Origin of the sequence: uncultured Planococcus sp., assembly GCF_947501725.1 — a bacterium.
Taxonomy (GTDB): domain Bacteria; phylum Bacillota; class Bacilli; order Bacillales_A; family Planococcaceae; genus Planococcus; species Planococcus donghaensis_C.
In genome coordinates this window covers 287,044-400,558 of the sequence record NZ_CANMXD010000004.1, presented here as the reverse complement: position 1 = coordinate 400,558, position 113,515 = coordinate 287,044, and the positions used below count along the sequence as shown (strand labels likewise).

Genomic DNA, 113,515 nt, shown 5'->3' with positions numbered 1-113,515 from the left:
CGATCGTTAAGACCCGACAGGCATAAGGCGCGTTGACGAAGCGGCGTGTTTTTGCCGCATAGTCGACGTGACTTATGGAGGGTCTGATCGCTGAAGCTGGACATCACGAAAAGCGGAAGCGGCCGTCTAGATTCGACGGGCATAAGACGCTCCGGAGAAGTGGCATTTTTTCAGCCGCACAGCTGGAGTGGCTTATGACCCAAGAATCTGGCCGCTGAAGCTGGACATCAAGAAAAGCGGAAGCGATCAATAGATCCTTCTGCCGCACGTAAATACTTAAACAACCATTGACGCACAATTGCTGTTATACTAAGCAGTTGTGCGTCAATTCTCTTTTTGCACAATAGCTGAAAAAAAGGTAAAATTGACGGAAGTACACAAAGGAAGGCAGATAAAAAATGGCAATGAATAAAAAAGCAAATCACCAGAAACCTGGCGTCATAAAAGAAAGCGCCAAAGCGGCATTTGAACAATTACAAAAAGAGCTGAATGTTTCATTCAATAAGCCTGCATTGCTGTATCAAGCTTTCACGCATTCATCTTATGTGAATGAGCATCGAAGAAAACAATTCACCGACAACGAGCGTTTGGAATTTCTGGGGGATGCGGTATTGGAATTATCCGTTTCGCATTACCTTTATATGAAATATCCGGACATGAGCGAAGGGGAATTGACGAAGCTGCGTGCAGCGATCGTATGTGAACCTTCACTGGTTTTATTTGCCAACGAACTTGGTTTCGGCAAATACATCCTTCTGGGTAAAGGGGAAGAGTTGACTGGCGGCAGAACACGTCCAGCGTTGCTGGCTGATGTTTTTGAGTCGTATATCGGCGCACTTTACCTAGACCAAGGATTGGAACCTGTTGTCGCATTTTTGGAAATGGTTTTGTTTCCAAAAGTGGAAATCGGTGCTTTTTCGCATGTGATGGATTATAAGAGCCAATTGCAGGAATTGGTTCAGCAGAAAAATACGGGAGTATTGAATTATGAAATCATTGATGAAATCGGACCTGCCCATAGCCGTGTATTTGTGACGCGTGTTTCTCTTGCAGAGCAGGAACTCGGAGTCGGCAATGGCCGGTCGAAAAAAGAGGCGGAACAGCAGGCAGCGCAGCTGGCGATCCGTAAATTGCAGGAAGCGGCGGAGGAGTAACAATGTTTTTGAAAAGATTGGAAGTCATGGGGTTCAAATCTTTTGCTGATCGAATCGGAATTGATTTTGTACCCGGAGTCACAGCCGTCGTCGGACCGAATGGCAGCGGCAAGAGCAATGTCACTGATGCCATCCGTTGGGTGCTCGGAGAACAATCAGCAAAGTCACTGCGCGGCGCTAAAATGGAAGATGTTATTTTTGCCGGCAGCGATTCCCGTAAACCTTTGAACTTTGCGGAAGTTACGTTAATTTTAGACAATACAGATGGCCGCGTCCCTCTCGATTACAGCGAAGTCAGCGTAACGAGAAGGGTTTTTCGCAGTGGAGAAAGTGCCTATCTGCTGAATAAGCAAAATTGCCGCCTGAAGGACATCACGGACCTGTTCATGGATTCCGGGCTCGGCAAAGAAGCCTTTTCCATCATTTCGCAGGGACGCGTGGATGAAATCCTGAATTCAAAAGCAGAAGAGCGCCGATCGATTTTCGAAGAAGCTGCAGGTGTTCTGAAATACAAGCAGCGCAAGAAAAAAGCCGAAGTAAAATTAAATGAAACGGATGAAAACCTTAACCGCGTGCTTGATATCCTGCATGAATTGGATGGCCGCATGGAGCCGCTGCAGATTCAAGCTTCCACGGCACGGGATTTTCTGGATATGAATGAGCAGCTGAAAGATGCCGACATCGCCTTATTGGCTTATGATGCGGGCAATCTGGAGCTGGAGCTGGAGCAGTTGACGCGTGATGCCGCAGGCCATTCAGAAAAAGAGCAGCAATTATCAGCGGAAATCAACACAAAAGAACGGACAGTCACCAAAACACGCCAGTCTATTTCGAATTTGGACAGTAAGATCGATCAGGCCCAAAATTCCCTTGTTGAAGCCAGCGCAGAGACAGAGAAATGGCAGGGCCGCAAGTTGCTGATGTCGGAGAAAAAAAGCAATGCCCATCGCCAGGCACAGCAGCTGCAGGACAATCTCGATACAGAAAAACTGGAGAACGATTTCCTCAAGAAAAAACACAGCGAACAGCTGGCTTTGCTGGAAGAGCGCAAAGCAGAGCAGCAAACGGTTCGGACAGCCATCAAAGTGCTTGAAGAACAGCTGAACCGGACTCCGGCGGATATCGACAATGAAATCGAAAATTGCAAGTCGGTTTATATCGACTTGATGAATGAACAGGCCACCGTCAAAAATGAATTGAAAAATATCGGTTTGCAGGCACAGCAATTGTCTGAATCAACAGGACGCATCGCATCGCAGCGGACAGACTTTACAGCTGAATTATCAAAGCTGGAGAAAGAAAAAGCCCAAGCGGAAAAGAATGTCCAGGAAATCCGGACACTGCTTGAAGGCAAGCGCCAACAGTATAAAGACAACGAAGCTTCTTACCAAGTGCAGAAGCAGGCTTTCGACCAGAAACAATCAATGTTGTTCCAGGCGTATCAGTCACAGAAGCAATTAGCTGCGCGGATCGATACGCTGCAGGAACTGGAAGCTGATTTTTCCGGTTTTTTCCAGGGTGTACGTGAAGTTCTGGTTGCGCGTGAAAAAGGTCATTTAGCTGGAATAAGAGGAGCCGTCGCTGAAATTGCCAAGGTGGAAAAAAATTACGCCAAAGCGATTGAAACAGCTTTAGGCGCTTCGAGCCAGCACATCATCACCGAAAATGAACAGCATGCCTGGGAAGCGATTGATTTCCTGCGCAAAAAAAGAGCCGGCCGCTCGACTTTCCTGCCGATGACTGTCATGAAGGCTAGGAAGATTCCCGAGCATACATTGGCCGCTGTGAGTCAGCACCCTTCCTACATCAATATGGCATTTGAACTGGTCGAGTACGATCCACAATACGGGATGATCATTGAAAATCTCTTGGGCAATGTCATTATCGCTGAAGACTTGAAAGGCGCAACGGCCATCGCCAAGGCGACAGGCAACCGATTCCGCGTCGTCACACTCGAAGGCGATATCGTCAACGCGGGTGGATCGATGACCGGTGGTGCCAATAAAACCCAAGCTTCATTCTTTTCACGAAAAGCTGAGCTCGATCAATTGCTGGTACAAGCTGAAGAGTTGAAAGAGACGATCCTGAATGCTGAGAAAACGATCCGGAAAGAACAAGCCGACGTTAAAGCGGTTGAAGAGTCCATTCAGATTCTTCGGACCGAAGGCGAAAAATACCGGGACATGGAAGCGGAAAATGCCATTATTCTGCGCGAAATCGAAGCGGTGCTCAAGACCACTTCCGAGCGTTTCCAACTTTTCGAAGCCGAACAGAAAAACAAAGAATATGACTTGACAGAAATAACAAAACGCAAGGAAACGGCTTCTGTGCGGCTTGAAAATATCGTCGGGGAACTGAACGCCATAACGGTGAAGATCGACGAATTGACTTTATTCAAGCAGCAGAACGAATCGGCACGCGATCAGGTTCTGGAGAAATTAGCTGAGCAGAAATCGCTCCATGCCGTGACGAAAGAACGCGTCCTGCAGTTGACCAACAGTGAAGCCGAGCTTTTTGAACGTCTGGAAAAAAGCAGCCGTAAGCTGCAGGAGCATCAAAAAGAGCTGCAGTGGATTCAATCGGAAGAAGCGGCGAAAGTCTATTCTGACGACGAAATACTTCAGGAAATCGAATCCTGGTCTGCAAAAAAGTTGCAGATCCAGCAAGCCGTCAACCGGACGAAAGAACAGCGGGCAGAGCAACAGGATAGTTTGAACGGTTTGGAAGAGGATCTGAAAGAACAACAGCGCATCTACAAAGGATATGTAGAAGCGATCCGGATCTGTGAAGTGAAATCAACCCGATTGGACGTCCAGATCCAAAGTTTCATTCTCCAGCTCGAAACCAATTACCAATTGACGCTCGAACAGGCAAAACAGTTTGAGATGATGGACGAAGAGGCAGCTGTCCGCAGAAAAGTGAAGCTGCTGAAGCAGTCCATAGAAGAATTGGGCCCTGTCCATATCGGAGCTATCGAGGAGTTCGACCATGTCTCAGATCGCCATGCCTTTTTGACCGAGCAGCGCAATGATCTGAACGAAGCAAAAGACACTTTACGTACCTTGATACGGGAGATGGACGGGGAAATGACCAGTCGCTTCGACGATACCTTCCATGCTATCCGGATACAATTCCAACGTGTCTTTAAAGAGCTGTTCGGTGGGGGCTCTGCCGACCTGGTATTGACCGATCCCAAGGATATGCTGTTGACAGGTGTTGAAATCATCGCCCAGCCGCCTGGCAAAAAACTGCAGAACTTAAGTTTGCTGTCCGGCGGAGAGCGCGCATTAACTGCCATCGCCCTGTTGTTTGCGATTTTGAATGTGCGTCCTGTGCCGTTCTGTGTGCTCGATGAAGTAGAGGCGGCGCTTGATGAATCAAATGTCGTACGTTACAGTCAATACCTGAAGAAATTCAGCGAAGACACGCAATTCATCGTCATCACACACCGCAAAGGAACGATGGAAGGTGCAGACGTCCTGTACGGCATTACGATGCAGGAATCCGGGATTTCGAAATTGGTGTCCGTTAAACTTGAAGAGAAAATTTAAAAGAGGAGTGGTCACGTGAGTTTCTTTAAAAAATTAAAAGATAAATTTGCCGGAAACACCGAGGCTGAAGAATCAACTGAAAAATACAAAGAAGGGTTAGCCAAAACCCGTACCGGCTTTACATCGAAGATCAATGATCTGGTAGCGAAATACCGCAAAGTCGATGAAGACTTTTTCGAGGAATTGGAAGAAATCCTGTTGCAGGCAGATGTCGGTTTTGAAACGGTCATCGAATTGATGGACGAATTGCGTTTCGAAGTGCAGCGAAAAAATGTGCGGGACACGTCCAACGTCCAATCTGTCATTTCTGAAAAACTGGTCGATATTTATGAGGCTGGCGAAGCGGAAAGCAATGAGATCAATTTTGTTGATGGGCTGACAGTTATTTTGATGGTCGGCGTCAATGGTGTCGGTAAAACGACGACCATCGGTAAAATGGCTCACCGATTCAAGAGTGAAGGCAAAACGGTCATGCTTGCTGCCGGTGATACATTCCGGGCCGGAGCCATCGAGCAATTGGATGTCTGGGGCCAGCGTGTAGGCGTCGATGTCATCAAGCAAAGTGAAGGGTCTGACCCTGCGGCGGTTATGTATGACGCTGTCCGTTCAGCCAAGTCCCGTGGAGTGGATGTGTTGATCTGCGATACGGCAGGGCGTCTGCAGAACAAAGTCAATCTGATGAATGAACTGCAGAAAGTGCATCGTGTCATTTCGCGTGAAATACCAGGGGCGCCTCACGAAGTGCTGCTGGCCCTCGATGCCACGACCGGCCAAAATGCCATGATTCAGGCACAGACATTTAAAGAAGTGACAGACGTGACAGGCATCGTCTTGACTAAACTGGACGGTACGGCAAAAGGCGGCATCGTTCTGGCCATCCGCAATAAATTGAAGATTCCCGTTAAATATGTCGGGCTTGGCGAAAAGCTGGATGATTTGCAGCCATTCGATGCACAAAAATATGTCTACGGTTTATTTGCTGAAGGATTGGACAAAGAGCAGCAATTGGAAGATGCTGAAGCAGACAAGTAAAATTACTTGACGGCTCTTGGGATTTTCAGTATTCTAAACAGTAGTATGGATGGGGTGAGCATCAATGATGGGACTTGAAAAAACAACACGCATGAATTATTTGTTTGATTTCTATCAGGAGCTACTGACACCTAAACAGCGGAGCTATATGATGCTGTATTATTTAGATGACCATTCACTGGGCGAAATTGCTGAAGAATACAACATCACCCGTCAGGCCGTCTATGACAATATTCGACGGACGGAAGCGATGCTGGAAGAATATGAACGCAAATTGCAGCTGTTTGAGAAATTTCAAAAACGGCAGCAATTGGTTTCGTCATTTGAAAAACAGCCATTCACAGAAGAACGCGTCCAGCAATTTCTGGGCGAACTGAAGGAATGGGACTAGGAGGCGGAAAGAATGGCATTTGAAGGATTATCCGAACGCCTGCAAGGCACCATGACAAAGATCAAAGGCAAAGGAAAAGTCAACGAAGCAGACGTTAAGGAAATGATGCGTGAAGTTCGTTTTGCCTTAATCGAAGCGGATGTCAACTTGAAAGTCGTCAAGGAATTCGTCAAGAAAGTCAGTGAACGGGCAATTGGCCAGGACGTCATGGATAGCCTGACACCAGGCCAGCAAGTCGTTAAAATCGTTAAAGATGAACTGACCGAATTGATGGGCGGCGAAGAACGGAAAATCGAGTTTTCCACAAAGCAGCCGACTGTCATCATGATGGTCGGTCTGCAGGGTGCCGGTAAAACGACCACTACAGGGAAACTCGCCAACCTGCTGCGCAGAAAACACAATCGTAAGCCGTTGTTGGTGGCGGCCGATGTCTATCGTCCGGCAGCAATCCAGCAGCTTGAGACAATCGGCAAACAATTGTCTTTGCCGGTTTTCTCCAAAGGGACAGAACTGTCTCCTGTGGAAATTGCCCGCCAGGCGATTGAACACGCAAAAACAGAGCATTTGGATACGGTCATCATCGATACAGCAGGCCGTCTGCATGTTGATGAGGCATTGATGCAGGAATTGAAGGATATCCGTGCCCTTAAAGAGCCGGATGAGATTTTCCTGGTAGTTGATTCCATGACCGGACAGGATGCTGTCAACGTGGCGCAGAGCTTCGATGAAGCCATCGGCATTTCCGGTGTCGTCCTGACGAAACTGGATGGCGATACCCGAGGTGGTGCGGCGCTGTCAATCCGCTCTGTCACCCAAAAACCGATTAAATTTGTCGGGATGGGCGAAAAAATGGACGCACTTGAAGCTTTCCATCCGGAACGCATGGCTTCACGCATCCTCGGCATGGGCGATATGCTGTCGCTGATTGAAAAAGCGCAGTCGAGCGTCGATGAAGAAAAAGCGAAAGAATTGGAAGAGAAGTTCAGAACTTCGACTTTTACTTTTGATGATTTCCTTGAACAGATGTCGCAAGTCAAACAAATGGGGCCATTGGATGAAATTTTGAAAATGCTTCCAGGCGCCAATAAAATCAAGGGGCTTGAAAACGCTAAAGTGGATGAAGGCCAGATGGATCGTGTGGAAGCCATTATCTATTCGATGACGAAAAAAGAGAAAACTACACCCGAAATCATCAATGCAAACCGCAAAAAAAGGATTGCTAAAGGTTCAGGAACATCGATTCAAGATGTCAACCGACTCTTGAAACAGTTTGAGGATATGAAGAAAATGATGAAACAAATGTCTGGCATGAACACGAAAAAAGGCAAAAAGAAAATGGGGATGTCAGGCCTGGACTCACTTTTCAAGTAAAATTTTAAGGTGTTAAGAAAAAATACTTTACAAACTATTTAAAGCTTGCTAATATAATATCTTGTGTGAAACTATTCGGAGGTGCTTTAAGAAATGGCAGTAAAAATTCGCTTGAAACGTATGGGAGCTAAGAAATCTCCTTTTTACCGTATTGTAGTAGCTGACTCACGTGCTCCACGTGACGGCCGTCAAATCCAGACAGTAGGTACTTACAACCCGCTGACAGTTCCAGCTGAAGTTAAGATCGACGAAGAATTAGTGTTGAAATGGCTTCATGATGGCGCAAAACCATCTGACACTGTACGCAACTTGTTTTCTCAAAAAGGCATTATGGAGAAATTCCATAACGAAAAATTAAGCAAGTAAGGGAGATTTTCTTATGAAGCAGCTGATTGAGACCATTGTGAAACCGTTAGTTGATTATCCGGAAGAAGTTCGTGTCGAAACCGACGAAAACGCAAGCCGTATTGTCTACAAGCTTTCTGTGCATCCTGAGGATACAGGGAAAGTGATCGGAAAGCAGGGGCGTGTGGCGAAAGCTGTCCGTTCAATTGTGTACTCAGCAGCAGGTGGTTATCATAAGAAGAAAACTTACCTCGATATTGTGGATTAAGGAAGAAGAAGGAGCCCAGGTTCCTTCTTTTTTTTTCAGGAAAATAGCACTGGAAGGATGTTTGCTTGTGCAATGGTTTAATGTAGGAAAAATTGTCAATACCCACGGAATACGTGGCGAAGTGCGTGTTTTGTCCCGTACCGATTTCCCGGAAGAACGTTTTGCGGTTGGTTCAAAACTTGGACTTTTTACACCGGATGCAAAAAAACCGATCATGGTGAAGATCGCGAGCCATCGCCAGCATAAGAACTTCGAATTGGTGACTTTCGAAGGCTATCCGAATATCAATGACGTAGAGCCGTTCAAAGAGTCCTATCTGAAGATTGCTGAACATGATTTAACCGAACTCGAAGACAATGCATTCTACCATCACGAAATTTTAGGATGTACAGTTTTCACAACAGAAGGACAGGAACTCGGAACCATCAGTGAAATTTTGGAAACGGGCGCCAATGATGTCTGGGAAGTCACACCGAAAACAGGGAAGAAGCATTATATTCCGTATATCGAAGACATCGTCAAAGAAATTGATATAGATGAAAAGAAAGTGATCATCGAAGTCATGGAAGGTTTGTTGTCTTGATGAATATAAATGTCCTATCGCTGTTTCCTCCCATGTTTGAAGGGGTCTTCCAGCATTCGATCATGAAAAAGGCGCAAGAAAAAGGTGCGGTCAGCCTGACTGTCGTGGATATTCGGGAGTTTGCCGATAATAAACGCCAGGTGGATGATTACCCTTTTGGCGGCGGCGCCGGTATGGTACTGAAGCCTGAACCTATTTTTAATGCAGTTGAAAGCTTGGTGCAAAAAAGCAAGCCGCGCGTCATTCTGATGTGCCCGCAAGGCGAGCGCTTTACTCAGCAAAAAGCGGAAGAGCTGTCAGCTGAACAGGAATTGGTGTTTATCTGTGGCCATTATGAAGGCTACGATGAACGAATCCGGGAACATTTAGTCACGGACGAAATTTCCATTGGAGATTTTGTGCTGACCGGTGGCGAGCTTGCAGCCATGACTGTCATCGACAGTGTCGTCAGACTGCTTCCAGGGGTGCTGGGAAACGCTGACTCACCTGTTCGTGACTCATTCTCTACAGGCATGCTGGAACATCCTCAATACACGCGTCCGGCTGAATTCAGGGGCTGGAAGGTTCCGGATGTGCTGACATCCGGTAACCACGGCAAAGTTGATCAATGGCGCGAGGAACAAACCTTGAAACGGACGCTTGAGCGTCGCCCAGACCTGCTCGACAAAATCGAGCTGAGCGACAAGCAAAAGAAAATCATTGCGGAATTGAGAAATCAAAAATAGATCGCAGACTGCTCTTGCGCATGCCATTGTTTAGTGGTATTATGGACACTGTACTTTTATGTGAAGTACAGGATCACGATGTTCCGCTGCAACAGTTCATTTGGGTGTAAGAGCATCTGTAGAAGGAGAGAAAAATAATGCAAAACATTATTACAGAAATCACTAAAGAACAGCTTCGTACGGATCTTCCAACGTTCCGTCCTGGAGATACTGTCCGCGTCCACGTTAAAGTTGTCGAGGGTACACGCGAACGTATTCAGGTATACGAAGGAGTAGTCATCAGCCGTCGCGGAGGCGGGATCAGTGAATCATTCACTGTCCGCAAAATCTCTTACGGTGTTGGTGTTGAGCGTACATTCCCTGTACACACACCAAAAATTGCACAGCTTGAAGTTACCCGTCGTGGTAAAGTACGCCGTGCGAAATTGTATTACTTGCGTGACCTACGCGGTAAAGCAGCTCGTATCAAAGAAATTCGATAAGATCGCATTAATGAGAGAGGGCGCTTGCGCCCTCTTTCTTTTTGCTAAAAAGTTTGTTTCCTTGTACAATTAAAGCAGTAAGTATAGGGAGGAACACGCATGGAGACTGAAGTGAAGAAGAAGAATGAAATGTGGGAATGGTCCAAAGCTCTATTGATCGCCTTCGGTTTAGCAGCAATTATCCGTTTCTTTTTATTCACGCCGATAGTCGTAGATGGAGAGTCGATGATGCCGACTTTGGAACATGGGGACCGCATGATCGTCAACAAGATCGGTTATTCAGTCGGTGAACCTGACCGTTTCGACATCATCGTTTTTCATGCGCCGGAGCAAAAAGATTATATCAAGCGGATCATCGGCTTGCCGGGAGATCATGTAGCCTATGAAGACGATCAGTTATATATAAATGGAGAAGCAGTGGAAGAACCTTATCTGGATATCTATAAGCAAGGAATCACCGGTACTCTGACAGAGGACTTTGTTTTGGAGGATGTGACCGGAGGAGAAAGCATCATACCGGAAGGTTCTGTTTTTGTCATGGGCGATAATCGACGTGCAAGCAAAGACAGCCGCCATATCGGATTGGTCCCGACTGATGATGTGATCGGTGACACAAGTTTCGTTTTCTGGCCGTTGCCTGAAGCGGGAATTGTAAAATAAGGAGTGGTTTTATGACGATACAATGGTTTCCTGGACACATGGCGAAAGCACGGAGACAAGTTACTGAAAAGCTGAAATTGGTGGATATTATTTTTGAACTTGTTGACGCCAGGTTACCTTTATCTTCACGAAATCCGATGATCGATCAAGTGATTCAGCAAAAACCGCGTCTCATTATTTTAAACAAAATGGACATGGCCGATGAAGTTGAAACGAAAAAATGGATTCGATATTTTGAAGATCAAGGTACCCGTGCAGTAGCGATCAATTCCCTTGAAGGCAGAGGGCTGCAACTGGTAACAAAAGCATCAAAAGAAATACTGACAGAGAAATGGGATCGCATGATCGCCAAAGGCATCAAGCCTCGTGCCATCCGCGCTATGATTGTCGGAATTCCGAACGTCGGGAAATCGACGCTCATCAACCGCTTATCGAAAAAGAGCCTGGCTAAGACCGGGAATATGCCGGGTGTCACGAAAGCGCAGCAATGGATCAAAGTCGGCAAGGAAATTGAATTATTGGATACGCCGGGTATTTTATGGCCGAAGTTTGAAGACCCGGAAACGGGCTTGAAATTAGCCGTTACGGGAGCAATCAAAGACTCGGTCATCCAGATGCAGGAGTTGGCCATCTATTCGTTGAAGTTCCTGGAAGAACGTTATCCGGACCGCATGATGGAAAGATACGGAATCGATCATGTCGATGAAGAAATCGTCGTCACTTTTGACCATATCGGTAAAAAACGAGGCTGTTATGATCAGCATGGCGACGTCGATTATGAAACAACCGCCGAAGTGATTGTCCGGGATATCCGGAATCAGCATTTGGGCAAAGTGACATTCGATTACAGAGATGAAATGATAGAAGAAGAGTGAGGATTCGCTCCATTCGATAAAAAGCTGCTCCTCGATTTTTGAGGAGCAGCTTTTTTGGGCTGTAGGAACTGAAACGAAACCAATACAGAAAATAAGCTATAGAGTTTAGTCAAATCATCGAAGGAAGAAGTTGAAGAGATGCAAACAACGAATGAAATAAAAGATAAGCTGAATGGGCTGGTGGAATGGCAGCCGTGGATGGAAGAGCTGAAAAGCGATTCACGTAAAAGCGTCCAGGCTCTATTGGCTTCCTGGCAGCGGAAACAAGTGCTGCGGGAAAAGCTGATGGAAAATCACATCTCAAAGCTGCTGTTTGATGCAGCATTCAAGACAGCGGAAACCGATCTTGTGGCTGGCATCGACGAGGCGGGAAGAGGACCATTGGCTGGTCCGGTCGTAACGGCGGCTGTCATCCTGCCGGAGGATTGCTCGAGCCTTATCGGGTTGAACGATTCCAAGCAGTTGAGCAAAGCCAAACGCGACCAGTTTGCGGAAATCATCAAAAAGATCGCTATCAGTTATTCGGTCCATATACAGCCGCCGGAAGAAATTGACCGTGTGAATATCTATCAGGCCACAAAAGGGTCCATGGCCGCAGCTGCTTTAGCGCTATCCCCTGCACCTGATATCGTACTGGCTGACGCCATGATGCTGAATCTGCCGATGCCGTGTGAATCGATCATCAAAGGCGATGCCAAGAGCTTGAGCATTGCGGCAGCTTCAATTTTAGCGAAAACAGGAAGGGATGCCCTCATGGAAGAGTATGCTGCCCAGTATCCGCAATACGGCTTCGAGAAACACGCTGGATATGGAACAAAAGAGCATGTTTCCGCACTGGAAAAGCATGGTCCGTGTAGAATCCATCGGAAGACGTTCGAACCTGTCAAATCTCTCTTAACGAAAAGTTCTCTGTTCTAAGCAAAGGAATTTAATCGGCTCAGCTAACTTCGGTGGACATTTTGTGACAACTTTAATACAATGGTAAAGGTAATAAAATTACGATAGAGATGTTTGATTGGAGGATGACAGATGAATATCCATGAATATCAAGGAAAAGAACTCCTCAGACAATACGGCGTAGCAGTTTCTTACGGCACCGTTGCTTTTTCTCCGGAAGAAGCAGTAAAGGCAGCTAAAGAACTGAGCACGGACGTTGTCGTGGTGAAAGCACAAATCCACGCAGGTGGACGAGGCAAAGCCGGCGGTGTAAAAATCGCTAAAAACCTGGATGAAGTCCGTACATACGCTAAAGAACTGTTAGGCAAAGTTCTTGTGACTCACCAGACAGGTCCAGAAGGCAAAGAGATCAAGCGCTTGTTGATCGAAGAAGGATCTGACATTAAAAAGGAATACTATGTCGGATTGGTACTCGACCGCCAAACTTCACGTGTCACTCTTATGGGCTCTGAAGAAGGTGGAGTCGATATCGAGGAAGTTTCTGAGAAAACTCCTGAAAAAATCTTCAAGGAGATTATCGATCCAGTAATCGGTTTGACTGGTTTCCAGGCACGCCGTATGGCTTTCAACATGAACATTCCGCCAAAACTTGTCAACAAAGCGGCGAAATTCATGCTTGGCCTATACACTGTATTCATCGAAAAAGATGCTTCAATCGTTGAAATCAACCCATTGGTTGAAACAGGCGACGGCAATATCCTAGCGCTTGACGCGAAATTCGATTTCGATGAAAACGCTCTTTACCGCCACAAAGACATTGTGGAACTTCGTGACTTCGACGAAGAGGATTCAAAAGAAATTGAAGCTTCCAAGTATGACTTGAGCTATATTTCTTTGGACGGGAACATCGGCTGTATGGTTAACGGCGCCGGACTTGCTATGGCAACGATGGATACGATCAACTACTACGGCGGAACACCCGCTAACTTCCTTGACGTTGGGGGCGGTGCGACCGCTGAAAAAGTAACGGAAGCTTTCAAAATCATTCTTTCTGATAAGAATGTAAAAGGAATCTTCGTTAACATTTTCGGCGGTATCATGAAATGTGACATCATTGCGGAAGGCGTAATCCAGGCTGCGAAAGAAGTAAGCCTTGATGTACCGCTTGTAGTCCGTCTTGAAGGAACCAATGTAGAAATCGGTAAAAAACTGCTTAATGAATCAGGTCTTAATATTGTGGCTGCCGGTACAATGGCAGACGGCGCTAAACAGATCGTAGAACTCGTAGGCTAAAGAAGGGCAGGGACAAAAATGAGTGTATACATTAACAAAGACACAAAAGTGCTTGTACAGGGAATTACAGGGTCAACTGCCCTTTTCCACACAAAGCAAATGCTTGAATACGGAACGAAAATCGTTGCGGGTGTAACACCAGGTAAAGGCGGAACTGAAGCTGAAGGCGTACCTGTCTTCAACACTGTAGAAGATGCAGTAAAAGCTACAGGAGCTAATGTATCTGTAATTTACGTACCGGCACCTTTCGCAGCTGACGCAATTCTTGAAGCTGTTGAAGCTGATCTTGACATGGCTATCTGCATCACTGAGCACATCCCAGTACTCGATATGGTGAAAGTGAAGCGTTACATGGAAGGCAAGAAAACACGTCTAGTTGGACCGAACTGCCCGGGCGTAATCACTCCGGACGAATGTAAAATCGGCATTATGCCTGGATATATCCACAAAAAAGGGCATGTCGGCGTTGTTTCACGTTCAGGTACATTGACGTATGAAGCGACTCACCAATTGTCTGAAGAAGGAATCGGCCAGTCGACAGCTGTCGGCATCGGCGGAGATCCAGTAAACGGCACTAACTTTATCGACGTATTGAAGGAATTCAATGAAGACGAAGATACTTACGCAGTCGTAATGATCGGTGAAATCGGCGGAACAGCTGAAGAAGAAGCTGCTGAGTGGGTTAAAGCGAACATGACGAAACCTGTAGTAGGATTTATCGGTGGCCAAACGGCGCCAGAAGGAAAACGTATGGGCCATGCCGGTGCAATCATTTCCGGTGGTAAAGGTACAGCTGCTGATAAGATCAAAGCAATGAATGAAGCAGGCATCGAAGTTGCAGATACTCCGTCTGTTATCGGAGAAACTTTGATTAAAGTCATCAGAGAAAAAGGTTTATACGACAAGTGTAAAACCCATTAATAAAAAAAGCTCGAAATGCTGGAAAGACAGCGTTTCGAGCTTTTTTTTCTTCACTGACAGCCACTGAACACCCACCTGCTGAATGAACAATAACTTATAGAGTACACGCATAAGAAAAATATCGATGTAAAATTTTTCAGTTTTTCTGTTTTGCCGTAAATATCAATTACTAATCATACGTAACGAGTTCGAAGTGGTTTCATTTGGTGAAAAAGATCGACTGCAATTTATTATTCATCAAATGGAAACGCAATTAGAGCCGATTTATCAAGCGCTTTCGTACGATGATTCAATTGGCTAGTTCGGATAGGGACGGCAAGGCTAAAACAGCCTTTTTAAACGCGATCCGCAGCAGGAATCCAAGAATTCTACGAAGTAGCGGAAGTATATTTCGGAAAATTTTAAAAGTTGCTTGTAAACGAATAAACCCATGAATAAAATCTGGAGTTTGTATTTTGTGGACAGCATCAACCTTTTTTATATAGAAGAAACTCTACGTTTTTTGGATGAAAAAATGAAGCCGAATATTCTGGGATTCTCCGGGTTTACGGCGGACGGAAAACCGATTAAACTGGAGTTTAGGCGCATGGCAGTCTGATGCGCTTTAATTTAGCCCAAACAGAAGAGGAGGAAGGAAATGAACAAAGAATTTACGGAGCGTTTATTGGCATTGCATTATGTGTACCCGAAAAGTTTGCAGAAATTATTGCCGCTGTTGGCAGATGATCCAGATTTATCTAAGCTGGAGCGGAAATCTCCGTATGAACTGATGGTGCTCTTGAATATAAAACGGGATCAGGCAGAAAAACTGAAAGCTTCTTACCGGCAAACTTTAACATTCCCCTTAAGTGAAACCTACGCCAAGCATAAGATACTCCCCATATCTTATCAGCATCCCCTATACCCTGGAAGCCTGCTGGAATTGATCGACCCACCCGCTGTCCTGTACGCCAAAGGTGACGCCGCTTTGTTGGCGGAACCCCAAAAAATAGCCGTTATCGGTTCGCGTAAAGCCTCTGCTTATTCAGAAAAAGCCATACAGAAAATCATTCCGCCGCTTCTTGAAAACGGCTTTATCATCGTCAGTGGACTGGCGATTGGAGCAGACGCCATGGCACATCAAAAAACGATTGATTTAGGCGGGCGTACAATCGCCGTCACGGGCAGTGGTTTTCTTCATCCGTACCCAAAAGAAAACGCAGAACTAAACAATATAATAGAAGAAAATCATCTGGTTTTAACTGAGTATCCGCCCTATATGAAGCCCCTAAAATGGAATTTTCCAATGAGGAACCGCATCATCAGCGGATTATCGAGAGGAATTGTGGTTACGGAAGCTCTCGTAAAAAGTGGCACCTTGAGCACAATTGAACATGCGCTGGATCATGGAAAAGATATTTTTGCAGTTCCAGGGGATATTTCATCGCTTTTATCCGAAGGACCGCATAAATTGATTTCAGAAGGCGCAAAACCGGTCTGGAACGGCTGGCAAGTGCTAGAAGAATACCAACATATGACAGCTGAAAAACAATGAAAAAAATGAAAAGCCTTGCATTAAGCTAAAATCTGTTATACATTTTGCAACAGGTAATTCTTTTAAGCAGTTTTGAGAAACCTCTATGAGGAGGAAATAGTTATGGCGGATTTTTTAGTGATTGTTGAGTCGCCTGCAAAGGCTAAGACAATCGAACGGTATTTGGGTAAGAAATATAAAGTCCGTGCTTCACTTGGACATTTACGCGATCTTCCCCGGAGTCAAATGGGTGTAGACGTAGAAAACAATTATGAACCTCGTTATATTACAATAAGAGGCAAAGGCCCGATATTACAAGATCTTAAAAAAGAAGCGAAAAAAGCGAAAAAAGTCTTTCTCGCAGCTGACCCTGACAGAGAAGGGGAAGCGATTGCATGGCATTTGGCTACGGCTCTCGGCATCGATCAATCCTCAGATTGCCGTGTAGTATTCAACGAAATCACCAAGGATGCCATAAAAGAATCGTTCAAGCATCCGCGTAAGATCGACATGGATTTAGTCGATGCACAGCAAGCGCGCCGTATTCTGGATCGTCTCGTCGGCTACAGCATCAGCCCTTTGCTTTGGAAAAAAGTGAAAAAAGGCCTTTCAGCTGGGCGTGTACAATCTGTAGCACTTCGATTGGTCATTGATCGGGAAAACGAAATCAAAAATTTTGAACCGGAAGAGTACTGGTCCATTACCGGAGAATTCGAAAAGGCTAAGAAGAAATTCGAAGCGCAATTCTATGGCAACACAAAAGAAAAAATGAAATTGAACAACGAAGCGGACGTCAAAGCTGTCATGGCTTCGATGAAAGGCAAAGACTTCACCGTAAATCGGGTAGTGAAAAAAGAGAGAAAAAGAAATCCATCCCCTTCTTTTACAACTTCTTCACTGCAGCAGGAAGCAGCCCGCAAACTAAATTTCCGTGCCAAAAAGACAATGATGCTCGCGCAGCAATTGTATGAAGGCATATCCGTAGGGAAAGAAGGCATCACCGGGTTAATCACCTACATGAGAACAGATTCCACAAGAATCTCCGATACAGCGAAAAAAGATACAATTGACTTTATCGTCGAAAATTATGGAGAACAATACGTTACACAGAAAGTTGCTGCGAAACAGTCAGCAAAATCGCAGGATGCCCACGAAGCCGTGCGGCCGACTAGTGTGATGCGGACACCTGAATCGATGAAGAGTATTCTTTCGCGGGATCTTTACCGCCTGTATAAATTGATTTGGGACCGATTTGTAGCGAGCCAGATGTCACCGGCAGTTCTCGATACCGTCATGGCGGAATTGCAAAACGGCGAAGCGGTATTCCGAGCAAACGGTTCGCAGGTCAAGTTTCCTGGTTTCATGAAACTATACATTGAAGGTACTGACGATCAAAAAGAAGAAAAAGATAATATTCTGCCGGAGATGGCTGAAGGCGATATCGTGAAAGCGATTGAAGTCACGCCAAATCAGCATTTTACACAGCCGCCTCCGCGTTTTACAGAGGCCCGTTTGGTACGGACACTTGAAGAGCTTGGAATAGGACGTCCGTCAACCTATGCCCCGACACTGGACACCATTCAGAAGCGTGGGTATGTCACATTAGATGCAAAACGTTTCATTCCAACCGAATTGGGTGAAATTGTCCATCAGCTGGTGCTTGAATTTTTCCCGGATATCCTCAACATCGAGTTTACCGCCAAGATGGAGCATGACCTGGATACCGTCGAAGAAGGCGAAATCGATTGGCGTTCCATTATTGATGCATTTTACCTCGAGTTTGAGAAAAACGTCGAAGTGGCGGAAGAGGAAATGGAGAAAGTTCAGATCAAGGATGAGCCTGTTGGTGAAGATTGTGAATTATGCGGTTCACCGATGGTCTACAAACTGGGACGCTACGGCAAATTCATGGCCTGCAGCAATTTCCCTGAATGCCGCAATACAAAAGCCATCGTCAAGCATATCGGCGTGAAATGCCCGACATGTAAAGAAGGCGAGATTGTTGAAAGAAAAAGCAAGAAGCGACGTATATTCTACGGCTGCGAACGTTATCCGGAATGTGAATTCGTTTCATGGGACAAACCGATTGAACGTCCTTGTCCGAAATGTAATGAGTTACTGGTAGAGAAAAAAGTGAAAAAAGGCGTGCAAATCAATTGCACAAGCTGTGACTACAAAGAAGAAGTTCAATAATCATATAGAGGTGTTTGGAAATGACAAAGTATGTAAACGTAATTGGAGCAGGACTAGCAGGCAGTGAAGCAGCATGGCAAATCGCAAAACGAGGAGTAAAGGTCCGTTTATACGAAATGCGTCCTGTAAAACAGACAGCTGCTCACCATACTGATAAATTTGCAGAGCTGGTCTGCAGCAACTCGCTTCGAGCCAATTCCTTGACCAATGCAGTTGGGGTCATCAAAGAGGAAATGCGCAAATTGGATTCGGTCATCATCGATTCTGCTGACCGTGCATCTGTGCCGGCTGGTGGTGCACTTGCAGTGGACCGCCACGAATTCGCAGGGGCAGTGACCGAGAAAGTAAGAAACCATCCATTGGTGGAAGTGATCAATGAGGAAGTGACTGAGATTCCGGAAGGCATTACGATTATAGCAACCGGTCCGTTGACATCGCCGGCTCTTGCTGAGAAAGTCCGCCAATTGACAGGTGAAGAATATCTGTATTTTTATGACGCGGCAGCACCGATTGTTGAAAAAGACAGCATCGATATGGACAAAGTCTATTTAAAATCCCGTTACGACAAAGGGGAAGCTGCTTACCTTAACTGTCCGATGACAGAAGACGAGTTTAAACGTTTCCATACGGCACTTGTCGAAGCAGAAGTTGTGCCTCTGAAGGAATTCGAAAAAGAAATCTATTTCGAAGGCTGCATGCCGGTTGAAGTCATGGCTGCCAGAGGAGAGAAAACACTGACTTTCGGACCGATGAAGCCAGTAGGACTGGAAGATCCGAAAACAGGCAAAATTCCTTACGCTGTCGTTCAGCTTCGCCAGGATGATGCTGCGGGAACCCTTTATAATATTGTCGGGTTCCAGACGCACTTAAAATGGGGACCTCAAAAAGAAGTCCTTAAATTGATCCCGGGCTTGGAAAACGTGGAAATCGTACGGTATGGTGTGATGCACCGCAACACGTTCATCAACTCACCGCGTGTGCTGAAGCCGACCTACCAGTTGAAGGCTGATGAGAATATTTTCTTTGCCGGCCAGATGACAGGTGTCGAAGGTTATGTCGAATCTGCGGGCAGCGGACTGTTAGCGGGCATCAATGCAGCGAAATTGGCATTGGGTGAAGAACTGCTGGTATTCCCTGCTGAAACAGCTTTAGGCAGCATGGCACGGTACATTACGGAGGCTGACAGCAAAAATTTCCAGCCGATGAATGTCAACTTCGGCTTGTTCCCGGATCTTGGTGAGCGCATCCGTTCGAAACAGGAGCGTGCAGAAAGACACGCAGATCGCGCATTGACATCTATTCAAAACTATATGAATACAGTGACAGTTTAATTGATAAAAGCCTCTAAATGTTGGTATAATTTAGAGGCTTTTGTATTTGGTGAAAGGTGGAGCATATATGGAAAAAGAGAAGATGCTTGAATCTTTTATGACCTACATCCAATTGGAGAAAAATTATTCCGAACACACCGTCCACCATTATGAACACGATCTGCTGGATTTTTTTCTGTTTTTGAATGCTGAAGGTGTACCTGATATTAGAGAAGTCGAGTATATACATGCACGAAATTACGTCACAAAGCTATATGATGCTAAATTATCGAGAACCACAGTGTCCAGAAAAATCTCGGCAATCCGCTCGTTTTTCCGATACGGCAATCGCGAATTTGAGTTGAATGAGGCTGCATTCAGGTCTTTATACCATCCCAAAAAAGAAGAGAGGCTGCCTCAATTTTTCTATGAAGAAGAGTTGGCTCAGCTTTTTAAGTCCGTTCAGGGTGAAGACAAATTGTCGATCAGAAATACAGCGCTACTGGAACTATTGTATGCGACGGGTATGCGTGTCAGTGAATGCGTCTCTATTCGTCTGGGAGATCTGGATCAGACCATGCAGATTGTCAAAGTCATGGGGAAAGGCAGAAAAGAGCGTTACATCCCTTATGGCCAGTTTGCGCAGGACGCTCTGGAACATTACATGGAGGATACGCGTCCTAAACTGATGAAGAACCAAAAGCACGACTACTTGTTTGTGAACAACCGTGGGGAGGCTGTAACTGATCGAGGGGTTCGCCATATCTTGAGCGAATGCATGAAGAAAGCCTCTGTCAATTCTTCCATCTATCCGCATATGATCCGCCATACATTTGCAACGCACCTGATCAATAACGGAGCAGATATCCGGACTGTGCAGGAACTGCTTGGGCATTCCCATTTAAGTTCTACTCAGGTTTATACGCATGTCACCAAAGAACATTTACGGAACACCTATTTAAATTCACACCCGAGAGCTTAGAAAGGGGAATTTCATTATGCAAGAATTTCATGCAACCACGATATTTGCGGTTCAACATAACGGAAAATGCGCCATGTCAGGTGATGGCCAAGTAACGTTCGGCAATGCTGTCGTCATGAAGCATACAGCGAGAAAAGTACGGAAATTATATAACGGACAGGTCTTGACCGGATTTGCAGGATCAGTAGCAGATGCATTTACCTTGTTTGAGATGTTCGAAGGAAAGCTGACCGAGTATAATGGCAATCTTCAACGAGCTGCAGTTGAATTGGCAAAACAATGGCGTGGAGACAAGATGCTGCGCCAATTGGAAGCCATGCTCATCATCATGAACAAAGATGAGTTGCTGCTGGTATCGGGTACTGGAGAAGTGATTGAGCCGGATGATGGCATTCTTGCTATCGGTTCAGGCGGTAACTACGCGCTGGCGGCAGGGCGGGCCTTGAAAAAATATGCAGGAGATAATTTGACGGCAGCACAAATTGCACAATCTGCTTTGGAAACAGCAGCGGACATTTGTGTCTATACAAATCATCAAATCATAGTGGAGGAATTGTCCTAATGAAAAATCAAACTGATTTAACGCCAAGACAAATTACTGACCACCTGGACCGGTATATCGTCGGCCAAAAAGATGCGAAGCGCTCAATTGCTATCGCATTACGTAACCGTTACCGGAGAAGCCGGTTGGATGAAGAAATGCGAGGCGAAGTGATCCCTAAAAATATTCTGATGATCGGTCCAACCGGTGTCGGGAAAACGGAAATCGCCCGTCGAATCGCTAAATTGACAGGTGCACCTTTCATCAAAGTGGAAGCGACAAAGTTTACGGAAGTCGGTTATGTGGGCCGGGATGTTGAGTCCATGGTGCGCGATCTAGTCGAAGCAGCTGTGCGAATCGTTAAAGAAGAAAAGTTCGAAGCAGTCCAGTTTCAGGCAGAGGCGGCAGCCAACGAGCGGATCGTAAAATTGCTGGCTCCATCGATGCGCAAAAAACAGACCAACCAGAATCCGCTGGAAATGCTGTTCGGCCAGAAGCTCGAGCAGGAAGAGGAAGAACCGACTGCAGAAGTGGAAGTCCGCGTCAAAAGAAGAGAAATCGCCGCTGATTTAAAAGCGGGCAAGTTGGAAGATGAATGGGTAACGGTTGAAGTGGTGGAGAATTCACTTTCCATGTTTGATGCCCTGCAAGGGTCGGGCATGGAACAGATGGGCGCAAACATGCAGGATGCTTTTTCATCGCTAATGCCGAAAAAAAAGAAAAAGCGGCGTTTGCAGGTAAAAGAAGCTCGACGGATTTTGACGACTGAAGAAGCGGCTAAGTTAGTGGACGATGAAGAAGTGGCATCGGAAGCGATTGAGCGCGCTGAACAGCATGGCATCATCTTCATCGATGAAATGGACAAAATCGCCAGCAAGAACAGTTCTTCATCGGCTGATGTTTCCCGTGAAGGTGTGCAACGCGATATCTTGCCGATTGTTGAGGGTTCAACAGTCTCTACAAAATACGGGGCAGTCCAAACAGATTACATGCTGTTTGTGGCTGCAGGGGCGTTTCATATGTCGAAACCCTCCGATTTGATTCCTGAACTCCAGGGTCGCTTCCCGATTCGTGTGGAGTTGCAAAAGCTGGAAGTCGGAGATTTTGTCAAAATTTTGACAGAACCAAAACATTCTTTAATAAATCAATACAAAGCCCTTCTCGAAACAGAGGGAGTTGTGGTATACTTCAATGATGCCTCAATAATCAGACTTGCAGAAATTGCATATGAAGTGAATCAAGACACAGATAATATCGGCGCGCGCAGATTGCATACAATACTGGAGCGTTTGTTGGAAGATTTGTCTTTTGAAGCTTCCGAGATTTCTCCGGCACAAATTGACATAACCCCCCAATATGTGAATGAGAAACTTGAAAATGTGGCAAAGAATAAGGACTTGTCACAATTTATTCTGTAAAACAAGGCGAATTAGTTCCATTAAAGAGTAAAAACCTTTAGAATATTGAATAAACACGGTACGAATTATGTAGGAGGTTCATTTAAATGAATTTATTAGGAAAAACAAGACGAATTAACTCTATGCTGGAAGCAGCAGGCGGCAAAAAAGTAAACTTTAAAGACATGGCTGAGACTTTAAGCGAAGTAATTGAATGCAACGCTTTCGTAGTAAGCCGCAAAGGTAAAGTGTTGGGCTATGCAATCAACCAGCAGATCGAGAACGAACGCATGAAAGGGATGCTTGAAGAGCGTCAATTCCCACTTGAGTATACCCAGAAACTTTCGAACATCAAGGAAACGACTGAGAACTTGGACGTTAACAGTGAACATACGATCTTCCCTGTGGAAGAACGTGAATTGTTCAAAAACGGACTGACAACAATCGTACCGATCAACGGCGGCGGCGAGCGTCTTGGAACACTTCTTCTTGGACGTGTAGACGCAGAATTCCATGACGACGATTTGATTCTTGGTGAGTACGGCGCTACTGTAGTAGGGATGGAAATCCTTCGCGAAAAAGGCGACCGCATCGAAGAAGAAGCACGCAGCAAAGCTGTTGTGCAAATGGCGATTTCTTCACTTTCATACAGTGAACTTGAAGCTATCGAACATATTTTCGAAGAACTTGACGGCAACGAAGGTTTGCTGGTCGCTTCTAAAATTGCTGATCGTGTTGGTATTACGCGTTCGGTTATCGTTAATGCACTCCGCAAGCTTGAAAGTGCAGGCGTTATCGAATCACGCTCTCTAGGAATGAAAGGGACATACATCAAAGTATTGAACACGAAATTCCTGGCAGAACTTGAACAATTGAAAATGAACTAAATTGAACTTCGAAAGGGGCTGTCCTAAAAGGTCATGTAAATGACTTTTAGGGGCAGCTCCTTTTTTGTATCCTTAGAAGATGGGGAAGGTCCATTGCGGCGGACATTTTTTTTGGATCATCCCGGGCGATTGTTCTTGGAGTTGAATATGAAATCTCTTTGATTGTTTCGAGACTGACACAGCGATGCAGAAATGGGAGCAGAAGTTTTTATGAGCGTACACTTCTCAAAATTACTTACTGAACTTTTTTGGCTGGTATGAAGCATAGGCTCCGCCACTTAAAGCCCCCATTTTGGAGGCGCTGGAATTTTGTATGGCTGCTTTAAATATAAAAAGAGAAACATGTTGCAGACTAAAGGGGAAGCGTGGTATAATTTCAAATGGTGTTAAATACACACGCATTTCGATTTGAGTCGTAGGTGCCCAACAGGGTAACGGTTCAGAGAAGAAAAATGCGGAGGGAAAAAATAACCTATCAGGAGGAAACAAATCATGGCAGTAATCTCAATGAAACAATTGTTAGAAGCTGGTGTACATTTTGGTCACCAAACTCGCCGCTGGAACCCGAAAATGAAAAAATATATCTTCGTGGAACGTAACGGCATCTACATCATCGATCTTCAGAAAACAGTCCGCAAATTGGAGGAAGCTTATAGCTTCATGAAACAAGTGGGCGAAGAAGGCGGTAAAGTACTTTTTGTTGGTACGAAAAAACAAGCTCAAGACGCGATCAAAGAAGAAGCAGAGCGTTCTGGCAACTACTACATCAACCAACGTTGGTTGGGTGGAACACTTACTAACTTCGGTACAATCCAAAAACGTGTGAACCGTTTGAAACAAATCGAGCGCATGGAAGAAGATGGAACTTTCGAAGTTCTACCGAAAAAAGAAGTTGTTCAGTTGAAAAAACAACACGAACGCCTTGTTAAATTCCTTGGCGGTATCCGTGACATGAGTTCACTACCGGACGTAATGTTCGTAGTTGATCCTCGTAAAGAACGCATTGCAGTTGCAGAAGCAATGAAATTGAACATTCCAATCGTTGGTATCGTTGATACGAACTGTGATCCGGATGAAATCGATTATGTTATTCCTGCAAACGACGATGCAATCCGCGCAGTTAAATTGTTGACTGGTAAAATGGCGGACGCTTTGCTTGAGTCAAAACCGGAAGAAGAAGAAGAAGAAACTCAAGCTGAATCTGCTGAGTAATTCGCAATTTACACAGGTGATAAGCGGCCAACCCCTCTTATCACCTTTTTTTGAGAAAATGGCTACACTATCTTAAAGGAGGAATTTAATCATGGCAGTTACAGCTCAAATGGTAAAAGAATTGCGTGCAAAAACAGGCGCAGGTATGATGGATTGCAAAAAAGCGTTAGTGGAAACAGATGGAGATATGGAAGCGGCTCTAGACTTCCTACGTGAAAAAGGTCTTTCAAGCGCTTCTAAAAAAGCGGATCGTATTGCTGCTGAAGGGACAACTTCAATTCTTGTGAAAGAAAACGAAGCAGTCATCTTCGAAGTAAACGCAGAAACAGACTTTGTTGCGAAAAACGAAGGTTTCCAGACTTTGGTAAAAGAATTGGGCGAGCACTTGATCTCAACTAAACCGGCTACAGTTGAAGAAGCTAATGCTTCAACAATGTCTAACGGTTTGACAGTTGCAGACCACATTTCAAACGCAATCGCTAAAATTGGTGAAAAAATCACATTGCGCCGTTTTGAAGTGCGTACAAAAACAGATGCTGACGCTTTTGGTCCTTACCTTCACATGGGCGGACGTATTTCAGTACTTGTTGTACTTGAAAACTCTACGGATTCAGATGCTGCCCGCGACATCGCTATGCACATCGCTGCATTGAACCCTAAATATGTATCACGCGACGAAGTTTCTGCTGACGAAGTAGAGCACGAGCGCAAAATTTTGACTGAGCAAGCTTTGAATGAAGGCAAACCGGAAAAAATTGTTGCTAAAATGGTTGAAGGCCGCCTTGGTAAATATTTCGAAGACATCTGCTTGCTTGACCAGGCATTCGTTAAGAATTCAGATCAAAAAGTTCGTGATTTTGCAGCTTCTACAGGTGGATCTGTTAAAGAATTCATCCGTTACGAAGTTGGAGAAGGCATCGAAAAACGTGAAGATAACTTTGCTGACGAAGTAATGAGCCAAGTTAACAAAAAATAAGAACGTTTATCATATGATTCATCTTGGGGAACACGAGTATGTGTTCCCTATTTTTCAATAATTATGTAATGGAGGGTACCGATGAGTGTTCAGCAATATAAACGCATTGTATTAAAACTAAGTGGTGAAGCAATGGCAGGAGGACAAGGTTTCGGATTGTCCCCAGAAATCATCAAATCAGTAGCAAGCCAAGTAAAAGAAGTGGTGGAACTTGGAGTGGAAGTTGCAGTCGTTGTAGGCGGAGGCAATATCTGGAGAGGCAAAGTCGGTTCTGAAATGGGAATGGACCGTGCAACAGCTGACTACATGGGTATGCTGGCAACAGTTATGAACTCATTGGCTTTGCAGGATTCTTTGGAAAAGCAAGACGTTGAAACCCGCGTTCTTTCGTCCATAGAAATGCGCCAAGTTGCTGAACCTTATATCCGCAGAAGAGCTATCCGTCATCTAGAAAAGAAGCGGGTTGTCATTTTTGCAGCAGGTACAGGGAACCCTTACTTCTCAACTGATACAACAGCGGCATTGCGCGCGGCTGAAATTGAAGCCGATGTCATTTTAATGGCGAAAAACAATGTTGATGGCGTTTATTCAGCTGATCCGAAAACGGATTCCACTGCTGTAAAATACGAAGAACTCTCTTATTTCGAAGTGATTCAACAAGGCTTGCAGGTGATGGATTCGACAGCTTCTACACTTTGTATGGACAATGACATCCCACTCGTAGTATTCTCAATTATGGAAAATGGAAATATAAAACGAGCTGTACTCGGAGAAAAAATCGGGACAGTAGTGAGGAGAACATTATAATGCCGAAATCAGTGATGAATGACACTAAATCTAAAATGACCAATGCAATTCAAGCTTTTTCACGTGATTTATCTTCAATCCGTGCTGGCCGTGCAACTCCTTCAATTTTGGATAAGTTGACGATCGATTATTACGGTTCTCCAACGCCGGTCAACCAAGTTGCAGGGATTTCCATTCCTGAAGCGCGTTTGATCATGATTCAACCGTACGATAAATCGGTTCTTGGTGATATCGAAAAAGCGATCCTTAAATCTGACCTGGGCTTGAGCCCATCAAATGACGGTTCGGTGATCCGCTTGGCAGTTCCGGCCTTGACGGAAGAGCGCCGCAAAGATCTTGTGAAGCAAGTGAAGAAAGAAGCGGAAGAGGCGAAAGTGGTCATCCGCAACATCCGTCGGGATGCTAATGATGAGTTCAAGAAGCTGGAGAAGAAAAGCGAAATCACGGAAGATGACTTGCGTGGTTATACTGATGACACTCAGAAGTTGACGGATGACAACATTGCGAAAATCGACGAGATGGCTAAAGGTAAAGAAAAAGAGATTATGGAAGTTTAAATCGAACTTCATTTCATGTCTGGCGTCCTGTTAAGCAGGACGCTTTTTCATGCCAAAAATAAATGCTGTATCTTGAAAGAAGCGCACAATGCTGTTTTTTTTGATATGATAAGCAATAGACATGCCGATTTGTAATAGGTGGAGGATTAACTATGTTTAATAAACTATTAAAACGAAATACTGATTTGGTCTTGGAAAACGTAGATCGCTCAGTTTTGATTTCGAACGAAGAAGTACCGGCTCATATTGCAATCATCATGGACGGCAATGGCCGCTGGGCAAAAAAACGTTCGCTTCCAAGAGTTGCTGGACACCATGAAGGAATGAAGACCGTCCGGAAGGTGACAAAGCTCGCCAATGAACTTGGGGTCAGTGTATTGACTTTATATGCATTTTCCACAGAAAACTGGAAGCGTCCAAAAATCGAAGTGGATTTTTTGATGCGCTTGCCGGAAGAATTTTTAACGACCTTTCTGCCGGAACTGATTGAAGAAAATGTGCGCGTGGAAATGATGGGATACCATCAAAATTTGCCTATGCATACACTTAAAGCCATTAAGAAAGCGAAGGAAGCAACTAAAGACAATACAGGCCTTGTCCTGAACTTCGCTTTGAATTACGGGAGCCGTGCAGAAATTGTAGATGCGGTCAAAGATATTGCCACGCAAGTTGCTGCGGGGACTCTGGACATTTGTGATATTAACGAAGACCTTATTTCGGGTGGGCTTATGACAAAAGGCTTGCCGGAACCGGATTTACTGATTCGTACGAGTGGTGAGGTTCGATTGAGCAATTTTATGCTTTGGCAATTGGCATACACAGAGTTTTGGTTCACGGAAACTTTATGGCCCGATTTTAATGAAGATTCCTTACTGGAAGCGATTGAAAATTATCAGAAACGAAATCGCCGGTATGGAGGGTTGAAAGGGGACGAAGTGAAATGAAACAACGGATTATAACGGGTGTCATTGCTGCAGCTTTATTTATTCCCTTCGTTATTTATGGAGGCCTTCCATTTATTCTGTTGGTTTATTTACTGGGAACCGTAGCATTGCAGGAACTCTTGAAAATGAAGGGCCGGAGTTTGTGGAGCATCCCCGGCCTTATTTCCTTATTGGCGCTTTATGCCTTCATGATGCCGAGTCAATGGGCTGTTCAGATTTTTGAATGGACAGGCTATGAAAAAGTCGAATTCGCATTTCTAGCCGTCATTCTTCTGTTGATACATACAGTTATCGTAAAAAACAGCTTCACTTTTGATGATGCAGCCTTCGCTGTTTTAGGTACTTTATATGTCGGTATCGGTTTCTTTTATTTTATCGAAACGCGTGAAGCCAGCCTCAGCTTTCTGATTTTTGCTTTACTGGTGGTTTGGTTCACTGATTCAGGTGCTTATTTCACAGGCCGCAAAATTGGCAAACGGAAATTATGGCCGGAAATTTCACCGAACAAAACAATAGAAGGTTTTGTCGGTGGCATCATCTGGGCGATTGGGATTGCACTTATCTTCAATTACTTCATTCCATTGAACCACTCGATCTTCCTGATCATCATCGTCACCATCATCGCATCTGTCTTCGGACAAATGGGTGACCTGGTGGAATCTGCTTTAAAGCGTCATTTTAACGTAAAAGATTCTGGATCGATCTTACCGGGCCACGGTGGAATACTGGATCGTTTTGACAGTATTCTATTCGTAATGCCTTTGCTTCATTTTTTACATTTTATCTAAGAGAGGAAATTGCTGAATGGTTAAGAAAATCATCCTGCTGGGTGCAACCGGTTCAATCGGTGTGCAGACAGCTGATATTATCCGCGAACATCCGCAAGAATTTTCATTGATCGGATTTTCTGCCGGAAAAAATATGGACATCACCCGTAAATTGATCGCTGAATTTACTCCTGAAATTGTATGTGTCCAGCAATCGGAAGATGCCAAAACACTGAAAGCTGAATATCCGGCTGTCTCCTTTGTGGCAGGAGCTGAAGGACTGATTGAAATTGCTGTCTATGACGCCGATATTCTGGTCAATGCTGTACTTGGAAGTGTTGGGCTTGAGCCGACACTGGAAGCGATTAAACTTGGCCGTACCATAGCAATCGCCAATAAAGAAACACTCGTGACGGCGGGACATTTGGTGATGGACAGTGCAAAACAGTTCGGCGCAGCGATTCTTCCTGTCGACAGCGAACACTCGGCGTTGTTCCAGGCGTTGAATGGTGAAAAGAAAGACCAGGCAAGCCGGTTGATTTTAACGGCATCCGGCGGCAGCTTCCGTGACTTGACGCGTGAACAGCTGAAAAATGTCACCGTACAGGATGCATTGAATCATCCGAACTGGTCGATGGGATCGAAAATCACGATAGATTCCGCAACCATGATCAACAAGGGCCTTGAAGTGATTGAAGCACATATTTTGTTTGATTTCGCATATGCCGATATCGATGTAGTGCTTCACCGTGAAAGCATTATCCACTCAATGGTCGAATTCCAGGATACCAGCGTGATTGCGCAACTTGGGACGCCCGATATGCGGGTACCGATTCAATATGCCTTATCCTACCCGGACCGGCTTCCCCGACAGCAAGCAAGCCGTCTGAACTTAGCTGAAATCGGTAAGTTGAATTTCCAGGAAATGGATTATGTGCGTTTCCGTGCATTGCAGCTTGCATTCGATGCGGGTGTTGCAGGCGGAACCATGACTACTGTCCTGAATGCGGCAAACGAACAGGCGGTCGCCTTATTCCTTAATGAAGAAATAAAGTTCCTGCAGATCGATGAACTGATCGAGCGGGCAATGGATCAGCACGATGTTCTGGCCAACCCCGATCTTGAAACGATTCTGCATGTAGATGCTGAAACAAGAAAATCTATAAAAAACATGCTAAAATAACTAAAGATCAAAACCGAATAAGTTTATAAGGATGGGTTCGAAATGGAGACAGTTATCTCGTTTATAATAATTTTCGGTGCTTTAGTTTTTTTCCATGAATTTGGCCATTTCCTTTTCGCAAAACGTGCCGGCATTCTGGTACGTGAATTTGCAATTGGGATGGGCCCGAAAATTTTGGGCATCACTAAAGGAGAAACGCTATACACGTTGCGTTTGTTGCCGATTGGTGGATATGTGCGTATGGCCGGAGAAGATATGGATACCATCCAACTTCAGGCAGGCCATCGCATAGGTGTTTTATTGAATAAAGAAGGCCAGGCAAAAAAGATCATCATGAACCAGAAGCACGTTTATCCGGAAATCCTTTTTCTTGAAGTAGAAGAAGCGGATTTGGAAAAAGAGCTGTGGATCAAAGGGTATGATGAAGATGAAAAGCTGGTGCGCATTGACGTTGCGCGCGATGCTGTGGTTGAGGAAAATGGGAGAGAAACCATTTTGGCTCCTTATGACCGGCAGTTTGATTCGAAAACAGTCGGAAAGCGGTTCATGACCATTTTTGCTGGACCCTTATTCAACTTTATCCTCGCATTCCTGATATTCACTGCACTCGGCATGATGCAAGGGATTCCTACCTTCGAGCCAGTAATTACTGAAGTGACGGAGGAAAGTCCGGCAGCTGAAGCGGGTATGCAGAATGGAGACCTGGTGACCGAAATTGAAGGGAATTCGATCGGCACGTGGGATGAACTGGTGGAGTCGGTTCAGAACAATGCCGGTAATCCTCTTGAATTCGAAGTTGAACGTAATGGAGAAGCATTGAACTTTACGATCACTCCTGAAATATCTGAACAGTCACCTGAACAAATTGGCGTAATCGGCGTACTGTATCAAAGCCCGGTAGAAAAAGATTTTCTCGGATCCTTTGTCTATGGCGCTGAGCAGACCGTTTTTTGGTTCAAGGAAATCTTCCGTCTGCTTGGAATGCTGGTGACCGGCCAATTCACGATTGATGCTTTATCCGGTCCAGTTGGGATCTATAAGACGACTGAAGAAGTCGCCAAATACGGATTCTTCACCTTGATGAGCTGGGCAGGCATGCTCAGCATCAACTTAGGGATCATGAACCTGCTTCCGCTTCCTGCATTGGACGGCGGACGCCTGATGTTCTTCATTCTTGAAGCGGTACGCGGAAAACCGGTTGACCGGCAAAAAGAAGGGATGGTCCATTTTGTAGGGATCATGCTGCTCATGCTGCTGATGATCGTCGTCACCTGGAATGATATTCAAAAGTATTTCTTTTAAATAGTTGATTAAGCAATACCGGACAGGCAGTTATTACTGCCTGTCCTGAACTTTTAACCCATCAATAAAAATCCTATAGTCAGTTGAGGTGTATTTTGGAATGAAACAAACAGCAACTTTTATCCCCACTTTACGTGAAACTCCGGCAGATGCAGAAGTCAGATCGCATCAGCTCTTACTGCGCGCAGGCTTTATCCGCCAAAATACCAGTGGCATCTACTCGTTCCTGCCACTCGGCAAACGTGTACTTCAAAAAGTAGAAACCGTCATCCGTGAAGAAATGGAAGCCGCAAACAGTGTGGAAATCTTCATGCCTGCACTCCAGCAGGCTGAATTATGGCAGGAATCGGGGCGCTGGTATTCGTACGGCGATGAACTGATGCGTTTGAAGGACCGCAATGACCGTGAATTCGCTTTGGGAGCGACTCATGAAGAAGTTATCACGAGCTTGCTTCGCGATGAAATCAAATCGTATAAAAAGCTTCCTTTGAATCTTTTTCAGATCCAGTCGAAGTTCAGAGACGAAAAGCGTCCGCGCTTCGGATTATTGCGTGGCCGTGAATTCCTGATGAAAGATGCTTATTCATTCCATGCGACACCTGAAAGCCTGGATGAAACCTATGATGTCATGATGCAGGCATACACCAATATCTTTACACGTCTTGGCTTGAACTTCCGTGCGGTAATCGCGGATTCCGGTGCCATCGGCGGTAAAGACAATCATGAATTCATGGTGCTGTCTGAAATTGGAGAAGATACGATTGCCTATTCCGACACATCCTCTTATGCAGCCAATATTGAAATGGCGGCTGTCAATGTAGCTTATCCCGCCTCAGATGAAACGCCGGAAGAAATGGAGAAAGTGGCGACGCCAGATAAGAACACCATTGCAGATGTAGCTGAATTCCTGAATACAACTGCTGAAAAATGCATCAAGACATTGGTCTTCAAAGCAGATGATGAATTGGTCATCGTTTTAGCAAGAGGAGATCATGACATCAATGACGTTAAAGTCAAACATGCGACGGGCGCGAAAGTCATCGACATGGCGACTCCGGAAGATGTTCAGCAACTATTGTCCTGCGATATCGGTTCTTTAGGTCCGATCAATCTTCCTTCAAATATCCGGCTGTTTGCGGACCATGCAGTTGAAAACATGGTCAATGCAGTAACCGGCGCCAATGAAAGCGGCTATCATTATAAAAATGTTACACCGGACAAAGACTTTCCGGTCGAAACTTACCACGACCTTCGTTTTATCCAGGAAGGCGACGCTTCTCCTGATGGACAGGGCACGATTCAATTTGCCAAAGGCATTGAAGTCGGCCACATCTTTAAATTGGGAACCACCTACAGCGTTCCGTTGAAGGGAACTTTCCTGAATGACCAAGGCAAAGCGATGCCTTATATCATGGGCTGCTATGGCATCGGTGTGTCACGTGTGCTCGCTGCAGTCGCGGAACAATTCCAGGACGACAACGGCTTTACATGGCCGGATATTGTTGCTCCTTACGAGGTTCATCTGGTGCCTGTCAACGTCAAGGACGATGTGCAGCGTGAGTTTGGCGAAGAGCTTTATGCTTTGCTTAAATCAAATCGCTACGAAGTGCTGCTCGATGACCGCAAGGAACGGGCAGGCGTGAAATTCACGGACGCAGATCTGATCGGGTTGCCGATCCGCATTACCATCGGCAAAAAAGCGGCTGAAGGAATACTGGAAGTCAAAATACGGCGGACAGGTGAAACATTCGAGTGGACGCGTGAAGAATTACTCGATCAATTACAGCAGTTCTTTAAAAAATAACAGCAAAATCTGATATGATGAAAGGAAAGTACAATATGTACTTTCCTTTCTTTTTCTGCTCGTTTCTATAGCTATAAGCGTCAAGAATGATAAGCACTTGCGCTTTTTTAAATCACTACCACGAAGGGGATAATTATGACAAACCAGCAAGACTCCAAGATGCGATTCAAATTGCTGCTTCAGCATCTCGACTTAACGGACGATGTACATATGCCCTTTTTCGAAGAGGCTGAACTGACACGGATGACCGTCCATAAAAAAGAGCGGTCGTGGAAATTTCTTGTGAAACTGAAGAATATCCTGCCGGTCGATTTGTACCTATTATTAAAAGAACGACTTTATAGCACGTTTTCCCCCATCGCTTCAATTCAATTGAACATTGAGGCGGCGCAGGAAACCGTGCAGGAAGACCTTGTATTATCTTATTGGAGATACGCTGTCGAAGAACTGGCGGACATGGCGCCTCCATTGCGTGAGCGGTTATTGTCACAGGCGCCTGTCTGGAATGGCAATAAGCTGTTATTGAAATGCAACCATGAACACGAAATGATGGCGCTGAAGTCAAAATACAGCGAAAAATTAGCAGGAGTTTATCATCAGTTCGGCTTTCCGCATGTCGCCATCGATTTCCAGCTGTCAGATGAAAACCAGGAAGCGGCACATGAAGCGTTCATGGCGGAACGCCTGCGTGAAGAAGCGGAAATGGCGAATAAAGCCTTGTCCGATATGAAGAAACGTGAGACGAACCGCAAAGAGAACGGTACTCCATCCGGTCCATTCCAAATGGGTACGGCCATCAAGCCGGATGAAAATATCGTTGAAATTAAATCCATTGTGGATGAAGAACGCAGAGTGACGATTGAAGGCTATGTGTTTGATGCCGAAGTAAGAGAGCTACGGAGCGGCCGTTCCTTGTTGACAGTAAAAATCACAGACTATACCGATTCGATTCTAGTTAAGATGTTCTCGCGTGACAAGGAAGATGCCGAATTGATGGCCAATGCCAAAAAAGGCATGTGGCTGAAAGCGCGCGGCTCGATCCAAACTGACACCTTTGTCCGTGACTTGGTGATGATGGCACAGGATATGGTTGAAATCAATCCCGTACTTCGACGGGACACGGCAGAAGAAAAACGCGTCGAATTGCATCTGCATACGCCAATGAGCCAAATGGATGCAGTTTCATCTGTTGAGTCACTGGTCAGCCAAGCGGCCAAATGGGGACATCCAGCCATCGCCATTACGGATCATGCCGGTGTGCAATCCTTTCCGGATGCATATGCTGCCAGCAAAAAACATGGCATCAAAGCGATTTTTGGGCTGGAAGCGAATTTAGTCGATGATGGAGTGCCGATTGCTTATGAGGAGCGCCATGCTTTACTGGAAGATGAAACTTTTGTGGTTTTTGACTTGGAGACGACAGGCCTATCTGCCGTTTACGATACGATCATCGAGCTCGCTGCAGTAAAGATCAAAGGTGGACAGATCATCGATAAGTTTGAGAGTTTTGCCAACCCGCACCATGAGCTGTCGTCGACGACGATCGATTTGACGGGCATCACGGATGACATGGTCAAGAATGCGCCGGAAGTGGAAGACGTAATCCGCAAATACCACGAGTGGGCAGGAGATCATATAATGGTCGCCCATAACGCTTCATTCGATATGGGCTTCTTGTATGTCTGCTATAAGAAATTCGGCATTGATAAGAAGCATGCCACGATCGATACATTGGAACTCGCGCGCATGCTTCATCCAGAACTGAAAAATCACCGATTGAATACATTGGCCAAGAAGTTCGGGATCGAACTGACCCAGCATCACCGGGCGATCTACGATACCGAAGCAACTTCGTATCTATTGACGCATCTATTAAAAGAAGCTGATCAAAAAGGCATTCTCTACCACGATCAGCTCAATGATTATGTCGGAAGCGGCGACGCTTATAAACGGTCCCGGCCGACGCACTGCACTTTGTTGGCGCAAAATGATGAAGGCTTGAAAAACCTCTTCAAATTGGTGTCGGCTTCTCACATCGATTATTTCTACCGGGTACCCCGAATTCCGCGTTCGTTGCTGCAAAGGCATCGGAAAGGGCTGCTGGTCGGCTCGGGCTGCGATAAAGGCGAAGTTTTTGAAGCAGTGATGCAAAAGTCAATGGAAGAAGTCGAAAAGATGGCTCAATTCTATGATTATATGGAAGTTCATCCGAAAGAGGTCTACTCACATCTGATTGAACGGGAAATGATCCGTGATGAATGGAATTTAGAGGACATCATCCGTAAACTGGTGAAAGTCAGCCGTAAATTGGAAATTCCTTTGGTTGCCACAGGAAACGTCCATTACCTGGACGAAACGGATGCCATCTTCCGGCAGGTGCTGATCGGTTCCCAAGGCGGAGCTAATCCACTGAACCGCCAGAAACTGCCGAAAGTACATTTCAGGACGACCAATGAAATGCTGGACGCCTTTGACTTTCTTGGGGCTGAAACAGCGCATGAACTGGTGGTTGAGAATTCCGTTAAGATTTCCGAGATGATCGATGTCGTCAAGCCGATTAAAGATGAATTGTATACACCAAAAATTGAAGGCGCTGATGAAGAGGTCCGCGAATTGAGCTATAATATGGCAGCCCAGATTTATGGCACTCCATTGCCTGAAATTGTGGAAGCCCGTATCGAAAAAGAATTGAAATCCATCATCGGGCACGGATTTGCGGTTATTTATCTAATTTCGCACAAACTCGTGAAGAAATCACTGGACGATGGTTACTTGGTAGGGTCCCGAGGGTCGGTAGGTTCCTCGCTGGTTGCGACATTGACTGAAATCACTGAAGTCAATCCATTGCCGCCGCATTACATTTGCAGTAAATGTAAGAAATCGGAGTTCTTTGATGACGGTTCAGTCAGTTCGGGATTCGATTTGAAGGATAAGAATTGTCCGGATTGTGATATTCCGTATCAAAAAGAAGGGCAAGATATTCCATTTGAAACGTTTTTAGGATTTAAAGGAGATAAAGTTCCCGATATCGATTTGAACTTCAGTGGTGAATATCAGGCAGTAGCCCATAATTACACGAAGGAATTATTCGGAGAAGATAATGTTTTCCGCGCAGGTACGATCGGTACAGTAGCGGAAAAAACAGCTTATGGCTATGTCCGGGGCTATGCCAACGACCGCGAGATGACCTTACGGGGGGCAGAAATCGACCGCCTTGTGCAAGGTTGTTCGGGAGTCAAGCGCAGTACTGGACAGCATCCTGGGGGGATTATCGTTGTCCCAGATTACATGGACATCTATGATTTCACGCCGATTCAATTCCCGGCTGATGCCCAGGATTCGGAATGGAAGACGACGCATTTTGATTTCCATTCTATCCACGATAACTTATTGAAGCTGGATATACTCGGACATGATGATCCGACGGTGATCCGCATGCTTCAGGATCTGTCCGGCATCGATCCGAAGACCATCCCTACAGATGATCCGGAAGTGATGAAAATCTTCGCCGGTCCAGAATCGCTTGGTGTGACCAAAGAGCAGATCGGCTGTAAAACAGGCACGCTTGGAATTCCGGAATTCGGTACGCGCTTTGTGCGCCAGATGTTGGAGGAGACGAAACCGAACACCTTCTCTGAGCTGGTCCAGATTTCCGGACTGTCCCACGGTACGGATGTGTGGTTGAGCAATGCGCAGGAACTGATCCAAAACGGGACCTGCCAATTGTCGGATGTAATCGGATGTCGGGATGATATCATGGTCTACCTGATCTATCAGGGACTTGAATCTTCATTGGCATTTAAGATTATGGAGTCTGTCCGTAAAGGTAAAGGGTTGACACCGGAATTTGAAGAAGCCATGAAAAAAGAAGGCGTGCCGAACTGGTACATCGAATCTTGCAAGAAAATCAAGTATATGTTCCCGAAAGCCCACGCCGCAGCCTATGTCTTGATGGCTGTGCGGATCGCTTACTTTAAAGTGCATTTTCCGGTTCTTTATTATGCAGCGTACTTTACAGTTCGTGCAGAGGATTTTGATGTTAATGCCATGGCTAAAGGATCACACTCGATCCGTGCTGTAATTGATGACATCAACTCTAAAGGTTTGGAAGCATCAACAAAAGAGAAGAACCTATTGACGGTTATGGAATTGACGCTTGAAATGGTGGAACGCGGCTATACTTTCCAGAAGGTGGATCTGTATAAATCATCTGCAGATCAATTCATCATTGACGGAAAAAGCTTGATTCCGCCGTTCAATGCCATTCCAGGACTGGGGACCAATGCGGCGAAATCGATTGTTGCTGCCCGTGAGCATGGGGAATTCCTCTCCAAAGAAGATCTGCAGCAGCGTGGCCGGGTTTCGAAAACAATCATCGAATATATGGATGATCACGGTTGCCTGGAAGGGATGCCTGACGCTAACCAGCTGTCCCTGTTCTAGCCAGTTGCACCACGGCGCCGTTTGTGGTATTATTGTAGTAACATTTACTGATAGCTCTGTCGCAGAAGAGTGGGTTCTCCCGCTCTTTTCTGTTTGTTATGGCATAAAATTGGCGGGAGGCATGTATGAGCAAAATTACAGAACAAATCGAGAAGATAGCACAGCCCATCACCAGTGAGTTATCACTGGAACTAGTAGATGTGGAATTCCTGAAAGAGGGCCGCAACTGGTTTTTACGGGTATATGTAGACAATCCTGAAGCACCTATTGATATTGATCAATGCGCTTTGGTAAGTGAAAAGTTAAGTGAAATCCTGGATCAATTAGATCCGATTGAACAAAACTATTTCCTGGAAGTTTCTTCCCCAGGGGCAGAACGTCCATTGAAGAAGGAAAAAGATTTCGAAAAGGCTATGGGTAAGTTTATTTACATCAAGACCTATGAACCGGTTGAAGATGCAAAAGAGTTTGAAGGTTATCTTAAGTCTTATGACGATGAACAAGTGGAAATTGAAATCAAGATCAAAACACGCAGAAAAATAATTACTATTGCAAAAGAAAAAATAGCAGTGATTCGTTTAGCCATTGATTTTTCTGTTAAACCTGATTGAAGAACCTGGGAGTGAATAATATGAGCAGTGAGTTATTGGATGCTTTTGAAGTATTGGAGAAACAAAAAGGGATTTCACGTGAAGTCCTGATTGAAGCGATTGAAGCAGCTTTGGTAACTGCATACAAACGGAATTTTAACCAAGCACAGAATGTCCGTGTAGATTTGAACTTGAATACGGGGACAATGCTGGTTTATTCCCGTAAAGATGTTGTCGAGGAAGTTGAAGATGAACGCCTTCATATTTCGTTGGAAGACGCCAAAGTCATCAATCCGGCCTACGAGCTTGGAGATGTCGTGGAAGAAGAAGTGACGCCCCGCAATTTCGGACGCATTGCTGCTCAGACGGCAAAACAAGTAGTCACACAGCGTGTCCGTGAAGCTGAACGCGGCTTGATCTTCGAAGAGTTCGTAGATCGTGCTGACGACATCGTCAACGGCATTGTTGAGCGTATGGACGCACGCAATCTGTATGTTGGACTGGGTAAAGTTGAAGCTGTGTTGCCACAGACAGAGCAAATGCCAAACGAACATTATAAGCCGCATGACCGCATCAAAGTGTATATCACGAAAGTGGAGCGTACGACACGCGGACCGCAAGTATTCGTTTCGCGCACACATCCAGGATTGCTTCGCCGTTTATTTGAAAATGAAGTGCCTGAAATCTACGATGGCATCGTTGAGATCAAGTCAATTGCACGCGAAGCCGGAGACCGTTCAAAAATCTCTGTTTTCGCGCACCGTGATGATATCGATCCCGTCGGCTCATGTGTTGGATCCAAGGGTGGACGTGTTCAGACAATCGTCAACGAATTAAGCGGAGAAAAAATCGATATTGTGGAATGGTCAGAAGAGCCGGTTGTCTTTGTAGCAAACGCGCTTAGCCCGTCCAAAGTATTGGATGTACAAGTAAACGAAGAAGCAAAATCGACTACTGTAGTCGTTCCTGATTATCAATTATCTCTTGCAATCGGCAAACGCGGACAAAATGCTCGTTTGGCAGCGAAATTAACTGGCTGGAAAATCGATATCAAGAGTGAAACCGATGCTCGTGAACTTGGGATTTACCCAAACCCGAACGCTGATATCGAATTAGTGGAATCCGGTGAAGAACTGGACGATTTTGATTTTTACGAAGAAAAAGAATAATGTAGAAAAGGTGATGTCCGTTGGCTCTGCAAAAGAAGATTCCATTACGGAAGTGTGTAGCTACAGGCGAGATGCATCCTAAAAAAGAATTGATCCGTGTTGTCCGTTCAAAAGAAGGCGAAGTAACCGTCGATTTGACAGGCAAGAAATCTGGACGCGGCGCATACCTTTCGAAATCGGAAGATGCCATCGCGGCTGCCCGGAAAAAGAAAGTGCTCGACAAGCAATTGGAAGTCAAGATTCCAGACGAAATCTATGATGAGTTAATTCGCGTCGTTCTCAGAGAGCAGTTGAAATAATGACCAAACAGAAAATTCTTCAATTACTTGGATTGGCCACACGTGCAAGAATGACCATTTCAGGTGAAGAAATGACCGTAAACGAAGTTCGAAAAGGCAAAGCGAAATTAGTGATACTTTCTGAAGACGCTTCAGAAAACACCAGTAAGAAATTGCAGGACAAATGCAAGTCGTATGGAGTGGATCTCCATGTCTTCGGATCCCGTTTTGAGTTGGGACATGCGATAGGCAAAGAAGAGCGGGTAGTTATTGCAATCACAGATAAAGGATTTGCAAAAAAGATAACCAGCTTATATGAAGAAATTAATCGGGGGCGAGCAGATGACCAAAATTCGAGTACATGAATATGCTAAGAAGGTAGACAAGCCAAGTAAAGAGATTATCAATGAGTTGTCTAAACACAATATTACCGTGCAAAACCATATGGCTACATTAGAAGATAATGCTGTATCTAAATTAGACAGCATCTACAAAAATGCATCAGCTGGGCAACGCCCACAAGCGCCATCACGTCCATCTAGCCAAGGACAATCCCGTCCACAAGGCAGTCAGTCGCGTCCATCAGGACAGGGACAATCCCGTCCGCAAGGCGGCCAGTCGCGTCCATCAGGACAAGGACAGTCACGTCCGCAAGGCGGCCAGTCGCGTCCAACAGGACAAAGCCAATCCCGCCCAGCGGCAGCACCGAGTCAAGGGCAATCCCGTTCACAAGGGAATGGCCAACGACCGACTGCACCGGCAAAATCAGGATCGAATTTTACACCGAAGGCAGCTAAACCGACAGCAGGACCTGGACAGCGTTCTTCTGGACGTCCAGGCGGCGGAAACCGTAATGGCTTCCAAAACCGCAACCGCAAAGGAAAGCAGCAGCAACCGGTCAATCCGTTGCCGCCAATGCCTAAAAAAGAGAAAGAACTGCCGGCTAAAATCACTTTCAGTGAGTCATTGACAGTAGCTGAGCTTGCAAAAAAATTAGGGCGCGAGCCTTCTGAAATCATCAAAAAATTATTCATGCTTGGTGTAATGGCTACCATCAACCAAGAGTTGGATAAAGATGCAATTGAATTGATCTGTGCTGAGTATGAGGTTGAAGTGGAAGAAGAGATCTTAGTGGATAAAACGGATCTTGAAGTTTACTTTGAACCTGAAGACGAAAGCCTAAATCAAGAGCGTCCGCCGGTAGTTACGATCATGGGGCACGTTGACCATGGTAAAACGACTTTGCTTGATTCGATCCGCCACACGAAAGTGACTGCTGGAGAAGCAGGCGGAATCACACAGCATATCGGTGCTTATCAGGTTGTTGACGACAACGGCAAGAAAATCACGTTCCTTGATACTCCTGGCCACGCTGCCTTTACGACGATGCGTGCCCGCGGAGCAAAAGTGACTGACCTTGCGATTATTGTTGTTGCAGCAGATGACGGTGTTATGCCACAAACGGTTGAAGCAATCAACCATGCCAAAGCGGCAGAAGTTCCAATCATCATCGCAGTCAACAAAATGGATAAGCCAAGCGCAAATCCTGACCGCGTTATGCAGGAATTGACTGAGCACGGACTAGTAGCGGAAGCTTGGGGCGGCGACACGATTTTCGTTCCGATTTCCGCATTGAATGGAGACGGCATCGATTCATTGCTTGAAATGATCCTACTGGTATCAGAAGTCGGTGAATTGAAAGCAAATCCTGCGCGCCGTGCAATCGGTACAGTTATTGAAGCTGAGCTTGATAAAGGCCGTGGTTCAGTAGCTACACTACTTGTTCAAGATGGCACGTTGAAAGTCGGAGATCCGATTGTTGTCGGAAATACATTTGGCCGTGTTCGTGCCATGGTTTCTGATATTGGACGCCGCGTCAAAGAAGCGGGACCATCAACACCAGTAGAAATTACCGGGTTGAATGATGTACCACAAGCAGGAGACCGCTTTGTTGTCTTTGAAGATGAGAAAACAGCTCGCCAGGTTGGAGAAACACGTGCAACTTCAGCGCTACAAGTACAGCGTTCTGAAAAAACACGGGTAACGCTTGATAATCTGTTCGATCAATTGAAACAAGGCGAGATGAAGGAATTGAACTTGATCGTCAAAGCAGACGTTCAAGGAGCAGTTGAAGCAATGGCTGCATCTCTTCTTAAGATCGATGTGGAAGGCGTCAACGTGAAAGTCATCCATACAGGCGCTGGCGCTATTACAGAGTCCGATGTATCATTGGCAGCTGCATCAAATGCCATCGTCATCGGTTTCAACGTCCGTCCTGATGCAAACGCAAAACGCGCTGCTGATGCAGAAGGCGTAGACATCCGTCTGCACCGCATCATCTATAAAGTGATCGAAGAAATTGAATTTGCGATGAAGGGATTGCTTGATCCCGAGTTTGAAGAAAAAATCATCGGCCAAGCTGAAATCCGCAGCACATTCAAAGTTTCTAAAGTCGGAACAATTGCCGGCAGCTATGTAACTGAAGGCAAAATCACGCGAGACAGTGGCGTTCGTGTCATCCGTGAAGGTATTGTTGTATTCGAAGGTGAAATTGATACCTTGAAACGCTTTAAAGACGACGCAAAAGAAGTAGCAAAAGGCTACGAATGCGGTATCACTATCAAAAACTTCAATGATGTGAAAGAAATGGATATCATCGAAGCTTACGTTATGGAAGAAATCGTACGCAAATGATCCTGTACATGGAATGCGAATTCTTCATTCCAACGGCACATTCGTTAAAAGATAAGCGGGCAGTGGTGAAAAGCATGCTGACCCGCAGCAGACAGAAATTCAATGTTTCCGCAGCAGAGATTGACCACCAGAATGTTTGGCAGCGGACCCGCATCGCTTTTGTCATCGTTTCTTCATCTAAAGAAGTGGCAGATAAGGAAATGGCGCAGGTCCTCTACTATTTGGAAAGCAATCCTGCTTGGGAATGCTTGGAGATTGAAAAAGAATATTTGTAAGAACGAGGTGGATTAGCAATGACAATGCGCGCGAATCGTGTAGCTGAGCAGATGAAAAAAGAGCTTAGCGATATCATCAGCCGAAAACTGAAAGATCCACGTATCGGATTTGTCACTGTAACAGACGTTGAAGTTACAGGAGATCTCCAACAGGCAACTGTATATATCAGCGTTTTAGGCGAAGACTATGCAAAAGAGCAGACATTGCTTGGGTTGACGAAGTCAAAAGGATTTATCCGTTCTGAAATTGGACAGCGGATCCGTCTTCGTAAAACTCCTGAGTTGTCATTTGAAATCGATTCATCGGTTGCGTACGGCAATCGGATCGATACCTTATTGCGTGATATCCAAGAACCAAAAGAAGATTAAAAAGAGCCTGCTGTCTATTTTAGATAGCGGGCTTTTTTTTGCATCAAACAAAGGAGTTGGGGCATATGGCATTGAATGGAATTCTGCCTTTATGGAAAGAAAAAGGAATGACTTCTCACGACTGCGTCTTCAAACTGAGAAAAATTCTTCAGACGAAAAAGGTTGGACATACGGGAACATTGGATCCCGAAGTGGACGGGGTCCTGCCGATCTGCATCGGCAACACGACAAAAGTAGCGGAGTACATCACCGACCAGGGCAAAACCTATGAAGCTGAAGTGACAATCGGCTATTCCACTGAAACGGAAGATGCGACGGGCGAGACAGTGGATACGGATGCGTCTGAGAAGCTTATTACACGTAACCAAGTGGCTGAGGTCCTGATAGGGCTGACAGGCAACATCAAACAGATTCCGCCGATGTATTCTGCAGTCAAAGTGAACGGTAAAAAGCTTTATGAATATGCACGCCAGGGAATTGCTGTTGAGCGGCCCGAACGTATAGTTCGCATTGACTCCATTGAACTATTGGATGACGATCAGCAATGGAAGGGGCAGGAGATTAAATTCAATATCCGCATCCGCTGCGGCAAAGGAACTTATATCCGGACACTGGCAGTGCAAATCGGTCAAGCCTTGGGATATCCTGCGCATATGTCGAGACTGACGCGGACAGAATCCGGGAAATTCAGCCAAAAAGATTGCGTTACACTTGCCGAAGTGGCCGAACTTGCTCAAAATGGAGATATCGGTGACATTTTGAAACCGCTCAGCTATGGGTTAAGTGCGTTTCCATTTATGGAAATCGAGGCTAAACAGATTTTTGCTGTGAAAAATGGTCAGGTTTTGGCGCGTCATGCCATCCTCGATCAAATAGGGTTTGTGGTTTTGACGGTTCAGGGAATTCCTGTAGCACTCTATAAAGACCATCCTGAAAAAGCGGACAAGATGAAACCTGAAAAAATGTTCGGTTTTCCGACAGCTGACGAGGTGTAACATGAAAATTATCCATTTAAGTTATCCGATTCACGTTAAACCCGATTTCGAAACTGGCCCGTTGTCATTGGCGCTCGGTTTTTTCGATGGGGTACATAAAGGGCATCAGAGCGTTATTGGAGCAGCGATCAAACAGGCCAAACAAAAAGGCGTCAAGTCAGCGGTCATGACCTTCGATCCGCATCCTTCCCTGGTGCTCGGCGGCAGAAAAGAAGAAGTCTTTTATATTACGCCGATGCAGCAGAAGATGGAAATCCTGGAAGATATGGGCGTCGATTATTGCTTTATCGTCCGTTTCACTTCAGAATTCGCCAAACTGACGCCTGAAGAGTTCATCAAGTTTTTCATTATAGGCCTCAACGTGGTGCATGTCACAGCTGGCTTTGATTTTTCGTTCGGCAGTAAAGGCAAAGGCGATATGACATTGATGAAACAGGTTGGAGAAGGCCAATATGGCGTCAGCGTGGTTGATAAGCTGGAAGACGGAAATGAAAAAATCAGTTCGACGCGCATTCGTGAGTTATTGAAGCACGGTGCAGTTGAAGAGGTTTGCCATCTGCTGGGGCGCCCATTCCGCGTGTTGGGTACAGTCGTGAATGGCGATAAGCGAGGGCGCACGATCGGTTTCCCAACAGCCAATGTTGAACCTGAGCTTGGTGCGGTCGTTCCGAGCCGCGGTGTCTATGCGGTGAAAATCCAAGTGCAGGGACAGGTTTATAATGGTGTCTGCAACATCGGCTACAAGCCGACCTTCAATAACCCGGATGTGAAAAAACAAGTCATTGAAGTCCATATCCTCGATTTTGACAAATCAATCTATGGGGAAATGGTGGAAGTTGAATGGCATGAGCGGATTCGGGATGAACAGAAATTTTCGGGAATCGATGAACTGAAGGCTCAGATTCAGCGGGACAAAGAGACCGCTGAGCAATTTTTCGCAGGCATTAATTAGACGGTGCAGTTGATTTTAAAAAATCCTTATGCTATTATTTATGAGTACTGAATGTACTAACCGTTGCTTGGCAAATCGAATCACCAACGTTTGCTCGGTAATTGGGGATATCAGAAATTAGGAGGTGGAAACAGTATGGCAATCACACAAGAACGTAAAAATGAATTGATCAATGAATACAAAGTGCACGACACAGATACTGGGTCTGCAGAAATTCAAATCGCCATTCTTACAGAAGACATCAACAATTTGAATGAGCACTTACGTACTCACAAAAAAGATCATCACTCACGTCGTGGTCTATTCAAAATGGTTGGACGCCGTCGTAACTTGCTGAAATACTTACGTGAAAACGAAGTAGCTCGCTACCGCGAATTAATCGCAAGACTTGGCCTACGCCGTTAATAGCAAACAGTAAAAGCGGGATTCGTCCCGCTTTTTCTTTATGGATAAAACTTTAATCTATCGCATCGCATACCGGATGCTTTTTTGATACACTACTATTGGATACATATAGTATATAGAAACAAGGTAAGAGAGAGGAGCTCGATATTATGGGGCAAACAAAAAAAGTCTACACACTTGATTGGGCAGGCCGTGAATTACAGGTTGAGGTCGGCCAATTGGCAAAACAAGCAAACGGAGCAGCATTGATCCGTTATGGCGATACAGCAGTTCTTTCAACTGCAACCGCTTCAAAAACTCCGAAACCATTGGATTTCTTCCCACTGACTGTAAACTACGAAGAGCGTCTTTATGCAGTAGGTAAAATCCCTGGCGGATTCATCAAACGTGAAGGACGCCCTTCTGAAAAAGCGACCTTGACAAGCCGTTTGATCGACCGTCCGATCCGTCCCTTATTCCCGGATGGCTTCCGTAATGAAGTTCAGGTCATTTCAATGGTCATGTCAGTAGATCAGGATTGCCCGTCAGAAATGGCTGCAATGTTCGGTTCTTCTCTAGCTTTGATGATTTCTGATATTCCTTTCGGCGGACCGATTGCTGGAGTGATCGTCGGCTTGATCGACGGACAATACATCATCAATCCGACAAATGATCAGCTTGAAAAAAGCTCGATCAACTTGACGGTTGCCGGAACAAAAGATGCCATCAATATGGTGGAAGCAGGAGCGAAGGAAGTTTCTGAAGAAATCATTCTAGAAGCGATCATGTTCGGCCACGAAGAAATCAAGAAATTGATCGCTTTCCAAGAGCAGATTGCTGCGGAAGTCGGCAAAGACAAAACCGATATCCAGCTATATGAATTGGATGCCGACCTGACAAGCTCACTTAAAGAAGCGGTAGAAGCTGAATTGAATGCAGCTGTCCAAATCAATGAAAAACAAGCACGCAATGAAGCTATTGATGAAGTTAAGGCTCGTGCTATGGCTTCGTATGAAGAATCAGACGATGCGGTGAAAAAACAAGCTGGCCAGATTCTTGATAAAATGGTCAAAGATGAAGTCCGCCGCTTGATCACTGACGAAAAAATCCGTCCGGATGGCCGTGGACCTTCTGAAATCCGTCCATTGTCTTCTGAAGTCGGCATTTTAAACCGTACTCACGGTTCAGGTTTGTTCACGCGTGGGCAAACGCAGGCAATGAGCATTTGTACACTTGGCGCTTTAGGTGATGTTCAAATCATTGACGGCCTTGGCATCGAAGATACAAAACGCTTTATGCACCATTACAACTTCCCGTTGTTCTCTGTAGGTGAAACTGGATTCCTTCGCGGACCTGGCCGCCGTGAAATCGGTCACGGAGCACTTGGTGAGCGCGCATTGGAAGCTGTCATTCCAAATGAAAAAGATTTCCCATACACCATCCGTCTTGTTGCGGAAGTATTGGAATCGAACGGTTCAACTTCTCAGGCGAGCATCTGTGCGTCAACGCTTGCAATGATGGATGCTGGCGTACCATTGACAGCTCCGGTTGCAGGTATTGCAATGGGTCTAGTGAAAAAAGGCGATAACTATACGGTGTTGTCTGATATCCAAGGTATGGAAGATCACCTGGGCGATATGGACTTTAAAGTGGCTGGTACTGCTAAAGGCATAACAGCTCTACAAATGGACATCAAGATCGATGGCCTTTCACGTGAAATCCTGGAAGAGGCGTTGACACAAGCTCAAATCGGCCGTATCCACATCCTTGAATCGATGCTGGCGACGATTGCTGAACCGAGAACAACCCTCTCTGCCTATGCACCGAAAATCATCATGGTGAAGATCAACCCTGACAAGATCCGTGACGTAATCGGACCTGGCGGTAAAGTGATCAACAAAATCATCGATGAAACAGGCGTTAAGATTGATACAGAACAAGATGGCACTATCTTCATTTCATCTGTCGATGAAGAGATGAACGCAAAAGCGAAAGCGATGATCGAAAACATCGTACGTGAAGCAAAAGTCGGCGAATATTACGAAGGCAAAGTGAAGCGCATCGAGAAATTCGGGGCATTCGTTGAATTGTTCCCTGGTAAAGACGGACTTCTTCATATATCTGAAATCCAGGAAGAACGGACGAAAGAAGTGGAAGATGTTCTGAAGATGGATCAGGTCGTCGAAGTCAAAGTAATTGAAATTGACCGCCAAGGACGTGTAAACTTGTCACGTAAGATCGTTTTGAAAGAACAAAAAGAAGCTAAAGAAAAACAAAATCAAGAATAACCAACCATTGAAAATTGCCGACTTTGTCGGCAATTTTTTACTATAAGGAGGAACATGCACATGGTGACTACACAGACTTGCAAAAATGGATTGCGCATCGTTTCCGAACATATCCCCCATTTTCATTCCGTTGCGGTAGGGGTCTTTGTCAATAATGGCTCCCGGGATGAATTGCCGGAAGAAAATGGCATCACCCATTTCATCGAACATATGCTTTTCAAAGGGACGGATTCACGGACCGCCAAAGAAATCGCCCGGGAATTCGACCGCATCGGCGGCGATATCAATGCATATACATCAAAAGAATATACCTGCTACTATGCAAAAGTTCTGGATCATCATGCAGAGCATGCAGTAGCAGTGTTGGCTGACATGCTCTTCAATTCGCAGATGGATCCTGTGGAATTCGATAAAGAACGCCAAGTTATCCTGGAGGAAATCAGCATGACAGAAGATATGCCAGATGATGATGTGCATGAACAGCTCTGGCGCGTCATGTATCCGCAAAACTCAATCGGCGCCCCGATACTGGGGACCGCTGAAACCCTTGCGAGCTTTACGCCCGAGAAGATCCGTGAATACATGGATCAGCATTACACACCAGCTAACACCGTTGTGTCGGTGGCTGGCAATATCACACCGGCGCTCTTGGAAGAAATTGAAGCGTTATTTGGTCATTTTGAGAAGAAAGAGAGCCCTAAAAAATATGAACTGCCTGTTTTTACAGCGGGCTACTCATTGAAGAACAAAGAGACAGAACAAGGCCATTTATGCCTTGGATTTCCAGGCCTGTCGTTGAATGATCCGGATATTTACAATGTCACCGTTTTGAACAACATCATCGGTGGCTCCATGTCTTCGAGGCTGTTCCAGGAAATCCGGGAACAACGCGGATTGGCCTATTCGGTTTTCTCTTATCATTCGGCGTATTCCGATCATGGAACGCTGGCGATATACGGGGGAACTTCAGATGAGCAGATGGCTGAAATGCAGCAGGTGATCATGAGCTTGCTGAAGGAATTGAAGAATGGCGGCATCACTGAAGAAGAAATCACCGATTCCAAAGAGCAGTTGAAGGGCAGTTTGATGCTTGGGCTTGAAAGCACCAGTGCACGGATGAGCCGCAACGGCAGACACGAGTTGCTGCTCGGCAAGCACCAGACTTATGACGAAGTGCTGACGCAGATCGATAAGGTATCACTTGAAAAAGTAGTCGCGTTATTGGAGATTCTGGTAGAGTCGCCAGCAGTATCGATCATCCGTCCGAAAGAAGCTTCCCTAGTTTAGGGAAGCTTTTTTGTGATTTCATGCCTTTAGTAGACTAAATTATGTTACAATAATTCAAATCATCATAGAAGGAGCGAATATTGTGAAAACATATAATGTAGCGATTATGGGAGCAACAGGGGCAGTCGGCCAACAAATGATGGAGCAATTGGAGAAACGAAATTTCCCGATAAAAGACATCGTCTTTTTATCCTCAAGCCGATCTGCGGGTAAAGAAATTGAATTCAACGGCAAGACATACACTGTCCAAGAAGCGAAGCCAGCGTCTTTTGAAGGTATCGATATCGCCTTGTTCAGTGCAGGTGGCAGCGTTTCAGAAAAATTCGCGCCTGAAGCTGTCAAACGCGGTGCAGTCGTCATCGATAATACCAGTGCCTTCCGTATGGACAAAGAGGTGCCATTGGTTGTACCTGAAGTGAATAAGAGTGATCTTAGTCTCCATAAAGGAATCATCGCCAATCCGAATTGTTCGACCATCCAGATGGTCTGCGCTTTGCAGCCGCTAAAAGAGCAATTCGGCTTAACGAAAGTCGTGGTCTCCACGTACCAGGCAGTTTCAGGAGCAGGCATTGATGCCATCAATGAACTGAAAGAACAGGCAGGCGACTTTGAAAATGCAAAAGCAGCCGAGGCGAAAATGCTGCCTGTCAAATCCGCTGAACGCCATTATCCGATTGCGTTCAACGTCATTCCTCAAATCGATCAATTCACCGACAATGGCTATACATTCGAGGAAATGAAGATGATCAATGAAACCAAGAAAATAATGCACGATGATTCTTTGGCAGTGGCGGCGACGTGTGTACGCCTTCCAGTGGTCACAGGGCATTCAGAGTCTGTCTATGTGGAGCTCGAAGGGACTGCAACGATCGAACAGGTTAAACAGGCGATGGTAGATGCACCAGGCGTTGAATTGATGGATGATCCGTCGAATCAGGTTTATCCAATGCCTTTAATGACAGCAGGTCTGGATGAAGTATTCGTCGGGCGTATTCGCCAGGATCTGGACAATCCAAACGGCTTCCACCTATGGGTAGTTTCGGATAACCTGGTCAAAGGCGCGGCATTGAATTCGGTTCAGATTGCAGAAGCATTGATTGAAGAAAACATCATTTAATCCCGAACAGCAATCGTAGAAATGAACCGGCCATTGCGCCGGTTTATTTTTTTCTTTGGACTGTTTCCGGTGATTCCCGTATAATGAATTCTATGGATGTGTACGGGTGAATTTTAGGAGGAAATAAATTGAGTAAAATTAAAAATGAAGTAATAAGAGTAATACCATTAGGCGGCGTCGGCGAAATCGGCAAAGCTATGTATGTAGTGGAAATCGATGAAGACCTGTTTGTTGTAGACAGCGGATTGATGTTCCCGGAAGATGAGATGCTGGGCGTCGATATCGTCATTCCGGATATGACCTTCCTGGAAGAAAACAAAGACCGCGTCAAAGGGATCTTTTTGACGCACGGACACGAAGATGCGATCGGTTCAATCGCTTATTTATTGAAAAAGATCCAGGCTCCGGTTTACGGATCGAAATTGACGATTGCGTTAGCCAAAGAGCATATTAAAGAACAGGGTTCATTGAAGCACGTCAAATTCTTTGAAGTAACCAATAAGAGCCGCATGAATTTCGATAAAACGCATGTGACGTTCTTCCATACGACACACAGTATTCCTGACGCACTTGGGATTGTCTTCCACACATCAGAAGGCGCCATCGTGCATACAGGAGAATTCAAGTTCGATCAATCAGCAAAAGGAAGCTACAGACCCGATATCGCGAAAATGGCGAAATTAGGGGAAGACGGCGTACTGATGCTGTTGTCTGATTCGACTGAAGCTGAACGTCCAGGATATACCACGTCTGAAATTGTGGTTGCTGACCACATTCTGTCAGCATTCATTGCTGCAGAAGGCCGTGTATTGGTATCCCTGTATTCATCAAACTTTATCCGTATCCAACAGGTATTTGATATTGCAACAGCGACAGGCAAAAAAGTCGCTGTAGCCGGAAGAAGCTTGGAGAGCAGCTATGAAGTCGGCTTGCGCCTTGGCTACTTGACTGTTCATGAGGATACCGTCATTTCCCTGAAAGACTTGGAAAACTACCGCGATGACGAAGTGGTCATCATTGTTACGGGTAACCAAGGGGAACCGCTTGAAGCACTGGACAAAATGGTCCGCAAGCAGCATAAAGATGTTAAAATCAAAGAAACCGACACCGTATTGATTACATTCACACCATCACCCGGTATGGAAGTTCCAATGTTCCAAACAATGAACAAACTGGCAAAAGCAGGAGCGAACGTTTTGACTTCAAGTAAAAAAGTCCACGTTTCGGGCCACGGCAGCCAGGAAGACTTGAAAATGATGCTGAACATGATGAAACCGAAGTATTTCATCCCGATTCAAGGCGAATACAAGATGCTGATTGCCCACTCTAAATTGGCTCAACAAGTCGGCTTGCACAAGTCTGAAATCTTTATTGCTGATAAAGGTGATATTGTAGAATACAAAGGCGGCAAGGTCCGGATGAGTGGACGTGTAACAGCCGGCAACGTCCTGATTGATGGAATTGGCATCGGGGATGTAGGGAATATCGTCTTGCGTGACCGTAAATTACTGTCACAGGATGGGATTTTCATCGTCGTTGTTACGCTCAACCGTAAAGAGAAGAAAATTGCTTCCGGTCCTGAAATGATTTCGCGCGGGTTTGTATACGTCCGTGAATCAGAAGAATTGATGGACGAATCCACGAGACTGGTCCGCAAGGTCGTTGAAAAATATGTAACCAGAGACGCATTCGAATGGAACAACATCAAACAGGAAATTCGCGATACATTGAATTCCTACCTGTTCCAACAGACAAAGCGCCGTCCGATGATTATCCCGATTATTATGGAATACTAAGAAAAAAGCAAAAGGATTTCCATACCGAGTTATTCGGAGGGAATCCTTTTTCGATTATGGAAGAAATGAGGGATAGCTATGACCAGGGCTCGTACAACTACGAAGGCAAAACCCAAAGCGAGAACAAAAGCAAAACCAAAAACTAAACCGAAAAATAAGAAAAGACAACCGATGCCGATGCTCGCATATGAAGTGATTGGCTTGGTACTATTGGGGATATCCGTATTGATGGTGTTCCAACTGGGTGTCATCGGCAAGATGTTCTACAATATGGCGGAATTTACAGCGGGCTATATGGCTTTTCTGATTCCTTTGGCACTCGTTTGCCTAGCCATCTTTGTGATGGTCAAGCGGGCTTGGCCGAAACCAAGGGCGAAAGTTGCCATCGGCTCGGGCTTTGTATTGGTTGGAATCCTATTGATCTGTCATTTAATCTGGGCAGCAGGTTCCATTTTGCCGATCACATCGTCCAATGTCATTTCTGAGACGATCCGCCATACGCAGATGACCGGTACGATCTGGAGTACGTATTTGGCTACGGGAGGCGGAATCATCGGTGCCTTTCTGTATTCGCTATTGCATGTATTGTTCGATACAGCCGGTACATGGGTTGTCGCAATCATCCTCCTGTCAATCGGCGCGATTATTTTAACAGGTAAAGCGGCAGCACCTTTCATTGCGGAGAAGATTCCAAGTGCACGTCCGGCGATCGACTCGCTTATGAGCCGCTTTCAACGGGAGAAACCGAAAAAGTTGCGCGCTCCCCGCAAGAAGTCGGAACCTGAGCAAGTGCTGGAAATTAATGAATCCTTAGCTTATGAACAAGAAGATGAAGAAGAAGATTTGCTGTACCGGCCGAAGCAGGAAGAGCCGATTATTTCTGCGTTTACTGAAAACGTCAAACCAAAGCAGGCGGAAGCCAAACCTGAACCTGCCGCTGAAGCTGAGACGGGAGAAATCCAATTGATGTCGACTGCAGAAGAGCTGGAGAATGAAGAATACCAGTTGCCTCCACTCAGCCTATTGACGCTGCCGCCGCATCACGACCAAAGCGGGGAGTATTCAGGCATACAGAAAAATGCCAAAAAGCTTGAAAAAACCTTCCAAAGCTTCGGAGTTCGAGCAAAAGTGACTCAGGTCCATTTAGGCCCAGCTGTCACCAAATATGAAGTCCTGCCGGATACCGGTGTCAAAGTGAGTAAAATTGTCAGCCTGCATGACGACTTGGCACTGGCATTGGCAGCACGTGATATTCGCATCGAAGCACCGATTCCAGGGAAGTCAGCAATCGGCATCGAAGTTCCCAACACGGAAGTTTCCATCGTCAGTTTACGTGAAGTACTGGAATCAGAAGAAAACAACCGGCCGGATGCCAAGCTGCTGTTTGCTCTGGGCAGAGATGTGACTGGCCAGGCAGTGATGACAGAACTGAACAAAATGCCGCATCTGCTGGTTGCCGGTTCGACAGGCAGCGGGAAATCGGTTTGCATCAACGGCATCATCACCAGCATCATCATGCGCGCCAAACCGCATGAAGTGAAAATGATGATGATCGACCCGAAAATGGTCGAACTGAACGTCTATAACGGCATCCCGCATCTATTGGCGCCGGTTGTGACCGATCCGCGCAAAGCGGCACAGGCTTTGAAGAAAATCGTTTCGGAAATGGAAAGAAGATATGAGTTGTTTTCACATACCGGAACGCGCAATATCGAAGGCTATAATGAGTACGTGCGCGTCTTCAATGAAGAAAATGAAGACAAGCACCCTAAACTGCCATTTATCGTCGTGATTGTCGATGAATTGGCTGATTTGATGATGGTCGCTTCCAACGAAGTCGAAGATGCCATTACACGCTTGGCACAGATGGCCCGTGCAGCCGGAATCCACTTGATCATCGCTACACAGCGTCCGAGTGTCAACGTCATTACAGGCGTCATCAAAGCCAATATCCCATCCCGTATCTCCTTTGCCGTATCATCATCCATCGATTCACGGACAATCTTGGATATGGGCGGTGCTGAGAAATTACTGGGCCGCGGGGATATGTTATTCCTCGGAGCTGGCCAATCGAAACCGGTTCGTGTCCAAGGAGCATTTCTTTCCGACTCAGAGGTCGAAAAAATTGTCGATTTTGTAATCGAACAGCAGAAAGCGCAATACCAGGAAGACATGATTCCAAGCGAAATTGATGAAACCAAAATTGATGAAGAGACAGATGAAATTTATGATGAAGCTGTGCAGTTGGTTACAGAAATGCAGACAGCATCAGTTTCAATGCTACAACGCCGCTTCCGTGTGGGCTATTCGCGGGCTGCCCGGATCATAGACCAAATGGAGCAGCGTGGAGTGGTTGGACCTTATGAAGGCAGTAAGCCACGGACTGTCTTAGTTCCAAAGCAGGAAGATTATTGAGCAATTGGGGTTTTTTTGTGACAAAATGATTAGTATTTTAGATTATTAAGAAACGAAAATTCGCTAAATTCGACAAATTGCTATTTATTTCATTTCTGATAAGTGGTATAGTAATTTTGATTAGTAGGAATGTTTTACATCAGATGTCTGATCTCTGTCATGGGTGGTGAATCGTATGACAATTAAATCGGATCATCGTGCTTTGTACCTTCAAGTGATCGATCGGATGAAACAGGATATTGCTGCGGGCGTCTACAAAGAAAAAGAGAAGTTGCCGTCCGAATTCGAATTATCGAAAACACTGGGAGTCAGCCGGGCGACTTTACGAGAAGCGCTTCGGTTGTTGGAAGAAGATAATATCATCGTCAGACGCCACGGAGTCGGGACGTTCGTCAACTCAAAACCATTGTTTTCTTCAGGGATTGAACAATTGACGAGCGTTTCCGACATGATCCGCCAGGCAGGAATGGAACCCGGTGCCATCTATTTGAGCACGTCGGAGAGCCTTTCGTCTGAAGAAGATATAAAACGCTTTCATTGCACTGCCGATGATACTGTCATTACTATTGAACGCGTCCGCACGGCAAACGGAGAGCCTGTCGTTTACTGTATCGACAAGGTGCCTTCAGATTATTTGCCTGCAGATTTTTTAGGGCGTAAGGAGAGTTCCATTTTTACAGCGATTGAAGAATCAGGGGATATTCATATTGCCTATGCGGTGACATTTATTGATCCGACCGGCTATCATGAAGATGCTTCTCCAATCCTGGAATGTGAACCGGAAACAGCATTACTGGTATTAAAACAGCTCCATTACGATGAAGACGATCGATTGGTGCTTTATTCAAAGAATTATTTCAGAGCTGATAAATTCAGCTTTCATGTGGTTCGCAAACGCGTGTAAAACATCAAATTCCTGCTAATATCAAAAAAACCTTGGGGGTTATTACATTGACAAAACGTAAATTTGGTCTAGGTTTATCATTGATGCTTGCTGCTGGTACTATGCTTGCTGCATGCGGAAGCGAAGAAGATACGTCAACTGGCGAAACTGGCGGGGGAGAAAGCACAGAAGAAGCTTCTGATTTCTCTGTTGCAATGGTTACAGATGTCGGCGGTGTGGATGATAAATCCTTCAACCAATCTGCTTGGGAAGGAATCCAGCAATTTGGTGAAGAAAATGGCCTTGAAAAAGGCGATGGCGGCTTTGATTACCTTCAATCTGCGTCAGATGCGGATTACAACACGAACTTGAACAACTTGATTCGCCGTGATTTTGATGTTGTTTTCGGTATCGGATTCTTGATGGAAGGTGCTGTAGCTGAAATCGCTGAACAGCAACCTGAAGCTCAAATCGCGATCATTGATGCTGTAGTAGATGCTCCAAACGTTGCAAGTGTCCTGTTTAAAGAGCAGGAAGGCGCATTCCTTGCGGGTGTAGCAGCAGCTCTAATGACAGAAACAAATAAAATCGGATTTGTCGGCGGAATGGAAATTCCGGTAATCGAGCGTTTTGAAGCAGGATTCCTTGAAGGGGTTGCGACTGTTGATGATTCAATTGAAGTCGATGTTCAATACACAGGGGCTTTTGATAAAGCGGAATTAGGTAAAACAACTGCAAACCGTATGTACTCTGCTGGAGCGGATATCATTTTCCACGCTGCAGGCGGTACTGGAAACGGAGTATTCACTGAAGCAAAAGAACGTAAAGAAGCAGATCCGGAAGCAAACATCTGGGTTATCGGCGTAGATGCTGACCAATACGATGAAGGTCAAACCGGCGATGCCAATGTTACCTTGACTTCAGTATTGAAGCGCGTAGATACAGCTGTAATCAATATTTCTGAACAGGCAATGGCAGGCGAATTCCCAGGCGGCGAAACCATCACTTACGGTTTATCTGACGATGGTGTAGGCCTTGCTGATTCACGTGGAGCAATTCCTGAAGATAAGATGGCGCAAATCGAAGAATACAAGCAACAAGTTATCGATGGCGACATCACTGTTCCTGAAACAGTAGAGTAAAAGCAAGTCTAATACGGTCATCATAAAGACCGGTTTAACCGGTCTTTATGATTTTTTTTGCCTATAGGCTGAAAATTAATAGACGAAAGGCTTTTGGCAACAGAAGTCTTTCTTGTATTAATTAATTTTCAAGAAGTCAGCAGTTCTTAGGGGAGTGACAATAGTGGAGTATGTAATCGAAATGCTGAATATCCGTAAAGAGTTCGGTACATTTGTCGCCAATGACAATATTACACTGCAGCTGCAAAAGGGAGAAATTCATGCATTATTAGGGGAAAATGGCGCAGGGAAATCGACATTGATGAACGTCTTATTCGGTTTGTACCAGCCGGAAGGCGGAGAAATCCGGGTTCGTGGCAAGAAAGTAGATATTGCCAATCCAAATGTCGCCAATGATCTTGGAATCGGGATGGTTCACCAGCATTTCATGTTGGTCGAAAACTTTTCGGTCACTGAAAACATCATTTTGGGCAGTGAACCAACAAAGTATGGTATCACCAATAAAAAGGATGCAGCAAAAAAAGTTCAAGCTCTGTCTGAGCAGTATGGATTGAATGTTGATCCTTATGCAATCATTGAAGATATTTCAGTGGGGATGCAGCAGCGTGTAGAAATATTGAAGACTTTGTATCGCGGAGCTGAAATCTTGATTTTTGACGAGCCGACGGCTTCATTGACGCCTCAGGAAATCACAGAGTTGATCCAAATCATGAAACGGTTGATTGCAGAAGGCAAGTCCATTATTTTGATTACACATAAGTTAAAGGAAATCATGGATGTTTCTGATCGGGTGACGGTCATCCGTAAAGGCCAGGGAATCGGCACAGTCATCACAGCGGAAACTAATCCGAACGACCTTGCGTCATTGATGGTCGGCCGCCAGGTGGAATTCACCACGGTTAAAGGACAGGCATTCCCAGGTGAAGAAATCTTGGATATTAAAGATCTGGTGGTCCAGGATTACCGGGGTATCGAGAAAGTGAAAAGTTTAAATTTGAACGTCCGTAAAGGTGAAATTGTCGGAATCGCAGGAATTGATGGCAACGGACAATCCGAATTGATCGAGGCGATAACCGGCCTCCGTAAAGTGAAGAGCGGCACGATTTTTATAAATGGAAAAGACGTCACCAATATGAAACCCCGGAAAGTGACGGAAGCTGGAGTTGGCCATATTCCGCAGGATCGCCATAAACATGGTCTGGTATTGGATTTTCCGGTTGGCCATAATATTTCCCTTCAAACGTATTACACAAAACCAATTTCCAAATCTGGCATCATCGATTACAACAAAATAAACGAAAAAGCATTACAGATCATCAAAGATTTTGATGTTCGGACGCAAGGCCCAGGAGAATTGGCTCGTTCACTATCGGGGGGCAATCAGCAAAAAGCCATCATCGGCAGAGAAGTTGACCGGGATCCAGATCTGTTGATTGCAGCATTACCGACGAGAGGCTTGGATGTTGGTGCTATTGAATTCATCCACAGCCGTTTGATTGAACAGCGTGACAACGGCAAGGCTGTCCTGCTCATTTCTTTTGAACTGGATGAAGTCATGAACGTTTCAGACCGCATTGCGGTTATCCATGATGGTGAGATTGTGGATATCGTGACACCGGAAACCACCAGCGAACAGCAATTGGGCTTGCTGATGGCGGGGCATACTGACAACAAAAAAACGCAGGATTTGACAAAGAAGGGTGAGGATCAGCATGTCGAATAGAGCGACAAATCTTCTGGTCCCCATCATTTCCGTTATTTTAGGGCTATTGGTCGGTGCGGTCATCATGCTGGTCAGTGGATATAGTCCAGTGGAAGGCTATGCCGCTCTTTGGAACGGAATTTTTGGAGACATGTATACGATTGGCGAAACGATTCGCCAAATCACCCCTTATTTATTAGCTGGTCTAGCGGTCGCTTTTGCGTTCCGTTCAGGTCTTTTCAATATCGGGGTGGAAGGGCAATTGATTGTCGGCTGGTTTGCTGCGGCGTATGTCGGAGTAGCTGTCGAATTGCCGAAAATCATCCACTTGCCTTTAGCCATCATCGCGGCAGCGGTAGCTGGGGCTTTATGGGGCTTTGTACCAGGCCTTTTGAAAGCAAAATTCCATGTCCATGAAGTAATTGTCACCATCATGATGAACTATATCGCTTTGCATGTAACGAATGCGTTGATCCGGACCGTTTCTGACGGTGGAGACCGCACAGAAAGCATTTTTGCAAGTGCTTCCCTGCGCTCAGAGTTTTTAGAGAACTTGACGGAATTTTCGCGTCTGCATTTCGGAATCATCATTGCTTTGGTCATGGTAGGTGTCATGTGGTTCATCCTGGAGAAAACAACGCTTGGATTTGAACTGAAAGCAGTTGGTTTCAACCAGAACGCCTCGCAATATGCAGGTATGAACGTCAATAAAAACATCATCCTCGCCATGGTCATTTCAGGTGCGTTCGCCGGATTGGGCGGCGCGATGGAAGCGCTTGGAACGTTTGAATACGTGTCTTCCAAAGGCGGATTCACTGGAATCGGGTTTGACGGGATCGCGGTTGCCTTGCTTGGCATGAATACGCCGCTTGGTGTCATCTTCGGTGCTACTTTGTTCGGTTCATTGAAATATGGAGCTTTGAACATGCCGAATGCTGCGGGTATTCCAATTGAGATTGTTGAAATCGTTATAGCGGTTATTATCTTCTTTGTAGCTTCAGGCTACATCATTCGCTTGCTGCTGCTCCGTGCTTCAGCTAAGAAGAAGGAGGCGAAGTAATATGAGTTTCCTTGACGTCCTATACTTCATCATTCCTTCAGCTATATTCTATGCTGCACCCCTTATTTTGGTAGCCATCGGCGGCGTGTTCTCGGAAAGGTCGGGAGTCGTCAACATCGGTCTTGAAGGGCTGATGGTCATCGGTGCATTTGTCGGAATTTTGTTCAACTTATTGTATGCCGATACTTTCGGCGCAGCCACTCCTTGGATCTCATTGATCGCGGCTATGGTTGCGGCATTGGTGTTATCTTTACTGCATGCTGTTGCATCCATTTCATTCCGCGCAGATCAGGTGGTATCCGGTGTTGCCATCAACTTATTGGCGATTGCGCTATCTTTATATCTGGTGAAAAGAATTTTCGATAAAGGGCAGACAGACTTTATCACCGAGCGCTTTTCGCGCTACAATGTTCCGTTCCTTTCGGACATACCGGTTATCGGTCCTTTATTTTTCACCTCTGTTTACAACACATCGTTCTTCGCGATCGCCATTGCCTTTGTAGCATGGTTCGTCATCTACAAAACGCCGTTCGGCTTGCGCCTGCGTGCTGTAGGTGAACACCCGATGGCTGCGGATACGATGGGGATCAACGTAACGAGAATGCGTTATATCGCAGTTATGATTTCCGGGGCGTTAGCTGGAATCGGCGGCGCGATCTATGCACAGACCATCACCAATGATTTTGGGCATGCCACAATCAATGGCCAGGGCTTTATGGCGCTGGCAGCGATGATTTTCGGTAAGTGGCATCCGCTTGGCGCGATGGGAGCCGCCTTATTCTTCGGGTTTGCACAATCCTTGAGTATTGTCGGATCATCCATCCCTTACATCCAAGAGATTCCGAACGTCTTCCTATTGATTTTGCCTTACGTTTTGACGATCTTTGCACTCGCAGGATTTATTGGACGTGCAAATGCACCGCTGGCAAACGGAAAACCATATATCAAAGGACAACGATAAACTATTTGAAAGAGCCGTCATCGCGACGGCTCTTTTTGTTTGCATAAGGGAGCGGGGACTTGTGGTTCTTTAATTACATAACTCCGGTGCCCAGTCCCTCGAGGTCGCTTCGGACTTTCCATCAATGGCAAAAAGCGCCATTACCGGAAAGTCCTCCAGCGCTTGTCAGAGGCGCGCAGGAAGCGGGTCAGCTAACCGTCGCGACAGGACGTCGCGCCCTTAGGTTAGCTTCAGTTAGTTGCCTGCGCTTTTCTATTGTCCAGCTCTAGCGGCCAGATTCTAGGCTCATAAGCCTTCCTGGCTATGTGGCAAAATGCGCCACTTCGCCAGTGCGTCTTATGCCCGTCGAATCTAAACGGGCCGCTTTCACTTTTCTTTATGTCCAGCTCCGGTGCCCAGTCCCTCGAGGTCGCTTCGGACTTTCCACCAATGGCAAAAAGCGCCATTACCGGAAAGTCCTCCAGCGCTTGTCAGGACTAAAACGGGCACCTGCGCTTTTCTTTATTTGCAATTAACGGAAAAAGTTCGGTATAGTTAGTACATGAACGACGAGAGGGGATTCCAAATGTTTGAAACAATCAACATCGCCAAAGGTGTTAATGTACATGTTAATGAGACGACACAGTTTAAAACGATAAATTTTTCAATTAAATTCAAAGATAAGCTGACCAAGGAAAAAGCGTCTGCACGTTCGATTCTGGCAAATGTACTGCAGCACAGCAATGAGGTATATCCTTCACACACTGCGCTCCGTATGGTACTGGATGACCTATATGGAACGTCTCTTTACATAGATTCTTCAAAACGGGGCAATGAACATATTGTGACCTTGAATGTTGAAACGGTGAACGACCAATACCTTTCTGAAAAAGGCGTACTTGAAAAAGTGCTGAATTTGATGTATATCGTCCTGTTCAAACCCAATTTTGAACATGGTTTATTCAAAGAGTCTATATTTGTGCGGGAAAAAAATGCCATCGTGCAGCGCATCGAATCAGTTTTTGATGAGAAAACACGTTATGCCCAGCAGCGTATGATGGAGTTGGCCTTGCCCAACCATCCGGCTTCCATTACATCAAACGGTACAATCGAAGATGTGGAAAACGTCACCAATGAACAATTGGTTGCTGAATATGAAGAAATGCTGACACAAAATGAAATCGAAATCTATGCAGTGGGCGATGTAAAGCCAGAGATGATTGCTTCGCATATCCGTGATTTCTTCCACTTCAAAGGTCGGGAAAAGGCAATTTCTGCGCCTCCACTGGAATTGGTTAAGCCTGCGCAATCACATGTCCTTGAATACGAAGACATGAAGCAGGGCAAGCTGCATATGGCATTCTTTACACCGATTACATTCCGCGACGAAAAATTCCCGGTCATGCAATTGATGAACGGGGTTTTTGGCGGTTACGCACATTCGAAGCTGTTTGTGAACATCCGTGAAAAGGAAAGCATGGCCTACTATGTATCCAGTTCATTTGCTTCGCAATTCGGTTTGATGTTTGTGTTGGCTGGCATCGATTCGAAGCTGGAAGAAAAAGCTGTGGCTCTGATTTTGGAACAATTGGAAGAAGTCAAAAAAGGCAATATTTCCGACGTGGAACTTGACCAGACAAAAGCGTTGCTGACAAATCAATTAAAAGAAGCCTTGGATTCAGCTCGCGGGCAGATCGATATCTATGACCAGTACATGGACTTGACTGATTCATTTGAACCCGAATTCATGATCAACAGATGGAACAATGTTACGAAACAAGACATTGCAGCTGTAGCTCAGAAACTGTCTTTGGAAATGACGTATTTCCTATCAGGCAAGGAGGACGAAAAAGATGCATAAAGTTGAATTTGACCAATTGGAAGAAACGCTTTTTCATGAAAAACTGGATAATGGCCTGAATGTATACATTTTGCCGAAAAAAGGATTTTCTAAAACGTTTGCGACCTTCACGACCAAATATGGTTCGATCGATAACCATTTCGTGCCTCAAGGCGAAACCGAACCGATTAAAGTACCGGATGGCATCGCCCATTTCTTAGAGCATAAAATGTTCGAAAAAGAAGAAGGGGATGTATTCCAGGAGTTCAGCAAACAGGGAGCTTCTGCAAACGCCTTTACTTCGTTTACGCGGACGGCCTATTTGTTCTCGGCAACTGGTGAAATCGATAAAAACGTTAAAACTTTATTGGATTTTGTCCAAAGCCCTTATTTCACCGAAAAGACCGTCGAGAAGGAAAAAGGCATCATTGCGCAGGAAATCACCATGTATGACGATCAGCCGGATTGGCGCCTGTATTTCGGCATCATTGAAAATCTCTATGAGAACCACCCGGTGAAAATCGATATTGCCGGAACGGTAGAGTCAATCCAGGACATTACCGCAGAACATCTATATACGTGCTACAACACCTTCTACCATCCATCCAACATGGTTTTATTCATCGTCGGCAACGTCGATCCGGACAAGATGATGAAATTGGTGAAGAAAGACCAGTCACAGAAAACATTTGAGGAACCAACAGAAATCAAACGCATTTACCCTGATGAGCCCAAAGAAGTGGCAATCAAGGAACGCGTTCTGGAAATGAGTGTCCAGAAGCCAAAAGTGTTCTACGGCGTAAAACCGGAGAAATTGGATCTGATCGGACCGGATATGCTGAAGCATGAATTGGCTGCACAATTGGCTTATGAATTGCTGTTTGGCCGGACATCTGACTTTTATCACCACGCCTATGAAAACGATTGGATCGACGAGTCCTATTCGTTTGACTATTCACTGGAAAATGGTTTTGGTTATGCTTTGATCGGCTCTGATACCCACAAACCGGAAATCCTGATAAAGGAAATCAAACATACGCTGCAAAATGCGATTGAAAAATGGCCTTTTGGACAGGAAGACCTTGATCGGGTCCGCCGCAAGAAAATCGGCTTTTTCCTGAGAGCGTTGAATTCTCCGGAATATATCGCCAACCAGTTTACACATTATGCATTCAATGAAATGAACTTGTTTGATGTTGTGCCTGTATTGGAAAGTCTGGAAGTGGCCGATCTGCAAAATGCATTTGCATTAGTGAGCCACGAATCCCAACAATCCGTCTTTACCATCATGCCGCCGGCAAAGGATGCACAGTGAAACGGTTTGCTGTGCTGTTGGGAGCTTCGGGAGAGATTGGCGAAAGCATCGCATTGCAGTTGGCGGTGAGCGGCTGGTCCCTCTACCTCCACTGGAACACCAATCCGGCAGAGGCGCTTGCGCAGCAATTGGCGGAACAATACCCTGCGCAGGAATTCATCTCTGTGCAGGCTGATTTTACCGATGAAGCAGGAGCGCAGCGGCTTGCAGGAAATGTTTACGATGCGAGCTGCATCGTCGTTGCCAGTGGCCAATCGCTGCTCAAGATGCTGATTGACACAACAGAGCAGGATATGGAAGCGTTGTGGCGCGTGCATGTGAAAAATCCGATTTCAGCAATCCGGTCAATATCCCCCTTTTTTCATCGTCATCAGAAGTCTTATGTTGTCTTTATTTCTTCTATTTGGGGCGAGACAGGGGCTTCCATGGAGACCATGTATTCGGCTGTCAAAGGTGCCCAGTTGGCGTTTGCCAAAGCTTATGCCAAGGAAATGGCACCGTCGGGAACGCGTGTAAACGCCATAGCACCTGGATTTATACTGACAAAGATGAATGCTTCTTATTCTGCAGAAGAGCTGCAGGAAATCGAAGAGGAAATTCCATTAGGACTGGGAACTCCTCAAGATATAGCTGATGCTGTCGATTTCCTGGTCAGTGGAAAAGCGGACTATATGACAGGGCAAACACTGCGTATCAATGGTGGATGGCTGATGTAAGGGGAGTCCAGAGCTTTTCCTCTATCTATATGCCCCTTTTCCAACAGCGGCAAATCAGCTATCATATTAACTAGAGATTCCTATAGGGAACCCTTATGGAGAAAGGTCGGATAGTGTATGAAAGAATGGTATTTCGAATACGAAATTCAAGTCAACCGTCCGGGCCTGCTTGGCGACATCGCTTCTCTGCTGGGAATGCTGCGGGTGAATATCGTGACCATCAATGGCGTGGACCAGGGCCGACGCGGAATGCTTCTGCGGGCAGAACACGATGTCCAGCTGGAGCGTTTTGAACAGATCCTTTCGACAATTGAAACGATTGCCGTGACGAAGTTCCGTGAACCGAAGCTGCGCGATATACTGGCAGTCCGGCATGGCCGGTATATTCAGCGGGATGCCGACGACCGCAAAACCTTCCGCTTTGTGCGGGACGAGTTGGGTCTGCTTGTTGATTTTATGGCAGAAATCTTTAAGCAGGAAGGCCATAAACTTGTTGGATTAAGAGGCATGCCACGTGTCGGCAAAACCGAGTCGATTGTAGCGGCAAGCGTCAGTGCCAATAAAAAATGGATTTTCCTGTCCTCGACGATGATCAAGCAGACTGTCCGAAACCAGTTGATGGGAGATGAACACAATGCCAACAACATCTTCATCCTTGATGGCATCGTTACACGCCGTTCGGCAGATGAACGGCATATGCAATTGGTGCGGGAGATGATGCGCATGCCGACGATCAAAGTTGTGGAGCATCCCGATAAGTTTGTAGAGCAATCTGAGTACAGTATTGATGATTTTGATTATATTATTGAATTACGCCACCATCCGGAAGAGAAAATCACCTATGAAGTGCTCGAAAAAAATACTTTCATGGATGAAAAATCACAAGGGGATATGTTTGGAGACGGATTCAACTTCTAAGTAGGCAGGTGATCGTTTTGAGTGAGTTGGGTGCTCGGCTGAAACAGGCCAGAATCGCCAAAGGATATAGTTTGGAAGATTTACAGGACTTGACTAAGATACAGAAGCGGTATTTGGCTGGTATAGAAGATGGCAACCACAGCATGATGCCCGGATCGTTCTATGTGCGCGCTTTTATCAAGCAGTACGCTGCAGCGGTTGGGCTGAATGGCGAGGAATTACTGGACCAGTACAAAACTGAAATGCCGGCCAACGAACCTGCTGCTCAAAAACAAATGCCAAGTGCTCTAACTTCCAGAAGCCGGTCGGTAAGTAGAACGGCTCCGAATGAAGCGTATGCCGAATTTATCCCTAAAGTTCTCGTCGCCTTGTTTATTGTTCTGATTCTTGCTGTCGCCTGGTATTTTTACAGTGCCTCGACAAACACCGATACGGCAAGTACTCCGGTGGAGGAAGAAGGTGGAGTTCCGTATGAAGAACCTGTTACTTCTGTGCCGGAACCAAGGGAAGAAGAAACTGCGGAAGAACCGGTGGAGGAGCCTGCAGAAGAACCTGCAGAACCAGAAGCTGTTCTGTCTGTAGAAGAAACGCAAGGAGAAACAACGACTTTTTCATGGCAGGGCCCCGCAGAGCGTCAGCTTGAAATAGCTGCGAGCGGTCCATCCTGGATTGCGGCCACAGACGAGAACCAAAACGAGTTGACTTCTGAAGCACGTGTTATGCAAGCCGAAGAAACTGAAACAATTGATTTATCGGAAGTGGAAACCGTTCGTTTGCGCATCGGTGACTATTCGAATATTGCACTGACACTGAACGGTGAACCGATCGAGTATACACAACAGCTTCAACCCCAAAATATCGTTATTCAATTCACGGACGCCGAATAGCCATCTTTGGATGGCTATTTTTCTTGAAAGTTTGAAAGGAGAAACAATAATGAACATACCAAATCAGATCACCATTTCGAGGATTTTATTGATTCCAGTATTTATGGTGGTCATGCTAGCCGGCTTTGACTGGGGGACAATGACGCTTTTCGGAGCTGATATGCCTGTCACCCATTTTGTCGGAGGACTTATTTTTATCTTTGCTTCCTTGACGGATTGGGTCGATGGTTACTATGCCCGCAAATACAATCTGGTTACAACATTCGGAAAATTTTTAGACCCATTGGCTGATAAGCTCTTGGTTTCAGCTGCATTAATTATTTTAGTGGAGCTTGGCTTTGCAGCATCATGGATCGTCATCATCATCATCAGCCGTGAATTTGCGGTTACCGGCTTGCGTTTAGTGCTTGCAGGCGAAGGGGAAGTCGTCGCTGCCGGAGGCCTTGGCAAAATCAAGACCACTGCACAAATTTTAGCGATTGCTGCATTATTGCTGCATAATACTATTTTCACTCTTGTTGGCTTGCCGTTTGGCGAAATTATGCTCTACATTGCCTTAATCTTTACAGTTTGGTCTGGATGGGATTATTTCTATGCCAATCGCCGTGCATTAATGGCTTCAAAATAGGCTTTTACAAAGGGGATTGAACAAATGAACGCAGAAATCATTGCGGTAGGTTCGGAATTATTATTAGGACAGATCACAAATACGAATGCCCGTTTTCTATCCAATCACTTGGCAGAGCTTGGCATCAATGTTTACTACCATACAGTAGTGGGAGACAATGCCGGCCGACTGGAGGATGCGATAAAGATTGCGGAAAGCCGTGCTGACTTGATCCTGTTCACTGGAGGGCTAGGGCCGACAAAAGACGATTTGACGAAAGAATCCATTGCCCGCCATCTCGATACAACACTTGAAAGTAACCAGGAGGCATTGGATTCGATTGTCGCTTTTTTTGAGCGCGCAGGACGTCCGATGACTGAAAACAATAAAAAACAGGCATTAGTGCTGAAAAACAGCGATATCCTCGTCAACCATAATGGAATGGCCCCGGGTATGATGTATAAAAAAGATGAACGTGTCTACATACTGCTGCCCGGTCCGCCAAAAGAAATGGAGCCGATGTTTCAATTCGAGGCGAAACCGAAACTGGCGCATTTATTGAATAAAGCGGATGTCATCCTTTCGCACGTTTTGCGTTTTTACGGTATTGGCGAAGCGGAGCTTGAAGACCGGCTGCACCATATTCTCGACAAGCAGACCAATCCAACCATCGCCCCTTTGGCTGCTGACGGCGAAGTGACGCTGCGCATTACAGCTAAAACCAATACGACAGAAGAAGCTTGGCAATTGATCAATGGCGCCAAAGATGAAATTTTGGATTTAGTAGGTGATTACCTTTATGGCTATGACAATGATTCCTTGGCTTCCAAAACAATTGAGCTGCTAAAAGAACAAAGCAAAACGATTTCAGCAGCTGAAAGCTTGACTGCTGGCCTGTTTCAGTCAGAACTGGCTTCTGTTCCAGGAGCAAGCGCAGTTCTGGCAGGTGGTGTCATTACCTATAACGAGGAAATGAAGGTTCATCAGCTTGGCCTGTCTTCTGAGTTACTGGCGGAGTATGGAGTGGTCAGTGAACAAACAGCACTGGCGATGGCAGAAGCGGTGAAGGATAAGTTCAAAACCGATATCAGCGTTTCATTGACAGGTGCAGCAGGTCCAGATGCTCATGGCGATCAGCCGGCAGGGACTGTATGGATTGGAATCGCTGCGGATGAAGGATCTCAATCTTATCGTCTCCAGTTGTCAGGAATGCGCAATACCAATCGTTTGCGCGCCGTCAAATTGGCGTTGCATTACGTAATCCGGACTTTAACCGATGAAGATGCACGCAAAATTTAATTTTGCGTGTTTTTTCATACCCAAAAATGGGGAATGCCATAAATAGAGCGTTTAAAAATTCGTTTTGAAAAACAAAAGCGAATAAACGTTCGCTTTTTTCTTGTGTATTTCTCAATAAGCTAGTATACTAGAAACAGGTAGAAAATTAGGTTTTCATTTAGAGGAGGATTTCTTTTGAGCGATCGTAAAGCAGCATTAGACATGGCGTTAAAACAAATAGAAAAGCAATTCGGTAAAGGTTCTGTCATGAAATTGGGGGAAAAAACCGACCGTAATATATCATCCGTTTCCAGTGGTTCATTGGCATTGGATACAGCGCTAGGAATAGGCGGATATCCGCGTGGGCGCGTAATCGAGATATACGGTCCTGAAAGTTCGGGTAAAACAACTGTCTCTCTTCATGCGATTGCAGAAGTTCAGGCAACTGGTGGGACAGCCGCATTTATCGACGCAGAGCATGCGTTGGATCCGGTATACGCAAAAAATCTGGGTGTCAATATCGATGAATTGCTTCTGTCTCAGCCGGATACAGGTGAGCAGGCATTGGAAATCGCTGAAGCGCTTGTCCGAAGCGGAGCGGTTGATATCGTAGTCGTCGACTCGGTTGCAGCATTGGTGCCAAAAGCGGAAATTGAAGGCGAAATGGGCGATTCACATATGGGGTTGCAGGCACGATTGATGTCGCAAGCCTTGCGTAAATTGTCAGGTGTCATCAATAAATCAAACACGATTGTCATTTTCATCAACCAGATCCGTGAAAAAATCGGTGTTATGTTCGGTAACCCAGAGACAACTCCCGGTGGCCGTGCGTTGAAATTCTATTCATCTGTACGCTTGGAAGTGCGCCGTGCCGAAGCGTTGAAATCCGGTACTGATATCATTGGTAACAGAACAAAAATTAAGGTGGTTAAAAATAAAGTAGCACCACCGTTCCGGACAGCTGAAGTTGATATCATGTACGGAAAAGGGATTTCCCGTGAAGGTGAAATCGTCGATATCGGTTCTGAACTGGAAATCATTCAAAAGAGCGGTTCATGGTACTCGTACAATGAAGAACGAATCGGTCAAGGCCGTGAAAATGTTAAGCAATTCCTCTTAAACAATCCGGAAGTCCGCAATGAGATCTCAGGGAAAATCCGTGAGTCTTATGGGATGGCAGCTGCATCTTATACAATTGCAGGCAGCAAGGAAGAGCCCGAAGAATTCAATCTTTTGATTGACGAAGACGATAAATAAGGTTCCTCATCATAAGTAAGGAAAAGTCGCTAAGCAGAAGCTTTGCGGCTTTTCTGTAGTGATTTGGATTTAAGGGGCGGGATTCCCAGGTAAGCCGCATAGACTGTTGGCCGCTTCCGCTTTTCCTGGGTTGACACGACATAAGTCCATCTATACAATTAAAATTGTATAATTTACTAATTTTAAACTAGTTGCAGTGAAAGAAAGTTTTCATTATTCATCTTTTGAAATGAAAAAAATTAATAGCAAGAGGAGGTGTCCGAATGGGTATTAATGAGTTCATCTTCGCTTTGCTTGGTATCATCGTCGGTGTAGTTGTTGGTTATTTTGCAGTGAAAAAAGCAAACGATTCCAATATTGCAGGCGCTAAAAATTCTGCGGAGCAAATAGTCGAAGATGCAAAACGAGAAGCTGAAGCGCTGAAAAAAGAAGCCTTATTGGAAGCGAAAGACGAAAATCATAAATTGCGTACTGAAACAGAATCTGAAATTCGGGAACGCCGATCTGAATTACAAAGACAAGAGAATCGGTTGTTGCAGAGAGAAGAAAATTTAGATCGCAAGGATGATGCATTAAACAAAAGAGAAGCGGGTCTGGAACGTAAAGACGAAGCACTCGCAGAAAAACAACAGCATATTGAACAGATGGAGAGCAAAGCTGAGGAGTTAGTCCGCCAGCAACAGTCCGAAATGGAACGTATATCATCTTTGACACGCGAAGAAGCGAAATCGATCATCCTGCAGGATGTTGAAAAAGAACTTTCAACTGACATTGCGGTAATGATGAAAGAATCGGAAGCCCGCGCCAAAGAAGAATCGGACAAAAAAGCGAAAAACATTTTGTCATTGGCGATGCAGCGTTTTGCAGCAGACCATGTGGCGGAAACTACCGTATCGGTAGTCAACCTGCCGAACGACGAAATGAAAGGCCGTATCATCGGGCGTGAAGGACGTAATATCCGAACGCTTGAAACCTTAACAGGCATCGATTTAATCATCGATGATACACCGGAAGCGGTCATTCTGTCAGGATTCGATCCAATCCGCCGTGAAACAGCACGATTGGCTCTGGAAAAACTGGTATCAGATGGCCGTATCCACCCTGCACGCATCGAAGAAATGGTCGAAAAGTCAAGACGCGAAGTGGATGAACAAATTCGTGAAATTGGTGAACAAACCACATTTGACGTAGGTGTTCATAACCTGCATCCTGACTTGATCAAAATTCTCGGACGCCTTCGCTACCGTACGAGCTATGGACAAAATGTACTGAAGCATTCTGTGGAAGTTGCATTCCTGTCAGGCTTGATGGCAGCGGAACTTGGGGAAGATGTTACGCTTGCCCGACGTGCCGGACTCCTCCATGATATCGGTAAAGCGATTGATCATGAAGTGGAAGGAAGCCACGTAGAAATCGGAGTAGAGCTTGGAACCAAGTACAAGGAACATCCGGTTGTCATCAACAGTATTGCTTCCCACCATGGGGATACGGAAGCGACATCGATCATTTCGGTCATTGTTGCAGCAGCAGATGCATTGTCTGCCGCCCGGCCTGGTGCAAGAAGTGAAACACTGGAAAATTATATCCGCCGCTTAGAAAAACTTGAAGAAATTTCCGAGTCGTACGAAGGCGTTGAAAAATCATTCGCTATTCAAGCGGGTCGCGAAATCCGTATCATGGTTCGCCCTGAACAAATCGATGATATGACGGCGCATCGTCTGGCCCGGGATATCCGGAAACGGATTGAAGAGGAACTGGATTATCCAGGTCATATCAAAGTTACGGTTATCAGAGAAACCAGAGCAGTTGAATACGCAAAATAATAAGGGTGAGGCTTCGATGAATGTCTATTCAAAGAAGCCTTTTTCTTATGGAAAAAGGTGAGTTTGTGAAAATTTTATTTATTGGAGATATTGTAGGATCAATCGGAAGAGATGCATTGGAATCGTATTTGCCTAGATTGAAAAGAAAGTATTCGCCCGACGTCATCATTGCCAACGGGGAAAACGCAGCAGCAGGACGCGGCATCACCAAAGCCATTTATCAGGATCTGCTGTTTATGGGCGTGGATATGGTGACGATGGGTAACCATACATGGGACCAGAAAGAGATTTTTGACTTCATCGATGAAGTGGATTATTTGATCCGTCCTGCCAACTTTTCGGATGAAGCACCAGGGCGAGGGATGGCGACGGTGACAAAAAACGGCCAGACTTTGTCTGTGATCAATCTGCACGGCCGTGTATTCCTGCCGCCGCATGAAGACCCATTCCAAAAAGCGGATGAACTTATCGCTGAAGCCAAAACAATTTCCCCGTTGGTGTTTGTGGACTTCCATGCGGAAGCAACCAGTGAAAAAATTGCAATGGGCTGGCATTTAGATGGCCGCGCGTCAGTCGTTGTCGGAACCCATACACATGTTCAGACAGCCGATGCACGCATTTTGCCGAATGGCACAGCATATATCTCGGATGTCGGAATGACCGGGCCGTATGATGAGATATTAGGCATGAATAAAGAAGCGGTGCTCTACCGATTCAAAACGAATATGCCAACTCGATTCGAAGTGCCGAAGCGTGGTCGTTCAGTAGTCAGCGGATTTTTTACCGAAGTCGATGACCAAACAGGCAAAGCGAAAGCTTTTGAACGGGTTTACATCAATGAGGATTATCCGTTCCAAGGTTAAATCATCAGCTTCTTGACGAAACTCCGACAATTGGAATAGACACCTTGTAGAACATACTTGATTTTCAGTATAATAAGGTATCGATTGAAAGTTTTTTCACGAACAGAGAACTTTTATTTCACTCGACTGGCACAGCTTTGTTTTTCGCAGAAAAATTCGGAAAAGTTAGAGCCAATCTTTTCAAAATGTCTATGCGCTGTCTTGTTTTTCATCAACTTGACACAAATATCGACGGTTCATTAATTAGAGTCTTTGTACAAGGCGGAAATCTTGTCGATCCGATCCATTTACCTGTACAATCAGGGAGAGTGGCAAGCTTGAAAAGCCCGGCTTGTAAATAGTTGCGTATGTATTAAATCAAGCAGTCAGAATTACTAAAACTAAAAAATGGTCGTTGAACGGTGAACTTATAGAAGTCGTATCAGACCAGAAATGGGTGTCTAAAAATGACGTATACAAAACAGGAAATCGTCGCGAAAGCGCGCGAAGTAGCAGATATGATCGCAGCAACAGAAGAAGTGGATTTCTTTAAGCGTGCGGAAGCACAAATCAATGAAAACCAACAGATCCGTGAAAAAATCGCCAGCTTGAAGAGCCTGCAGAAACAGGCAGTCAACTTCCAGGCATACGGCAAAGAACGCGCATTAACTTTGATTGAAGGCAAAATCGCTAAAATCGAAGAAGAAATCGACGCAGTGCCGATCGTCCAGGAATTCAAGCAATCCCAAAGCGACGTCAATTCGTTATTGCAGATGGTTTCAACTGCCATTGCTAACCAAGTAACGAACAATATCATCACGGAAACAGGCGGCGACTTGCTGCGCGGCGAAACCGGATCAAAAGTACGCAACGACACACCGGGAAGCTGCGATTAACAAGAAAAGCGGAAGCGATCGTCTAGCCCCGACAGGCATAAGACGCTTTGGCTGTGCGGCATTTCTTCAGCCGCATTGCCAGAGGGACTTATGACCCCGAGGGGCTGATCGCTGGAGCTAGACAAAAGAAAAGGGGAAACGGCCGTTCAGCTCCGACAGACAAGAGGTGGCTCAAAGGTAGTTTGAGCCACCTCTTTGCGACGAAGCACGAAGTGCTGCAGGAGCAATAAGGTTTTAGGCACTTGCAACTGGGCACCAGAGTCTGGACAATGGAAACCAGAAACAACCCTAAGTGTTCAATAAAAGCACCAAACCAAAAATTTCCCTTCAGCTTGAAACTGAAAGAGCCAAAGCTCTTTCAGTTTTTTCTTTTCAGCCTTGATTTTTGGTATAATGGAGAAACGACGAATCGATTTGAAAGAGGTTTTAGAATGGCACCGACACCGATGATGCAACAATATTTTCAAGTGAAGTCCGAATACCTGGACGCGTTTTTATTTTTCCGCATGGGCGATTTTTATGAGTTGTTTTATGATGATGCCATCAACGCATCACAAATTTTAGAAATTACACTGACGAGCCGTGGCGGAACTGGCGATGATCGAATTCCGATGTGCGGCGTTCCCCATCATTCAGCGAAGAACTACATCGATCAATTAATACTGAAAGGCCATAAAGTGGCCATCTGCGAACAAGTGGAAGATCCGAAAACGGCCAAAGGGGTCGTAAAGCGTGAAGTGGTGCGTCTCGTTACACCAGGCACGCATACAGAAGGGAAGAGCGTCGATTCCAAATCAAATGTATTTTTGGCAGCCGCCGATGAGCTGGCAGATGGATTCGGCCTATCCTATGTAGACATCAGTACAGGTGAAGCGACAGCCACATACATAATGGGGACGGAAAAAGCCCTGCTGCAGGAATTACAGTCCTTAAACATCCGTGAATTGGTGGTTTCAGAGCAATTGTTTTTATTGTTGACTGAAGAAGAGCAGGATTTGGTATTATCCATCGAAACGATGGAAGACGCTTATCCGCTGGCTCCAGCGCAGGTATCCGCCTGTCCGGCAGATCTGCAGATGAGCTGCCACCGATTGCTGACGTATATCTCCCGCACCCAAAAGCAATCACTCGACCATATCCAAACCTTTGCCTATAAAGAAAACAATCAATTATTGAGCATTGATTTCCATTCGAAGCGCAATCTGGAATTGCTGCAGTCGATCCGCGGCGGGGAGACGAAAGGAACGCTGTTGTGGCTGTTGGATGAAACTGTAACAGCGATGGGCAGCCGCAAACTTAAGCAATGGCTGCATCAGCCTTTGGCGAACAAGCGGATGATCGAAGAACGCCAGCAGATGGTAGCGGCTTTGATCGACCAGTATTTCGTGCGTGTGGAGCTTCAGGGGCTACTGAAGGAAGTATACGACCTGGAACGTCTATCGGGCCGTATCGCCTTTGGCAGCGCAAGTGGACGCGATTTAGCGCAACTCCGGAGTTCGCTTGAGAAAGTGCCGACACTGATCGAAGAGCTGTCCAATTCGGGCAATCCGGCATTGGTGGAATTCAGCGAAAAGCTGGACCGCTGTATAGAAGTCTGCGAGTTGTTGCAGGCCATCAGTGAAAATCCGCCCCTGTCTTCAAAAGAAGGCGGCGTTATCCGCGACGGTTTCAACCAGCAACTGGATGAATACCGGGATGCTTCACGCAACGGCAAAGACTGGATTGCGGAGCTTGAGCAGAAAGAACGCAAACTGACAGGCGTCAAATCCCTGAAAATTGGCTACAATCGCATTTTCGGCTATTATATTGAAATGTCCAAAGCCAATATGCACTTGGCGGATCTGGAGCGCTATGACCGCAAGCAGACCTTGGCCAATGCGGAGCGTTATACAACGCCTGAACTGAAAGAAAAAGAAGCATTGATTTTGACGGCTGAAGAAGAGAGCCTATCCCTTGAATACGATTTGTTCGTGGCCATCAGAGATGAAGTCAAACAGTATATTTCACGTATTCAGCGATTGGCTTCTTCGCTCAGCGGACTGGATGTCTTTTTGAGTTTCGCCAATGTTGCTGAGAAATATCGTTTTGTGAAACCTGAGTTCAATGATGCCAATGAAATTTCCATTATTGAAGGGCGTCATCCGGTCGTTGAAAAAATGCTCAATAAGCAGCATTACGTACCGAATGACTGCATTCTAGCGGAAGGCCAAAACATGCTGCTGATTACCGGCCCGAATATGTCGGGTAAGAGTACGTATATGCGACAGGTGGCGTTGACGATTGTGTTGGCGCAGATCGGCAGTTATGTGCCGGCTGAATCCGCAAATCTTCCGATCGTCGACCAAATCTTCACTCGAATCGGAGCGGCTGATGACCTGGTTTCAGGGCAAAGTACGTTTATGGTCGAAATGCTTGAGTCGCAATACGCCATTACCCATGCTACAAAAAACAGCTTACTGCTTTTTGATGAAATCGGACGAGGCACATCGACCTATGACGGCATGGCACTTGCCCAGTCGATGATTGAATATATCCATAGAGAAATCGGCGCCAATACACTATTTTCTACGCATTACCATGAATTGACGGCGCTGGAAGCTTCGCTTGATAAACTGCATAATGTCCATGTGGCGGCAATGGAGCAATCGGGCAAAGTGGTCTTTTTGCATAAAGTGAAAAAAGGCCCAGCTGATAAAAGTTACGGCATTCATGTCGCTGAACTGGCGAATTTGCCGGAACCGATTCTGGCCCGTGCCCGTGAATTGCTGAAAACCTTTGAAGAAGATAAAAAACAACAGCCAAAAACCATTGAGCAATTATCATTTTTTGATGATGCCGATACTGAAAAAGATGAAATCCTGCAGACAATCAAAGACGTTCAAGTATCCGCAATGACGCCGCTTCAAGCTCTGCAGATGCTGAACGACCTGCAGCAGAAGTTAAACGATAAGGAGTGAGACTATGGGCATCATTCAATTGATGGACGAACCTCTATCCAATAAAATAGCCGCTGGTGAAGTGGTGGAACGGCCGACGTCAGTCGTCAAAGAGTTGGTGGAAAACGCCATCGATGCCGGAAGCACAACGATTGAAGTGCTGCTCATCGAAGCAGGATTGACCTCCATCCAAATCATCGATAATGGTGCCGGCATGGACGCAGATGATGCTTTGCTGTCGTTTTCCCGCCACGCCACCAGTAAAATCGCCAATGAACATGATCTCTTCCGCATCCGGACGCTTGGATTCCGCGGGGAAGCCCTGGCCAGTATCGCTTCGGTCTCTAAAGTGACCTTGCATACATCGGATGGTGTGAGCGGAACTTTTGTACAGATGGAAGGCGGACGCCTGACTGAACACCGGGCCGGTTCCCTTAGAAAAGGGACGGATATCAAAATCGATCAATTGTTTTTCAATACACCTGCACGCCTGAAGTATATGAAAACGCTGCAGACGGAGCTTGGCCATACAATTGATCTCCTCAATCGTTTTGCATTGAGCTATCCTGGAATCGCGTTCAAGCTGACGCACGATGGCAGAACGATTCTTCAGACATCCGGCAGCGGAGAAATCAAACGTGTGCTGGCTGATATATATGGAGTGGCAATCGCCAAGAAGATGATTCCGTTTGAAGGGCAGTCGCATGACTACAAGGTTTCAGGTTATGCTTCACTGCCTGAAATCACGCGCGCCAATAAAAACTATATATCCTTGTTCGTCAACGGAAGATGGGTCAAGCATTACGCTATCGCCAATACGGTCCATAGAGCCTACCATACCTTTTTGCCGCTCGAGCGGCAGCCGATTGTTGTGCTGAATATCGAAGGCGATCCTTATTTGACGGATGTCAACGTTCATCCTGCCAAGCAGCAGATCCGGTTAAGCAAAGAAAAAGAATTGATGGAATTGATATACGAAACCATTCGCCGGACCATCAGTACGGTAGTTCGTGCTCCCGTGATCGACAAGCCGAAACCGGTCAAACAAGCACCTACCAAGCAATTGGATCTGTGGAAAAGTTCGTTTACAGTCCAAGAACCGAAACAGCCCTTACCTGACAATGCAGTTGAGGAATGGCATGAGCTGCCGGTTGAAAAAGAGCAGGAACTGGTAGAATCTGATCCTGTCTCGTTTGAAGAGAAACTGCCGACGCTGGAAGAGCCCGAAGTAGATGACAGTCCGCAATTCCCTGAACTGGAAGTGGTGGGCCAAATCCATGGCACTTATATTGTGGCGCAGAGCAGTGACGGATTTTACCTGATTGATCAGCATGCAGCACAGGAACGAATCAAATACGAATACTTCCGCGAAAAAGTAGGGGAGATCGACAGCGATGAAAGGCAGTCCCTGCTTTTGCCGCTGACTTTCCACTACAGCCGTGACGAAGCCTTACGATTAAAAGATCATCTGGGTGTCCTGTCCGATAGCGGTGTATTCCTCGAAGAATTTGGCGATACTTCATTTATTGTCCGGGAATACCCGACCTGGTTCCCGAAAGGCTTCGAACAGGAAGTCATCGAAGATTTGATTGAACAGGTCCTGACTGAACGCAAAGTGGATGTCAAGAAGCTGCGTGAAGATGCGGCAATCATGATGAGCTGCAAGCGGTCGATCAAAGCCAATCACTTTCTTCAAAAACACGATATGGAACGTCTGCTTGCGGATTTGAAAAGAGCGGAACAGCCGTTCACTTGTCCACATGGACGTCCCGTCATCATTCATTTCAGAACCTACGATGTTGAAAAGATGTTCAAACGTGTAATGAATTAAGTTTATCAAGGCTTACCCGAAAGAGTTTTGGGTATGGATATAGCATAGGTGAAACGACACGTTAAGGAGGAGTGTGGAGAATGCAGATTAGCAAAGACTATATACGCGTCTCCGATGGGCAGGAACTCTATGTTATGCGTTATGAACCACCAAGCCCGATTGGACATGTCCATATCATTCATGGAATGGCAGAACACATCGGACGCTATACGGAATTCGCGGAGTATCTGGCTTCCCGCGGATTCATCGTCTCAGCCCACGACCAGCGCGGCCATGGGAAAACAGCAGAACGCAACGGTGTAAAAGGCTATTTTGCGGATCAGGATGGATTTGAACGCGTGGTTGAAGATGCCCATGCAGTCATCACGGAAGTGCAGATGTCGACCGGCAACCTGCCGCTGATCTTATTTGGCCACAGCATGGGTTCGTTTGTGACTCGCCGTTATATGCAGCTGTACAGCGAAGACATCAGTCGCGTGGTCTTGTCCGGAACAGGCGGAGATCCCGGTACATCCGGGAAAATCGGATTGGCGGTGGCGGTGGCTTCAGCGAAATCACAGGGCAAGCAGCAGCCGAGTAAAGCACTTGGCAAGATGACTTTCGGCAACTACAATAAACCGTTTAAAGAAGAAGATTCCTCCTATGCATGGTTGACCCGGGACAAAGAAGCAGTTGCAAAGTATGAAGCTGATCCTTGGTGCGGCTTTGAATCGACCAATCAGTTTTATATCGATTTGTTCTCAGGTCTTGCTGTCATCAATAAACCTTCAGAAATCGCCAAAATACGGAAAGACTTGCCGGTCCTGTTGATCAGTGGAGCAAAGGATCCGGTTGGTGATAACGGCAAAGGCGTTTTCAGCTCAGCGAAGCAATTTGTTGAAGCGGGAATGGTCAATGTTAAAGTTTACCTCTCAGAACAGGGCAGGCATGAATTGCTGAATGAACTTGATCGCCACGCTCACTTTGAAATCATTGGTGATTGGATGTGCGGAAATGATTGACGTAGTGGCCATTGTTGGTCCGACAGCATCCGGGAAAACGGCATTGAGCCTCGAATTGGCCAAACAGATGGACGGCGAAATCATCAATGGGGACTCCATGCAGATTTACCGGGATATGACGATCGGAACAGCAAAGATTCTACCGGAAGAAATGGCGGGAATTCCTCACCATCTCTTGGATATTAAAGAACCGGATGAAAGCTTTTCGGTAGCTGAATACCAGAAGCTGGTACGGGAGAAAATTGCGGAAATACGTTCGCGTGGCAAACTGCCGATCATTGTCGGCGGCACGGGAATGTATGTGCAGGCAGTGTTGTTCGATTATCGCTTCTCCGAAGAAGCGGTCGACCAAAAGCTGCGCGACAGCCTGAATAAGGAATTGGAACAATTCGGTCCTGAAAAGATGCACCAGAAATTGCTGGAACTGGATCCGCAATCAGCGATACACCCTAATAATGCACGCCGCGTTGTACGGGCAATTGAAAACCTGATGAGCGGCCAGGAAAAAAGCGACCGTGAACTGACGTTGTCGCCAATGTACAATGAAGTTATCATCGGGTTGGATATTCCAAGAGATATCCTGTATGAACGCATCAATCAGCGTGTGGACAGCATGATTGAACGCGGCTTGATTGAAGAAGTCGAAGCTTTACGGCAAAGAGGCATCCGGGAAGCGCAATCGATTCATGCCATCGGCTATAAGGAAATTTATGACTATCTCGATGGACGTACAAGCCTTGAAGATGCGATCATCAAGCTTAAGCAGAACTCGCGTAAATATGCCAAACGGCAGTTTACCTATTTTAAGAACAAATTGCCGATTTTCTGGATTGATGCCTTGAAGGATCCTGAAAAGAATCTCCAGGAAATAACCGCTTTCATGCAGGAAAATGACAGAAACTGTCGAATTGATAGACTTACGGCAAATCAATCACAAGTAGAGAAATAGGGGGATTCACATGAAACCGATCAATATTCAGGATGTCTATCTAAACCAGCTTCGTAAAAATAATATTTATGTTACGGTATTTTTACTCAACGGCTTCCAATTAAAAGGAACCATTAAATCTTATGATAATTTTACAGTACTGGTCGAAACAGAAGGCAAGCAGCAATTAATCTACAAACATGCCATTTCAACATTTTCTCCTGCAAAAGCTGTAGCGATTGAGCACGAAGAGTAGAATGGATTCCGGACTGCAGCTGCAGTCCGGTTTTTTGTTATGTTTTAGGGTTGCTTTTGTTGTCAGTCTACACGGCTGCTTGCGTTTTCTCGGTGTCCAGACTCCAGCGCCCAGCTCTTTGGGTCATAAGCCAGCCCAGCTGTGCGGCTGAAAATAAGCCGCTTCGCCAATCTGTCTTATGCCCGGCAGAGCTACACGGGCGCTTCCGCTTTTCTGGTTGTCCAGCTCCAGCAGCCAGCCCCTCGGGGTAATAAGTCCCTCCGGCAATGCAGCTGAAGAGATGCTGCACAGCCAAAGTGCCTTATGCCTGTCGGACCTACATGGCTGCTTGCGCTTTTCTCGGTGTCCAGACTCCAGCGCCCAGCTCTTTGGGTCATAAGCCAGCCCAGCTGTGCGGCTGAAAATAAGCCGCTTCGCCGATCTGTCTTATGCCCGGCAGAGCTACACGGGCGCTTCCGCTTTTCTGGTTGTCCAGCTCCAACGGCCAACTCCTCGGATCATAAGCCACTCTGGCTGTGCGGCACAAAACGCCGCTTCGCCAGACCGTCTAAACCTTATTGCTCCTGCAGCACTTTGTGCTTCGTCGCAAAGAGGTGGCTCAAACTACCTTTGAGCCACCTCTTGCCTGTCGGAGCTGAACGGCCGTTTCCGCTTTTCAGTGTCCAGCTTCAGCACCCAGCCCCTCGGGGTCATAAGTCGCTCCGGCAATGCGGCTGAAGGGATGCCGCACAGCCGGAGCGACTTATGCCTGTCGGGCCTAAACGGGTGCTTACGCTTTTCAGGTTGACAGCAAGCTTTTTGGAGTATAGCATTTTCAGATGAATAGGATTTTAATTCAGGAGGCGTATCCATGAAAACCATTACAGCAGATGAATTGCAAGAACGAGTAGAAGCTGGAGAAGAATTGAACATCATTGATGTTCGTGAGGACGACGAAGTAGCTGCAGGAATGATTCCTGGAGCCAAACATATCCCTCTTGGTGAAATTGCAGAACGCACAGGGGAATTGGATGCAGGAACGGAATATTATATGGTTTGCCGTGCAGGCCGCCGCAGCGAAATGGCTTGTGGTATTTTAGAGTCAAACGACATCAATACGATTAATGTTGAAGGCGGAATGACTGCCTGGAATGGCGAAACAATCGCATAAAAGATCATAAAAACAGACCGTTCGGCATATGCCAAGCGGTCTGTTTTTATGATTGATAACATATATTGTTTCAACTCTTCATGGGAGTTCAGACATTTGAGCTGGCCGGATACTTAGGTTTAAGCTACGAAATCTGGATTTTGCGTGCCGGCAATCGCCATTTGAAGGTATAGGACAGGATTCGCAGGATAGTGATCAAGACAAACAAAGAATAAAGCATCAAATCGGAATTGGCTAGATTAAAGCTGATGAACAGTCCCGCCAATGCTGCCCATACAGCATAAATTTCCGATTTCAGAACAAGAGGTTTTCTTCCAGCCAATAAATCACGGATAATTCCTCCGCCGGACCCTGTTAGTACAGCTGCCACTACCACAGCGAAGAGCGGCAATTCAAGTTCAACCGCATAGATGGCTCCTTGAACGGCAAAGGCTGATAATCCTATGGCATCAAAAAAATGTCCCCAGCGATTCCAGTGGCCAAGCAATTTATGGGGAAATAAGAAAACAACCGTAATCGAGATAAGGGCAAGTTGTAACATGAATTCCTGTTCCCATAGAGCCGAAACGGGTACTCCAATCAATAAATTCCGGATGGCGCCTCCACCAAAGGCGGTGACAACGCCAAGAAGGTAAACGCCGAAGATATCATATTCTTCTTCCATCGCGATAATTGCACCGGATACTGCAAAAGCAATCGTACCGATGGCGCTCAGTACTTCCCAAGCCATAAGCCTTATTCCTCCTTAACATACAACTCTATGAATTGTAGCAGAATTTGACGCTATTTCAAGTCATGCCGCATAATAGAAAGAGAAATTGAAGAGAATGGAGAATTACATGCTTACAACGATAAAAACGATAGAAGAAACGATTCAGGCCCAGCTGCAGCTGGCCGATGAAACGGCTTACGTAAATCAGAAAAAAGTGTTGGAGGCTTTCCACAGACAACGCGTCAGCGATCATCATTTCAAACCATCAACTGGATATGGCTATGACGATGAAGGACGGGATACGCTTGAACGGGTATATGCGGATGTTTTTAAAGCGGAAGCCGCTCTTGTCCGTCCGCAGATCATCTCGGGAACCCACGCCATTACCATCTCATTGTTCGGTGTGCTGCGTCCTGGAGATGAGTTGCTTTATCTAACAGGAAAACCCTACGATACACTGGACTCCATCGTATCCGGCGGTGAAAAGGATACAGGTTCCCTGAAGGACTTCGGCATCAGCTACCAGCACGTGGAACTGGACACGGATAATAACATCGACTGGTCAGCTGCAGAAAAAGCGATCAGCAGCCAGACGAAAGTGATTGCGATTCAGCGTTCCAGAGGTTATGATACACGCCCTTCCTTTACGATAGAAGAAATCGGTGAAATGGTTTTAAATATTCGCCGCCTCAAACCTGAAGCCATCATTTTTGTCGATAATTGTTATGGTGAGTTTGTGGAACAGCAAGAGCCAATTGAAGTTGGGGCGGATTTGATTGCCGGTTCCCTTATCAAAAATCCGGGTGGCGGCCTGGCGAAAATTGGAGGCTATATCGCTGGCAGAAAAGATTTAATCGAAAAATGCGGTTATCGCATGACTTCACCGGGTATAGGGGCAGAGGCAGGTGCATCATTGAATGCATTGCCAGATATGTACCAGGGCTTCTTCATGGCTCCCCATATCGTCTCTCAAGCTTTAAAAGGGGCAATCTTTACGTCAGCCTTATTGGAACGGGCTGGGATGAAAACGACACCCCATTGGAGCGATAAGCGGACAGACTTGATCCAATCCGTATCATTCCAAACGGCTGATCAGATGATTGCCTTTTGCCAAACCATCCAGGCGAGCTCGCCGGTCAATGCCCAATTCAAACCAGAAGCGGCCTATATGCCAGGCTATGAAGATGATGTCATCATGGCAGCAGGTACATTTGTCCAAGGTTCCAGCATAGAGCTGACAGCAGACGGGCCGATCCGGCCTCCTTATACAGCTTTTGTCCAGGGCGGACTCACATACGAGCACGTAAAAATTGCGGTGCTGAATTCAGTGGAGTCTCTAAAAAAACTGAAATGAATCCAATTTAATTTCCGTATCATTTTTACGGAAATTTTTTATGTTAGAAAACATAACATTCATTTGACAAATAATCTAACATGATATATGCTGTAAGAGTAGTAATTATTTGAAATGGGTGAATCTTATGACGAACCGGGTAAGACGGACGATGCCGCTTTTGCCGATCAGCATCGTAATGCAGCTGACGGAATTGACAGCGAGACAAATTCGTTATTATGAAGAGCATGATTTAATCAGCCCTGCCCGAACAGAAGGCAATAAGCGTATGTTTTCATTGAACGACGTCGATACCCTGCTTGAAATTAAGGACTACCTGGATCAAGGGCTTAATATTGCAGGCATCAAGAAAATATACGATATGAGAGAAACGCCTGCAAACGAAAAGCTGGAGCCGAAAAACTTAAGCGATGCGGAGCTGCGAAAGTTGCTGCATGAAGAGTTGAAGCACCAGGCAAGACCCGTAGAAAGAGGCGGCTTCAGACAAAGTGATTTATCCCGTTTCTTTAATTGAAATGGGCTTACATACTACATTCATAGGAGAGTGAAGAGAACATGGGCAAGTATTCAAAAGAAGACATTCAACGATTAGTAAAAGAAGAGAACGTTAATTTTATTCGTCTGCAATTTACCGATATTCTTGGGGTCATCAAAAACGTTGAAATACCGACATCCCAATTGGACAAAGCACTCGATAACAAAATGATGTTTGATGGATCTTCTATCGATGGATTTGTACGCATCGAAGAATCTGATATGTATTTATTCCCTGACCTGGATACATGGGTGGTATTCCCTTGGATCACTGGTAAAGGAAAAGTAGCTCGTTTAATCTGTGACATATACAGCCCGGACGGCACGCCATTCCCTGGAGATCCGCGTACGAATTTAAAGCGTGTATTGAAGGATATGGAAGAGCTTGGATTCACACATTTCAATCTTGGGCCAGAACCTGAATTCTTCCTGTTCAAACTTGATGAAAGAGGCGAACCGTCTCTTGAATTGAATGACCACGGTGGATATTTTGACTTGGCACCAATGGACCTTGGTGAGAACTGCCGACGCGACATCGTTCTTGAACTGGAGGAAATGGGCTTTGAAATCGAAGCTTCCCACCACGAAGTAGCACCAGGGCAACACGAAATCGACTTTAAATACGCAGATGCCATTAGAGCATGTGATGAAATCCAAACTTTTAAATTGGTCGTTAAGACGATTGCCCGTAAACACGGACTTCACGCAACATTCATGCCGAAGCCATTATTCGGAGTCAGCGGTTCAGGAATGCATATGAACCTTTCCTTGTTCGACGGAGACCGCAACACATTCCTTGATGAAGACGGCGACATGAAATTGAGTGAGACAGCTTACCAATTCATAGCTGGAATCATTGAACATGCTAAAGGCTTTACCGCGGTAACCAACCCGCTTGTAAACTCGTACAAACGTCTAGTACCTGGTTACGAAGCGCCTTGTTACATCGCTTGGTCCGGCCAAAACCGCAGTCCGTTAGTGCGTATTCCGGCATCACGCGGCTTGTCTACACGTGTAGAAGTGCGTTCAGTCGATCCGGCAGCGAACCCATACTTAGCGATGGCTGTTCTTTTAGGGGCTGGTCTTGATGGAATCCGCAAGAAAATGACTCCGCCAAAAGCGGTGGATCGCAATATCTATGCGATGAACCAAAAAGAGCGTGAAGCAGTTGGTATCGAAGATCTTCCAAGCACTCTTCACAATGCTTTGCAGGAACTTCAAAAAGATGAAGTCATGACTAAAGCGTTAGGCGAACATATCTTAAACAACTTCGTCGAAGCGAAAGAAATTGAGTGGGACATGTTCCGCACAAGCGTCCACCCTTGGGAACGTGAGCAATACTTGAAAATGTATTAATATAAATGGATGGAAACCGTTGGAGCTTAAGAGCTCCAACGGTTTTTTCTGTTTTCATTAGAAAATCAAAGTGGGAAATATGTATGGAAAATTTGCATAATTATCCGATTTCTAGATTGAATAGTTTTCCGAAATCGAAGATGGCTGAATAAAAGACTGAAATTTAAATAAGAGAGAAACTTATGGGTGTGTTCATGCGACTAATTGTAAACAATCCAATTCAATGGATCTTGGAAAGAGTTGTTATCCCGTACTTTATTCTGATAATCGACTATATTGCTGATACGTAAAGAGGAGGAGAAATCATGTTCATGATTTTAAATGCAGCTGTTATTTCACTCTGGATCACCTCACTTATCGCTTTTGGAAGTGGCTACATCCGCTACAATAAGAAGGAACGGGCTTATGAGAAAAGGCAAAGAGCTGATTCCTGATCAGCAGACGGGTTTAGTGGATTACTGAATACTATGGTATAGTACACAAGCTTCTGACACTACGTATCAAGAGATTAGCACTAGTATTAGCGTAGTAAGCGCGATTAATAGTAGTCACTGCGAAACTCCTGTATGGTTGATAGAATGGAAAGAATTCTATCTTCCATTCAGAGGGGTATTAAAATGGTAAAAGAGCAGGAAAAGACGATTGAAGCTATTATCAGCAGGTTTTCGTCAACGATTTTGCGTTCTCATTTCGGCAAGGGTCCAAAGTCGGTTTATGTCAATATCGTTCACCCCTTTATTTGTATACAAATAAGAGAGTTTTTATCACCAATGGAAAAAATTCTTCTCAGTAAAAATGAAGGCACCAAGGTTCTCGAACTGAGAGATTTATTAATGGAAGAAATTGAGCAAGAATTTAAAATAAACTTTTGGAAAGAAGCAAATCTAGATATTAAAGAACTTTATGCCGATTGGAATTTAAATCAAAAATCCGGTATGATTCTAGCGATCCTTAAAGAGGGGGACATAGAGAAGAAGCCATGGCCAAGCGAAGTGGATGAGAAAAAACTTCTTGATGAAATCATCAAAATAAGTGAAATCGGACAAAAAGAGCCCGGTTCCACTGAGCTCTTCTGGTTGGGGGAAAGAACACTGTTAATAAGGCGAATAGAGATATTCACTCTTCTTGAGAAGGAACTTATTAATCTGGGGTTTTCAGAAACGCTGAAACTTGCAAAACGGCCATTGGAATATAAACTTTTTAAACAATCTACATTAGAGAAGATATTGAAACGGCCGATAGATGATATTTATGTCGACTGGAACTTTAATGAAGATAAAGGATATGCAGTATTGGCCTTACAAAAGAAATAATAAGGATTTTGAGCATCTCTTCGGAGGTGCTTTTGTTTTGGAAAAACGAATTCTTACAATAAGGCTGCCCTAATTTAGTGATTGACCAGAATAACCAGCTGAAAAATAATAGGTCTACAGCAACGTAATGGAAAAAAGGAATGATAAAAATCAACCTAACAGAACAATAATGAAATCAAAAAATGGTTTACAGGCTGAATTTTAAGGTTATAATTAATTGCAGCCAAAAATTTTAATAACTCATACTGAATTTTCCTTCGGATGAACTGAAGGAAGATTTTGTGGGAGGGGATTAAATTGAGGAAAATTCAAGGACTTTCAAATTTAGTAGACTATTTGGAATCAGTAAATTATCCACTGGCTGCAGAGCAGATTACAGATTTAATGTCGAAAAGAAAGATTCCGCATCGCAAAGCATATCAGGATATTGTGATCTTTAACTTGGAGCACATAGACTGGTGGATTGCTGAGCAGCAGAAACGATGATTTTGTAAGGAATATGCTTAATTGAAAGAAAAGAGCCTTGGGTTTAGTTCTGAAAAGAATTAAACCCGAGGTTTTCTTTTTTTTATGGTAACTTTATACACTTTTGTCCGTCTACTGTTATAATAATCTAAAAGCGAAGGAGAATTCGGCTATGCGCTTTCTAATGACAATCATTATCTTTTTAATATTTTTTTCATTTGCTGGGATCGGCATCTATGTTATAGGTCCGGATTTTTCGGCGGATCGCCTGGTTGCTGAAGCGACTGAAGAACTGCGGAATAGCGGCCAGATGGAAAAAATAGTGGAGTATGTAGAAAATGACCCTCAAATGCTTGAGTACATAGAAGAGGCACAAGTTGCTGAACAAAAAAGTGAGACTTTACCGTTTCAGACAACTGGAGATGCCGCAGGAACAGTCATTAAAAAGGTAGGGATAACAGACTTGGCTAAAATGAAGTCTGGTGTTGAAGATGGCTCGATGTCTGCTGACGAAGTGATCCAAAAACTTGAAGAAGATTTAAATGAAGAAGAACTGCTTGCTCTTAAAGTCATTGTTTATAAGGAATTATACAAACAGCAATAATATTACATGTATGATAGACTGTTTCACGAAGACAAAGTAAATAGATAGAAGGAGGCCATTGCTATGAAGTCGTTTCAAGTAGAATTTAATTTTGATGAGGGAAATACATTTATTCATAACGTCCAGGCAGTAGATAAAGAGTCGGCATTAAGCAAAATCCCTTCCAATGGTACTTATGAAATTTCCGATCCGGAAACGGGTAATATTTATCGCATCACCATCAATTTGGTTAAATATATAAAAGTCAGCGAATTGTAGAAGATTTCTTTTCTATAAGCCGCGCGGTAGGTGCTGCTTATGCAGCATCTTTTTTTGAGCTGAAAAGTAACTGTAAATCGAATTATGGAGGGATACGATGAAATACGAAGGTTCCAGTGCATACGAAGAAAAGGATTTTTTAGAAAGTTTCCTGCAAAGAAGAAATCGGCTTGAAAGTCCTAACAACAGCATTGAAAAGCCGGTCATCTATGAACTGCTGGGAGTATTTCAGAATAAGCGGGTATTGGATCTGGGGTGCGGAGATGCCTTGTTCGGAAAAGAGCTGCTGGAGTCTGGAGCTCTGCACTATCATGGGGTGGAAGGGTCGGAACAAATGTGCAGATTGGCATCGGTAAATTTAACAGGGCTAGATGCACAGATCACGAAGTCCACGATGGAAGGGTTCGACTTTCCGGAAAGTGAATATGATATCATCGCTTCCCGTTTAGCGATGCATTACTTGCCTGAAGTGGATCAGGTATTCCGAAACATCCATATGTCGTTAAAAGACAACGGGAGATTTGTGTTCAGTGTCCAGCATCCGTTGACGACTTCTTCTTTTGAAAGCAAAAAAAACGGTGATAAAAGAGGCAGTTGGATTGTAGATGAATATTTCGATGAAGGGGTGCGGCAGGAGCCATGGATCGATAAAATAGTGGTGAAACATCATCGAACCATCGAAAGTTATTTCTCGGCACTGACAAAAGCAGGATTTACAGTTACTGGTCTGCAGGAAGGGAAGCCGAAACCTCAATATTTCGAAGAGGAACAGGAGTACATCAGGAGAAAAAGAATTCCTGTAGTTTTAGCGTTCAGCTGCATGAAACGGTAAATCGGAAGTCAAGTCTACATAATAAAAATACAAAAAACCACCGGGGAATTTTCCCGGTGGTTTTTTGTTTAATGGATTTGGCGATAAACTCCAACGACTTTACCGAGAATCGAAACTTGATCCACAATGATTGGATCCATCGATGAATTCTCCGGCTGAAGGCGGAAGTAACTATCTTCGCGGAAGAAACGTTTGACTGTTGCTTCGTCTTCTGCAGTCATCGCGACAACAATATCTCCGTTATTAGCAGTTTGCTGCTGCTTCACAATGACATAATCACCATTTAAAATTCCGGCTTCAATCATACTTTCACCCATGATTTCCAGCATGAAGATGTGATCATCTTCTGTGCCATAGCTTTGGGGAAGAGGGAAGTATTCTTCTACATTTTCAATTGCCGTAATCGGGATACCGGCAGTTACCTTACCGATTAACGGTACATGTAATACAGGACTTTTATCAATAAGCGCTTCATCAGTGCTGATAACTTCAATTGCTCTGGGTTTTGTTGGGTCGCGACGGATCAGGCCTTTGCTTTCAAGGCGAGCCAGATGGCCATGTACGGTCGAACTGGATGCCAGACCGACTGCCTCCCCGATTTCACGCACGGATGGCGGATAGCCTTTTAAGCGGACTTCTTCTTTTATAAACGACAATATGTCTTCTTGGCGTTTGGATACTTTTTTCAACAGTTTCACCTCATTTGAGTAATACTACTTGATTTCTACCAATAGTATACCAACTCGGGCAGTGAAATGCAAACATAGGTTCGAATATTATTCTTGACAAAAACACCTGTTCGCATTAATATGAGAACATACATTCCGAACACTCATTCCCAGGAGGCGATTTATTTGACGATCATCCGACAAAATTCTTACTTAATCTTGTTTTTTGCTTTAATTATGGTGTTTACTTTTTATGCGATCCTGTCCCATAATACAAACAGTGCACAAATGAGCCAAGTTGAAATAGAAGAAGGCGACACACTCTGGACATTAGCTGAATCGTTCAGTGGCACAACCCCCCATCATGAATGGATAGAAGAGATTATGAAAGAGAATAACCTTTCAACTTCTAAAATCATCGCCGGGCAATTACTCAAGATTCCCAGTGATCATTTAAGATTTGCTCCTGATGAGACCAGTAAATTTGCAGGTGATGCTGAATGAAGAAAAACGCATTAATTTATTGCCGTGTCAGCACGACCAAAGATACACAGGAATCTTCCTTAGAGAGACAGGAAGAAGAACTGATGAAGTTTGCGTATGAACAATCCTATAAAGTAGATGGTGTTTTTACCGATCAGCACAGCGGCTACGAGATGGATCGCGATGGTCTGTTGGAAATGCTCAACAGCATCAAGACGGATAAAGTCGATGCTGTGTTCATACAGGATGAAACACGCCTAGGCCGGGGCCATGCACGCATCGCGCTATTGCATGTGATGAAAAAGTACGGAGTAGATGTTTATACGCTATCAGATCGGGGTCCGATTTCATTAAACGATATGGACGACATGGTACTTGAAATTCTAGCGATTGTGGAGGAGTATCAGCGCAAAATACATAATGCCAAAATCAAGCGTGGCATGAAACGCGCTGTAGAAAACGGTTATAAACCAGAGAAGAATCTGAAAGGGAAAGGCAATCCCGACGGGCGGGAACGTCTCGATCTCCCTATTGATCAGATTGTAAGCTTGAAGACCAATGGCCTGACTTTCAGTGAAATCGCTGTTACGTTGCAGGGATTCGGTTACCAGGCGAGCAAAGCGACAGTTCATCGCCGTTATAAAGAGTATGAAAAGCTGATGAAAGACTAAACCATTGCAGAAACCTGACTTTTTTTGTACCATATGAAAAGAAGAAAGGTGGATGTCTATGTTATCACCAGACAAATTAAATCGTATAAACCAATTATCACGCCAGTCGAAAACTATAGGCTTGTCTAAGGAAGAAGCTAAAGAACAATCTTCTTTACGTGAGGAATATCTGCAGACTTTCCGTAAGACAATGCGTGGCACAATCGAAAATGTAAAAGTGATAGACCCGGAAGGAAATGATGTAACTCCTGAAAAGGTCAAAAATATTCGAGAGAATAAGTATTTGAATTAAATACTTATTCTCTTTTTTATTGTATTCTTTACTATTGTTGACTAAACTAGAAAGGGATTAAATTTTTTGTTTGAGAGAGGATGTTACTATGTCAACCCACGCAGATCAACTTGCAGTGACAACAATTCGTACACTTTCCATCGATGCAATCGAAAAAGCAAATTCTGGCCATCCAGGATTGCCAATGGGCGCAGCTCCAATGGCGTATACATTGTGGACTAAACACATGAACCATAACCCGAAAAACCCGGACTGGTTTAACCGTGACCGTTTTGTGTTATCGGCAGGACATGGTTCCATGCTTTTATACAGCCTTCTTCACTTGAGCGGCTATGGTTTGGAAATGGATGAAATCAAAAATTTCCGCCAATGGGATTCAAAAACACCAGGACATCCTGAATACGGCCACACTACAGGCGTTGAAGCAACGACCGGACCACTCGGCCAAGGAATTGGCATGGCAGTCGGTATGGCGATGGCTGAACGTCACTTAGCAGCTACTTATAATAAAGATGAGATGAACATCGTAGATCACAACACGTTCGCTTTGTGCGGTGATGGAGATTTGATGGAAGGCGTGGCGGGAGAAGCCATTTCCCTTGCCGGCCATCTAAAATTAAATAAATTGGTTGTATTGTATGATAGCAACGACATTTCATTGGACGGGCCACTTGGCAAAAGTTTCTCTGAAAATGTTCAAAAGCGTTTTGAATCATACGGCTGGAATTACTTGCGCGTAGATGATGGCAATGTACTGGACGACTTGTCCGCAAAAATTGCACAAGCTAAGGAATCTTCAGACAAGCCGACATTGATTGAAGTCAAAACCGTTATCGGTTACGGAGCTCCGAACAAATCCGGTAAAGCGGATGCACATGGCGCGCCGCTCGGCGAAGACGAAATGAAATTGGTGAAAGAATATTACGAATGGACATTCGATCAGGATTTCCACGTGCCGGAAGAAGTTTATGAAACTTTTGAACAGGCAACTGAAGAGCTTGGAGCAAAAGCAGAGTCTGAATGGAACGAATTATATTCGCAATATGAATCTGCGCATCCGGAATTAGCAGAACAGTTGCAGATGGCAATCCGTGGAGATCTTCCTGAAAACTTTGATGCTGAGTTCCCAACTTATGAATTCGGCAACAAACAGGCAACCCGTTCTTCTTCTGGAGATATGATCAATGCCATCGCTAAAACGGTTCCTTCATTCTTCGGCGGCAGTGCTGACCTTGCTGGATCAAACAAAACAAACATCAAGGGCGCTGGCGACTTTGATGCTGAACATCCTGAAGGCCGGAATATCTGGTTCGGTGTCCGTGAATTTGCAATGGGTGCTGCGTTAAACGGTATGGCTCTTCACGGTGGACTTCATGTCTTCGGTGGAACGTTCTTCGTCTTCAGTGACTATGTCCGTCCTGCGATCCGTTTGGCTGCATTGATGGGGCTTCCTGTCACTTACGTCTTTACGCATGACAGTGTAGCAGTAGGGGAAGATGGTCCGACTCATGAACCGGTTGAACATTTGGCTTCTCTTCGCGCTATGCCGAACTTGAGCGTAGTCCGTCCTGCAGATGCCAATGAAACAAAAGCGGCATGGCGTTTGGCATTAACAGCTAAAACGACACCGACCTTATTGGTGCTTTCACGCCAGGACTTGCCGATTTTAGAAAACAGTGCTGAACTTGCTGAGGCAGGCGTCGAAAAGGGTGCTTATGTAGTTTCACCTGTTGAAAATCCTCAGGCGATTTTGCTGGCGACCGGCTCTGAAGTAAGCTTGGCCGTAGCTGCACAAAAACAATTGGCTGAAGAAGGAATTGAAGTATCCGTTGTTTCGATGCCGTCTTGGGACCGTTTCGAAAAACAGGACAAGGAATACAAGCAATCCGTTATTCCGAAAACTGTCAAGAAACGTCTGGCTATCGAAGTCGGTACTTCATTCGGCTGGGATCGCTACACAGGCGACGAAGGCGATATCTTAGCAATCGACCGTTTCGGTGCAAGTGCACCAGGCGAACGCATTATGGAAGAGTTAGGTTTCACAGTCGATAACGTAGCAAACAAAGTGAAAAACTTGATCAACGAACAATAAAATGGAAGATGGGGGCATCTGCTGCTCCCATTTTTTCTTTGGATTCAATAGTGAAAGAAGGAAGAATCTTATAATGCGGGAAGTTTTTCTTTATTATTTTCCTGCTTATGGTCACAATTCTTTTTTTATAGTATAATCCATTGTGGTGCACTACTTATTTACGCAACACGAAGGAGGTAACAAGAATGGATACATGGATCTGGATCGTAATCGTTATCGTGGCTTTACTCGCAGGTGTTGCACTTGGATTCTTTATCGCACGTCGATATATGATGAAATATTTGCAAGATAACCCACCAATCAATGAAGAAATGCTGCGAATCATGATGATGCAAATGGGACAAAAACCGTCTCAGAAGAAAATCAATCAAATGATGTCTCAGATGAATAAAGCCTCAACTAAACCTGGCAAACCAGCTAAAAAATAAAAAGTACTCTTCGGAGTACTTTTTTTATTTTGTTTTTATTCTACAGTTAAAATCTTTCATAACGGGTATTATGCCAATAAGATTTAGTTTCTTGCCTGCCGTGTGTCAAAAAAATAAAGGGGGTTTCAAAATGCCTGAAAATGAAGAGTTGATGTTTTATTTGCCGGTCATTGAAGAAGATGAGAAAGAAGAAGGGAAGTTTCATCTGGAAAGCGCCAATTTTAAAAAAGCTTTTCCTGTTTCATTGGATAAGATACAAGAGCTGGTGAAAGATATGACTGATTACAATTTGGATACGATCGAGCTTCATGTTACCGGAATTGTGAAAAGCGGACCGATTACAGAGCTGTTCATCGGGGCTGAAGGCCAAGCAGGGATGAAGCTGGTACTCAACAAAAAGAAAAATCCATAAGAAAAAGCACTCCGCGGAGTGCTTTTATTTAATCTGTGATGGAACAGCATCTGCTGAAATTCGGTGCGTTTCCTGCTGCTTACGTGTCAGCAGTCCATACTTCATCAGGAATTCCGCAATGGTCTCTTCGTATTCATCAGGATTCCGATTGAAAGACTGGGCATGGGCACCCTCGTCAAAAAACTTCAATTCTTTTGGGCCTTGTTTTAATGCATAAAGTTCCTCACTCATTTTCGGCAGGACAAACTCATCATTGACACTATGGATAAAAAGAACAGGCTTTTGAATGTTCTGCACGGTTTCTCTCGGTGATACAGTAGAGATGGAATAACCGTCCCGCATTTTCATGAAAAGACTGGCGAGCCGCAACGCCAACGTAGTGCGCAAGGGAGTCGTCGTTTTCATGACATGAAGAATCTGTTCGTAAATATCAGAATAGGCACAATCGGAAATGTAGAAATCCGCTTTGTCTTCCATACCTGCGTATAAAAGGGTGGTCGCAGCTCCCATCGATTCACCGTGAATGCCGTAAAACAGATCCGCCCCGACATGCAGTTTTAAAGCCTGGACCACCGCTTTCAGGTCCATCTTTTCAAAATGGCCGAAACTGGTTGTTTTCCCACCTGAATCGCCGTGGCGCCGATGATCATAGACAACGGAGTTGAAACCCATCCGTTCAAACATCCGGGCGTATTTAAAGGAATTGACTTTGGTTTCAGTGACCCCGTGGCAAATGATGACATAGCGGTTGGTATCATGTGGTTCAAGGAAAATGGCTTTGATCGGATACCCATTTTCAGATTCGATCCATTGCTCGCTTTTTGGAACATTGGCGTACCATACTTCGTCATAGCGTTTTGCGGTGGTCTCCCTTTCGAGAATCAGCTGTTCGTCCTTTTTCTTGACATACATCAGCCGGTTGCTGGCAATAAATCCTGCAACAGTGGCCATAGCTGTAAGGACACTGGAAATGATCGCTGAAGTCCAGATCAATCTTTTCTTCATAGCGTAAGCTCCTTATGCCTGGTTTTTGTATAGCGTGTACATCCCGGTGGTTACGGGATTCGTCACATGCGGTTCGATTTTTTCGATGGCCTGGCACAGCATATCCAAATCGATTCCTGTCTGAACATCCATGCGGTGAAGCATGTTGACGACATCCTCTGTTGCGACGTTGCCGGTTGCCCCCGGCGCAAACGGGCAGCCCCCTAAACCACCTGCAGAAGCATCAAAACGGGTAACACCGGCCTGCAGCGCTGCAGAAATATTGGCCAATGCCATTCTGCGCGTGTCATGAAAATGGGCCGTCATCAATACGTCTGGAAATGCTTCCACCAGGTTAGCGAATAATTCATAGCTTTCCTTCGGGTTTGCCATGCCGATTGTATCGGCGACACTCAATTCGTCAACTCCCCATTCTACAAACTGGCGGCAAAGTGCCAACGTTGCTTCTTGCGAAACTGCCCCTTCAAACGGGCAGTAGAATGCGGTTGAAATGCAGGCGCGGACAAAAACATCCTGCTTTTTCAGGTTGATGATCAGCGGCTTTAACGCTTCCATGCTTTCCTCTGTGGTCTTATTGATATTTTTCTTATTGAAAGTATTGGATACCCCGACAAAGACGGCAAGCGATTGCGCGCCCGATTCGAGAGCGGCATTGATTCCGCGTTCGTTTGGTGTGAGGACGAACTGGCGTCCGACTTTTTTTGTCTGGGCGACTATCTCTTTAGCATCTGCCATTTGAGGTACCCATTTTGGCGACACAAAGGACGTTAACTCCATTTCCTGAATTCCGGCTTGCTGCAGAGCAGCTATAAATTGAAGCTTATCTTCGGTTTTTACAAGTTTCCCTTCGTTTTGCAGGCCATCACGCGGACCAACCTCGATAATCGTTGCATTTTTTGGTAAACTGAACATAGTATCCCCCCTGCTTTCTATTGTAGCGAGGGAAGGGATAAAAGAGCAACTTACAGACAATCAAACAAAGGGGAAATGTATATGTCACAGGAAATCGTTATTGTAAGCGCTGTCCGAACAGCTGTAGGGTCATTTCAGGGGTCTCTTAAAGATGTGCCCGCAACCCAATTAGGAGCGATCGTCATCAAAGAGGCGATTGAACGCGCAGGAGTCCAACCGGAACAAGTCTCTGAAGTCATCATGGGGAATGTGCTTCAAGCAGGTCTTGGACAAAATCCAGCACGTCAGGCATCGATTCATGCAGGACTTCCGGAAACTGTGCCTGCCATGACCATCAATAAAGTTTGTGGGTCCGGACTGAAATCCATCCAATTGGCATATCAGGCGATTTATGCTGGAGATGCAGACATCGTTGTTGCAGGCGGAATGGAAAACATGAGCCGGGCACCATATTTAATGGAGAATGCCCGGAGTGGATTCCGCATGGGAGATCAAAAAGTGGTCGATAGTATGCTGGTGGACGGATTGACCTGTGCATTCAACGATTACCATATGGGAGTTACAGCGGAAAATCTATGCGATCGCTACGATATTTCACGTGAAGAACAGGATAAGTTTGCTGCGCGTTCGCAAGCCCGTGCCACAGCAGCCGTTGAATCAGGCAGATTCGATGATGAAATTGTGCCAGTTGAAATTCCACAGCGCAAAGGAGATCCCGTCATCTTTAAAGCAGATGAGTATGTTAAGAGTGATTCGAATGAAGAACGTTTAGGGAAGTTGCGTCCAGCTTTCAAAAAAGATGGCAGTGTGACAGCAGGGAATGCTTCAGGCATTAATGACGGAGCAGCGGCAGTCGTTGTCATGTCCAAAGCGAAAGCAGATGAACTCGGGCTGACACCGCTTGCAACAGTCGTGGCAAACGGCAATGCAGGTGTGGATCCGGCTGTCATGGGTATCGGTCCCGTACAAGCCGTCAAGAATGCCTTGAAGAAAGCAGAGATGTCACTCGAAGACATCGAATTGATCGAAGCGAACGAAGCGTTTGCGGCTCAATCGATTGCGGTTGACCGTGAACTGAAGTTCAATCACGATATCTTGAATGTAAACGGCGGAGCCATTGCAATCGGTCATCCAATCGGTGCAAGCGGTACGCGTATTTTCGTCACGTTATTACATGAAATGATCAAACGGAATGCCAAGACGGGTCTTGCAACCCTATGCATCGGCGGCGGCCAGGGAATTGCGACTGTCATCAAACGTCCTTAAGGAGAGAGAATCCATGGCTAAAAGAAAAGAAGAATCCAGCAGTGTGCTGTCTGAAGACATTCTGGCGAAATTGAAAGAAACAAAAAAAGAATTGCTGAAAGAAGAACAAAAGCAGGAAGAAGAAAAAGAAGCGCAGCGTTTATTCGAACGCAAAGAACGTGAGAAAAACCTGTCTTTCGCTGAATTGTTGGAACGGCACGGAGACAAAGGCAATAAGTTTTGATCTGCCCGACAGCAATTTAATTGCCTGCAGTTTTGATTTGAAAAGATAAATAGAGAAACAGCCAATCCCGGTCATTAAGGGATTGGCTGTTTCTTTTTGGAAGCATCAGTGTAATATCTTGATTTCAAAACCAGCGAAAGAGCAAATATAATGAACGCCAGTCCGGCAGAACCGATAAGGGCGGTTTGTTCTCCGAACCGGTTGATGACGTAGGTATAGGCAATAGGGGCAATCGCCGACAGCAGGAATCCAGGAACCAGGAGCTTGCCGACATATGTCCCATATGTAACATGGTCGAACAAAATCAGCGGCAATGTTCCCCGGGTAATGGTCATCAGACCATTGCCTGCTCCAAAGAGGAAAGCGAACAGCAAAGCCGCTGTAAGAAATTCACCGCTGAAGAGGCCGGTGATAAAGCCGATGGGCAACAATGCAGATGCCAAAATGGTTAAAGAAACAGGATGCAGGCGTGCACCGAACAGCACTTCACAGACTCGTGCCAGGGACTGTCCGATTCCTCTGAGAGTCGAAATCCAAACCGAAAGGGCGGCGGTCAGCCCAAGCCCCGCAAGAATGGTGATCATATGGGTGGACATGCCTGAATTCAAGAAATTCAACAAAGTGAAAATCAGCACATAAAGACTGCCGGCGATCCATTTTTCCCGTGCTGTTGTGGCAGCAGGAGATAAGGGTGGCATAGCTGCATCTGCGGTATGGCTTCCTTCGTTGAATCGTCCTTTGGGAAGCGAGAGGTGAAGCGGAAGCGTCAACAGCGCAAGAGTGGCATAGATGATAAGAGCTGGCCGCCATCCGAACGTTTCAATCAAAAAGAATCCGATCGGCCAAAAAATGGTGGAAGCTAAACCGCCTAAAAGAGTAATCTGTGAAATAGGGCGTTTTGCATGAACGCCGCCAATGCGTGCCAAGGCGGCAAATGCCGCGTCATATAAACTCAAACGCATGGCGAACCCCAGCACCATCCAGGAGAAATAATAGGCGGCAATAGAATGGGATGAAGCGATTCCTGCACAGCCTAAGGCAAGCAAGATAGAACCGATGGACATGACAATGCTCCCGCCATAGCGATCGATTAATCGGCCGGTCAGCGGAGATGTGATTGCCATGATCACCAATGAAGCTGAAAATCCACCGTAGACAATGGCGTCAGTCCAGCCGAGGTCTTCGGCAATCCGCGCACCGAAAGCTGCTATCAGATAATAGGAAATCCCCCAGCAAACCAATTGCGATATACCGAGAGAAATGACCGTACGGCGGGTGATCATCACAGATTCCCCCTTAATGGATTAATATAGAAATTCCTGCTGTATGGTTTTAACTTGATAAAACTATACTATACCAAAAATCAAAGAAAATTTTATCTGAAATAAAAAAATAGCCCCTAACTCACTGCTCCTGTAAGTAAGAGCATGTGTGCCAGGGGCTATCCTGTTTAAAGACTTGAAAGATTCGACTGCTATTCTTTCAGCCCTTTACTCCAAGTGGTTGGACTTATAGAGGAAAATTGCGAATTCCCCACGTTTTAAAGAACCACTTGTTCCAAATTGTGTATCTGTTTTCCCTTTGGTTATGCCATATTCCAAGAGAGCTGCGACCGATTCTTCGTATCTTTCGGATACATCAGTAAAAGGTACATCGTGGTGAGTCGCTTGTAAATCGTAGGCATTGGCCAACATGATTGCCACTTCGCCTCGTGTAATCTCTGCTTCGGATCCGAATTTTGTAGTGGTTTTACCATTAATGATAGAAGCTGCCTTAAGGGCGTTTACGTATTTCACGGCTCTTTCGGGAACATCTGTGAACCCTGCGCTCTTCACGTTTTCAGTATCGAGCTCTAATGCTTTAGCCAGCATGACAGCTGCATCGACCCGTTTAATGGTCTGATCCGTTCCGAATTTTGTCGGTGTCAACCCTTTTGTAATCCCTCTTGATAGAAGGTAGTTCACTGATGTGAAGTATCGATCTGAAACATCTGTAAATACGATTGGATCTGGATTAGGTGACGGGTCTGGATCCGGTGTTGGTGATGGTTCAGGCTTCGGATCTGGACTAGGTGTCGGATTCGGGTCAGGTGTTGGATCTGGACTAGGTGTTGGGTCTGGATCCGGTGTTGGTGCAGGTTCTGTCGATCCAGTAGTAAATTGATAGACGGGAGATTTTTCACTTTCGTCCGCATTATTGGTCATATTCATGTACCAGTGATATTTAGTATTTTTGCTGAGGCCTTTCCATTCGACCGAAGCGGTTTCTCCTGACTTAAGATCCTTGTCCTGGCCGATCAATTGGTCGGTAAAGATATTGACAGCCATATAATCCGTTTCGATCTGTCTAGGGTTTACTTTCGCTTGTACATCCGCTAAATCAAAGTTTGCTGTAAAGCTTTCTTTAGCCTGTTCGAATTGATCAAAGTCATAGTCTTTAAGGAATGGAGAATACGAAACAAAGTCCAATGTTTCATCTGTTGGATCGAATGTCAGCATCTTCAGATACCCTTGTCCGCGGTCTTTAGGGGTATTGCCTTGATGATTTGCCAATACTTCCAGTACTTCACGTTCTGAACCATCTTCATTGGTGACTTGCTTCACACGATAGTTCGCGCCGTGATGGTGCCCGCTGAGTACCATCTTGACGTTTTCGTTAGGCTCAACGATTTCTCTATTAACAACTCGTGCTTCAGCTGTCACGTATTGTGCCAATGAGTTGATGTTTTCATGCATCCCGACAATTGCGTTGCGGTCTGAATGCTGTTTCAGAACTTTGTTTGCCCATGCTACGGTTTCAGCTGATCCGTCTCTCCCGAATCCAAGGTAAAGGAATATGAAATCGTGGTCGCCGAATGAAAATAGGTCGTAATGGTTTTGATTTTCATCATTCATCGCTTCTCCGAACCAAGGCTTGTCTTCAAAGCGGTCGACTCCTGCATATCTTTTGAAAATGCTATAGTCATAGGTTTTGTTGAGCTTGTCGATGACAACATCGTGGTTCCCTGCAAGGACGCCGTATGGGATATTGGCTTCATCCATGCGGTCCAGATTCTTCTCTGCAACTTTCCATTGTGACTCATCAAGTACTTCGTTGACAAGGTCACCTGTATGCATCGCATATTCATAACTGCCTTTTTTGAATTCATCGATCATCCAATCAGTCATAGACGTCCAGACTTCCGGGTAATCCTGTGCGTAGTATTGCGTATCCGTAAACCAGACCATTGAGAAGTCCTGATCTTTGGAATCTGTCAAGGTCCCTGAATCATGGACCATAGCTTGAACTTTCCCATCTTTGACGAATCTTTCTTTGTCAATTTCTGCTTTGAGTACAATTTCTTCACCTTTAGCATTTCCTTGCATCTGGCTCAAAGCTACCCAATTTCCTGCTTTATAGTCCCAGGCGGATAAATTGGCCAATCCGCTTGCCAGGGTTTTTCCTTCCCAATAAAGTTCAATGGCATTGCCTGCTGCTAAATCTTTGGAAACATCGACTACAAAGCGCTGGGAAGGGAAGCCGTTGCTGCTTTTCGTAACTGCGGTCTTGCCATCGTCAATTGCCATAGCAGCTACCTGTTCTTTTGTTAATGGAGTGGTATTCGTTTGAATCGGTACAGAGATTGGGTTATCGGAAGAATCATTTACGAAGCCGGAGATACTATTACTGCCGGCAAAATCGTATGTAAATCCTTTTTTAAAATCAACCGTCTTGATTCCTGCTCCAGTGGAGTCTTTGACGACTGCTTCCAATATAGGATTTAAATTGACATCTTTAGCATAGTTGGCCGGCTTAACATTAGACGGTTCTTCCAAGCTGGTTGCTGCCAGCGGAGCCAAGGAAACTGTCGATAATGTTAAAGCAAGCACAGCTGTCGTGGTAAAAATTTTCTTGATCATTTTTCGTCCTCCTTTGATGGATGGTGCATGTAATATATAAAAATTCTCAGGTCACCCTGAAAAGTGAGCATAATATCCTATTAGGATAGGAATAAATATTCCCTCTGAATATAAATGCTGAACCTATTTATCCATAATAACAAAAATAAAATAAAAAACAACTTAATTTTCCATATATTTAGAATATTTAATATTTGTAACAAGGACATTCAGCTCATAACCGCCTTAGCTAGGGTTTTATGGTTATAAAGTTATCTCATTTTTTAATAAAAAGGAAAAGCAGAGGTTTTGTGATGATGTAGTTCCACGGTTACAATAAGTAAAGATTCAATTATTACCATTAATTAACTTGAAAGAGGCGAAGTGAATTGAACCAAGAGAAGATGGCGGCCTTAGGATTTTATAAACCCGGCTTGAAAACAGAAGCGCCTGATTTTGAAAAGGTTGAGATCGAGCGTCCAAAAGCATCAGGCAAAAACCTCTTAGTGGAAATACGGGCAATATCGGTGAACCCGACGGATTTACGGACCCGTGATGGTAAGAGTGAAGACGATCAGTCATTCACGATTGTCGGACGTGACGCAGCTGGAGTCGTTTTGGAAGTCGGAGAGGACTGCAGTTTATTCGAAGTTGGAGATGAGGTTTTCTATGCGGGAACGAGCAACGTTCCGGGAAGCCTCAGTGATGTCCATCTCGTCGATGAGCGGATTGTCGGGAGGAAGCCAAAAAGCATCGGCTTTCCGGAAGCAGCAGCCTTGCCTTTGACGAGCGTCACAGCCTGTGAAGCACTTTTTGATCGGCTTGGTGTTTCGAAAGAAGCTGCTGATAACAAAGACAAAGTGATTCTCATCATTGGAGCAGCTGGAGGAGTAGGATCCATTGCGACTCAAATTGCCAAGCTTGCTGGACTTAAGGTAGTGGGCACAGCCTCTCGTACTGAATCCAGGGAATGGGCACTTGACCATGGAGCCGATCATATCATTAATCATCACGAAGATTTCAAAACGCAATTGGAAGCATTAGGAATTCAAGGAGCCCATTATATTTTTTGTTTGACAAACGTGGATGATCACATGGAAAGCATGGCGGAAATCATCTTTCCACAAGGCAAGATCTGTTCGATTCTGCCAGCTTTTAAGCCGCTTCATCTCGCGTTGTTCTCAAAATCTGTAACGTTCGCTTATGAACTTATGTATACACGTTCAGTCTTCCAAACAGAGGATTTGATTGCGCAGCATCATATTTTGACGCAATTGGCAGACTGGGTGGAAGAAGGGAAAGTCCGCTCGACCATGACTAAGCATTTGTCACCTCTCTCACCGGAGACTTTAAAGGAAGCTTACGAAAACTTACTGACCGGGCGGACAATCGGGAAAATCGTTGTGGAAGGGCCAATTCGTCCATAAAGCCACTCTCAAGTTTTTTCTGTTTTGAATAATCAGAAAAATAGTGATATGTTAATTATGTATAGATCCACATTTCTATTCGATGGAAATTACCAATGTAATCTGATTGGCAAATCATTAAAAGGAGGAATTTCTATGGCAGATGAAAAAAAACCGGAAGAGACTTATACAAGCAGGGCTGAAAGGGAGCGGATCGGCCGTGAAACGAATGCAGGGTTTGCACGTGTGGAACGTGCGGAAAGAGAAGACAGTTCCACTGATATTCCGACAGGGCCCATCGGCAGAAAATTAACTGAAGATGAAATCCGCCAAAGGGTTGGCCAAGGGAATTTTGATTCTGCAAAAGACGACAATCAAACAAATTCAATCAATAGCTGAGCAAACTAAGAGGCTGCACCTTCTATTACAGAAGGTGCAGCCTCTTTTTTTATTTATTCAGTTATCGATTGCTTCGAATCCAACTTATCGATTCTCAAGAGTCGGTGCCAAAAACGTCCAGATCAGTCCTGCTTCTTCAGGAGAGCGGGGAGTGATGACAGCCGATTTCGGATAAGGAAAAGCGGCAATCCGTTGTTCAATATATTTTTTTACATATGGATTTTGATCGATGGCTTCTATATACCTCGTTTGAGAAATTTGAGAAATTTTACCTTTCTGCCGCTCTATAGACCATCTGAACCAAGCATAGAATGCATTATCGCTGAGTTCTTCTTCGTAATGGCTGATGAGGCTTTCCGCTTCTTCCAGGCGCCCCAGGGAAATTAACGCTGAAACCGCTAAATAGCGTACGCCCTGGTGATCGCCGGGGTTCAAGCGCAGTACTTCATAATAGATAGGGAAAGCCTCTTCGAAACGGGCTTGCTCCCAATAGAAATTTCCAAGCAAAAACAGGGATCGCAAATATGGACGGTTTGGCACATACAGCCAAGCTACATCCATTTCTGGTTCAAAGCGTTCTTTTCCGCTGGAGATTGCCTTTTGAAGCAATTGTTCTTTTAATGACGAATCTGTTGCCATTTCAGCTGCCAGTAGGAAAGCATCTGTATTTTGGGGGTCCAGCCCCTGTATCTGTTCCAGCTGGGTGGCCCGGTCCGTATTTGTATAGGCACTATAGGCAAGGAGCTGAGCTTTCTCAACTTTGGTTTTCGGTTCATAGGATTTGCTGTGATAGTACTCCATTTGGCGTTTCAATTCATTTTCACTTGTAATGGTCGCATTTTTCAAATGCATATACAATTGCCAATTCTGCAGTTCGTTGCCTTTGGGATCTGTTCCGACTTCAAAAGCATAAACGGCTTCTTTCTCTGGGTCTTCCTTGCTTTTGGCGGTGTGATAAAAAGAACCGAGATCATTTTTGAAAAGAGCCAGCCCTTCTGTATCCACGCCAAAATGCTGCGCTGTTTCGTCGATCTTCCAGTCTAGCTTCACCAGCCGATGATCGATGGCAAACTGGACTGCACCAGCGACCGCTTCTTTGGGAATCAACGCCAAGGGTTCTGCGTAATGAAAGAAGGCTTCGATCAATTCGTCGCTCTTCAAATCATGGGCAATCAGGAAATTCTCCAATTCTTCCACAGTTTCAAGAACGGCAGAAGAGACTTGCTCGGTACTCCGAAGGCCGCTGCTAAGGATCTGGTAAACGGCTAGCATGTTCCGGCTGTAAAATTCTTTAGTGCTTGCCGTTTCGGATGACCGATACATCTCCTGGAGCTTTTGGATACTTTCCTGGTTTACTTCAACCGCGACCGTCAGGCTGTTAAGAACCATCATGAAATTGTCTCCGTTCCGGATATCAGGCAGATAGAAGCCGGTCGCAATATTCCCTGCTTCGACTGGGAAAGATTCATTGACTTCAATTTCTGTAACTTTTTGAGACAGCAAATCGCGGACTTGAGCACGGTAATCGGAAACGGAAAGAATTTCGCCGGCCATAAACAACGGGTCAAGCCAAGAGCTGAGAATCTCTCTGATTTGTACTCTTTCCTCTTTGGCGATCTTTTCTTCGATAAAAGCATTCCATACATCGACGCGTTCAGAAAAGAAGAAGAGATCCCCGATAATACCATTCGATTTATTCTCACCGTAAAGTGGAACGAGAAGATTTTCGACTTTATCTTTCCATTTCACCAATTCTTTCTGTTGGGACGGACGGGGATGATTTTCAAAAAAGTCCCGAAGCGTTCCTTGGAGTGCTTTGTTTTGTTCTTCGAACATCAGCTTGGAGGATTTGTCCGCTCCACAGCACTTTTTGTATTTTTTGCCGCTTTCACAATGGCAAAGCTCGTTTCTTCCAATTGCTTTTATCATATTGAAGGCCCGTGTAGCAACAGCCGTTCTTCTTCGCGGCTATGGATGGCATTTACAACCAGCAGCGCATGAAATTGCTTCATAACTTCATAACTGACGCCTTCTTCTACAAGCAATTTTTTGATGTCAGCTGCAATGATGCGCAAGATGTCATGATCACGCGTCAAATCGGCTACTGTTTCCTTAAGTTCAGGTTGCTGGTCAATCATTTCCTGGTAAAATCCTTCTTCTTCCGCATCGGCATGGCTGATGATCCGCGTTTCCCAATACTCCAGCAAATGATCTGCCGCCTGACGGGCGACTTCATATTCTTTGGCTCTCAATAGGTCTTCGACTTCTTCGGTTTTGGTTAACGCTCCAGATAAGGCGCCTTCGTGAATCGCATGATGGGCATGCAGCTGGCGCAAAGATGGTCCTGACATAATCATTCATTCCCCTCATTTTTTTTCAGTATAACATGCCGAAAACCATTGATTTTCCTGCTAGGGCATTTCCTTTGGCGAAAGAGGGAACTCCCTTATCCAATGAGAAACAGGGAGTTCGGAAGCGTAGAAAATAGATGGAAATCGGCGTTTTCTAATCGGTTTTTCATTGGGGGAAACTTGTGAGCGGCTGAAATTGACTGTCTTAGGACATCCTAAAGTAAAAATCCTACAGTTTTTTTGGGCAGCTTATCTGAAACCCCCGAAAAATAATAGGATGAGGATGTTTTGTAGTATACAGGAGTTTTAGAGTTTTCAGTGAACAAGGGAATTCCAGTGCTTCTATAGGACATTCCCTAATGGGAACTTTTATGGGGGACTAACATAATAAGGCTATACGAATGAATTTGTAATTGATTCCCTTCAATAGTTTTCATTCATGAGAAGGAGTGGGTATAGGCGATGAAGAAAAGATTTGGATTGAATTTCTTTAAACCAGTCGAGAGTTATTCGGGCAGTTGGTCCATCCTGGAGGAAAAAAGCCGGGATTGGGAAAATATGTACCGCCAAAGATGGTCGCACGATAAAGTAGTCCGCACCACACACGGAGTAAACTGTACAGGATCATGCAGCTGGAAAGTATTCGTGAAGAACGGGATCATCACGTGGGAAAATCAGCAGATCGATTACCCGTCCTGTGGACCTGATATGCCGGAATTTGAACCGCGCGGCTGTCCAAGGGGCGCCACATTCTCTTGGTATGAATACAGCCCGTTGCGCGTGAAATACCCTTATATGCGCGGTAAGCTTTGGCGGCTCTGGAAAGCGGCGCGCGCCAGCCATCCGAATCCAGTGGATGCTTGGGCGAGTATAGTGGAAGATCCTGAGAAAGCCATGTTCTATAAATCGGCCCGCGGAAAAGGCGGACACATTCGTGTCAATTGGGAAGATGCTTTAGAACTGATTGCAGCCCAATTGATCTACACTATCCGGAAATACGGGCCGGACCGTGTCGCTGGCTTCACGCCGATCCCGGCAATGTCGATGGTCAGCTACGCTTCAGGAGCACGTTTCATTTCGCTTCTCGGCGGGCAGATGCTGAGCTTTTACGACTGGTATGCCGATCTTCCTCCTGCTTCTCCACAGATTTGGGGCGAGCAGACGGATGTACCGGAATCGTCGGATTGGTATAACGCTGGTTATTTGATGATGTGGGGCTCAAACGTACCAATGACCCGTACACCGGATGCACATTTCATGACAGAAGTTCGCTATAAAGGGACAAAAGTAGTGTCTGTAGCTCCTGACTACGCAGAAAACGTGAAGTTCGCCGATAATTGGCTGGCTCCTCATCCTGGAACAGATGCTGCATTGGCACAGGCCATGACGCACGTCATTCTAGATGAGTTCTACCAAAAACGACAAGAACCGATGTTCATCAATTATGCGAAACAATTTACGGATATGCCATTTATGATTCTTTTGGATCCGCATGAAGATACACTTAAAGGCGGCCGATTCCTTCGCGCCAGTGATTTGGGCGACACTTCAGAGCATGCAGAATGGAAGCCGGTCATCTTTGACGAGGCAGCAGATAAATTGATGGTGCCGAATGGCACAATGGGGCAGCGTTGGGAAGAGGATAAAAAATGGAACTTGATTCTTGAAAATGAAGATGGTTCCAAAGTGGACCCGGCGATGAGTGTTGTCGGCCACCAGGAAGAATGGAAGGAAATCGTTTTCCCATATTTCGATAATCAGGGAAATGGCGTCTTTAAACGTGTGATTCCAGCAAGGAAAGTCACACTGGCAGATGGTACAGAACGCTACGCCGCAACTGTTTATGATCTGATGATGAGCCAATACGGAATTATCCGTACGGAAAGTGAATATAATGCAAAAGGCTACGACGATGAAACCTCATTTTATACTCCTGCATGGCAGGAAAAAGTGACATCCGTCAAAGCATCGATCGTTACGCAGATTGCACGTGAATTTGCACAAAACTCGATTGATACGGGCGGACGCTCAATGATTATCATGGGCGCCGGCATCAACCATTGGTTCAACAGCGATACAATTTACCGCGCAATTTTGAATCTGGTCATCCTTACAGCTTCCCAAGGCGTCAACGGTGGTGGATGGGCGCATTATGTCGGACAGGAAAAATGCCGTCCGATTGAAGGATGGTCGACTGTCGCTTTCGCAAAAGATTGGCAAGGACCTGCAAGACTGCAGAATGCAACTTCTTTCTTCTATTTTGCAACTGAACAATGGCGGTACGAGGAAAGCGGCACAGATGCACTGAAATCGCCTCTGGCAGACGATGTCGCTTATCAGCATCCGGCTGACTATAATGTGCTGGCAGCACGATTAGGTTGGCTTCCCTCTTATCCACAATTCAATAAAAACAGTTTATTGTTTGCAGAAGAAGCTGCAGAAAAAGGCGGAAAGACCAATAAAGAAATTATCGATCATGCAGTGGAAGAGGTTATTTCCCGTAAAACGAAATTTGCGGTGGAAGATCCAGGTGCACCTGAAAACTTCCCAAGAACACTGTTCATCTGGCGCTCAAACTTGATCTCAAGTTCTGCTAAAGGCCAGGAATATTTCATGAAACATCTACTAGGCGCATCGGATGGCTTGTTGGCTGAACCGAATGTCGATGAAAAACCGGAAGAAATCGTTTGGCGGGAAGATGTCGAAGGCAAGCTGGACCTTATGGTTGCGCTTGATTTCCGGATGACTTCGACTCCGCTGTACGCGGATATCGTCTTACCGGCAGCCACTTGGTATGAAAAGACCGACTTGTCTTCGACTGATATGCATCCTTTTGTGCATCCATTCAATCCGGCGGTCAACCCGCTTTGGGAATCGCGCTCGGATTGGGATATTTACGCTAAATTGGCTGAAAGGTTCTCAGAGATGGCAAAAACGCATTTGCCTGGCGTCTATAAAGATGTGGTCATCACCCCTCTTGCGCATGATACAAAAAGTGAAATTTCACAGCCTATGGGTGTCGTCAAGGATTGGACTAAAGGGGAAATCGAAGCAATCCCTGGCAAAACAATGCCGAATTTCAGTATCGTGGAGCGGGATTACACCAAAATACATGACAAATACATTACCTTGGGACCGAATTTGGCAGTCGGTAAAACCGGAGCGCATGGCGTCAGTTTCTCTGTAGCGGAAGAGTATGAGGAATTGAAGCACATCAACGGGACATTCTTTGATGAAACCATCAAAAATGGCTTACCGAAAATCCAGACAGCGCGACAAGTGGCTGATGCCATGCTGAATCTATCGTCTGCGACGAACGGACGCGTTTCACAAAAAGCATATATTGAAGCAGAAAAAGATACAGGAGTCGAATTGAAGGACATATCTGCGGATCGTGCAGCCGAAAAAATCACTTTCCAAAGCATTACCGTCCAGCCGCGTGAAGTCATTCCGACACCGGTGTTCAGCGGATCCAATAAAATGGGTCGACGTTACTCTCCGTTCACAACGAATATTGAACGTCTAGTACCGTTCCGGACATTGACAGGCAGACAACATTTCTATATTGACCATGAAATTTTCCAACAGTTCGGTGAAGCCTTGCCGATCTATAAACCGACATTGCCGCCGATGGTGTTCGGCAAGAAGGATAAAAAGATCAAAGGCGGTGTCGATTCGCTGGTGCTTCGTTATTTGACGCCGCACGGCAAATGGAATATCCACTCAACCTACCAGGATAACCAGCATATGCTGACCTTATTCCGTGGTGGTCCGACAGTTTGGATCAATAACGAAGACGCGAAAGCACATGATATCGATGATAATGCATGGCTTGAAGTCTATAACCGAAACGGTGTCGTTACGGCTCGTGCAGTCGTCAGCCACCGTATGCCAAGAGGCACGATGTTCATGTACCACGCCCAGGATAAACACATCCAGGTACCGGGTTCTGAAATTACGGATACACGAGGCGGCAGCCATAATGCGCCAACCCGTATCCACCTGAAACCGACGCAAATGGTCGGTGGATATGCTCAACTCAGCTATGGCTTCAACTACTACGGGCCTATCGGCAATCAGCGTGATGAATACGTAGCAGTCCGCAAAATGAAGGAGGTTGACTGGCTTGAAGATTAAAGCACAAGTAGCAATGGTGATGAATCTGGATAAATGTATCGGTTGCCATACCTGCAGTGTCACGTGCAAGACGACTTGGACCAACCGTAAAGGCGCAGAATATATGTGGTTCAACAATGTGGAAACTAAACCTGGCATCGGATATCCGAAGCGTTGGGAAGATCAGGAGCTTTATAAAGGCGGCTGGCAGCTCCGCAAGGGGAAATTGGAACTGAAGTCCGGAAATAAATTATCGAAAGTCGCCTTGGGGAAAATCTTTTACAACCCGGATATGCCGGAAATGAAGGATTATTACGAACCTTGGACATATAATTATGAACACTTGACCAATGCCGGTGAATTGGAGCATTCACCGGTCGCACGTGCTCATTCAGCCATCACTGGCAAAAAAATGGACCTTGAATGGGGCCCGAACTGGGAAGATGATCTGGCGGGAGCACATATTACCGGACCGTTGGATCCCAATATCCAAAAAATCGAAGAAGAAATCAAATTCAATTTCGATAAAGCATTTATGGTTTATTTGCCGAGGCTTTGCGAACACTGCCTGAACCCAAGCTGTGTAGCCTCATGTCCTTCTGGCGCAATCTACAAACGTGAAGAAGACGGCATCGTCCTGGTCGACCAGGAAGCTTGCCGGGGCTGGCGCTATTGCATGACAGGCTGTCCTTATAAGAAAGTTTACTTTAACTGGCAGACCAATAAAGCAGAGAAATGCACATTCTGCTTCCCACGGATCGAAGCAGGGCTGCCGACGGTTTGTTCGGAAACTTGTACGGGCCGCATCCGTTATCTAGGAGTTCTTCTATATGATGCAGACCGCGTACTGGAAGTGGCTTCCACTCCAGATGAGAAAGATCTATACAAAGCACAATGTGACTTATTCATCGACCCGTTTGACCCTGAAATGATTGCTTTAGCACGAAAAGACGGCATATCAGAGGACTGGATAGAAGCGGCGCAGAATTCGCCCGTTTATAAGCTGGCGATTGAGCATCAACTCGCTTTCCCACTCCATCCGGAATACCGCACCTTGCCGATGGTCTGGTACGTGCCGCCGCTCAGCCCGATCATGAATTATTTCGAAGGCAAAGATTCCATTAAAAATCCCGATATGATTTTTCCGGCGATCGAAGAAATGCGGACGCCGATCCAGTATTTGGCGAATATGCTGACTGCCGGTGATACGGAAACAGTTAAGAAATCACTACAGCGCATGGCGATGATGCGTTCATATATGCGCGCCAAAACAACCGGCAAGGAATTTGACGAAAGCCGCCTGGAACGGATTGGCATGACAGCCCATCAGACCGAGAAAATGTACCGTCTATTGGCAATCGCCAAATACGAAGACCGTTTTGTCATTCCAAGTACGCATAGAGAGGGACGAGTCAATCCGTACCGTGCGCAAGGAATGGAAGGCTTCGATACAGAAGGTATGGGAGGATGGGGAACCGATTCCGGTGGATCCTGCGACAGTTGCGGTCCAGCAACGCCAAGCCCAACTGGGACAGCTACGAAAACAGGGAAAGAAATTTATGAAGAAAACTTCTACGGAGGTATATGGCGTGATTAATTTAGAGAAACTATATCGTTATAAAGTATCATTCGGTTTTTATGCTCATCACCTGACCTATCCGCAAAAACTGGATTTTCATCCATCGCTTATTGAAGAATCATTTGAAGAGGATCATCCGGCACATGAATATGTTCAGCGGTACTGGGAACTGATGCATGAATTGAGTTTGGATCAAATACAGGAAATGTATACGGACATTTTTGATTTTGACAAAGACAGCACCTTGTTCATGACGTATTTCAAGTTTGAGGATGCCAAAGAGCGGGGCCAGATGCTTGCCAAGCTGAAGGTCTCGTATGAAATGTTCGGACTTGAAATGCCGGATACGGAATTGTCCGATTTCCTGCCGCTCATCTGCGAGTTTCTCTACGCAGCTGAGTGGCTGGGAGATCCCCGGGCGCCCCAGAGTTTCCAGATGCTGATTGCCGTTCTGGAGGATGGAACTTATCATCTGCTGAAATCGCTTGAGAAAAAAGACAGTCCCTATTTCCATCTTGTCAAAGGTTTGCGTGAAACGTTTAAGGCCTGTATCGAGCAGGAGGTGCCTGTAGATGGAAACGCTGGATAGATTAATTTGGGTTGTCTTTCCTTATCTGTGCATGGCGATCTTCATTTTTGGCCATATCTATAGATATCGCGTCGATAAATTTCATTGGACTGCAAAATCCAGTGAATTTATCGAAAAAAAGCAATTGATGATGGGCAGCCTATTGTTCCATCTGGGCATTATTCCAGTGATCTTTGGCCATATCGGTGGTTTGGCAATCCCGATTGCCTGGATGAATGCAGTAGGAGTCAATGATCATTTATATCATATTGGAGCCATATACATCGGTGGGATTTTTGGTTTCATGACATTGATCGGTATGATCATCCTTACATTCCGGCGCTTTTCCATCTCAAGCGTCCGGAAATTGAGTTCTTTTTCTGATCTGGCAGTCAATGCTCTTCTTTTATTCATTGTTTTCGTCGGTATGTATGCCACGTTGGTAACGAATGTGGTACAGCCGGATTTTGATTATCGGATGACTGTCTCCATATGGTTCCGTGACCTCTTTCTTTTTAAAGCTAACCCAGCAATCATGGCAGAAGTGCCTTTATCTTTTAAAATCCATGTTTTAACCGGTTTCGCGATATTCGCTTTTTGGCCATTTTCTCGTCTCGTGCATGTTTGGAGTGTACCGTTGAATTATGTAGGCAGAAGTTATATCCTGTACAGGAGACATAAACCAACAAATTAAAGAGGGTCTCTCTTTTTAGTTTGATAGGAGACAAAAGCATGGATTATACAAAAGAATACCAATTGCAGATTGAGAAAATCCGGGAAGCTCTTGGTTGTGACATTATTGCGCTTGCTTTAGTCGAGCCGGCGGAAAACCTGCATGTATTAAAATGGCAATACATTTCAGGCAATATAAGTGAACGCATAAAAAAAGTAGTGCTGCAATCAGGCAAAGGAATTGCGGGAGGCGTTTTTAAGAATGGCAAACCTATACTGGTGGCAGACGTGGAAAAATTTGCAGCAAAGGCAGATTTATTCAACTATCCTATCTTAAAACTTGAAAACTTAAAGAGTATTGGCGCTGCTCCGTTATGGCATAGTGGAAGAGTGGTAGGAGTGCTTTTGGGCGGATTCAGGGAACCCCATTTGATGACACCGGAAAGATTGCAGTTGCTGATCAGCATGTCTAAATCCGATATAGGAACGCTGGACGGGAAGGAATTGATGTGGAATTGATTTCGGAAGAAAAAGATCAATTAATTGACCTCATGCTGAAGATGTACGAAAACAGCACAGAAGCGATTTTCTTTTTTACAAGCGAAGGCAGTACCATTTCAATGAACCCGGCAGCAGAAAATATAATGGATGACCATGTGCTGGAACAGCTGAAAAAAGGAGCCGAAAATGCCTTGTGCAACGCATGCAGGGGGTATACAAGCGATAGTGATCTGACAACCTGCAAAGACTGTTATTTCACAAGTTCCAATCACGAGGACTTCTCCTCTTTTCAGGTTTTTTTGGAAACAGTTGGAAAAGGTGTTGTTCCGTACGCAGCAACCTTCCATGTCATCGATGCGGAAAAAGGTACGAGGGTCTTCATCTTAAGGGATTTGTCGATGCAATTTGAAACACAAAACAAACTGCAGCAAAACAAAATGATGAAAAATGTCATCAAAGCCCAGGAAAATGAACGTAAACGGATTTCAAGAGAGCTGCATGACAGCGTCGCGCAGGAACTTTTAAGTGCGGTCGTTGACTTGCGGGCACTCAAATATATGACAAATGATACAGAAGTCTTGAAGAAAACAAGTGAAAGTACGGCAACATTGATCCGGTTGATGGACGATATCCGTAATTTGTCTGTAGAACTGCGTCCCTCAGCACTTGATGACTTTGGACTGGAGGCGGCTTTCCGTTCCCACTTTAAACGGGTGGAGGAAAGTTTCGGCTTAACTATTGAGTTTAAGTCGACAGTCAAACAGACCCGTTATGAAAATGAAGTCGAAACCGTATTGTATCGGATCTGCCAGGAAGCTGTTTTGAATGCGATAAAATATGCGCAAGTTGAAACTATCCAAGTTCATCTGTTCGAGGAAGGGGATAGCCTGCAGTTGAATGTAAAAGACGAAGGTGCCGGTTTTATCGTTGGAGACCATCCGATGGGCACGGGGCTTGGCCTCTATGGTATGAATGAACGAGCTGAATTGGTATTGGGGAATGTTACCATCGATTCTGAAATCGGTAAAGGAACATCTGTGCATTTGCGTGTGCCTTTAGACGAAAAGCGGGAGGTGGCGAAATGAAGATAATCATAGCGGATGACCACGCGATTGTACGCAGCGGGTTTTCGATGATCCTCAATTTTCAGGAGGATATGGAAGTGATCGCCATGGCAGCTGACGGAATTGAAGCTTATCAGATGGTAGCTAAGCATCAGCCGGATGTGCTGCTGCTGGATTTGAGCATGCCGCCTGGCGAGAGCGGATTAGTGGCGACGGGGAAGATCAAGGAAGATTTTCCTGAAACCAAGATACTTGTGCTGACGATGCATGATGACGAAGAGTATTTGTTCCATGTATTAAAGAATGGCGCTTCAGGTTATATGCTGAAAAGTGCGCCGGATGAAGAATTGCTTCAGGCTATTCGCGTCATCTATAGTGGCGGAACTTACATCCACCCAAAAATGGCTACTTCATTGGTCCGCGAATTAGTCAATAAAGACCATAAAGTAAAAGAATCGGATCCTTTTGAATTATTGTCCAAACGGGAGATTGAAGTTCTGCCGTTGGTTGCAAAAGGCTACGGCAATAAGGAAATTGCCCAGAAGCTGTTTATTTCTGTGAAAACGGTCGAAGCGCATAAAGCAAAAATTATGGAAAAGCTCCAGTTGAAGAGCAGACCTGAATTAGTGGAATACGTATTGAAGAAAAAACTATTGAATTTTTGACGAAAAGCTGGGAGTTGGTCTTTTGATGACGGAAAAATCAGAGCTTCGTTTTAAGGAACCCGGTATGAGGCTATTGGAAAATGAACATGCTTATTTAACGTTCTTGATGAATGAATGGCATGCGCTGGTCCTGTCTTTTGAAGGTGAAGGACTTAGTCTGGAAGCTGGCCGTGAAAACATGAAGATTTTACGCCAAAAACTTTTTGAGTTTATTGAGCCTTTTAAAAATCATACCGACAAAGAAGAAGAATTC

Annotated in this window: 104 protein-coding genes (1 of these 104 cut by a window edge); 96 read left to right on the top strand and 8 right to left on the bottom strand. The window is 45.3% G+C overall.

Annotated elements, in window-relative coordinates:
- Positions 1-398 precede the first annotated feature (398 nt).
- From rnc to Q0785_RS08225, 69 genes are all read left to right on the top strand, one after another.
- Complete coding sequence (rnc, locus tag Q0785_RS08565; protein WP_298828523.1) at positions 399-1,154, top strand: ribonuclease III; 756 nt, start codon at positions 399-401, stop codon at positions 1,152-1,154.
- A 2-nt stretch (positions 1,155-1,156) separates the two neighbouring features.
- Positions 1,157-4,705, top strand: coding sequence for a chromosome segregation protein SMC (gene smc / locus Q0785_RS08560; protein ID WP_298828520.1), 3,549 nt, complete (start codon positions 1,157-1,159; stop codon positions 4,703-4,705).
- Positions 4,706-4,720: 15 nt separating this feature from the next.
- The gene (gene ftsY, locus Q0785_RS08555) at positions 4,721-5,737 is read left to right on the top strand and encodes a signal recognition particle-docking protein FtsY (protein WP_298828517.1); all 1,017 of its coding nucleotides are present in this window, start codon (positions 4,721-4,723) and stop codon (positions 5,735-5,737) included.
- Positions 5,738-5,804: 67 nt separating this feature from the next.
- Positions 5,805-6,128, top strand: coding sequence for a putative DNA-binding protein (locus Q0785_RS08550; RefSeq protein WP_006828274.1), 324 nt, complete (start codon positions 5,805-5,807; stop codon positions 6,126-6,128).
- 12 nt (positions 6,129-6,140) lie between these two features.
- Entirely contained in the window at positions 6,141-7,499 is a 1,359-nt protein-coding gene (gene ffh, locus Q0785_RS08545; protein ID WP_298828514.1) for a signal recognition particle protein, read from the top strand.
- Positions 7,500-7,592: 93 nt separating this feature from the next.
- Positions 7,593-7,865, top strand: a complete 273-nt coding sequence (gene rpsP / locus Q0785_RS08540; RefSeq protein WP_191714046.1) for a 30S ribosomal protein S16 — start codon at positions 7,593-7,595, stop codon at positions 7,863-7,865.
- A gap of 13 nt (positions 7,866-7,878) precedes the next feature.
- On the top strand, positions 7,879-8,112 hold the full coding sequence (locus Q0785_RS08535) for a KH domain-containing protein (protein WP_142826576.1): 234 nt from the start codon (positions 7,879-7,881) through the stop codon (positions 8,110-8,112).
- Between the two features lie 67 nt (positions 8,113-8,179).
- Positions 8,180-8,695, top strand: a complete 516-nt coding sequence (rimM, locus tag Q0785_RS08530; RefSeq protein WP_298828506.1) for a ribosome maturation factor RimM — start codon at positions 8,180-8,182, stop codon at positions 8,693-8,695.
- Complete coding sequence (trmD, locus tag Q0785_RS08525; protein ID WP_298828544.1) at positions 8,695-9,420, top strand: tRNA (guanosine(37)-N1)-methyltransferase TrmD; 726 nt, start codon at positions 8,695-8,697, stop codon at positions 9,418-9,420. The genes rimM and trmD overlap by 1 nt, the downstream gene beginning before the upstream one ends.
- 137 nt (positions 9,421-9,557) lie before the next feature.
- Positions 9,558-9,902, top strand: a complete 345-nt coding sequence (gene rplS, locus Q0785_RS08520) for a 50S ribosomal protein L19 (protein ID WP_223633270.1) — start codon at positions 9,558-9,560, stop codon at positions 9,900-9,902.
- 99 nt (positions 9,903-10,001) lie between these two features.
- A complete protein-coding gene (gene lepB, locus Q0785_RS08515; protein WP_223633267.1) occupies positions 10,002-10,562 on the top strand; it encodes a signal peptidase I in 561 nt (186 codons plus the stop codon).
- Between the two features lie 11 nt (positions 10,563-10,573).
- Positions 10,574-11,437, top strand: coding sequence for a ribosome biogenesis GTPase YlqF (gene ylqF, locus Q0785_RS08510; RefSeq protein ID WP_223633265.1), 864 nt, complete (start codon positions 10,574-10,576; stop codon positions 11,435-11,437).
- Positions 11,438-11,575: 138 nt separating this feature from the next.
- Entirely contained in the window at positions 11,576-12,355 is a 780-nt protein-coding gene (locus Q0785_RS08505) for a ribonuclease HII (RefSeq protein ID WP_298828499.1), read from the top strand.
- Positions 12,356-12,466: 111 nt separating this feature from the next.
- Positions 12,467-13,627: an ADP-forming succinate--CoA ligase subunit beta gene (gene sucC, locus Q0785_RS08500; protein ID WP_298828496.1), complete on the top strand. Its 1,161-nt coding sequence runs from the start codon at positions 12,467-12,469 to the stop codon at positions 13,625-13,627.
- A gap of 18 nt (positions 13,628-13,645) precedes the next feature.
- Positions 13,646-14,548, top strand: coding sequence for a succinate--CoA ligase subunit alpha (gene sucD, locus Q0785_RS08495; RefSeq protein WP_223633257.1), 903 nt, complete (start codon positions 13,646-13,648; stop codon positions 14,546-14,548).
- Positions 14,549-15,185: 637 nt separating this feature from the next.
- Positions 15,186-16,082 carry a DNA-processing protein DprA gene (gene dprA, locus Q0785_RS08490; protein ID WP_298828490.1) on the top strand — a complete coding sequence of 299 codons (897 nt, stop codon included), beginning with the start codon at positions 15,186-15,188 and terminating at the stop codon, positions 16,080-16,082.
- Positions 16,083-16,184: 102 nt separating this feature from the next.
- Entirely contained in the window at positions 16,185-18,254 is a 2,070-nt protein-coding gene (gene topA, locus Q0785_RS08485; RefSeq protein WP_298828488.1) for a type I DNA topoisomerase, read from the top strand.
- 20 nt (positions 18,255-18,274) lie between these two features.
- Complete coding sequence (trmFO, locus tag Q0785_RS08480) at positions 18,275-19,585, top strand: FADH(2)-oxidizing methylenetetrahydrofolate--tRNA-(uracil(54)-C(5))-methyltransferase TrmFO (RefSeq protein ID WP_298828486.1); 1,311 nt, start codon at positions 18,275-18,277, stop codon at positions 19,583-19,585.
- A 67-nt stretch (positions 19,586-19,652) separates the two neighbouring features.
- Positions 19,653-20,546 carry a tyrosine recombinase XerC gene (gene xerC, locus Q0785_RS08475; RefSeq protein WP_298828483.1) on the top strand — a complete coding sequence of 298 codons (894 nt, stop codon included), beginning with the start codon at positions 19,653-19,655 and terminating at the stop codon, positions 20,544-20,546.
- A 16-nt stretch (positions 20,547-20,562) separates the two neighbouring features.
- Positions 20,563-21,108, top strand: coding sequence for an ATP-dependent protease subunit HslV (gene hslV, locus Q0785_RS08470; RefSeq protein WP_223633240.1), 546 nt, complete (start codon positions 20,563-20,565; stop codon positions 21,106-21,108).
- Positions 21,108-22,505 (top strand): HslU--HslV peptidase ATPase subunit, encoded by a 1,398-nt coding sequence (gene hslU / locus Q0785_RS08465; protein ID WP_298828479.1) that lies wholly within the window; start codon positions 21,108-21,110, stop codon positions 22,503-22,505. Before hslV ends, hslU begins: the two co-directional genes overlap by 1 nt.
- Before the next feature lie 86 nt (positions 22,506-22,591).
- Positions 22,592-23,371, top strand: a complete 780-nt coding sequence (gene codY, locus Q0785_RS08460; protein ID WP_223633234.1) for a GTP-sensing pleiotropic transcriptional regulator CodY — start codon at positions 22,592-22,594, stop codon at positions 23,369-23,371.
- 492 nt (positions 23,372-23,863) lie between these two features.
- Positions 23,864-24,583, top strand: a complete 720-nt coding sequence (rpsB, locus tag Q0785_RS08455; protein ID WP_215099839.1) for a 30S ribosomal protein S2 — start codon at positions 23,864-23,866, stop codon at positions 24,581-24,583.
- Positions 24,584-24,674: 91 nt separating this feature from the next.
- Positions 24,675-25,559, top strand: coding sequence for a translation elongation factor Ts (tsf, locus tag Q0785_RS08450; protein WP_223633231.1), 885 nt, complete (start codon positions 24,675-24,677; stop codon positions 25,557-25,559).
- 81 nt (positions 25,560-25,640) lie between these two features.
- Complete coding sequence (pyrH, locus tag Q0785_RS08445; protein ID WP_223633229.1) at positions 25,641-26,366, top strand: UMP kinase; 726 nt, start codon at positions 25,641-25,643, stop codon at positions 26,364-26,366.
- Positions 26,366-26,923, top strand: a complete 558-nt coding sequence (gene frr, locus Q0785_RS08440) for a ribosome recycling factor (RefSeq protein WP_298828472.1) — start codon at positions 26,366-26,368, stop codon at positions 26,921-26,923. The genes pyrH and frr overlap by 1 nt, the downstream gene beginning before the upstream one ends.
- A gap of 152 nt (positions 26,924-27,075) precedes the next feature.
- Positions 27,076-27,867 carry an isoprenyl transferase gene (locus Q0785_RS08435; protein WP_223633225.1) on the top strand — a complete coding sequence of 264 codons (792 nt, stop codon included), beginning with the start codon at positions 27,076-27,078 and terminating at the stop codon, positions 27,865-27,867.
- Positions 27,864-28,655, top strand: coding sequence for a phosphatidate cytidylyltransferase (locus Q0785_RS08430; protein ID WP_298828465.1), 792 nt, complete (start codon positions 27,864-27,866; stop codon positions 28,653-28,655). Before Q0785_RS08435 ends, Q0785_RS08430 begins: the two co-directional genes overlap by 4 nt.
- A 16-nt stretch (positions 28,656-28,671) precedes the next feature.
- Positions 28,672-29,817, top strand: a complete 1,146-nt coding sequence (gene dxr / locus Q0785_RS08425; protein ID WP_298828462.1) for a 1-deoxy-D-xylulose-5-phosphate reductoisomerase — start codon at positions 28,672-28,674, stop codon at positions 29,815-29,817.
- Positions 29,818-29,859: 42 nt separating this feature from the next.
- The gene (gene rseP / locus Q0785_RS08420; protein WP_298828459.1) at positions 29,860-31,119 is read left to right on the top strand and encodes an RIP metalloprotease RseP; all 1,260 of its coding nucleotides are present in this window, start codon (positions 29,860-29,862) and stop codon (positions 31,117-31,119) included.
- A gap of 100 nt (positions 31,120-31,219) precedes the next feature.
- Complete coding sequence (locus tag Q0785_RS08415) at positions 31,220-32,923, top strand: proline--tRNA ligase (protein ID WP_298828456.1); 1,704 nt, start codon at positions 31,220-31,222, stop codon at positions 32,921-32,923.
- A 135-nt stretch (positions 32,924-33,058) separates the two neighbouring features.
- A complete protein-coding gene (locus tag Q0785_RS08410; protein WP_298828453.1) occupies positions 33,059-37,366 on the top strand; it encodes a PolC-type DNA polymerase III in 4,308 nt (1,435 codons plus the stop codon).
- A 125-nt stretch (positions 37,367-37,491) separates the two neighbouring features.
- A complete protein-coding gene (rimP, locus tag Q0785_RS08405) occupies positions 37,492-37,977 on the top strand; it encodes a ribosome maturation factor RimP (RefSeq protein ID WP_223633212.1) in 486 nt (161 codons plus the stop codon).
- 20 nt (positions 37,978-37,997) lie between these two features.
- Positions 37,998-39,125, top strand: a complete 1,128-nt coding sequence (gene nusA / locus Q0785_RS08400; protein WP_223633209.1) for a transcription termination factor NusA — start codon at positions 37,998-38,000, stop codon at positions 39,123-39,125.
- A gap of 20 nt (positions 39,126-39,145) precedes the next feature.
- Positions 39,146-39,424, top strand: coding sequence for a YlxR family protein (locus Q0785_RS08395; RefSeq protein ID WP_298828446.1), 279 nt, complete (start codon positions 39,146-39,148; stop codon positions 39,422-39,424).
- Positions 39,424-39,768: a YlxQ family RNA-binding protein gene (locus tag Q0785_RS08390; RefSeq protein ID WP_223633191.1), complete on the top strand. Its 345-nt coding sequence runs from the start codon at positions 39,424-39,426 to the stop codon at positions 39,766-39,768. Before Q0785_RS08395 ends, Q0785_RS08390 begins: the two co-directional genes overlap by 1 nt.
- Positions 39,746-42,097, top strand: a complete 2,352-nt coding sequence (infB, locus tag Q0785_RS08385) for a translation initiation factor IF-2 (protein WP_298828438.1) — start codon at positions 39,746-39,748, stop codon at positions 42,095-42,097. Before Q0785_RS08390 ends, infB begins: the two co-directional genes overlap by 23 nt.
- Positions 42,094-42,372, top strand: a complete 279-nt coding sequence (locus tag Q0785_RS08380; RefSeq protein ID WP_142826546.1) for a DUF503 domain-containing protein — start codon at positions 42,094-42,096, stop codon at positions 42,370-42,372. Before infB ends, Q0785_RS08380 begins: the two co-directional genes overlap by 4 nt.
- A gap of 18 nt (positions 42,373-42,390) precedes the next feature.
- Positions 42,391-42,741, top strand: coding sequence for a 30S ribosome-binding factor RbfA (rbfA, locus tag Q0785_RS08375; protein WP_215099824.1), 351 nt, complete (start codon positions 42,391-42,393; stop codon positions 42,739-42,741).
- Between the two features lie 65 nt (positions 42,742-42,806).
- Positions 42,807-43,736, top strand: coding sequence for a tRNA pseudouridine(55) synthase TruB (truB, locus tag Q0785_RS08370; protein WP_298828433.1), 930 nt, complete (start codon positions 42,807-42,809; stop codon positions 43,734-43,736).
- A gap of 1 nt (position 43,737) precedes the next feature.
- A complete protein-coding gene (gene ribF, locus Q0785_RS08365; protein ID WP_298828430.1) occupies positions 43,738-44,688 on the top strand; it encodes a riboflavin biosynthesis protein RibF in 951 nt (316 codons plus the stop codon).
- A 135-nt stretch (positions 44,689-44,823) separates the two neighbouring features.
- Entirely contained in the window at positions 44,824-45,093 is a 270-nt protein-coding gene (gene rpsO / locus Q0785_RS08360; protein WP_142826542.1) for a 30S ribosomal protein S15, read from the top strand.
- A 149-nt stretch (positions 45,094-45,242) separates the two neighbouring features.
- Positions 45,243-47,360 (top strand): polyribonucleotide nucleotidyltransferase, encoded by a 2,118-nt coding sequence (pnp, locus tag Q0785_RS08355; RefSeq protein WP_298828426.1) that lies wholly within the window; start codon positions 45,243-45,245, stop codon positions 47,358-47,360.
- A gap of 60 nt (positions 47,361-47,420) precedes the next feature.
- The gene (locus Q0785_RS08350; protein ID WP_298828422.1) at positions 47,421-48,647 is read left to right on the top strand and encodes a pitrilysin family protein; all 1,227 of its coding nucleotides are present in this window, start codon (positions 47,421-47,423) and stop codon (positions 48,645-48,647) included.
- Between the two features lie 79 nt (positions 48,648-48,726).
- A complete protein-coding gene (locus Q0785_RS08345) occupies positions 48,727-49,764 on the top strand; it encodes an aspartate-semialdehyde dehydrogenase (protein WP_298828541.1) in 1,038 nt (345 codons plus the stop codon).
- A 128-nt stretch (positions 49,765-49,892) separates the two neighbouring features.
- Complete coding sequence (locus tag Q0785_RS08340; protein WP_298828419.1) at positions 49,893-51,560, top strand: ribonuclease J; 1,668 nt, start codon at positions 49,893-49,895, stop codon at positions 51,558-51,560.
- A gap of 78 nt (positions 51,561-51,638) precedes the next feature.
- Positions 51,639-53,975, top strand: a complete 2,337-nt coding sequence (locus Q0785_RS08335) for a DNA translocase FtsK (protein ID WP_298828414.1) — start codon at positions 51,639-51,641, stop codon at positions 53,973-53,975.
- Positions 53,976-54,150: 175 nt separating this feature from the next.
- On the top strand, positions 54,151-54,879 hold the full coding sequence (locus Q0785_RS08330; RefSeq protein ID WP_223633153.1) for a GntR family transcriptional regulator: 729 nt from the start codon (positions 54,151-54,153) through the stop codon (positions 54,877-54,879).
- A 47-nt stretch (positions 54,880-54,926) separates the two neighbouring features.
- The gene (locus Q0785_RS08325; protein WP_298828406.1) at positions 54,927-56,000 is read left to right on the top strand and encodes a BMP family protein; all 1,074 of its coding nucleotides are present in this window, start codon (positions 54,927-54,929) and stop codon (positions 55,998-56,000) included.
- Positions 56,001-56,163: 163 nt separating this feature from the next.
- Positions 56,164-57,723: an ABC transporter ATP-binding protein gene (locus Q0785_RS08320; protein ID WP_298828403.1), complete on the top strand. Its 1,560-nt coding sequence runs from the start codon at positions 56,164-56,166 to the stop codon at positions 57,721-57,723.
- The gene (locus Q0785_RS08315; RefSeq protein ID WP_223633144.1) at positions 57,713-58,762 is read left to right on the top strand and encodes an ABC transporter permease; all 1,050 of its coding nucleotides are present in this window, start codon (positions 57,713-57,715) and stop codon (positions 58,760-58,762) included. Before Q0785_RS08320 ends, Q0785_RS08315 begins: the two co-directional genes overlap by 11 nt.
- Before the next feature lies 1 nt (position 58,763).
- Positions 58,764-59,723, top strand: coding sequence for an ABC transporter permease (locus Q0785_RS08310; protein ID WP_298828395.1), 960 nt, complete (start codon positions 58,764-58,766; stop codon positions 59,721-59,723).
- A 565-nt stretch (positions 59,724-60,288) separates the two neighbouring features.
- Positions 60,289-61,563 (top strand): pitrilysin family protein, encoded by a 1,275-nt coding sequence (locus Q0785_RS08305; RefSeq protein WP_298828392.1) that lies wholly within the window; start codon positions 60,289-60,291, stop codon positions 61,561-61,563.
- Positions 61,556-62,857: a pitrilysin family protein gene (locus Q0785_RS08300; protein ID WP_298828390.1), complete on the top strand. Its 1,302-nt coding sequence runs from the start codon at positions 61,556-61,558 to the stop codon at positions 62,855-62,857. Before Q0785_RS08305 ends, Q0785_RS08300 begins: the two co-directional genes overlap by 8 nt.
- Entirely contained in the window at positions 62,854-63,573 is a 720-nt protein-coding gene (locus Q0785_RS08295) for an SDR family oxidoreductase (protein WP_298828387.1), read from the top strand. The genes Q0785_RS08300 and Q0785_RS08295 overlap by 4 nt, the downstream gene beginning before the upstream one ends.
- Positions 63,574-63,690: 117 nt before the next feature.
- A complete protein-coding gene (locus tag Q0785_RS08290) occupies positions 63,691-64,491 on the top strand; it encodes a YmfK family protein (protein WP_142826530.1) in 801 nt (266 codons plus the stop codon).
- A 17-nt stretch (positions 64,492-64,508) separates the two neighbouring features.
- Complete coding sequence (locus tag Q0785_RS08285) at positions 64,509-65,378, top strand: RodZ domain-containing protein (RefSeq protein ID WP_298828380.1); 870 nt, start codon at positions 64,509-64,511, stop codon at positions 65,376-65,378.
- 49 nt (positions 65,379-65,427) lie between these two features.
- The gene (gene pgsA, locus Q0785_RS08280; RefSeq protein WP_298828377.1) at positions 65,428-66,006 is read left to right on the top strand and encodes a CDP-diacylglycerol--glycerol-3-phosphate 3-phosphatidyltransferase; all 579 of its coding nucleotides are present in this window, start codon (positions 65,428-65,430) and stop codon (positions 66,004-66,006) included.
- A 24-nt stretch (positions 66,007-66,030) separates the two neighbouring features.
- Entirely contained in the window at positions 66,031-67,284 is a 1,254-nt protein-coding gene (locus Q0785_RS08275) for a competence/damage-inducible protein A (RefSeq protein WP_298828374.1), read from the top strand.
- Between the two features lie 174 nt (positions 67,285-67,458).
- Positions 67,459-68,520, top strand: a complete 1,062-nt coding sequence (gene recA, locus Q0785_RS08270) for a recombinase RecA (RefSeq protein ID WP_223633119.1) — start codon at positions 67,459-67,461, stop codon at positions 68,518-68,520.
- A gap of 263 nt (positions 68,521-68,783) precedes the next feature.
- Positions 68,784-70,343, top strand: a complete 1,560-nt coding sequence (gene rny, locus Q0785_RS08265) for a ribonuclease Y (protein ID WP_298828369.1) — start codon at positions 68,784-68,786, stop codon at positions 70,341-70,343.
- A gap of 65 nt (positions 70,344-70,408) precedes the next feature.
- Entirely contained in the window at positions 70,409-71,206 is a 798-nt protein-coding gene (locus tag Q0785_RS08260) for a TIGR00282 family metallophosphoesterase (protein ID WP_298828366.1), read from the top strand.
- Between the two features lie 446 nt (positions 71,207-71,652).
- Positions 71,653-72,081 (top strand): RicAFT regulatory complex protein RicA family protein, encoded by a 429-nt coding sequence (locus tag Q0785_RS08255; RefSeq protein WP_146556681.1) that lies wholly within the window; start codon positions 71,653-71,655, stop codon positions 72,079-72,081.
- Between the two features lie 431 nt (positions 72,082-72,512).
- Positions 72,513-75,038 (top strand): DNA mismatch repair protein MutS, encoded by a 2,526-nt coding sequence (mutS, locus tag Q0785_RS08250; RefSeq protein WP_298828361.1) that lies wholly within the window; start codon positions 72,513-72,515, stop codon positions 75,036-75,038.
- 4 nt (positions 75,039-75,042) lie between these two features.
- Positions 75,043-76,848 (top strand): DNA mismatch repair endonuclease MutL, encoded by a 1,806-nt coding sequence (gene mutL, locus Q0785_RS08245; protein WP_298828359.1) that lies wholly within the window; start codon positions 75,043-75,045, stop codon positions 76,846-76,848.
- Positions 76,849-76,928: 80 nt separating this feature from the next.
- The gene (locus tag Q0785_RS08240; protein ID WP_298828357.1) at positions 76,929-77,849 is read left to right on the top strand and encodes an alpha/beta hydrolase; all 921 of its coding nucleotides are present in this window, start codon (positions 76,929-76,931) and stop codon (positions 77,847-77,849) included.
- Positions 77,842-78,798 (top strand): tRNA (adenosine(37)-N6)-dimethylallyltransferase MiaA, encoded by a 957-nt coding sequence (gene miaA, locus Q0785_RS08235; protein ID WP_298828354.1) that lies wholly within the window; start codon positions 77,842-77,844, stop codon positions 78,796-78,798. The genes Q0785_RS08240 and miaA overlap by 8 nt, the downstream gene beginning before the upstream one ends.
- Before the next feature lie 10 nt (positions 78,799-78,808).
- Complete coding sequence (hfq, locus tag Q0785_RS08230; RefSeq protein WP_146556690.1) at positions 78,809-79,033, top strand: RNA chaperone Hfq; 225 nt, start codon at positions 78,809-78,811, stop codon at positions 79,031-79,033.
- Positions 79,034-79,883: 850 nt separating this feature from the next.
- Positions 79,884-80,183 carry a rhodanese-like domain-containing protein gene (locus tag Q0785_RS08225; protein ID WP_298828348.1) on the top strand — a complete coding sequence of 100 codons (300 nt, stop codon included), beginning with the start codon at positions 79,884-79,886 and terminating at the stop codon, positions 80,181-80,183.
- Positions 80,184-80,307: 124 nt separating this feature from the next.
- Here Q0785_RS08225 and Q0785_RS08220 read toward each other — a convergent pair whose 3' ends face one another.
- On the bottom strand, positions 80,308-80,913 hold the full coding sequence (locus Q0785_RS08220) for a trimeric intracellular cation channel family protein (protein WP_223633069.1): 606 nt from the start codon (positions 80,911-80,913) through the stop codon (positions 80,308-80,310).
- Between the two features lie 109 nt (positions 80,914-81,022).
- On the opposite strand from Q0785_RS08220, the gene Q0785_RS08215 reads away from it, so the two are divergent.
- The 9 genes from Q0785_RS08215 (at position 81,023) to Q0785_RS08175 (ending at position 87,611) form a co-directional block, all read left to right on the top strand.
- Positions 81,023-82,249, top strand: a complete 1,227-nt coding sequence (locus Q0785_RS08215; RefSeq protein WP_298828345.1) for a methionine gamma-lyase family protein — start codon at positions 81,023-81,025, stop codon at positions 82,247-82,249.
- Between the two features lie 127 nt (positions 82,250-82,376).
- A complete protein-coding gene (locus Q0785_RS08210) occupies positions 82,377-82,763 on the top strand; it encodes a MerR family transcriptional regulator (RefSeq protein WP_298828342.1) in 387 nt (128 codons plus the stop codon).
- Between the two features lie 41 nt (positions 82,764-82,804).
- A complete protein-coding gene (gene glnA / locus Q0785_RS08205; protein ID WP_298828340.1) occupies positions 82,805-84,139 on the top strand; it encodes a type I glutamate--ammonia ligase in 1,335 nt (444 codons plus the stop codon).
- 305 nt (positions 84,140-84,444) lie between these two features.
- Positions 84,445-84,573: a hypothetical protein gene (locus tag Q0785_RS08200; protein WP_298828337.1), complete on the top strand. Its 129-nt coding sequence runs from the start codon at positions 84,445-84,447 to the stop codon at positions 84,571-84,573.
- Positions 84,574-84,756: 183 nt separating this feature from the next.
- The gene (locus Q0785_RS08195) at positions 84,757-85,452 is read left to right on the top strand and encodes a Na-translocating system protein MpsC family protein (protein ID WP_298828334.1); all 696 of its coding nucleotides are present in this window, start codon (positions 84,757-84,759) and stop codon (positions 85,450-85,452) included.
- Positions 85,453-85,749: 297 nt separating this feature from the next.
- Positions 85,750-85,938, top strand: a complete 189-nt coding sequence (locus Q0785_RS08190; RefSeq protein WP_223633058.1) for a hypothetical protein — start codon at positions 85,750-85,752, stop codon at positions 85,936-85,938.
- A 163-nt stretch (positions 85,939-86,101) separates the two neighbouring features.
- The gene (locus Q0785_RS08185) at positions 86,102-86,521 is read left to right on the top strand and encodes a hypothetical protein (RefSeq protein WP_298828325.1); all 420 of its coding nucleotides are present in this window, start codon (positions 86,102-86,104) and stop codon (positions 86,519-86,521) included.
- A gap of 63 nt (positions 86,522-86,584) precedes the next feature.
- Positions 86,585-86,779, top strand: coding sequence for a hypothetical protein (locus tag Q0785_RS08180; protein WP_298828323.1), 195 nt, complete (start codon positions 86,585-86,587; stop codon positions 86,777-86,779).
- A gap of 97 nt (positions 86,780-86,876) precedes the next feature.
- Positions 86,877-87,611, top strand: a complete 735-nt coding sequence (locus Q0785_RS08175; protein WP_298828321.1) for a class I SAM-dependent methyltransferase — start codon at positions 86,877-86,879, stop codon at positions 87,609-87,611.
- 68 nt (positions 87,612-87,679) lie between these two features.
- Here Q0785_RS08175 and lexA read toward each other — a convergent pair whose 3' ends face one another.
- Positions 87,680-88,300, bottom strand: coding sequence for a transcriptional repressor LexA (gene lexA, locus Q0785_RS08170; RefSeq protein ID WP_298828319.1), 621 nt, complete (start codon positions 88,298-88,300; stop codon positions 87,680-87,682).
- 165 nt (positions 88,301-88,465) lie between these two features.
- Between lexA and Q0785_RS08165 the strand changes: the two genes are divergently transcribed.
- From Q0785_RS08165 to Q0785_RS08140, 6 genes are all read left to right on the top strand, one after another.
- Positions 88,466-88,783 (top strand): LysM peptidoglycan-binding domain-containing protein, encoded by a 318-nt coding sequence (locus Q0785_RS08165; protein ID WP_298828316.1) that lies wholly within the window; start codon positions 88,466-88,468, stop codon positions 88,781-88,783.
- Entirely contained in the window at positions 88,780-89,433 is a 654-nt protein-coding gene (locus Q0785_RS08160; protein ID WP_298828313.1) for a recombinase family protein, read from the top strand. The genes Q0785_RS08165 and Q0785_RS08160 overlap by 4 nt, the downstream gene beginning before the upstream one ends.
- Before the next feature lie 58 nt (positions 89,434-89,491).
- Positions 89,492-89,725 (top strand): DUF896 domain-containing protein, encoded by a 234-nt coding sequence (locus Q0785_RS08155; RefSeq protein ID WP_298828309.1) that lies wholly within the window; start codon positions 89,492-89,494, stop codon positions 89,723-89,725.
- A gap of 88 nt (positions 89,726-89,813) precedes the next feature.
- On the top strand, positions 89,814-91,817 hold the full coding sequence (gene tkt / locus Q0785_RS08150) for a transketolase (protein ID WP_298828307.1): 2,004 nt from the start codon (positions 89,814-89,816) through the stop codon (positions 91,815-91,817).
- Between the two features lie 185 nt (positions 91,818-92,002).
- Complete coding sequence (locus Q0785_RS08145; protein ID WP_058384996.1) at positions 92,003-92,245, top strand: YneF family protein; 243 nt, start codon at positions 92,003-92,005, stop codon at positions 92,243-92,245.
- A gap of 130 nt (positions 92,246-92,375) precedes the next feature.
- Positions 92,376-92,657 (top strand): hypothetical protein, encoded by a 282-nt coding sequence (locus Q0785_RS08140; protein WP_298828302.1) that lies wholly within the window; start codon positions 92,376-92,378, stop codon positions 92,655-92,657.
- Between the two features lie 24 nt (positions 92,658-92,681).
- Here Q0785_RS08140 and Q0785_RS08135 read toward each other — a convergent pair whose 3' ends face one another.
- Entirely contained in the window at positions 92,682-93,662 is a 981-nt protein-coding gene (locus Q0785_RS08135) for an alpha/beta hydrolase (protein WP_298828299.1), read from the bottom strand.
- A gap of 12 nt (positions 93,663-93,674) precedes the next feature.
- Complete coding sequence (locus Q0785_RS08130; protein WP_298828296.1) at positions 93,675-94,574, bottom strand: hydroxymethylglutaryl-CoA lyase; 900 nt, start codon at positions 94,572-94,574, stop codon at positions 93,675-93,677.
- Positions 94,575-94,655: 81 nt separating this feature from the next.
- Between Q0785_RS08130 and Q0785_RS08125 the strand changes: the two genes are divergently transcribed.
- Together Q0785_RS08125 and Q0785_RS08120 are read left to right on the top strand one after the other, a co-directional pair.
- Positions 94,656-95,840 carry an acetyl-CoA C-acetyltransferase gene (locus tag Q0785_RS08125; RefSeq protein ID WP_298828293.1) on the top strand — a complete coding sequence of 395 codons (1,185 nt, stop codon included), beginning with the start codon at positions 94,656-94,658 and terminating at the stop codon, positions 95,838-95,840.
- A gap of 13 nt (positions 95,841-95,853) precedes the next feature.
- Positions 95,854-96,063: a DUF3886 domain-containing protein gene (locus Q0785_RS08120; RefSeq protein ID WP_298828290.1), complete on the top strand. Its 210-nt coding sequence runs from the start codon at positions 95,854-95,856 to the stop codon at positions 96,061-96,063.
- A gap of 74 nt (positions 96,064-96,137) precedes the next feature.
- On the opposite strand, the gene Q0785_RS08115 is transcribed toward Q0785_RS08120, so the two are convergent.
- On the bottom strand, positions 96,138-97,346 hold the full coding sequence (locus tag Q0785_RS08115) for an MFS transporter (RefSeq protein WP_298828287.1): 1,209 nt from the start codon (positions 97,344-97,346) through the stop codon (positions 96,138-96,140).
- Between the two features lie 207 nt (positions 97,347-97,553).
- The gene (locus Q0785_RS08110; protein WP_298828284.1) at positions 97,554-99,962 is read right to left on the bottom strand and encodes an S-layer homology domain-containing protein; all 2,409 of its coding nucleotides are present in this window, start codon (positions 99,960-99,962) and stop codon (positions 97,554-97,556) included.
- 368 nt (positions 99,963-100,330) lie between these two features.
- On the opposite strand from Q0785_RS08110, the gene Q0785_RS08105 reads away from it, so the two are divergent.
- Together Q0785_RS08105 and Q0785_RS08100 are read left to right on the top strand one after the other, a co-directional pair.
- Positions 100,331-101,368 (top strand): zinc-binding alcohol dehydrogenase family protein, encoded by a 1,038-nt coding sequence (locus tag Q0785_RS08105; RefSeq protein WP_298828281.1) that lies wholly within the window; start codon positions 100,331-100,333, stop codon positions 101,366-101,368.
- A 135-nt stretch (positions 101,369-101,503) separates the two neighbouring features.
- Positions 101,504-101,746 (top strand): hypothetical protein, encoded by a 243-nt coding sequence (locus Q0785_RS08100; RefSeq protein WP_298828279.1) that lies wholly within the window; start codon positions 101,504-101,506, stop codon positions 101,744-101,746.
- Positions 101,747-101,830: 84 nt separating this feature from the next.
- On the opposite strand, the gene Q0785_RS08095 is transcribed toward Q0785_RS08100, so the two are convergent.
- Positions 101,831-103,675, bottom strand: a complete 1,845-nt coding sequence (locus Q0785_RS08095; protein WP_298828276.1) for a tetratricopeptide repeat protein — start codon at positions 103,673-103,675, stop codon at positions 101,831-101,833.
- Positions 103,672-104,097: a hypothetical protein gene (locus Q0785_RS08090; protein WP_298828538.1), complete on the bottom strand. Its 426-nt coding sequence runs from the start codon at positions 104,095-104,097 to the stop codon at positions 103,672-103,674. The genes Q0785_RS08095 and Q0785_RS08090 overlap by 4 nt, the downstream gene beginning before the upstream one ends.
- Positions 104,098-104,559: 462 nt before the next feature.
- Between Q0785_RS08090 and Q0785_RS08085 the strand changes: the two genes are divergently transcribed.
- The 8 genes in view from Q0785_RS08085 to Q0785_RS08050 are tightly spaced (at most 38 nt apart) and all read left to right on the top strand, a layout consistent with a single transcriptional unit that may run on beyond the window.
- Positions 104,560-108,234 (top strand): nitrate reductase subunit alpha, encoded by a 3,675-nt coding sequence (locus tag Q0785_RS08085; RefSeq protein ID WP_298828273.1) that lies wholly within the window; start codon positions 104,560-104,562, stop codon positions 108,232-108,234.
- Positions 108,224-109,810 (top strand): nitrate reductase subunit beta, encoded by a 1,587-nt coding sequence (gene narH / locus Q0785_RS08080; protein ID WP_223632994.1) that lies wholly within the window; start codon positions 108,224-108,226, stop codon positions 109,808-109,810. Before Q0785_RS08085 ends, narH begins: the two co-directional genes overlap by 11 nt.
- Entirely contained in the window at positions 109,803-110,381 is a 579-nt protein-coding gene (gene narJ / locus Q0785_RS08075) for a nitrate reductase molybdenum cofactor assembly chaperone (protein ID WP_298828269.1), read from the top strand. Before narH ends, narJ begins: the two co-directional genes overlap by 8 nt.
- On the top strand, positions 110,365-111,054 hold the full coding sequence (gene narI / locus Q0785_RS08070; protein ID WP_298828267.1) for a respiratory nitrate reductase subunit gamma: 690 nt from the start codon (positions 110,365-110,367) through the stop codon (positions 111,052-111,054). The genes narJ and narI overlap by 17 nt, the downstream gene beginning before the upstream one ends.
- Before the next feature lie 38 nt (positions 111,055-111,092).
- Positions 111,093-111,551 carry a GAF domain-containing protein gene (locus tag Q0785_RS08065; protein ID WP_298828266.1) on the top strand — a complete coding sequence of 153 codons (459 nt, stop codon included), beginning with the start codon at positions 111,093-111,095 and terminating at the stop codon, positions 111,549-111,551.
- A gap of 32 nt (positions 111,552-111,583) precedes the next feature.
- Entirely contained in the window at positions 111,584-112,618 is a 1,035-nt protein-coding gene (locus tag Q0785_RS08060; protein WP_298828535.1) for a sensor histidine kinase, read from the top strand.
- Positions 112,615-113,262 (top strand): response regulator transcription factor, encoded by a 648-nt coding sequence (locus tag Q0785_RS08055; protein ID WP_298828264.1) that lies wholly within the window; start codon positions 112,615-112,617, stop codon positions 113,260-113,262. The genes Q0785_RS08060 and Q0785_RS08055 overlap by 4 nt, the downstream gene beginning before the upstream one ends.
- A gap of 25 nt (positions 113,263-113,287) precedes the next feature.
- Positions 113,288-113,515, top strand: partial view of a hemerythrin domain-containing protein gene (locus Q0785_RS08050; RefSeq protein ID WP_298828262.1) — the 5' portion only. The gene runs 300 nt beyond the window's last position; the window shows 228 of its 528 coding nt (coding positions 1-228); its start codon is at positions 113,288-113,290; the stop codon falls past the right edge of the window.

Coding starts and splice junctions, on each gene's coding strand:
- Q0785_RS08505 (WP_298828499.1), top strand. CDS start 11,576: ATGCAAACAACGAATGAAATAAAAGATAAGCTGAATGGGCTGGTGGAA.
- sucD (WP_223633257.1), top strand. CDS start 13,646: ATGAGTGTATACATTAACAAAGACACAAAAGTGCTTGTACAGGGAATT.
- tsf (WP_223633231.1), top strand. CDS start 24,675: ATGGCAGTTACAGCTCAAATGGTAAAAGAATTGCGTGCAAAAACAGGC.
- Q0785_RS08300 (WP_298828390.1), top strand. CDS start 61,556: ATGCATAAAGTTGAATTTGACCAATTGGAAGAAACGCTTTTTCATGAA.
- Q0785_RS08255 (WP_146556681.1), top strand. CDS start 71,653: ATGACGTATACAAAACAGGAAATCGTCGCGAAAGCGCGCGAAGTAGCA.
- pnp (WP_298828426.1), top strand. CDS start 45,243: ATGGGGCAAACAAAAAAAGTCTACACACTTGATTGGGCAGGCCGTGAA.
- Q0785_RS08275 (WP_298828374.1), top strand. CDS start 66,031: ATGAACGCAGAAATCATTGCGGTAGGTTCGGAATTATTATTAGGACAG.
- dprA (WP_298828490.1), top strand. CDS start 15,186: ATGAACAAAGAATTTACGGAGCGTTTATTGGCATTGCATTATGTGTAC.
- Q0785_RS08550 (WP_006828274.1), top strand. CDS start 5,805: ATGGGACTTGAAAAAACAACACGCATGAATTATTTGTTTGATTTCTAT.
- mutL (WP_298828359.1), top strand. CDS start 75,043: ATGGGCATCATTCAATTGATGGACGAACCTCTATCCAATAAAATAGCC.
- Q0785_RS08240 (WP_298828357.1), top strand. CDS start 76,929: ATGCAGATTAGCAAAGACTATATACGCGTCTCCGATGGGCAGGAACTC.
- Q0785_RS08145 (WP_058384996.1), top strand. CDS start 92,003: ATGGATACATGGATCTGGATCGTAATCGTTATCGTGGCTTTACTCGCA.
- rpsB (WP_215099839.1), top strand. CDS start 23,864: ATGGCAGTAATCTCAATGAAACAATTGTTAGAAGCTGGTGTACATTTT.
- ylqF (WP_223633265.1), top strand. CDS start 10,574: ATGACGATACAATGGTTTCCTGGACACATGGCGAAAGCACGGAGACAA.
- topA (WP_298828488.1), top strand. CDS start 16,185: ATGGCGGATTTTTTAGTGATTGTTGAGTCGCCTGCAAAGGCTAAGACA.
- rplS (WP_223633270.1), top strand. CDS start 9,558: ATGCAAAACATTATTACAGAAATCACTAAAGAACAGCTTCGTACGGAT.
- rbfA (WP_215099824.1), top strand. CDS start 42,391: ATGACAATGCGCGCGAATCGTGTAGCTGAGCAGATGAAAAAAGAGCTT.
- Q0785_RS08095 (WP_298828276.1), bottom strand. CDS start 103,675: ATGATAAAAGCAATTGGAAGAAACGAGCTTTGCCATTGTGAAAGCGGC.
- narI (WP_298828267.1), top strand. CDS start 110,365: ATGGAAACGCTGGATAGATTAATTTGGGTTGTCTTTCCTTATCTGTGC.
- pyrH (WP_223633229.1), top strand. CDS start 25,641: ATGAGTGTTCAGCAATATAAACGCATTGTATTAAAACTAAGTGGTGAA.
- Q0785_RS08350 (WP_298828422.1), top strand. CDS start 47,421: ATGGTGACTACACAGACTTGCAAAAATGGATTGCGCATCGTTTCCGAA.
- Q0785_RS08215 (WP_298828345.1), top strand. CDS start 81,023: ATGCTTACAACGATAAAAACGATAGAAGAAACGATTCAGGCCCAGCTG.
- hslV (WP_223633240.1), top strand. CDS start 20,563: ATGCAAGAATTTCATGCAACCACGATATTTGCGGTTCAACATAACGGA.
- rpsP (WP_191714046.1), top strand. CDS start 7,593: ATGGCAGTAAAAATTCGCTTGAAACGTATGGGAGCTAAGAAATCTCCT.
- Q0785_RS08290 (WP_142826530.1), top strand. CDS start 63,691: ATGAAAGAATGGTATTTCGAATACGAAATTCAAGTCAACCGTCCGGGC.
- tkt (WP_298828307.1), top strand. CDS start 89,814: ATGTCAACCCACGCAGATCAACTTGCAGTGACAACAATTCGTACACTT.
- Q0785_RS08125 (WP_298828293.1), top strand. CDS start 94,656: ATGTCACAGGAAATCGTTATTGTAAGCGCTGTCCGAACAGCTGTAGGG.
- rseP (WP_298828459.1), top strand. CDS start 29,860: ATGGAGACAGTTATCTCGTTTATAATAATTTTCGGTGCTTTAGTTTTT.
- Q0785_RS08160 (WP_298828313.1), top strand. CDS start 88,780: ATGAAGAAAAACGCATTAATTTATTGCCGTGTCAGCACGACCAAAGAT.
- trmFO (WP_298828486.1), top strand. CDS start 18,275: ATGACAAAGTATGTAAACGTAATTGGAGCAGGACTAGCAGGCAGTGAA.
- Q0785_RS08380 (WP_142826546.1), top strand. CDS start 42,094: ATGATCCTGTACATGGAATGCGAATTCTTCATTCCAACGGCACATTCG.
- trmD (WP_298828544.1), top strand. CDS start 8,695: ATGAATATAAATGTCCTATCGCTGTTTCCTCCCATGTTTGAAGGGGTC.
- Q0785_RS08415 (WP_298828456.1), top strand. CDS start 31,220: ATGAAACAAACAGCAACTTTTATCCCCACTTTACGTGAAACTCCGGCA.
- Q0785_RS08060 (WP_298828535.1), top strand. CDS start 111,584: ATGCTGAAGATGTACGAAAACAGCACAGAAGCGATTTTCTTTTTTACA.
- Q0785_RS08330 (WP_223633153.1), top strand. CDS start 54,151: ATGACAATTAAATCGGATCATCGTGCTTTGTACCTTCAAGTGATCGAT.
- Q0785_RS08115 (WP_298828287.1), bottom strand. CDS start 97,346: ATGATCACCCGCCGTACGGTCATTTCTCTCGGTATATCGCAATTGGTT.
- sucC (WP_298828496.1), top strand. CDS start 12,467: ATGAATATCCATGAATATCAAGGAAAAGAACTCCTCAGACAATACGGC.
- infB (WP_298828438.1), top strand. CDS start 39,746: ATGACCAAAATTCGAGTACATGAATATGCTAAGAAGGTAGACAAGCCA.
- Q0785_RS08055 (WP_298828264.1), top strand. CDS start 112,615: ATGAAGATAATCATAGCGGATGACCACGCGATTGTACGCAGCGGGTTT.
- Q0785_RS08410 (WP_298828453.1), top strand. CDS start 33,059: ATGACAAACCAGCAAGACTCCAAGATGCGATTCAAATTGCTGCTTCAG.
- frr (WP_298828472.1), top strand. CDS start 26,366: ATGCCGAAATCAGTGATGAATGACACTAAATCTAAAATGACCAATGCA.
- miaA (WP_298828354.1), top strand. CDS start 77,842: ATGATTGACGTAGTGGCCATTGTTGGTCCGACAGCATCCGGGAAAACG.
- Q0785_RS08155 (WP_298828309.1), top strand. CDS start 89,492: ATGTTATCACCAGACAAATTAAATCGTATAAACCAATTATCACGCCAG.
- Q0785_RS08225 (WP_298828348.1), top strand. CDS start 79,884: ATGAAAACCATTACAGCAGATGAATTGCAAGAACGAGTAGAAGCTGGA.
- Q0785_RS08390 (WP_223633191.1), top strand. CDS start 39,424: ATGACCAAACAGAAAATTCTTCAATTACTTGGATTGGCCACACGTGCA.
- mutS (WP_298828361.1), top strand. CDS start 72,513: ATGGCACCGACACCGATGATGCAACAATATTTTCAAGTGAAGTCCGAA.
- Q0785_RS08315 (WP_223633144.1), top strand. CDS start 57,713: ATGTCGAATAGAGCGACAAATCTTCTGGTCCCCATCATTTCCGTTATT.
- Q0785_RS08200 (WP_298828337.1), top strand. CDS start 84,445: ATGTTCATGATTTTAAATGCAGCTGTTATTTCACTCTGGATCACCTCA.
- rpsO (WP_142826542.1), top strand. CDS start 44,824: ATGGCAATCACACAAGAACGTAAAAATGAATTGATCAATGAATACAAA.
- hslU (WP_298828479.1), top strand. CDS start 21,108: ATGAAAAATCAAACTGATTTAACGCCAAGACAAATTACTGACCACCTG.
- Q0785_RS08085 (WP_298828273.1), top strand. CDS start 104,560: ATGAAGAAAAGATTTGGATTGAATTTCTTTAAACCAGTCGAGAGTTAT.
- rimP (WP_223633212.1), top strand. CDS start 37,492: ATGAGCAAAATTACAGAACAAATCGAGAAGATAGCACAGCCCATCACC.
- Q0785_RS08090 (WP_298828538.1), bottom strand. CDS start 104,097: ATGTCAGGACCATCTTTGCGCCAGCTGCATGCCCATCATGCGATTCAC.
- dxr (WP_298828462.1), top strand. CDS start 28,672: ATGGTTAAGAAAATCATCCTGCTGGGTGCAACCGGTTCAATCGGTGTG.
- smc (WP_298828520.1), top strand. CDS start 1,157: ATGTTTTTGAAAAGATTGGAAGTCATGGGGTTCAAATCTTTTGCTGAT.
- Q0785_RS08065 (WP_298828266.1), top strand. CDS start 111,093: ATGGATTATACAAAAGAATACCAATTGCAGATTGAGAAAATCCGGGAA.
- Q0785_RS08220 (WP_223633069.1), bottom strand. CDS start 80,913: ATGGCTTGGGAAGTACTGAGCGCCATCGGTACGATTGCTTTTGCAGTA.
- hfq (WP_146556690.1), top strand. CDS start 78,809: ATGAAACCGATCAATATTCAGGATGTCTATCTAAACCAGCTTCGTAAA.
- nusA (WP_223633209.1), top strand. CDS start 37,998: ATGAGCAGTGAGTTATTGGATGCTTTTGAAGTATTGGAGAAACAAAAA.
- Q0785_RS08185 (WP_298828325.1), top strand. CDS start 86,102: ATGACAATCATTATCTTTTTAATATTTTTTTCATTTGCTGGGATCGGC.
- codY (WP_223633234.1), top strand. CDS start 22,592: ATGAATTTATTAGGAAAAACAAGACGAATTAACTCTATGCTGGAAGCA.
- Q0785_RS08535 (WP_142826576.1), top strand. CDS start 7,879: ATGAAGCAGCTGATTGAGACCATTGTGAAACCGTTAGTTGATTATCCG.
- Q0785_RS08435 (WP_223633225.1), top strand. CDS start 27,076: ATGTTTAATAAACTATTAAAACGAAATACTGATTTGGTCTTGGAAAAC.
- Q0785_RS08335 (WP_298828414.1), top strand. CDS start 51,639: ATGACCAGGGCTCGTACAACTACGAAGGCAAAACCCAAAGCGAGAACA.
- pgsA (WP_298828377.1), top strand. CDS start 65,428: ATGAACATACCAAATCAGATCACCATTTCGAGGATTTTATTGATTCCA.
- Q0785_RS08310 (WP_298828395.1), top strand. CDS start 58,764: ATGAGTTTCCTTGACGTCCTATACTTCATCATTCCTTCAGCTATATTC.
- glnA (WP_298828340.1), top strand. CDS start 82,805: ATGGGCAAGTATTCAAAAGAAGACATTCAACGATTAGTAAAAGAAGAG.
- ffh (WP_298828514.1), top strand. CDS start 6,141: ATGGCATTTGAAGGATTATCCGAACGCCTGCAAGGCACCATGACAAAG.
- rny (WP_298828369.1), top strand. CDS start 68,784: ATGGGTATTAATGAGTTCATCTTCGCTTTGCTTGGTATCATCGTCGGT.
- Q0785_RS08100 (WP_298828279.1), top strand. CDS start 101,504: ATGGCAGATGAAAAAAAACCGGAAGAGACTTATACAAGCAGGGCTGAA.
- Q0785_RS08140 (WP_298828302.1), top strand. CDS start 92,376: ATGCCTGAAAATGAAGAGTTGATGTTTTATTTGCCGGTCATTGAAGAA.
- Q0785_RS08175 (WP_298828321.1), top strand. CDS start 86,877: ATGAAATACGAAGGTTCCAGTGCATACGAAGAAAAGGATTTTTTAGAA.
- Q0785_RS08130 (WP_298828296.1), bottom strand. CDS start 94,574: ATGTTCAGTTTACCAAAAAATGCAACGATTATCGAGGTTGGTCCGCGT.
- Q0785_RS08180 (WP_298828323.1), top strand. CDS start 86,585: ATGAAGTCGTTTCAAGTAGAATTTAATTTTGATGAGGGAAATACATTT.
- Q0785_RS08430 (WP_298828465.1), top strand. CDS start 27,864: ATGAAACAACGGATTATAACGGGTGTCATTGCTGCAGCTTTATTTATT.
- Q0785_RS08305 (WP_298828392.1), top strand. CDS start 60,289: ATGTTTGAAACAATCAACATCGCCAAAGGTGTTAATGTACATGTTAAT.
- truB (WP_298828433.1), top strand. CDS start 42,807: ATGGCATTGAATGGAATTCTGCCTTTATGGAAAGAAAAAGGAATGACT.
- xerC (WP_298828483.1), top strand. CDS start 19,653: ATGGAAAAAGAGAAGATGCTTGAATCTTTTATGACCTACATCCAATTG.
- Q0785_RS08195 (WP_298828334.1), top strand. CDS start 84,757: ATGGTAAAAGAGCAGGAAAAGACGATTGAAGCTATTATCAGCAGGTTT.
- Q0785_RS08120 (WP_298828290.1), top strand. CDS start 95,854: ATGGCTAAAAGAAAAGAAGAATCCAGCAGTGTGCTGTCTGAAGACATT.
- lepB (WP_223633267.1), top strand. CDS start 10,002: ATGGAGACTGAAGTGAAGAAGAAGAATGAAATGTGGGAATGGTCCAAA.
- ribF (WP_298828430.1), top strand. CDS start 43,738: ATGAAAATTATCCATTTAAGTTATCCGATTCACGTTAAACCCGATTTC.
- Q0785_RS08110 (WP_298828284.1), bottom strand. CDS start 99,962: ATGATCAAGAAAATTTTTACCACGACAGCTGTGCTTGCTTTAACATTA.
- Q0785_RS08210 (WP_298828342.1), top strand. CDS start 82,377: ATGACGAACCGGGTAAGACGGACGATGCCGCTTTTGCCGATCAGCATC.
- rnc (WP_298828523.1), top strand. CDS start 399: ATGGCAATGAATAAAAAAGCAAATCACCAGAAACCTGGCGTCATAAAA.
- Q0785_RS08135 (WP_298828299.1), bottom strand. CDS start 93,662: ATGAAGAAAAGATTGATCTGGACTTCAGCGATCATTTCCAGTGTCCTT.